Origin of the sequence: Sphingomonas endophytica (assembly GCF_014199415.1) — a bacterium.
Classification (GTDB): Bacteria; Pseudomonadota; Alphaproteobacteria; order Sphingomonadales; family Sphingomonadaceae; genus Sphingomonas; species Sphingomonas endophytica.
In genome coordinates this window covers 1-110,081 of sequence record NZ_JACIJN010000011.1, presented here as the reverse complement: position 1 = coordinate 110,081, position 110,081 = coordinate 1, and the positions used below count along the sequence as shown (strand labels likewise).

Genomic DNA, 110,081 nt, shown 5'->3' with positions numbered 1-110,081 from the left:
GAAAGCGACGCCGGGACGGTGGGTCAGCGTGCCGTCGGCGCAGGCCATGAACGCCGCCCCGCCCTCCTGCCGGCACGTCACCACGTCGATCGCGGGCGTGTCGTGGAGCGCGTCGAGCACCGCGAGGAAGCTCTCCCCCGGCACGGTGAACACGCGGTCGCAGCCCTGTGCGACGAGCTGGTCGACCAGAATACGGCCACCGGTTCTGAGGCTTGTCATGGGCGCGCAGCCTATCGTGTGGCGAGTGACTCGCAAGGGGGTTGTGGTCTAGCCCTTCCACGCCGTCGCCCCGGACTTGATCCGGAGCCCCGCTTCTTCCGTCGACCGGGCAGAAGAAGCGGGATCCCGGATCAAGTCCGGGATGACGGACGAGGCGGCACGGCCGTTGCCTTCGCCAAGCGCGGCGCTAAGGAGCGGGGGTGTGCGGCACGGGGCACCGGGGCGCGCACGATCTGAGGGCCGGACGGGAGTGGGCTAGCCGTGGTCGATAAGGTGTATGACGATGCCGCCGCCGCGCTGGGCGGGCTGCTGTTCGACGGCATGACGATCTGCGCGGGCGGGTTCGGGCTGTGCGGCATCCCCGAGCGGCTGATCGACGCGATCCGCGACGCCGGCACCAGGGATCTGACGATCGCGAGCAACAATGCCGGGGTCGATGGCGAAGGGCTCGGCAAGCTGCTGCGCACCCGGCAGGTCAGGAAGATGATCTCCTCCTATGTCGGCGAGAACAAGGAGTTCGAACGCCAATTCCTCGCCGGCGAGCTGGAGGTGGAGTTCTGCCCGCAGGGCACGCTGGCCGAGCGGTGCCGCGCGGGCGGCGCGGGCATCCCCGGCTTCTACACGAAGACCGGCGTCGGCACGCAGGTGGCCGAGGGCAAGGAAGTGAAGGTGTTCGACGGAGAGGACTATATCCTCGAACGCGGCATTCGCGCCGACCTGTCGATCATCAAGGGCTGGAAGGCCGACGAAAGCGGCAACCTGATCTTCCGCAAGACCGCGCGCAACTTCAACCAGCCGATGGCGACCGCGGGCCGGATCTGCGTCGCCGAGGTCGAGGAAGTGGTGCCGGTCGGCACGCTCGATCCCGATCACATCCACCTGCCCGGCATCTATGTGAAACGGATGATCGTCGGCAGCCCCTACGAGAAGAAGATCGAGTTCCGCACCACCCGCCCGTGCGTGCAGACGGCGTGAAGCGCGCGGGCGTCCTGCTGGCGCTCGCCGCGACGCTCGGCGGATGCGCGGCGCAGCGGCAGGTGCTGCTCGGGCGACCGAGCGCGCCGCCGCTTGCGGTCGATCCCCCTGCCCCGCCCGGCGTGCCGCCGGCGATGGCGTGGCTCTATGGCTCGGGCGAGGCGGCGGCTTTGTCCGAACAGGCGTATAACGGCATGGTCCGCTATGTGCGCGAGGTGCTGACCGCGGCGCGCGACCGGCGGGGGCGGCTGCCGTCGCAGCGCGCCGCCGGCACGCTGCCGCGCTGGCCGGCGTCGGTGGTGCTGGCACCCGGCGCGACCGCGGCGAGCGCGGAGACGGTGCCGTGCGGGACGCTGCCGCCCGCGGTGGTGCTCGACATGGACGAAACCGCGGTGCTCAACCTCGGCTATGAATATGACGATGCGCAAACCGCGCGCGGTTTCGACCAGCAGCGCTGGGAGCGCTGGGAAAAGGCCGGAGCGACGCGTGTAACGGCGGTGCCGGGCGCGGTGGCGGCGTTTCACGCGCTGCGTGCGATGGGGGTGACGATGGTCATCAACACCAACCGTTCGATCGGTAATGCCGAGGCGACCGCGCAGGCGCTGGCCTCTGCCGGGCTCGGCGCGTTCCGCCACGGCGAGACGTTGTTCCTGAAGGGCGATGCCGACGGCAAGTCGGGCAAGGACGGGCGGCGCGCGGCGATCGCGGCGAGATATTGCGTCGTGGCGTTGGCCGGCGACCAGCTCGGCGACTTCGCGGACCTGTTCAACCCGCCCGGCCCGGCCCCTGCGGTCGGCAGACGGATGCTGACCGCGGTCGCGCCGATCGAGGCGCGCTGGGGCAATGGCTGGTTCGTGTTGCCCAATCCGGTCTACGGCACCGGGCTCGGGAGTAGCTGGGACGAGACCTTCCCGGCCGACAAACGCTGGAAGGACGTGCCATGACCGACGAGCCAAAGGGCGCGATCGCGCTGGAGCATGGCGACGTGCTGACCGACCGTTCGGCCGAAGTGGCGCGGATCTGGGTCACCGACGGCGCGGGCGCATCGGTGTGGATCAACGCGGGCGTGCTGGGCGATGCGGAGGTCTTTGGATATTTGATGGCCGATACCGTCCGCCATGCCGCGCGCGCCTATGCCAGCAATTACGGCATGACCGAGGACGAGGCGTTGCAGGCGATCGTCGCCGGGCTGAGCGCGCAATTGCGCGAGCAGGCGACCGAGATCACCACCATCCAGGACGGGAGCCTGAACTGATGTCGCAGGAAGCGAAGGGCTGGGATCGTAACGGCATGGCGGCGCGCGCCGCGCGCGAGCTGAAGGACGGTTATTACGTCAATCTCGGCATCGGCATTCCGACGCTGGTCGCGAACAACATCCCGGCGGGGATGACCGTGACGCTCCAGTCCGAGAACGGGATGCTGGGGATCGGGCCGTTCCCCTATGACGACGAGGTCGATCCCGACCTGATCAACGCCGGCAAGCAGACGATCAGCGAATTGCCCTCCTCGGCCTATTTCGGCAGCGAGCAGAGCTTTGCGATGATCCGCGGCGGGCATATCGACCTGACCGTGCTGGGCGCGATGGAAGTGTCCGAGGACGGCGACATCGCCAACTGGATGATCCCCGGCAAGATGATCAAGGGGATGGGCGGCGCGATGGATCTGGTCGCGGGCGTCAAGAAGATCATCGTCGTGATGGAGCATGTCGCCAAGGACGGCAGCCCGAAGTTCCTGCCGGCCTGTTCGCTGCCGCTGACGGGCAAGAACGTCGTCGACATGATCGTCACCGATCTGGCGGTGTTCCAGCGGCCCGATCACGACGCGCCGTTCCGGCTGGTCGAGCTGGCGCCGGGTGTGACCGCGGACGAGGTCGCGGCGAAGACGGCGGCGCGTTACGAGGTCTGACCGCGGATGGCCTATACGCTGATCACCGCGAACCGGAATTATTCGAGCTGGTCGCTGCGGCCGTGGGTGTTGATGACGGCGCTCGGCATCGCGTTCGAGGATCGCATCGAACCGTTCGTGTCGATGGACAATTACGAGGCGTTTCGCGCCTTCTCGCCGTCCGGGCAGGTGCCGGTGCTGATCGACGGCGCGCTGACGGTGTGGGACTCGCTCGGCATCGCGCTGTATCTCGGTGAGCGGCATGACGGTGTGTGGCCGACCGACGCGGACGCGCGGGCGTGGGCGATGTGCGCCGCGACCGAGATGCACGGTGGGTTCGGGGCGCTGCGGGGCGAGCGGACGATGACGGTCGGGCAACGCGTGACGCCGCACGCCACCTCGCCGCGACTCGCGCGTGATGTGGCGCGGCTGGCGGAGTTGTGGACCGAGGGGCTGACGCGGTTCGGCGGACCGTTTTTGACGGGCGAGCGCTTCGGTGCGGTCGATGCGTTCTTCGCGCCGGTGGTGTTCCGGGTGCGGACCTATGGCATCGACGTCGGCGCGGTGGGCGCAGAATGGGTCAAGCGGATGCTGGAGCAGCCGGCGATGCGCGCGTGGGAAGATGCCGCGTTGGCGGAGACGTTCCGCGAAGAAGCGCATGAGGCGGAGGTTGCTGCGGTTGGAATCGTTATTGCCGATCATCGCGAGCGTTGAGCGATGAGGGACGTGCCTCATAGCGACGACCTCGCAACGCCGCGCTGGCGGCAGCGGCTGGACGAATATGCGCGGGCGCTTGTGTTGCTCCGTCGCACCGATGCGATCCGGCGCGCGCGGCCGTTGACCGAGGCGGAGGAGGCTGGGCTCATCCAGTTCTTCAATCTCACCGCCGAACTGGGCTGGAAAACAATGGCGCTGCGTTTGCGCAGCGACGGCATCGACGTGCCGGCCGCACCGCTGCCAGCGATCCGCGAGGCGATGCGCGCCGGCCTGATCGAGGATGGCGATGGCTGGGCGGCGGCAATCGAGCGCCGCAACCGCATGGCACACGTCTATGACCCCGCCGTGTTCGCCGCGCTGGTCGCCCCTATCCCCGGTCGTTTCCTGTCGCTGTTCGATGCGTTGCCGGGGCGGATGATGTGACCGGATCGGCGGACATCCTGCTGACTCCCGCGCAGCGCGACGAATTGCTCAAGGTCTTCGGCGCGTTCGTGCCAGCGGTGACCCGGGTGGATGTGTTCGGATCGCGTGCGAGCGGAAGCGCCCGCCCCGGCTCCGACGTGGATCTGGTGATGGACGGAGCGGTCGACGACGCAGTGGTGACGCGGATCGCGCGGGCGCTCGACGACAGCTATCTCAGCATCTTCGCCGATGTGACCAGCTATGCAGCGCTGTCCGACGACTCGTTCGGACGCGCGGTCCGGCAGAGTGCGCGACCGCTGTTCGATGCCGAAGACCTTCGCGCCGCGCCGCGCTTCATTCCGGTCGACGGGCGAAGCGACTGGTATCACGCGTAATTACCCTCCGCACGCCATTTTGTTACGCCTGAACTTGGATGCGCGATGCTTTTCGGTTAACAGCCGCGGATCATGTCCTCCGCTCCCCGCACATTGTACGAGAAGGTCTGGGACGCTCACGTGGTCGAGCGTCGCGACGATGGTTCCTGTCTGATCTATATCGACCGGCACCTCGTCCATGAGGTGACCAGCCCGCAGGCGTTCGAGGGGCTGCGCGCCGCCGGGCGGCGGGTGCGGCGCCCCGACCTGACGCTCGCAGTGCCCGACCACAATCTCCCGACCACGCCGCGCGTCGATGCGGCCGGCAACGAGCTGCCGATCGCCGACCGCGAGGGTGCGGAGCAGCTCGCGGCGCTGCGCCGGAACGTCGCCGAGTTCGGCGTGCCCTATATCGATGCGCTGTCGGCGAAGCAGGGCATCGTTCATGTCGTCGGGCCGGAACAGGGCTTTACGCTGCCGGGGACGACGATGGTGTGCGGCGACAGCCATACCTCGGCGCATGGCGCGCTGGGGGCGCTTGCCTTCGGGATCGGCACCAGCGAGGTCGAGCATGTGCTGGCGACGCAGACGCTGATCCTGTCGCCGTCGAAGACGATGGAAGTGCGCGTCGACGGCACGCTCGGCTTCGGGGTCAGCGCCAAGGACGTCGTGCTGGCGATCATCGGCAGGATCGGAGCGGCCGGCGGGACCGGCTATGTCATCGAATTCACCGGCGAGGTGATCCGCAACCTGTCGGTCGAGGGGCGGCTGACGGTCGCCAACATGTCGATCGAGGGCGGCGCGCGCGCCGGGATGATCGCGCCCGACGAGACGACCTTCGCCTATCTCAAGGGCCGCCCGCTCGCGCCGCAGGGCGCGGACTGGGACAAGGCGGTCGCGTGGTGGCGGACGCTGCCGAGCGATGTCGGCGCGCGCTACGACAAAAGCGTGGTGCTCAACGCCGCCGACATCGCGCCGTCGCTGACCTGGGGCACCAGCCCCGAAGACGTGGTGCCGATCACCGGATTCGTCCCCGCCCCCGACAGCTTCGCCGATCCGTCGAAGCGCGAGGCGGCGCAGAAGTCGCTCGATTACATGGGGCTGACGCCGGGGATGCGGATGCAGGACGTGCCGGTCCAGCATGTCTTCATCGGCAGCTGCACCAACAGCCGGATCGAGGACCTGCGCGCCGCCGCCGGGGTCGCGAGCGGGCGGCATGTCGCGGACGGCGTGCGCGCGATGGTCGTGCCGGGGTCGGGGCTGGTCAAGCGGCAGGCCGAGGCCGAGGGGCTCGACCGCATCTTCACCGAAGCGGGGTTCGAGTGGCGCGAGCCGGGCTGTTCGATGTGTCTGGCGATGAACCCCGACAAGGTGCCGCCGGGCGAGCGCTGCGCCTCGACCAGCAACCGGAATTTCGTGGGTCGTCAGGGACCTGGCGCCCGCACCCATTTGTTGTCGCCGGCAATGGCGGCGGCGGCGGCGATCACCGGACGGCTCGCCGACGTGCGCGAACTGATGGGTTGAGGACAAGGGGACGCGACATGAAGAAGATATTCATTTTCCTGATCGCCGGCTCGGTGCTGAGCGGGGTCGCCGCTTATGCCGCGATCGCGCGCCCCGCGATCCCGGCCAGCCGTCCGGCGCGCTGATGGAGCCGGTCACGCGCGTTTCGGGCAGCGCCTATCCCTGGGGTGCCAAGAATATCGACACCGACGTCATCATCCCGGCGCATTGGCTGAAGACGATCAAGCGCTCGGGGCTGGGCAAGGGTGCGTTCGAGACGGTGCGCGCGCAGCCGGGCAACATCTTCGACGATCCGCGCTACGCCGGCGCGCCGATCCTGATCGCGGGCGACAATTTCGGTTGCGGGTCGAGCCGCGAACATGCCGCCTGGGCGCTGGGCGACATGGGCATCAAGGCAGTGATCGCGCCGAGCTTCTCCGACATCTTCTCGGGCAATGCGTTCAAGAACGGCATCGTCCCGGTCGTGCTGCCGCAGGAAGCGGTCGACCGGCTGATCGAGGTGGCGAAGACCGATCCGGTCACGGTCGATCTGGAGACGATGACCGTCACCACGCCCTATCAGGACCGCTTCCCCTTCGAGCTGGACGCGTTTCGGCGCCGCTGCCTGATGGAAGGGCTGGACGAGGTCGGGCTGACGCTGGCAAAGGATACCGCGATTTCGAAATTCGAGGAGCAGCTCGATGACGAGCGGCCCTGGATCAGGAGAGATGCGGCACATGCGGGCTTTGCTGTCGAGGGCGCCGGGCGGACCTGAAACTCTGGAAGTCGGCGAGATGCCCGATCCCGTCGCCGGCGCGGGCGAGGTGGTGGTCGCGATCAAGGCGTGTTCGATCAACTATCCCGACGTGCTGGTGATCGAGGACCGCTACCAGTTCCAGCCGCCCCGCCCCTTCGCACCCGGCGGTGACATCGCGGGCATCGTCGCCGAGGTCGGCGCGGGCGTGACGCAATGGCGCGTCGGCGACCGCGTGATGGGCACGGTGCTGATGGGTGGACTCGCCGAGCGACGTGCCGTCTCTGCCAATGCGCTCTATCCGCTGCCCGACGGCCGAGGGTTCGAGGAAGGCGCGGCGCTGCTGCTCACCTATGCCACCAGCATCCATGCGCTGGTCGATCGCGGGCGCGTGAAGGCAGGCGACCGCGTGCTGGTGCTCGGCGCGGCGGGCGGGGTCGGGCTGGCGGCGGTCGAGCTGGCCAAGGCGTTCGGCGCGCAGGTGGTCGGCGCGGTGTCGAGCGAGGACAAGGCACAGGCGGTGCGCAATGCCGGTGCCGACGAGGTGATCGTCTATCCGCACGCGCCGTTCGGCAAGCCGGCCTCCAAGGCGCTGGCCGAGCGGTTCAAACAGGCCGGCGGCGCACATGGCTTTCAGGTGATCTACGACGCGGTCGGCGGCGATTATGCCGAGCCGGCGCTGCGCGCGATCGGCTGGGAGGGACGCTATCTGGTGGTCGGCTTCCCCGCCGGCATCCCCAAGCTGCCGCTCAACCTGACGTTGCTCAAAAGCTGCGACGTATGCGGGGTGTTCTGGGGCGCGTTCGCCGGGCGCGAGCCGGCCGCCAATCGCGCGCATATCCTGCACCTGCTCGATTTGTGGGCCGCGGGGCGGATCGCGCCGCGCGTCACCGAGGTGTTCCCGCTGGAACAGGGTGGCGCGGCGATCGCCCGATTGGGTCAGCGCAGCGCGATCGGCAAGCTGGTGGTGCGCGTCGCCGACTGAGTGACGTTGAATGTCGGCGGGGCGCGCACTATCCATCGCTCAGAGAGCACTGGAGCCAGCATGACCCTTTTCGACGATCGTGAGCGCGCATTCGAGGCCAAGTTCGCCCGCGACGAGGAAGTGGCGTTCCGGATCATCGCGCGCCGCAACCGGCTGGTCGGGCAATGGGCGGCGCAGCTGATGCAGCTGACCCCCGCCGAAACCGACGCTTATGCCAAGGCGGTGGTGCAGGCCGATTTCGAGGAAGCCGGCGACGAGGACGTGGTCCGCAAGATCTACGGCGACCTGACCGCGGCGAACGTCGACGTCGACGAGGCGGCGGTGCGGCAGGCGCTGGCGGAGCAGACCGTCGAGGCGCGTCGCCAGCTGATGCAGCCGGAGTAACGCCGATGCCGATGGAAGGAAGCGACATCGCCGCGCTCATCAAGGCCGGCATCCCCGACGCCGAGGTCGAGATGACCGATCTGGCCGGCGACGGCGACCACTGGTCGGCGCGGGTCGTGTCGGCATCGTTCGCGGGGCTGCCACGCGTCAAACAGCATCAGGCGGTCTATGCCGCGCTGGGCGGGCGAATGGGCGGCGTGCTCCACGCCTTGCAGTTGACGACCGCCGTTCCGAAGTAAGCGCGAGACGCACGACCGCATTCGCAAGGAAGACGATATGACCGACGATACCAACGCCCGCATCGACGCGCTGGTGAAGAGCAACCCGGTGGTGCTCTTCATGAAGGGCTCGCCGCTGTTCCCGCAATGCGGCTTTTCGAGCCGCGCGATCGCGATCCTCGAGCGGCTGGGCGTGCAGTTCGAGAGCGTCGACGTGCTGCAGGATCAGGCGATCCGGCAGGGGATCAAGGGCTATTCGGACTGGCCGACGATCCCGCAGCTGTATGTCGGTGGCGAGTTCGTCGGCGGATCGGACATCATGATGGAGATGTACGAGGCCGGCGAGCTGGGCGAGCTGTTCCAGAAGGCGGGCGCGGCGGCGGCACCGCAGGCGTAAGGCCATCCGCGCCGCGCCGGTCGGCTGACCGGCGATGGCGGTGGAGTTTGATCCGCCCGGCTTGAACCGTTTCCCATCGTCACCCCGGCGAAAGCGGGGGGCCAGTCGGGAAGGCCAACGACATGAAGGGTGGCCTACATCATCAGCGTCCCCCAATTCAGCCCCGGCGTTCGCCGGGGTCGCGCTTCAGCTTGAATGGGCCAAACTCGAGCGTTGCGCCAGCTGGTGCCCCCGTGCCGATGCTGGCTGTGACCGGAATTGATGTGGGATCGTAGCGCGGGCGGGGTTAGCGCCAATTCGTCAGACGGAGGGGCGGCTTCGGCCCGACGTCCCGCAACCTGCGCCGCGCTGGTCGGTTGACCGGCGATGGCGGACGAACCTCACAGTGTCGGCGACATCCTCGACGCGATCGACGATCTCGCCGGCAAGCAGGACGAGGTAGCAGTCGGCGATGTCGTCGAGGCGCTGGGCGCCCGCGGCTTCGGGCCGTTGCTGATCGTCATGCCACTGATCGACATTTCGCCGATCGGCAGCATTCCCGGCCTGCCGACCGCGATGGCGGCGGTCATCATGCTGATCGCGGTGCAAATGGCGTTGGGACGCAAGCATCTGTGGCTGCCGGGCTTCGTGCGGCGGCGTGCGGTGTCGGCGGACAAGGTGCGCAAGGCGGTCAAAAAGACGCGCGGGGTCGCGCGGTTCATGGATCGCTGGTTCCACGGGCGGTTGCCGGCGCTGACGCGCGGGCCGTTCGTACGCGCGGCGGCGATCGGGGTGATCGCGCTCGCCTGCGCGGTACCGCCACTGGAGCTGCTGCCGCTCGCCACCACCGCGCCGATGCTGGCAATCGCGGCGTTCGGGCTGGCGATCACCGTGCGCGACGGGTTGCTGATGATCGTCGCGACGGTGCTGGCGATGGCGGCGGTCGGGATCGGTGTGGGGTTGTGGAGCGGACGGGATTGAGCCCCGTTTCGTCGTCGCGAGCGCAGCGAAGCAATCCAGGGCCGGAGCAGGACGCTCTGGATTGCTTCGCTGCACTCGCAATGACGTGGCACTAAGGCCGTGACCGCGGACTTGACCCGGGGTCACGCTTCTTGCTCCCATCGCAAAGAAGAAGCGGGATCCCGGATCAAGTCCGGGATGACGGCAAGAGAAAAGGCCGCCTCGTTGTTCACGAAGCGGCCTCTAACTCAATCAGGCAATGGCCCGGTCAGATGTCGTCGCCGAGCGCGCCCTTGACCTTGCCCTTGAACTGCTCACCCTTGCCTTCGGCCTGCTGTGCCTTGCCTTCGGCGGCGAGGTTGGGATCGCGGTTATGGTCGCCGACGGCTTCCTTCACCTTGCCGATCGCTTCGTTGACATTGCCCTTGATCTTGTCGGTCAGCTCGCCCATCGTCGATCTCCTTGCTCGAAACCCTGTGACGACAGAACGGTGCTGCAACGACGCGGTTCCGTAACGGCCGGACAATCCTTTCTTTAGATCAATCCCGACAGCGGGCTCGACGGGTCAGCATAGCGGCGCTTGCCCATGCGACCGGCGCGATAGCCCAGCCGCCCGGCCTCGACCGCGGCCTTCATCGCGGCGGCCATCAGCACCGGGTCTTTCGCCTCGGCGATCGCGGTGTTCATCAGGATGCCGTCGCAGCCCAGCTCCATCGCCACCGCCGCGTCGCTCGCCTGCCCGACTCCGGCATCGACCAGCACCGGCACGTTCGCGCCCTCGACGATCAGCCGGATCGTGACCTGATTTTGGATGCCGAGCCCCGAGCCGATCGGCGCACCCAGCGGCATGATCGCCACCGCGCCCGCCTCTTCGAGCTGCTTGGCGGCGATCGGATCGTCGACGCAATAGACCATCGGCTTGAAGCCTTCGCGGACCAGCACCTCGGTCGCCTTCAGCGTCTCGCGCATGTTCGGATAGAGCGTGCGCGCCTCGCCGAGCACCTCGAGCTTGACGAGATTCCAGCCGCCCGCCTCGCGCGCCAGCCGCAGCGTGCGGATCGCGTCCTCGGCGGAGAAACAGCCGGCGGTATTGGGAAGGTAGGTGACCTTCTTCGGGTCGATATAGTCGGTGAGCATCGGCGCACTCGGATCGCTGACGTTGACGCGGCGGACCGCGACCGTGACGATCTCCGCCCCCGATGCCGCAACCGCCGCGGCGTTCTGCGCGAAGTCCTTGTACTTGCCGGTGCCGACGATCAGCCGCGAGCGGAAGGTGCGGCCGGCGACCGTCCAGGCATCGTCGGCGATCGGCTGGACATGATCGCCGCCGCCGACGAAGTGGACGATCTCCAGCTCGTCGCCGTCCTCGACCACCACCTGCGTCAGCGTCGAGCGCGGCACGACCTCGAGGTTGCGTTCCACCGCCACCTTCTCGGGAACCAGCCCGAGCGACTCCGCCAGCTCGGCGAGGGTGATCCCGGCGGTCACGCGCTTGTGCTCGCCGTTCACGGAAATGGTGATGGTGCCATCGGTATGTGCCATGCGCGTCATCTAGGCACGCGCGTGCCGGGGGGCAATGTTGCGTGACCGGACGCCGGGTGCGATGGTGCGCGGCGATGACCGATCTTGTCTATGTCCTCAACGGACCGAACCTGAACCTGCTCGGCGTGCGCGAGCCCGACATCTATGGCCACGACACGCTGGACGATATCGCCGGGGCGCTGGAGGATCGTGCGCGCGAGCTGGGGCTGACGATCGACATGCGCCAGTCGAACCACGAGGGCCATCTGGTCGACTGGCTGCACGAGGCGCAGGCGCATGACGCGCGCGCGGTGCTGCTCAACGCCGCGGCGTTCACGCATACATCGGTGGCGATTCACGATGCGATCAAGGCGATCAGGACGCCGGTGATCGAGGTGCATCTGTCGAACCCGCATACGCGCGAGGCGTTTCGGCATGTCTCCTTCGTCGGACGCGCCGCGAAGGGCAGCATTGCCGGTTTCGGCGCACTGTCGTACCAGCTCGCGCTTGAAGCCGCGGCGCGCTTCTGACAGGAGCCGCGACCAAAGGTCAGGGATAATTGGGGTTCAATGGCTGACATTTCACACAATAGCGGGTCGATGCAGGTCGATGTCGATCTGGTCCGCCAGCTCGCCGAGCTGCTCGACACCACGCAGCTGACCGAGATCGAGGTCGAGGACGGCGATCGCAAGATCCGCGTCGCGCGCAAGGCGGCGGCGGTCAACGCCGCGCCCACGATGCATTATGCGCCGGCGCCCGCCGCGGCCGCGGCTCCGGCCGCCCCGCAGGTGGATGTCGCGGGGCCGTCCGCGCCGTCGGATGCCAATGCGGTGCGCTCACCGATGGTCGGCACCGTTTATCTCGCCGCCGAGCCGGGCGCGAAGCCGTTCTCGAGCGTCGGGCAGAGCGTCGCGGCGGGCGACACGCTGCTGATCGTCGAGGCGATGAAGGTGATGAACCCGATCACCGCGCCGTCGGCGGGCGTCGTCAAGGCGATCCTGGTCGACAACGGCCAGCCGGTCGAGTTCGACCAGCCGCTGGTGGTGGTCGAGTAAGCGGATGCCGCAGATCAAGAAACTGCTGATCGCCAACCGCGGCGAGATCGCGCTGCGCATTCACCGCGCGTGCCACGAAATGGGCATCAAGACCGTCGCGGTCCACTCGACCGCCGACGCCGATGCGATGCACGTCCGGCTCGCGGACGAGGCGATCTGCATCGGACCGCCGGCCGCGACCGACAGCTATCTCAACATCCCGAACATCATTTCGGCCGCGGAGATCAGCGGCGCGGACGCGATCCACCCCGGCTATGGCTTTCTCAGCGAGAACGCCAAGTTCGCCGAGATCGTCGAGCTGCATAATCTGATCTTCGTCGGACCGAAGCCCGAGCATATTCGCGTGATGGGCGACAAGGTCGAGGCCAAGCGCACCGCGGGCGCGCTCGGGCTGCCGCTGGTGCCCGGCTCGGACGGCGCGATCCATGACGTCGCGGAGGCGCAGGCGCTGGCGGAAGAGATCGGCTATCCGGTCATCATCAAGGCCGCCAGCGGCGGCGGCGGGCGCGGCATGAAGGTGTGCCAGTCCGCCGACCAGCTCGAAACGCTGATGCAGCAGGCGGGCAGCGAGGCGAAGGCGGCGTTCGGCGACGCGACCGTCTACATGGAAAAATACCTCGGGAACCCGCGGCACATCGAGTTCCAGGTGTTCGGCGACGGCAACGGCCAGGCGATCCACCTCGGCGAGCGCGATTGCTCGCTCCAGCGCCGCCACCAGAAGGTTGTCGAGGAGGCTCCCTCCCCGGTCATCACCGCCGAAGAGCGCGAGCGGATGGGCGGGATCGTCGCCAAGGCGATGGCCGACATGGCGTATCGCGGTGCGGGGACGATCGAGTTCCTGTGGGAAAACGGCGAGTTCTACTTCATCGAGATGAACACCCGGCTGCAGGTCGAGCATCCGGTGACCGAGGCGATCACCGGGCTGGATCTGGTCCGCGAACAGATCCGCATCGCCGAGGGGCATCCGCTGACGCTGCGTCAGGAAGACGTGGTGTTCCGCGGCCATGCGATCGAATGCCGCATCAACGCCGAGGACCCGCGCACCTTCGCGCCGTCGCCGGGGCTGGTGAAGCAATATCACGCGCCGGGCGGGATGCACGTCCGCGTCGATTCGGGGCTCTACGCGGGCTATAAGGTGCCGCCTTATTACGACAGCATGATCGCCAAGCTGATCGTCTACGGCACCACCCGCGAAGGCGCGCTGCGCCGCCTGCGCCGCGCGCTGGAGGAGTTCGTGATCGAGGGGATGAAGACCACCATCCCGTTGCATCAGGCGCTGCTCGACGATCCCGAGTTCCGCGAGGGGGCGTATACGATCAAGTGGCTGGAGGAATGGCTGGCCAGGCAGGGGTGAGATAGCTTTCACCCGTATTCTTCCGGTTACTTTCTCCAATCTACGTCGCCCATGGCCGATCGGTATCGCGGCACGACATCGAGCCCCTCCCCTTCAGGGGAGGGGTTGGGGTGGGGAAGTCACGAAGAATGGTCTCGGTGAGACACGCCCCACCCCTTGCCCCTCCCCTGAAGGGGAGGGGTAAACGACGATAGAGCGCGACAATCCCGACTGGCTCGACCTTTTCGAGCGATTCGCCTGAAGAAGCGGGGCCCCGGATCAAGTCCGGGGCGACGGTCATCTTGCAGCGATGCCGATTGTCTCAGCCGGATCAACCGCGTCAGCCTCGCCCCTCGATCAGCCCCAGCAACCGGTCGCGCTTGTCGACCAGCGCGGCCATGTCGCCCGTCGGCGCCACCCGCCCCGCCATCGCGCGGTCGAGCCGCTCGCGCGCCGCCGGCGTGATGTCGCCCAGCCGCGCGGCGATCTCCTCCATCTCCGCCATCCGCGCCCAGCAATCGAGCACGACGTCGCACCCCGCCGCGATCGCCCCCGCCGCCTTGTCACCTGCCGAGCCGGATAGCGCCTTCATGTCGATGTCGTCGGTCATCAACAGCCCGTCGAAGCCGATCCGCCCGCGGATCACTTCCTCGATCACCACCGGTGACAGCGTCGCGGGCCGCTCGGCGTCCCAGGCCTGATAGACGATATGGCTGGTCATCCCCATCGACGCGTGCGCCAGCGTGCGGAAGGGCGCGAGGTCGTCTTCCAGCTCCGCCGCCGAGGCGGTGACGGTCGGCAGGTGGTAATGCGTGTCGAGCAGCGCGCGGCCGTGCCCCGGCATGTGCTTGACCACCCCGACCACGCCGCCCGCCGCCAGCCCTTCCAGCGTCGCACGGCCCATCGCCGCGACGCGCATCGGCTCGTGCCCGAAGGCGCGCGACGTGATCGCCTCGGTCGTCTCGGGGCGCGCGACGTCGAGGATCGGGTGGCAGTCGACGGTGATCCCGACCTCCGACAGCATCAGCCCCAGCGCATGGCCATTGGCGCGCGCCGCCTCGATCCCCGACATCGGCGCCAGTTCGTAGAGCCGGTCGAAATCGGGGCCGGCGGGAAACGCCGGCCATTCCGGCGGTCCGAGCCGCGCGACGCGTCCGCCCTCCTGATCGACGAGGATCGCGACATCGTCGCGCCCTTCCAGTTCGCGCAGCGAATCGGTGAGCGCGCGCAGCTGCGCGCGCGTCTCGACGTTGCGGCGGAACAGGATGTAGCCGGCAGGGCGCACCGCGTGGAAGAAGGCGCGTTCCGCCGCGGTGAGGACGGGGCCGGAAAGGCCGAAGATCACAGGCTTCATGCCCGCGCTTCTAGGGCGGAACGTGGCGTGGAGGAAATGGCTTTGGAAGTCCGCGCGTCCGGCCTAGCTATGGGCGCCGATGTCGGGCCGTCGACCCACACCTGCCGTTCGTCCTGAGCTTGTCGAAGGGCGGGGGAACGGGCACGTGCTTCGACAGGCTCAGCACGAACGGTCAGGGTGATGCCGGCGGGCCGGGAAGCGCTTTGGGTGACGATTGCAGGAGAAGACGATGCGCGTTTCGGGTTGCCTGGCTTGCCTCATCGTCGCTGCCCTGCCGCATGCCGCGCTGGCGCAGGACGCGCCGCCGCCGGCCGATCCCGGCGCGCTGCAATCCACCACCCCCGACGACGTTCCCCCGCCGCGCGTCCCGATGCGCGTGCAGGTCGCCGCCGGCCCGCAGTGGCAGCCGTGGTTCCCCGGCGACGACCAGCGCCGGCTGAGCCCGTGGTTCAGCCTTTCGCGAACGCGCGGCGACACGCCGTTCGCGTTCGGCGCGCCCGACGACGGGACGAACCTGACGCTGCTCCGGCGCGGGCGCACCGAATATGCGATCGCGCTGCGCCGTGAAGGGCGACGGCGCGGCAACGATCTGGTCCCCGGCCTGCCGGGCATCGGGCGGACGCTGGAACTGGGCGGTTCGATCGAGACATGGACCGGCGATCAGGTCCGCTGGCGCGGCGACGTGCGCAAAGGGGTCAACGGCCACAACGGCTGGATCAGTCAGCTCGGGATGGATTACGTCCGCCGCGATGGCGACGACTGGCTGGTGTCGCTGGGCCCGCGCGTGCTGCTCGGCGACGGACGATATCAGCGCGCGTGGTTCGGGGTCGACGATCGCGCCGCCGCGGCGACGGGATTGCAGCGCTACACCCCCAAGGCCGGGCTGCGCTCGCTGGCGCTGACCGGCAGCGCGTCGAAGGAGATTTCACGCCATTGGGGCGTCGAGGCGAACGTGACCTACGAACGGCTGGTCGGTGGCGCCGCCGATTCACCGATCATCCGCCGCGTCGATTCGGCGACGCAGCTCCAGGTCGCGATTGGGATGCATTACACCTTCTCGGTGCGGCTGCCTGATCGCGGCATCTTCCGGCTCATCCGGTGACGAAACAGCCCTCGCCGGCCAGCTTCAGCCGGGCGCAGAGATCGGCGGCGGTGGCGGCGGTGCCGGCGTTGACGCGCAGCCGATAGACGGTCTTGCCCTTCACCACCGCGGGCTGCACGATCTTCTCCAGCGTCGCCACATAGCCGAAGCGGCGCGCGATCTGACTCCATGCGCCGTTCGCGACCGCCTGGCTGGGGAAAGCGCCGAGCTGGACCATCGCCCCGCCCGACGCCGCGCCCGACACTTGCGTCGCGGGTGCGCTGACCGGGCGTTGCGCGCGCAGCGGCGCGGCAGCCTGCGGCACCGCGACGCTGGCGGTCGGTGCGCCGCTCGCGGTCGTGCTGGGGCTCGCTGCCGGCGCCGTCGCGCGCGCCACCGGTGCTTCAGGCACCTGGGCGAGATCGATCGCGGCGTCGGTGTGACTGCCGGCGCTGGCGGCGATCGCCGAATCGCCCTCGCCGATCACCTTCATCCCGCCGGGCTCGTCGGGGCGGATTTTATAGTCGCCGGCCGGCGCGGCGATCAGCCGCCCGTCGCCGCCGCTGCCCGCGAACTGCCAGCGGTATAGCCCGAACAGGATCGCGCCGAGCACCAGCAGGCCGACCGCGACCAAGGCGACGATCCGCCCGACGGGCACCGCATAGGGATCGTCGGCCTCGACGGTATCGAGCCACGGCAGGCGATCCGCATCGCTCATCCGGCCGATCGGCTCCCCCTCACGCATCAGTGCATCTCCGCCACCGCCTCTACCCCCATGATGGCGAGGCCGTTTCGGATGATCTGGCCGATCGCGGCGGCGAGCGCCAGCCGTGCCGCGGTGACGGCGTGATCGTCGGGCACCAGGAAGCGCCGGTCGGGCCGGTCGTTGCCGGCGTTCCACAACGAGTGGAATTCCGCCGCCAGATCATAGAGATAAAAGGCGATGCGATGCGGCTCGCGCGCCGCCGCCGCCGTCTCCACCACGCGCGGGAACTGGCTGGCGAGCCGCACCAGCGCCAGCTCTTCCGTATCAAGCCGGGACAGATCGGCGCCATCGGCCGCAATCCCCGCCTCGGCGGCCCGCCGGTGGAGCGAATGGACGCGGGCGTGCGCGTACTGCACGTAGAAGACCGGATTCTCTTTCGACGCCTCGACGACCCTGGCGAAGTCGAAGTCCATCTGCGCGTCCGACCGCCGCGTCAGCATCGTGAAGCGCACCACGTCCTTGCCGACCTCGCGCACGACATCGGCCAGCGTCACGAAATTGCCGGCGCGCTTCGACATCTTGACCGGCTCGCCGCCGCGCAGCAGCCGCACCATCTGGACCAGCTTCACATCGAAGCGCGTCTTGCCCTCGGTCAGCGCGGCGACCGCAGCCTGGATGCGCTTGACGGTGCCGGCATGGTCCGCGCCCCAGATGTCGATCAGCTGGTCGGCGCCCGCGGCCTTCTGGAAGTGATAGGCCATATCGGCGCCGAAATAGGTCCAGCTGCCGTTCGACTTGCGGATCGGGCGATCCTGATCGTCGCCGAACTGCGTCGAGCGGAACAGCGGCAGTTCGACCGGCTCCCAGTCGTCGGGCGTCTCGCCCTTCGGGGCTTCGAGGACGCCGTCGTAGATCAGGTCGCGCGCGCGCAGCACCGCCTCGGCCGCCTCGGGCTTCTTCGCCGCCTGCAACTCGGCCTCCGAGGAGAAGATGTCGTGGTGGATGCCGAGCAGCGCGAGATCGTCCTTGATGAGCACCAGCATCGCCGCGACCGCGCGGGTGCGGAACAGCGCCAGCCATTCGGACTCGGGCGCGGCCGCATAACGGTCGCCGAACTCCTGCGCGAGCGCCTGCCCGACCGGCACCAGGTAATCGCCCGGATACAGCCCCTCGGGGATCGCGCCGACATCCTCGCCGAGCGCCTCGCGATAGCGAACGTGCGCCGAGCGCGCGAGCACGTCGACCTGCCCGCCGGCGTCGTTGACGTAATATTCGCGGATCACTTTGTTGCCCGCGAATTCGAGCAGGCTGGCGAGCGCATCGCCGACCACCGCGCCGCGGCAATGCCCCATGTGCATCGGCCCGGTCGGGTTGGCGGAGACATATTCGATGTTCACCGACACGCCCTGTCCGCGCGTCGAGCGCCCGTAATCCGCGCCCTCGCCGACGATCGTCGCGATCTCCTCGCGCCACACGTCGTCGTGGAGCCGCAGGTTGATGAACCCCGGCCCGGCGACCGACACCTCGGCGACTTCGGGCAGCGCGCGCAGCTCGCCTGCCAGCGCCTCGGCCAGCGCGCGCGGGTTGGTGCCTGCCGGCTTGGCGAGCACCATCGCGGCGTTGGTCGCCAGATCGCCGTGCGTCGCGTCGCGCGGCGGCTCGACCGTGACGTTGCGGCGGTCGAGATCGGCGGGGAGCGTGCCGGCGGCGGTCAGCGCGTCGAGCGCAGCGTCGACATGGGCGGTGAAACGGGTGAAGAGCGTCATGCGCGCCGCTTAGCCGAAGGGCGGCGCGGACGCAAAATGCACCGGCACGACCGCTAATTGCAGCAGCCGCAACGACGAATGCGCGACCGACAATTGCGCTGTTGCAGCGCAGCATGGATGTTGCAGCGCATCAACTCCAGACAGGGAAACGTCACATGCGCTCCTCGATCGCTCTCGTCCTGACCGCCGCCGCGCTGCTTCCCGCCGTCGCCGCCGCCGCTACCACGCCGGCCGAGCGCAGCTTCACCCGCGACGGCCACACCTATGTCTATTCGCTGACCCCGAACGAGGACGGCACTACGCTGATCCAGGGGCATGAGGTCGGCAGCAGCAACAGCCGCTTCCGCCTGACCGTCAAGGGCACGCGCGTTTCGGGTCAGGCCAACGGCCGCGACGTCTCGTTCCGCACCACCCGTCCGCTGGCGCCGGTGGCGGTCGCCGCGAATTGAGCTGACGTCGTGATCCCGGACCTGGTCCGGGAGGCGGCTAGCTAAAATCGCTCGTCGTCCCGGGCTTGACCCGGGACCCCGCTTCTTTCGCCGACGGTCAGAAGAAGAAGCGGGGTCCCGGATCAAGTCCGGGACGACGAAAGGTTCACGTCATTGCGAGCGCAGCGAAGCAATCCAGAGCCGGATCAGGATGCCCTGGATTGCTTCGCTACGCTCGCAATGACGTTTCCGGTCAGAACCCTTCGGGCAGATCGATCGCACCCACCGTCTCGCGAAAGCGCGAGATCGCGTAGCGATCGGTCATCCCCGCGATGAAATCGGCGATGTGTCGGCTGATCCCCGGCTCGCTCCCGGGCAGCCGATCGCGCCATTCCTCCGGCAACAGGCGGGGATCGTCGCGATAGGCGGCGAACAGCCCCGACACCACGCGCTGCGCCGCGCCCGCCGCCGCCAGTTGCCGTGGGTGATGATAGAGATTGGCGTACATGAATCGCTTCAACTCGCGCTCGGCGGACGCCATCGCGGGCGAGAAGCCGATCAACGCCCGTCCCGCCGCACGCACGTCCTCGACGCTCGCCACCCCCGCCGTCGCGATCCGCGCGCGTGATTCGGCGATCAGGTCGTTGACCATCGCGCCGATCTGGCTGCGGATCAGCTCGCCGGCCAGCCGCTCGTGCGGCACGTCCGCGAAGCGCGCGGTCACCCGCCGCCAGCCGTCCGCGACCAGCGGCACCGCCGCGATCTGATCGAGCGTCAGCAGCCCGGCGCGCAGCCCATCGTCGATGTCGTGATTGTCATAGGCGATGTCGTCGGCCAGCGCCGCGACCTGCGCCTCCAGCGACGCATGGCTGGTCAGCTCCAGCGCTGCCTCCGCATCCGCCTCCGCCAGCGCCCAAGCCGGGACCGCGATCGGGCCGTTGTGTTTGGCGAGTCCTTCGAGCGTCTCCCACGTCAGGTTGAGCCCCGGCCAGCGCGGATAGGGGCGCTCGATCCGCATCAGCGTGCGCAGCGTATGCCCGTTGTGATCGAACCCGCCCGCCGCGCCCATCGCCTGCCGCAGCGCATCCTCGCCGGCATGGCCGAACGGCGGGTGGCCGATGTCGTGCGCGAGACACAAGGCCTCGGTCAGATCCTCGTTGAGCCCCAGCACGCGCGCGATCGTCCGGCCGATCTGCGCGACCTCGAGGCTGTGGGTCAGGCGGACGCGAAAATGGTCGCCGTCCGGCGCGAGGAACACCTGCGTCTTGTGGCGGAGGCGGCGGAAGCTGATCGAATGGATGATCCGGTCGCGGTCGCGCTGGAACGCGTCGCGCGGACCGCGGTCGGCGCTTTCCTCGGGGTGGAGCCGCCCGCGGCTGCGCGCCGGATCGGCCGCCCACGGCGCGCGCGCGGCCATGTTACTTGCCGCCCAGCTTCGTCATCTTCTGCCCGGCCTCGCTGGTGAAGGTGAAGGCGGACAATCCCTGCTTCTTGAGCGTGTTGACCATCGCGCGCGCCTCGGCCTCGGTCTTGTAGGGGCCGGTGACCAGCCGGTTGGTGGCGCGGTTCGACACCGAATAGGCGCGCTTGCCGGCCAAGGCGTCGGCCTTGCCCTGCACGTTCTTCCACGCCTTGGGCAGATCGCCCTCATTGGCGCCGCTGGCGACCTGCACCCAGATCCGCTCGGGCTCGGCGCGCGCGGCCTTCTTCTCGGCGGCTTCCTTGGCGGCAGCCTCCTTCCTGGCCTTTTCGGCGGCGAGTTCCCTCGCGCGCGCCTTGCGATCGAGCGGCTTGGCGGCCGGCTTCTCCGCATTATCGTCCGCAGCGACCTGCTTGCGCCCCTTCTCAGCGGCGAGTTCCTTGGCCCGCGCCGCCCGACCGGGTGGCTTCGCAGCGGGCTTCTCTTCCGGCTCCTCCGCGGCGGCGACCGCCTTTTGCGAAAGGCGCTTGGCGGCGGCGAGCTTCGGGCGCTTCTGCTCGTCCGCGGCCGCGTTGCGCTCGGCGGTCTGCGCGGCCTCGTCGAGCGTCGCGGCGGCGGGCGCCGGCGGGGCGACCACCGGCACGCGCTGCGCGCCCGGCATCGGCGCGACGCCCAGCTCGGCGGCGGGGACCGAGATGCCCGCAACGATCCGCGCGAGGATCGAATCCTCGCTGATCCGCGGCGGGCTGACCCGCAACGGTGGGGCACGGTGCGTCACCGCCGGCTGCGGCGGCGTGGTGGTCGCAGCGGCGAGTTGCGGCGCGGGGGTCACCGGGTGCGTCGGAAGCGGCTGGGTCTGCGCGACCGCGACCGGCGCACTCGCAGCCGTCCGGGCCGGCTGCTGCGACTCCGGCTGCGGCGTCGCAATCGGCGTCCGGGCCATTTGCGGCGCCGGAGTCGGCGTCGGGACCGACCGTGGCGTGGCCGCGGCAACGACCGGCGCAGGTGTCGGGGTCTGAGCCGGCACCGGCGCGCGCGTGTTCGCCGCCGCCAGCTGCGCCTCGGCGCGGTCGCGGCGGCGCTGTTCGCTGCGCGACAGCTTCTTCTGCGCCGTGGGCAGCGGCTGGACGGTCGGCGTCACCGAAGCGAGCTGCGTGCGCGCGGGCGTGCCGGCGAGCGGCGTCAGCGGCGGGACCATCCGCGCATCGGCGAGCCGCGCCGGAGTCGGCGCGACCTCGCCGAAATGGACCGCAAAGGCGCGATCGACCGGCGAGAGCGTCGGCAGCCGCTGGAAGAACGCTGCCAGCCCACCGGCCATCCCGCGCGGCATCATGCTGGTGGCGATCTTGTTCGCGCCCGAAACGTCGCCGTTCATCGCGAGGATGAACGCCCGCGCGCGCCACGCGCCGCGATCCTGGCGCCGCAGCAACGGCTCGATCTGCGCCAGCGCTTCCTCCTGCCGCCCCGAAATGCCCAGCGACAGCGCCAGCCGGCGACGGATCTCGTCCTCCTTGGCCGCCTCGCGCCCGCCCTGCGCCAGCGCTAGCCGGTAATCCTGCTGGGCGCGCTCCTGCTCGCCGATCAGGTCGTAGGCGAGGCCGCGGTCATCGGCATATTGCGGCATCGGCGCGCCGTGGCGCTGCGCCTGCTCGAAATAGCGCAGCGCCTCGCCCGGCCGCTCGCCGTTGACGAGGATGCGCGCGATCCCCGCCTCCACGCGGCCGTTGTTGGGATCGATCGCCTCGGCCCGCTTGTAGAGCGCCGCGGCCGCGGTGGCGTCGCCCAGCGCGAACGACAGATCGCCCGCCTCGATCAACGCGGAAAGATCGCGCGGCGCGCTCCCCAGCCTGCGCACGACATCGGCGAGCCGGTCGGCATCGGGGTTGGGCGTCGCGACCACTTCCTGCGCCGCCGCACGCCCCGCCCCCGTCAGCGGGCCGGCGGCGAGCACCACCGCCAAGCAACCGGCGAGGTGGAAACGTCCCGATCGCGATCGAGGGACATGGGTCATGCGTAAAGCTCCCCGCCGCAGCCCGCGACGGGGCCGGACGGACCGGAAAAGGATATGGGCGACGCGATCGCCGCGTCCGCGACCACGGACCCGGGGGCGACGAGGGCGGACGGACGCTCGGTCATCGCGCCATAGAGCCGCTCGGGCATGAACCGGCAATGATGCGGCCGACCCGCCTGCGACGAAGCGAGCCTGAGCGGCGGTGCGCGGCCGAACCGCGCCCCGCCGCCGATCGGATTACTGGTTGTTCTGGCGATGCAGGAAGCGCGGCAGATCGCCCGGCTCGCGCCCATCGTCCTCGACCGCGCGGCCACCGGCGTTGCGGGTGGCGTTCTGCATCCGCTCGAACAGCGTCCCGCCCAGCTTGACGCGCGGCGCGGCGGGTGCCGGCGTTTCCTCCTCGGGCGTGCCCGGCGACAGGAAGCGGCGGCGCTGCGCGTCGCCGGCCGGCGCAGTCGCGGCAGGCGCGGGCATCAGCGACTCGGCACCCAGCACCAGCTCGTCCTCGGCGGGACGCGCGGGCGACGGGTCGATCCCCGCACCGGCGTTGGCGGGCGGCACGCCCTCGGCCATCGCGCCGGCGGCGGCGCCGCTCGGCTGCTGCGGCGGCACCGCGGCGGCCGGCTCATAGGCGACCGGCTGCGGCGCGGGGGTCGGGGCCGGCGCGGCGGCGACCGGCGCCGGTGCGGCATCGGTGCGGCGCGGCGCGTTGAAGCTGAAGGTGCGCGGCGGCTCGGACGGCGCGCTGGCGGCGGCGGGTGCGGTCGCCTGACCGACACTCTCTATCCCGGTCGCGACCACCGAAACGCGGATCTTGCCTTCCAGCTCCGGGTTGAACGCCGAGCCCCAGATGATGTTCGCATCCGGGTCGACCAGCTCGCGGATGTGGTTGGCGGCCTCGTCGACCTCGAGCAGACGCATGTCGTCGCCGCCGGTGATCGAGACGATCACGCCCTTGGCGCCCTGCATCGACACGCCGTCGAGCAACGGGTTGGCGATCGCCTTCTGCGCCGCGATCAGCGCGCGGTCGTCGCCTTCCGCCTCGCCGGTGCCCATCATCGCCTTGCCCATCTCCTGCATCACCGAGCGGACGTCGGCGAAGTCGAGATTGATGAGGCCCGGCATGACCATCAGGTCGGTGATGCCGCGCACGCCCTGCTGCAGGACCTCGTCGGCCATCTCGAACGCCTGCTTGAACGTGGTGTTCGCATTGGCGACGAGAAACAGATTCTGGTTCGGGATCACGATCAGCGTGTCGACGAACTTCTGCAGTTCCTCGATGCCGGCATCGGCCGACTTCGAGCGGCGGTTGCCCTCGAAGCTGAACGGCTTGGTCACGACGCCGACGGTCAGGATGCCCATGTCGCGCGCCGCCTTGGCGATGACCGGGGCCGCGCCGGTGCCGGTGCCGCCGCCCATGCCCGCGGCGATGAAGCACATGTGACTGCCTTCGAGCAGCCGCGACAGCTCGTCGATCGTCTCCTCGGCGGCGGCGCGGCCGATCTCCGGCCGGCTGCCCGCGCCGAGCCCCTGGGTGATCTTCGCGCCGAGCTGGATCTTCTGCTCCGCCTCGGACTGTTTGAGCGCCTGCGCGTCGGTGTTCGCGACCAGGAAGTTCACGCCCTGCACGTCCGCGCGCATCATGTTCGCGATCGCATTGCCGCCGGCCCCGCCGACGCCGATCACGGTGATCCGCGGGGTCAGGTCGTCGAGATCGGGCGTGATGAATTCGATGCTCATCGCAACATTACTCCGTCCGCCCGCATCGCACTGTTCAAACGGGCCATTTACACCGATGTGCAACATGCGGGCGCGCGGTGGAAGAGGAAACACCGTTAACCAACCCGTTGTCGCGTCAATAATTTGCCTTTGCGGCCTGCACGAGCTTCCAGAAGCCGCGCAGCCCGCGCTGGCGGTGGACCATCTGCTGCGTCGGCGCGAGGCCACGCAGGTCGATTGGATCGCTCGCCGCGAAGAACGCCAGCCCGGCCAGAGTCGCGAACCCCGGTCCGGCATGCGCCTCCGGCAGTCCGGTCAGCCCGCGCGGGCGGCCGATCCGCACCGACCGCCCCAGCGCCTGCTGGGCATAATCGGCGATGCCCTTCAGTTCGGCACCGCCGCCGGTCAATACCACCTGGCGACCAACCGGCCCCTCGAACTTGAGTTCCTTGAGCGCGCTCTGAATCTCGCCGACGAGATGCTCCAGCCGCTGGCGGATGACCGCGATCAGCGCCGCCTTGGTGATCTGCAACGCCTCCGAATCCTCTTCCTGCGTCCGCTCGCGGATCGTCACCATCTCGTGATTGTCGCGCGGAGACGCGTTGGCCGAGCCGTGGAAGCATTTGATCCGCTCGGCCTGCAACCGCGTCGTGCCGAAGGCGGAGGCGATGTCGTCGGTGATGTCCGCGGCGCCGAACGGGATCGACTTGAGCCCGACCAGCATCGACCCCGCGAACAGCGAGACGTTGGTGATCCCCGCGCCGATCTCGACCAGCGCGACGCCGAGGTCGCGCTCCTCGAAGGTCAGGCAGGCGAGCCCGGTGGCGACCGGCGCGGCGATGATCGACTTTACCTCCAGATGCGCGGAGCGGACGCACAGATCGAGGTTGCGCACCGGCGAGCCGTCCGCGGCGATGACATGGATGTGGACGCCGAGCCGGTCGGCGTGGAGCCCGAGCGGCTTCTTGACCCCGGTCAGCCCGTCGAGCGTGTAGAGCGCCGGCTGCGCGTGGAGCACCATCCGGCCCTGCGGGTCGATCGACTGCCGGCCTTCGTGGAGCAAGGCATCGATATCGGCCTGTTCGATGCGCATCCCGCCGAGTTCGGCCTCGATGAACGCTTCGTCGCTGACCAGCCCGCCCGCCGAGAAACCCGCCCAGACATTCTCGATGTTGAAGCCGGCGATCCGCTCCGCCTGTTCGACCGCCTCGCGCACCGCGACCTCGGTGGCGTCCATGTCGGCGATATAGCCGCGCTTGACCCCGCGGCTCTCGCGCTGGCCGGTGCCGAGCACGTTGAGTTCGCCGCCGTCGCCTTTCTGCGCAATCATCGCCGATACCTTGGACGATCCGATGTCCAGCGCGGTAATCAGGCCGTCAGGTGCTACCTTCGCCATCGCTCTACCCCCTCATGCTTCGCCGGAACGCAGCGCTTCCCCGGCGCGCGCCTCGATCGTTCGGTCGTTGTCGCCGATCACGTTGTTGCCCGTCGCCGCCGCGGCATCGGCGGGCGGGTCGTTGCGGCCGTCGTCCGCGACCCGTTGCTGGTCCTGCCCGGCGCGGCGCGCATACATCTTGGCGGGATCGCGCAGGTCGAAGCGCAGCCAGCCCTTGCCGAGCAACGGGTCCGCGCCGTCCATCTGCGCGAACTTGATGAGCGCCTGCGGCGCGCCGTCCTGCGGCAGCGCCAGCGTCTCGCCGGTGGTGAAGGTCAGGTCCCAGCGGCGGTTGCCGACCCAGGTCGCGGCGCGGATGCGCGGGCGCAGCGCAGGCGCGGCGGCGAGCAGCGCCTGATAGCCCGGCTCCTGCTGATTCGCGCCGGGACCGATGACGAGCGGCAGATCGGGCATATGCGTCGGCGCGACCGGCGCGAGCAGCCGCCCGGTCGCGTCGATCAGCGTCAATTGCCCCTTGTCCTGCCAAATCGCCGCCGGCTCGCGTTCGGTGATGTGGATCACCAGCCGGTCGGGGAGCCGCCGCGCGACATAGGCGTCGGAAATCCAGCCATAGGCCAGCAATCGCTCGCGCACGCGCTCCAGATCGACGCGCAGCATCGCGCGCGACGACTGATCCTCCAGCGCGACCGCATAGACCGTTTCGCGGTCCATCCGCTTGAGCCCGGTGATGTCGACCTGTTCGACGCGCAAGCCGGCCCGCCCCGCCGCCTCCGCGACGCCCGCGCCGATCGCCTGCGGCACGCCCAGCAGATTGGCGACGAACAGCGTCGCGACGCCGACCCCGCCCAGCACCGTCCACGTCACCGCCTTGCGCAGCGCGTCCTCGCTGATCGGCATCTTGGCGAGCAGCCGGTCGCCCAGCGACGCCTTCGGCACGCGCCGCCGGTTCGGGGTCGGGCGGCGACCCGGCGGCGCCGCGCCGCGCTTGATCGTGCGGCTCATGACCCAATCGCCTGGTCGACGATCGCCTGCACCAGCGCGGGATAGCTCATGCCGGTGTGCCGTGCCTGTTCGGGGACGAGGCTGAGCGGAGTCATCCCCGGCTGGGTGTTCACTTCCAGCAGGAACAGCCCGTCGACGCCGCGCTCGTCATCCCAGCGGAAGTCGGAGCGGCTGGTGCCGCGGCAGCCGAGCACGCGATGCGCCTGCAACGCCAGCGCCATGCACGCCTGCGTGATCTCGTCGGGGATCTCCGCGGGGAAGATATGGTCGGTCATCCCGTCGGTATATTTGGCGTCATAATCGTACCAGCCCGACTTGGGCCGCAGCTCGGTGACGCCGAGCGCCCGATCGCCGAGCACGGCGGTCGTCAGCTCGCGCCCGCGGACATAGGGTTCGGCGAGCAGTTCGTCGAACTCCTGCCACGGCCCGGTCGCGTCGCGCGCGATCGGGTTGCCGTAATTGCCCGCATCGGTAACGATCGCGACCCCGACCGACGAGCCTTCGTTGACCGGCTTCAGCACATAGGGCCGCGGCAGCGGATCGGCGTCGTGCACGTCGGCGCTCTTCACGATCCGCCCGCCGGGCATCGGGATGCCGGCGGGGACCAGCACCTGCTTGGTCAATACCTTGTCGATCGCGATCACCGAGGTGGCGAGCCCGGAATGGGTGTAGCGCAGCCCCATCAGGTCCATGAGGCCCTGCACGCTCCCGTCCTCGCCCGGCGTGCCGTGGAGCGCGTTGAAGACGAGGTCCGGCTTTGCTTCGGAGAGCTTCGCGGCAACGTCGCGCCCCATGTCGATGCGCGTGACGCGATGGCCGAGCGACTCAAGCGCATCGGCGACGCCGTTGCCCGAGGAGAGCGACACCTGACGCTCGGCCGACCAGCCGCCCATGAGGACTGCGATGTGCAAGGTCATGCTCCCTCTCCCTCTTGGGGAGAGGGTCGGGGTGAGGGGTTGGTGTCTCGCAGAGAGATCAGTCTCGGTGAGACCTCGGCCCCTCTCCCAACCCTCTCCCCAGAGGGGAGAGGGCTAAGCTCGTCCACCAAACCCACCCTTTGTATCTCCCATTCCAGTTCCACGCCGCTCGCCGCCTTCACCCGCGCGCGCACGTCCTCGCCCAGCGCCTCGATGTCCGCGCTGCTCGCCGCACCGAGGTTGAGCAAGAAGTTCGTATGCTTCTCGCTGACCTGCGCGTCGCCGCGCCGCAGCCCGCGGCACCCGGCGGCATCGACCAGCGCCCATGCCTTGTGCCCGTCGGGGTTCTTGAAGGTCGACCCGCCGGTCTTCGAGCGCAGCGGCTGCGACGCCTCGCGCGCGGCGGCGATCCGGTCCATCTCCGCCTGGATTGCGGCGGGCTCGCCCGGCTGCCCACGGAAGGTGGCCGCGATCACCACCGCGCCCTGCGGCAGTTCGGAATGGCGATAGGTATAGGCCAGCGCACTGGCCGCCAGCGTCCGCCGCTCGCCCGAGCGCAACACGACCTCGGCCTCGACCAGCACGTCGGCGGTCTCGCGCCCATAGGCGCCGCCGTTCATCCGCACGAACCCGCCGACCGTACCGGGGATCGAGCGCAGGAACTCCAGCCCCGCGACCCCGGCGTCGCGCGCGGTCGAGGACACGAGGATGCCGCTCGCCCCGCCCCCGCAGCGCAATGTCACCTCGTCGAGCGCGGTAGCGGTCGCGAACGGCTTGCCAAGCCGCACCACCACGCCCGGCACCCCGCCGTCGCGGACGATCAGGTTCGAGCCGAGCCCGAGCGGCATGACCGGCACCGCCGGATCGAGCGCCGCGAGGAACGCGCACAGATCGTCGGCATCGGCGGGCTCGAACAGCCACTCCGCCGCCCCGCCCGCCTTGAACCAGACGAGCGGCGCGAGCGGCGCATGGCGGGTCAGTTGCCCGCGGACCTCGGGGAGCGCGCTCACCACGGCCCGGCCCGCCACAGTTGCGCCCAGGCCTGCCACGCCGCCATGTTCGCCTCGCCCGCCCGCCGCGTCGCCTCCTGCGCTGCGATCAACGCCGCGCCCGCATCGGTGGCGTGCCGACCGGCCTCCAGCGCGCTGCGCTGGGTGTCGAGCAATTGCTTCTGCCAGTTGATCGCGGCGTCGAACCAGTTGGTCATGCGCGTTCCCCGATCGCGGCGGCCAGCCCGGCCGCCCATTTGGTGATGTCGCCCGCGCCGAGGCAGATCACCTGATCCCCCGCGCGCACCTCGCCCGCCAGCACATCGGCGAGCGCGGCGGCGTCCGCCACCACCGCCGCCTGGCGATGCCCGCGCTCCTGCAACCCCGCGACCAGCGCCTCGGCATCGACACCGGGGACCGGCGCTTCGCCCGCGGCATAGACCGGAGTGACATACACCTGATCCGCGTCGTTGAACGCGCCGCGAAAGTCTTCCATCAGATTGCCGAGCCGCGAGTAACGATGCGGCTGAACGACCGCGATCACCCGCCCCTGCGCACTCTCGCGCGCGGCGGCGAGCACCGCGCGGATCTCGACCGGATGATGCCCGTAATCGTCGATGATCGTCGCGCCACTTACCTCACCAACCTTGGTGAAGCGGCGCTTGACTCCGGAGAAGCGCTCGAACCCCTTCTGGATCGTCGCATCGTCGATCCCCAGCTCGAGCGCGACGCCGATCGCGGCGAGCGCATTCTGGACGTTGTGCCGCCCCGGCATCGGCAGATCGATCCCCTCGATCGAGCGCACGTCACCGTCGCGCGCGCGGATCAGCGCCTCGAACCGATTGCCGCCCGGATAGGGCGTGACATTGACCCCGCGCACGTCCGCCGACGCCGCGAAGCCATAGGTGACGATCCGCCGGTCGCGGACGCGCGGGATCAGCGCCTGCACCTCCGGGTGGTCGAGGCACAGCAGCGCCGCGCCGTAAAAGGGCACGTTCTCGACGAACTCGACATAGGCGTTCTTGGCGCGGTCGAAGCTGCCATAATGGTCGAGATGCTCGGGATCGATATTGGTGACGACCACAATCGTCCCGTCAAGCCGCAGGAAGCTGCCGTCGCTCTCGTCGGCCTCGACCACCATCCAGTCGCTCGCGCCCAGCCGCGCGTTCGAGCCGTAGCTGTTGATGATCCCGCCGTTGATGACGGTCGGATCGACCCCGCCGGCATCGAGCAACGCCGCGACCATCGAGGTCGTCGTGGTCTTGCCGTGCGTCCCCGCGACCGCGACGGTCGACTTGAGCCGCATCAGCTCGGCGAGCATCTCGGCGCGCCGCACGACCGGAACGCGGTTGCGCAGCGCCGCCTCGACCTCCGGGTTGCCGCGCTTCACCGCGGTCGAGGTCACGACCACCGCCACGCCGTCGACATTGGCGGCGTCATGCCCGATCGTCACGGCGATGCCGCGCTTGCGCAGCCCCTCGATCACATAGCCCTCGGCGACGTCGGAGCCCTGCACCTTGTAGCCGAGATTGTGCATCACCTCGGCGATGCCCGACATGCCGATCCCGCCGATCCCGACGAAGTGGATCGTGCCGATATCGGTGGCGACCCCCTTCATGCGAATGCCTTCCGCGTCTGCGCCTTGCCGACCTTGATCCGCGCGCGCGGCGCGTCGAGGCTCTCGACCAGATCGGCGAGGTCGGTGACGGCATTGGGCGCGCCGCACGAACGCGCGCGGGTGGCGGCATTGCCGAGCGCTTCGGGGTCGAGTCCGAGTTTCTGCATCTGCTTGGCGAGTTCCGTCGGCGTGAAGGCGGTCTGCTGGATCGTGCGCGCGCCGCCCGCGGCGGTGATCTCGCGCGCATTGGCGGTCTGGTGATCGTCGGTCGCCGAGGGCAACGGCACGAGGATCGCGGGGCGGCCGGCGGCGGTCAGCTCGGCGATCGTCGATGCGCCGGCGCGCGCGATGACGAGGTGCGACCAGCCGAGTTGCTCGGGCAGGTCGGGAAGGTAGGTGGCGAGATCGGCGGCGATGTCGAGGCTGGCGTACTTTTCACGCACCGCATCGATATCCTCGATCCGCGCCTGATGCGTCACCTGCAAGCGGCGACGGAACGCGACCGGCAGCAGCGCCAGCCCGTCGGGCACCACCTGGCTGAGCACCGACGCGCCCTGGCTGCCGCCGGTCACCAGCACGCGGAAGATGCCGTCCTCGTCGGGCACCGGATAGGGCTTGGCGCGCAACGCCAGCACGCTCTCGCGCACCGGATTGCCGATCAGATGCGCCTTGTGGCGGTGGCGCGGGTTGAGCCGCTCGGTCTCGGCATAGCTGGTCGCGATCGCATCGACGCGCCCGGCCACCAGCCGGTTGACGCGCCCCAGCACCGCATTCTGCTCGTGGACCGCGGTCGGAATCTTCTCGGCGAACGCTGCCGACAGCGCCGGAAAGGCGGGATAGCCGCCGAAGCCGATCACCGCGGCCGGCTTGAAGGTGCGATAGAGGTCGCGCGCGGACGTGCGCCCCTCCACCATCAGCCGCGCCGCCTTCGCCCAGCCGAGCGGCCCGCCCGCGAAGCGCCCGGCGGGGATGACATGCGTCTGCACGCCCTCGAACAGCCCCGGAAAGCGCACCCCGCGCGCGTCGCTGACCAAAGCGACGCGGTGCCCGCGCTTCATCAGCTCGGCCGCCAGCGCGGCGGCGGGCACCATATGCCCGCCGGTCCCGCCGGCGGCGAGCACGTAATGGCGAGGACGGAAGTCGCGGACCTGCGTCATTCGGCGCTCCAGCGTTGCTGCGCGATATACGGGCTGCGCAGCAGGAACGGATTGCGGCGCGTAAAGGCGAGCAACAGCCCCATCCCCATCGACAGCGCGACCATCGACGACCCGCCATAACTGATGAACGGCAGCGTCATCCCCTTTGACGGCGCCAGCCCGGTGTTGACCGCCATCGAGATCAGGGCCTGCGCGCCAAACTGCACCGCCAGCCCCGAAGCGGCGAGCAGGCGGAACGGGTCCTGCTCGTCGAGCAGCTTGACGAACACCCGCACCACGATCGCGAGGAACGCCAGCCCGACGATCATGCACGCCAGCAGGCCGAACTCCTCGCCGATCACCGAGAAGATGTAATCGGTATGCGCCTCGGGCAGCCCGAACTTGACCGTTCCCGCGCCCGGCCCGGTCCCGAACCACCCGCCCGAGGTCAGCGTGTTGTGGGCGGCATTGGTCTGGAAATGATCGGCCGCGCCCTCGCCCTCGACGCCGGGGAACAGGAAGGCATCGATCCGCTTCCGCGCGGTGCTGTAGAACAGATAGGCCGCGACCAGCGCGACCGGCACCATCGACAGGAAGCCGAGGATCACCCGCGTCGGCGTCCCCGCGATCGTCACCAGCGCCAGCCAGATGATGCAGAAGATCACGGTCTGCCCGAAATCGGGCTGCAACATCAGCAGCATCGCGATCAGCCCGGTCAGCGCGGCGGTGATCGCCGTCACCGGCAGTTCGGCATCGCGCGACTTGAACGACAGCAGCCACGCGACTGTTACGACGAAGAACGGCTTGAGGAATTCGGACGGCTGGAATTGCGCGAAGCCGAACCCGACCCAGCGGCGCGCGCCGTTGACGCTGACCCCGACGAACGGGACCAGCACCATCAACGCGACGCACACCGCCGCGCCGATCAGCGACATCCGCCGCGCCATCGTCAGCGGCAGCATCGACACGCCGAACAGCACCGGCAGCGACACCGCCACCCACATGACCTGCCGCCAGAAATAATGTAGCGGCGCGAAATGGAGATGCTCGCCCGAATAACGCGTCGCGCTGACCGGCGAGCCGGCGGCGACCGCGATCAGCCCGATCGCGATCAGGAACAAGGCGAGCAGCAGCAGCACGCGGTCGATGTCCCAGAACCACGTCCCCAGCGGCGACGGATCGCCGCGCCCGCCGCGGTTGCGCAGCGAGACGCCGGGACGGGCGGGCTCGGTTCGGGTCGCGCTCATGCCAGCTCCTCCACCGCTGCGCGGAACGCCGCGCCCCGCTGCTCGAAATCGCGGAACTGGTCGAACGAGGCGGCGGCGGGCGACAGCAGCACGACGTCGCCGCGCTCCGCCTCCTGCGCCGCCAGCTTCACCGCGCGCTCCAGCGTCTCGACCTCGGCGACCGGCACCTGCCCGCGCAGCACCGCGGCGAAGCGCGGTCCGCCCTCGCCGATCGTATAGGCGCGCACGACATTGCCGAGATGCGGCATGCAGGCGTCGAGATCGTCGCCCTTCACCTTGCCGCCCAGGATCCAGTGGATGCGCGGGAAAGCGGCGAGCGCCGGGGCGGCGCTTTCGGGATTGGTCGCCTTGCTGTCGTTGATCCACGCCACGCCGTTCAGCGTCGCGATCCGCTCCATGCGGTGCGGCAGCCCGGTGAAGGTTTCAAGGGCGCGCTCGATCGTCTCTGTGTCGACCCCGAGCGCCTCGGCGACCGCGACCGCGGCCTTGGCATTCTGTTCGTTGTGCGGGCCTTGCAGCGACGGCCAGCGCGCCTGCTCGCCGGGCAGCGGCACGCCGTCGATGAAGCGGACGTTGAGCCCCACGGGCGCATCGGCGAGCACGTCATGCTCGGCCTCCGCCTCGTAATCGACAACGGCGACGTGCGCGGGCGACTGCATCGCGAACAGCCGCGCCTTGCTGGCGGCATAAGCGTCGAAGCCGTCGTAGCGGTCGAGATGATCGGGGGTGACGTTGAGCAGCACCGCGACGTCACAGTCGAGCGTCTGCGTCAGGTCGATCTGGTAGCTCGACAGTTCGAGCACATAGACGCCGCCTTCCGGCAACGGCTCCTGCGCGAGGATCGGCAGCCCGATGTTGCCGCCCATCCGCGCGGGGATGCCGGCGGTGTCGAGGATGTGGTGGACGAGCGCCGTCGTGGTCGACTTGCCGTTGGTGCCGGTGATTCCGACGACCTTGTGCGCTGGCAGATCGGCGCGTGCCTGCGCGAACAGCTCGATGTCGCCGATGATCGGCACGCTCGCCGCGCGCGCCTTAGCGGCAAGCGGGTGCGTGTTGAGCGGCACGCCGGGGGAGACGACGAGCGCGTCGACGGTGGAGAGGTCGACGATCTCGAGGTTTTCGACGGCGAAGGGATGGTTGCTCAATTCCTCCTCAAGCACACCGCACTTGTCGACGTCACTGTCCCAAGCCGTCACCCGCGCCCCGCCCGCGACGAGCGCACGAACGGTCGCGGCGCCCGAGCGTGCCAGCCCGAGCACCGCATAATGTTTCCCCGCCCAGGCGCCGGAAACGATCATCGCAGCTTCAACGTCGACAGTCCGGCCAGTGCCAGCACCAGCGAGATGATCCAGAAGCGGATCACCACCGTCGGCTCGCTCCACCCCAGTTGCTCGAAATGGTGGTGGATCGGCGCCATGCGGAAGATGCGCTTGCCGGTGCGCTTGTACCAGAACACCTGGATGATGACGCTCATCGCCTCGACGACGAACAGCCCGCCGATGATCCCCAGCACGATCTCGTGATGCGCGACCACCGCGATCGTGCCGAGCGCGCCGCCCAGCGCAAGGCTGCCGGTGTCGCCCATGAACACCGCCGCGGGCGGCGCATTATACCACAGGAACGCCAGCCCGCCGCCGATCACCGCGCCGCAGAAGATCGCCAGCTCGCCCGCGCGCGGGACGTGCGGGATGCCGAGGTAATCGGCGAACTTCACGTTGCCCGCCAGATAGACGATCAGCATGAACGCGACGCTGGCGATGATCACCGGCATCGTCGCGAGCCCGTCGAGCCCGTCGGTCAGGTTCACCGCATTGCCGAACGCGACGATCGTAAAGGCGGCGAACACCGGATAGAAATAGCCGAGGTCGATGAAATAGCGGCTGGTGAACGGGAAATAGAGGCCGGAGCCGTTTTCCTGCATCACGATCCACGCCGCGACGCCGGCGATGGCGAATTCCAGCAACAACCGCACCCGCCCGGAAACGCCCGCGGTGCTGGCCTTCCGCACCTTGTCGTAATCGTCGAGGAAGCCGATCGCGCCGAAGCCGAGCGTGACGAACAGGCACGCCCAGACGAATGGATTGCGCAGGTCCATCCAGATCATCACCGACAGCACCAGGCTGGTGAGGATCATCAGCCCGCCCATCGTCGGGGTGCCGCGCTTGGCGAGATGCGTCTGGGGGCCGTCGGCGCGGATCGGCTGCCCCTTGCCCTGCCGGACGCGCAGCCAGCCGATGAAGCGCGGCCCGATGATGAGCCCGATCAGCAACGCGGTCGCGACCGCCGCACCGGCGCGAAACGTCTGATAGCGGATCAGGTTGAACCCGCCCGAGAAACCGAGTTGTTCGGCGATCCAGTACAGCAACTCAACTCATCCCGTTGGCAAGGCCGCTGACCAGTCGCGACAGGCCGACGCCGTTCGATCCCTTGACGAGCATGGTGTCGCCCGGCCGGATCAGTATCCGCAAGCGCTCGAGCGCCTGGCCGGCATCGGGCACATGGACGAATTCGACCTGCCCCTCAAGCGCCGCAGCCAGCGGGCGCATCGCCTCGCCGACCAGCACGGCCGTTTCGACGCGCGCGGCGACGACATCGTCGGCCAGCCCGGCATGGAAATCCGCCGACCCCTCGCCCAGCTCGCGCATCTCGCCGAGTACCGCGACGTGCCGCCCGGCCGCCAGCGCCAGCACCGCCAGCGTCGCGCGCATCGACGCCGGATTGGCGTTGTAGCTTTCGTCGATCACGGTCGCCTCGCCATCGCCGACGCGCACGGTCAGCCGCGCACCGCGGCCAGGCAGTCCGCCAAGCTCGCCCAAAGCGAGTCCGGCGAGCGCCAGATCGGCACCGACCGCATCCACGACCGCCAGCACCGCGAGCGCGTTCGACACCCAATGCCGCCCGGGCTGCGCGATCGTGAAGCTCACGTCGCGTCCGCCGACCCGCGCGTTGACGAAGGTACCGCCGCCACGCACCACCATCGCGTCGCTGGCGCGCACATCGGCCTCGCGATTGATGCCGAAGGTGACGATCCGCCCCGCATAAGGCCTGGCGGCGTCGATCAACCGGTCACGATGCGGGCTGTCGAACGGCACGATCGCGGTCCCGCCCGGTTCCAGACCGCGGAAGATCTCGCCCTTGGCGTCGGCGATCGCGCTTTCGTCGGGCAAGAATTCGGTATGCGCGGGCGCGATCGCGGTCACCAAGGCGACGTGCGGGCGCACCAAAGTGGTCAGATGCGCCAGTTCGCCGGGATGATTCATCCCCATTTCGAGCACCGCGAAGTCGGTGTCGGCGGGCATCCGCGCGAGGCTGAGCGGGACGCCGGTGTGATTGTTGTAGCTCTTGACCGAACGATGCGCGCGGCGGCCGGGCGCGCGGTCGAGCGCGGCGAACAGCGCCTCCTTGGTCGAGGTCTTGCCGACTGACCCGGTAACGCCGATCACCTTGCCCGCCACCCGCGCGCGCGCGGCACGGGCAAGGTCCTCGAGCGCGGCGAAGGTGTCGGCGACGCGCACCGAAGGGTGCGCGGTTGGCTGCGACACGATCGCGCCGCCCGCCCCCTGCGCGAACGCCTGATCGAGGAAGCGGTGGCCGTCGGTGGTCTCGCCGGTCAGCCCGATGAACAGGTCGCGCTCGCCGACCTCGCGCGAGTCGAACGCGACCCCGTCGACCACAAAGTCGGCGGCGGCGGTGCCGCCGGTGGCGGCGGCGATCTCGGTGGCGGTCCAGAGCGTCATGGGCGCGTCATACCGAAGTCGTCATCCCCGCGCAGGCGGGGATCCAGACGCGCAGGCTTCTCGAAAGAAGTGCGAACATCGGCGGTTCTGGATTCCCGCCTGCGCGGGAATGACGAAGAACGGGCACCGATCATGCCGCCACCTCGCGCGCGACCGTTACGTCGTCGAACGGGAGCACGAGCTCGCCGACGATCTGCCCCTGTTCGTGCCCCTTGCCCGCGATGAGCACAATGTCCCCCGCGCGCGCCTCCGCGACCGCGGTGGCGATCGCGGCGCGGCGGTCGCCGATCTCGCGCGCGCCCGGCGCACCTTCGAGGACCGCGCGACGGATCATCGCCGGATCCTCGGTGCGCGGATTGTCGTCGGTGACGATCACCACATCGGCGCTCGCCGCCGCGGCCTGCCCCATCGGCACGCGCTTGCCCGCGTCACGGTCGCCGCCCGCGCCGAAGACGAGGATCAGCCGGCCCTCGACATGTGGGCGCAGCGCGGCGCACGCCGCCTCGATCGCATCGGGGGTGTGCGCATAATCGACATAGACCGGCGCCCCGCCCGCGGTGATCGCGGCGCGCTCCAGTCGTCCGCGCACCGGCTGCAACCGCGCGAGCCCGGCGAGCGTCTGCGCGACATCGCCGCCGGTCGCGATCACCAGCCCGGCGGCGACCAGCGCGTTGGCGGCCTGATAGCCGCCGATCAGCGGCAGCGTGACCCGGTGATCGACACCCTCGGCACGGATCGTCAGCCCCTGCCCGAGCAAGGTCGGTGCGCGCGCGACCAGCCGCAGGTCGTCGCCATGCTCGCCGACCGTGAAGACGCGGTTGCCCCGCTCGCGCGCGATATCGATCACGCGCTCCGAATTGGCGTCGTCGACCCACACCACCGCGGTGCCGTCATCGGCGAGCACCTGCGCGAACAGCCGCAGCTTGGCGGTGAAATAGGCCGCCATGTCGCCGTGATAATCGAGATGGTCGCGGCTGAGATTGGTGAAGGCCGCCGCGCGCACCGGCAATCCTTCGGTGCGATACTGGCTGAGCCCGTGGCTCGACGCCTCGAACGCGAGATGCGTGACGCCCTCGCGCGCGAGCCCGGCGACGTTCGACAGGAACGTCACGACATCGGGGGTGGTCAGCCCGGTCACGACGCGCTCGTCGGCGGTCGCGACGCCCAGCGTGCCGATCGACGCGGCGTGATGCCCCGCCATGCGCCACAGCTGCCGCGTCATCTCGACCGTCGAGGTCTTGCCGTTGGTGCCGGTGACCGCCACGGCGGTCTCGGGAAACGGCGCGAAGAAGCGGGCGGCGAGCCGGGCGAACGTTTCGCGCGGGGTGTAATCGCGGATATGCAGCGCGCCCTCGACGCGGGCGCCGGGCCGCGCGACGACCGCCACGGCGCCGGCCTCGATCGCCGCGGGGATATAATCCTCCCCATTGACCCGCGCGCCCTCGAACGCGCCGAAGATCGTGCCGGGCGCGACCTTGCGGTGGTCGATCGCGAACCCGGTGACCGACTGCTCGCCGCCGCCCTCGACCAGTTGCGACAGCTTCATGCCACGATCCTCACTGCCCGCCGCTCTTGGGCGCGCGGTCGGGATCGTCCCACAGCGTCGGGATGATATCCGACACGTCGATGTCGCGCCGATCGTCGGGCGTCACGCCCAGGATCGCGCCGACGCGCGAGATCGTGCGGCCGACGACCGGGGCAACGTTCCACGCAGCGGTCTTCCACCCGAAGGTCTCCTTCGTGCCAAGCGGCGAGTCGAGCATCGCCACGACCACATAGCGCGGCGCGTCCATCGGGAAAGCCGCCGCGAAGGTCGCGACGTTGCGCGACCGGTCATAGCCGCCCGCCACCGCCGCCTCGGCGGTGCCGGTCTTGCCGCCGACGCGATAGCCGGGCGCATCGCCCTTGCGCCCCGTGCCGCGCAGCACGATCAGCCGCAGCATCTGGCGCATCCGCGCGCTGGTCGCCTCGCTGATGACGCGCCGTCCGGCGACCTCATGCCCCGGCTGGACCTTGAGCAAGGTCGCCGGCCGCCACGTCCCGCCGTTGACCAGCGCGGCATAGGCATTGGCGAGATGCAGCGGCGTCACCGCGATGCCGTGGCCATAGGCGGTGGTCATCGTCGTGGTGCGCGCCCAGAAGGTCGGCCACAGCGGGCGGCCCTTCTCGCGCAGCTCGATATCCGGCCGCGTGTCGAAGCCGAGCTTGCGGAACATCTTCTGCATCCGCTCCGGCCCGACCTCGTCGGCGACGCGCGCGGTGGCGACGTTCGAGGAATAGATCAGCGTTTCCGCCATGTTGAGCCAGCGCTTCGGATCCCCGCGCTCGTCATGGATCGTGAAGCGGCCGACCTGCAGCGGATGCGTCGCGTCGAAGCGCCGCTCCATCGAGGTGACGACGCCATTGTCGATCGCCGCCGCCATCGTGATCGGCTTGAAGGTCGACCCCAGCTCGAACACGCTCTGCGTGGTGATGTTGCGGAGCTGCTCGCTGCCCGACATGCCGACGCGATTGGGGTTGAAGGTCGGCAGCGACACCATGGCCACCACCTCGCCGGTGTGGACGTCGAGCACGATCCCGCCGCCGCCGCGCGCCGAGAAGGTGGTCATCGCGCGCCCCAGCTCGCTCTCCATCGCCGCCTGCACGCGCGTGTCGATCGCCAAGGCGACCGGCTGGTTGATGGTGGCGGGGTTGGTCAGCCGCTCGTCGAGCGCACGCTCGATCCCGCTCATGCCGTGGCCGCCGCTGATGAAGCCGAGCACGTGTGCGCCGAGCGTCGACTGCGGGTAGAGCCGCTGCGTCTCGCGTTCGAAGACGATCCCCGGCTCGCCGATCGCGTTGACCGCCTCGACCAGGGCGGGGCTGGCGCGGCGGTTGAGATAGGTGAAGCTGACCGGGCGCGTGATTTGCGCATAGAACCACGCCTGATCGCCACGGTCGGGCATCAGGTCGGCGAGCTTCTGCGCGATCTGCGACGGGTCGCCGAGCAGCTTCTTCGGATGGACGCCGATCGTCCACGCGTCGATGGTGCGCGCGAGCGGCGCACCGTTGCGATCGACGATATCGCCGCGCGGTGCGGCCAGCACCCGCGCGGTGCCGCGCTCGCCGCCCTCGGTCACCCCGAGCATCGCCAGCCGCCCGATCACGATCAGCACCGACGCTGCGAACAGCAGCATCAGCATCATCAGGCGCAGATGTTGCGTCGCCAGCAATTGCTGGCGCTGGTCGCCCGAACGGCCGGCGCGAAGGGGTCGGGCGACCAGGGTGTTCACCGCAAGCGGCTCCGTTCGGCGCGCGCGCCGCTCAGGATCTCGCCGAGCGTGTTCTCGCTGAGCAGCCCGCGGTCGAGCATCGCGACCTTGGCGACCTTGACCGGCGCGGCGGCCGCGCGCGCGGCGACCTTGGTCACCGTGATCGGCGTCGCCGCGGCGACCTGCACCGCCGCAACCTTCACCACGGCGGGCGCGGCGGTGGCGGTGCTGGCGGTGGCGACCGCGGGAACGATGGCGGCGACCGGTGCGGCGGGGACGATCAGCTGCGCGGTCTGCACCGGCACGTCACGTCCCGGCACGGGCAGCCCCTGCACCGGCGACAGCGCCGCCAGCGCACGCTCGTCGGCGACGAACTGCCGCGCGGTCGGCACGGTCAGCGCCAGCGTGTTGCCGTTCCAGCGCTCGAGCTGCGCGAGGTTGGCGCGCACGTCGAACTCGGTTTCCAGCGCACGGATGTCGCGCTCCGCCGAGGAGATGCGGCGGTCGACCTGCTCCAGCCGCTTGCGCTCGGCCGCGACCTGCGACGACACGAGGTAGAAGCCGATCGCCACGATCGCACAGCCGGTCAGCCACCCCAGCCCTTTCAACCGATATATCGCCGCCATCGTTACGCCTCCAAACGCCAAGGGGCCGCCCCGGTACGCCGGGCGGTGCGAAGTGTGGCGGAGCGGGCGCGCGGATTGGCGGCCAGCTCCGCTTCGCCCGCGCGGATCGCGCGGGCGGTGATCTCGAAGGTCGGTTCGCGCACGGGCGCGCTGACCGGCAGATGCCGCGAGCCGCCGGGTGCCGCGCCCGAGCGGTCGCGCAGGAAGCGCTTGACGATGCGATCCTCCAGCGAGTGGAAGGTGACGATCGCCAGCCGCCCGCCGGGCTTCAGCACGCGCTCGGCCGCCTCCAGCCCTTGCGTCAGCTCGTCCAGCTCGCCGTTGATGTGAATGCGCACCGCCTGAAACGCGCGGGTCGCCGGGTCCTTCTTGTCGTGCGGGCGATGGCCGAGCGCCTTGCGCACCACATTGGCGAACTGCGCGGTCGTGGTGAGCGGGCGCGCCGCGACCACCGCCCGTGCGATCCGCCGCGACTTCGGTTCCTCGCCATAGCGATACAGCACGTCGGCGATCGCCTCTTCCTCGGCCTCGTTGAGGAAGTCGGCGGCGGACAGGCCTTCCTGACTCATCCGCATGTCGAGCGGGCCGTCCGCCTGGAACGAGAAGCCGCGCTCGGCCTGATCGAGCTGCATCGACGACACGCCGATGTCCATCGTCACGCCGTCGACCGGCACCGCGTCGCGCGCCGCCAGCTCCGCTTCGAGCGCCGAGAAGGTGGCGGGGACGAGCGTCAGCGCCGCCTCTTCCTCCAGCGCGCGGCCGTTGGCGATCGCGTCCGGATCGCGATCGAACGCGATCACCGCCGCGCCGGCCGCAAGGATCGCGCGGGTGTAGCCGCCGGCACCGAAGGTCGCATCGACATGGCGCTCGCCGGGGGCAGGGGCGAGCGCGGCGACGACTTCGTCGAGCAGGACGGGGACGTGCGGGGCGGCGGCGCTGCTCATGACAGGGGTATCCCCTTGTCCTCGCAGGCGAATTCCACATACTCCTTGAGAAAGGGATCGATCCCCGGCGTCTCGATCAGGACGTTCGGCGCCCAGATCGTGATCCAGTTGAACGCGCCAAGGAACACCGCCGCGCCCTGGATGCGCGCGTAGCGACGCTCGAAGGACGGCATGATGAAGCGGCCCGAGCCGTCGAACGGCAGCGGCTCGGCCCCGCCGGCGCGGTCGAGGATGTTATAATCGGTGCGCCCGCTGGTCGCGAATTGCGCGGCATCCAGCGCCTCCAGCTTCGCCTTCCAGAACGGCACGAAGCCGGGATCATAGGCGATCAGGCAGCGATGTTCGGGATGCGGGGCGATGATGACGGTGCCGCCGTCCTTGCCGTCCTCGCGCGGGGCGTTCTTGGCCAGCGTCGCGCGCAGGGTGTTCGGAATCGCGACCCGGCCCTTGTCATCGACAAGACCGAGCCCCTTTCCCTGATAGTCCACCCTGTCGATCACGCCCACCTCGCACCCGGAGCGCACAACCACCCTGCCCGACGCGCAGCCCTCGCCGCGCGCCGACGTTGCCGTCAGCAAACAACAGTGGTTCTGCCCCCAATGTCGTAGCGCTTACGTATCAGGGTCACGCCGGGAAGAGAAGGGAAATTCGGGGAAATCAGGGGATCAGCCGCTTGGCGCCTTGAATCCCGCTGGAATCCGCGGTGGCACTTGCGCGCGTAGAACCGATTTGCCGCCGAATGCCGCTCGATCCTCCCAATTTTCCGTGTCTGACCACGCCATCCCCGGATTTCCCCGACGACTCGCATGCACCGGCAGGACGGCAAAACCGGCCCGCGCGCTCACGACATTTGGAGGAAAACCGCCGTGCGCCCGAATCGATCGGCGACGCACCGCACGTCGAACCGCCGCGGACCTGCACCGCGGCGCGGCGATCACAACATGCCGTTGGTCGGTGTGTCGGGAGAAGGCTGCGGCTGCGGCTCGGCAGGCGTGGGGGCGGCGCCGGGGGTCACGCCCATTTCAGCAAGCGGTTCGTTGGTCGGCGCAGCCGTTGGGGCAGAGGACGGCGCGCTCATGTTGGCGACCAGTTCCGGTTGCGCGGCACCGGTGACATTCACGGGTTGTTGCTGATTGACCGAAGAAAAGATCGCGCTCGCCAGCCCGATCAACAGCACGACCGCGGCAAGGCCGATCATTCCGACGCGCACGCGCTGCCGGGTCTGTTCCGCCTGTTGCCGTTCGACGGCGGCCTTGTCTTTGAGAGGAGCCTTCATCGGTCGCGCATTTCTAACCGATCGTCGCGCGTGTGTCGATCAATTCGTTAACGGCCGATCGTGCACGGAGCCGCGCACCAGCCCCTTCGCCGCGAGCCACGCCGGATCGTAGAGCGTCGAGAGATACCGGAAGCCGGTGTCGCACAGGATCGTCGCGATCCGCTTCCCCGGCCCGAGCTGCCGCGCGAGCCGCACCGCGCCCGCGACGTTGATCCCCGACGACAGGCCGAGGCACAGCCCTTCCTCGCGCAGCAAACGGTCGGTCCAGTCGAGCCCTTCCTGATCGGCGATGCGAAATTGCGCGTCGACCGGCGCGCCGTCGAGATTGGCGGTGATCCGCCCCTGCCCGATCCCCTCGGCGACCGACGAGCCCTCGGCGCGCAGCTCGCCGCACGCATAATATTCGTAGAGCGCCGCGCCATGCGGGTCGCTGAGCGCGATGCACACGTCGGGGTCGTGCGCCTTGAGGCCCAGCCCGACGCCCGCGAAGGTGCCGCCGGTGCCGACCGCGCAGGTGAACCCGTCGATCCGCCCGTCCATCTGCGTCCAGATCTCCTCGGCAGTGCCGACGATATGCGCGCGCCGGTTGGCGATATTGTCGAACTGGTTCGCCCAGATCGCGCCCGGCGTCTCCTCCGCGATCCGCCGCGAGGTATGGACGAAATGCGCCGACGACGCATAAGGCGCGGCGGGCACCGTCACCAGCTCCGCGCCGAGCGCGCGCAGCGTGTCCATCTTCTCCTTGGATTGGGTGTCGGGCATCACGATGATCGTGCGATAGCCCTTGGCGTTGGCGACCAGCGCCAGCCCGATCCCGGTATTGCCCGCGGTGCCCTCGACGATCGTCCCGCCGGGCGCCAGCACGCCGCGCTCCTCGGCATCGTTGACGATGAACAGCGCGGCGCGGTCCTTCACGCTCGCGCCCGGATTGGCGAACTCGCACTTGCCGAAGATGTCGCAGCCGGTGGCCTCGCTCGGTCCCTTCAGGCGGACGAGCGGCGTATTGCCGATCAGGGCCAGCGTATCGGTGGTGGTATGCATGGCGGCGTAGATGCGGGCGCGTCCGCCGATGCGCAAGCGATTGAAACTATCCGTCCCCCACTCCCGCCTTCATCGCGCTCGCCAAGCCGCGGCAAAGCTGCCATGTTCCCGTTTCGTTTTCGCAGCCGAGTCGCCCCCGAGCCGCCCATGCCCGACCTGCCGCCCCGCCCGCTGCGCTGGCTGTTCCTCGACCTGAACAGCTATTTCGCGAGCGTCGAGCAGCAATTGCAGCCCAGCCTGCGCGGGCGGCCGGTGATCGTCGCGCCGGTCGGCGCCGACACGACGGTCGCGATCGCCGCCTCGGTCGAGGCGAAGCGCTACGGCATCTCGACCGGAACGCCGGTGTGGGAAGCGAAGCAGCGTTGCCGCGAACTGGTCGTCACCCCGGCGCGGCACGAACGCTATGTCGAATTCCACCATGCGATCGTCGCCGAGATCGAGCGACATATTCCGGTCACCAGGGTCTGCTCGATCGACGAGGTCGCGTGCCGGCTGCTCGATAACGAGAACGACCGCGCGCACGCCGAGGCGCTGGCGGTGCGGATCAAGCGCGGCATCCGCGAAAAGGTCGGCGCGTGCCTGACCTCATCGGTCGGGATCGCGCCCAACCGGCTGCTCGCCAAGCTCGCCTCCGACCTGCAGAAGCCCGACGGGCTGGTGGTGTTCGAGGCCGCCGATCTGCCGCATGCACTCTACCGCCTGTCGCTGCGCGACATCAGCGGGATCGGCGCCAAGATGGAGCGGCGGCTGGCCCGCGACGGCGTCAACGACATCGAGCAATTGCTCGCGCGCCGCCCACGCGACGCCGGCCATGCCTGGGGCGGCACCAACGGCGACCGGCTCTGGTATCTGCTCCACGGCGTCGATCTCGCCGAGAAGGCGACGCAAAGCCGCACGATCGGACACAGCCACGTCCTGTCGCCGGGCAAGCGCGGCTATGGCGCGGTGCGGCTGACCGCGCGGCGGCTGGCGCTCAAGGCGGCGAGCCGGCTGCGCCGCAAGGCGTATCGCGCGCGGCTGCTGGTGCTCCATGCCCGCTTCGAGGATGACAAGAGCGTGTGGCGCACCTCCGCAAAGCTGCCGGCGACGCAGGACAGTTTCGCGGTGCTGGCGGCGCTCGACACATTGCTGCCGCGGTTGCGCGCGCAGGAAGTGGTGCATCGCAGCGGTTGCCGGATGATCGGGGTGACGCTGGCCGAGATCGAGCCGGTCACCGCCGAGCAGCATTCGCTGTTCGCGCATCTTCCCGCCGACGATCCGCTGGCGCGCGAAACGCGCGGGCTGGCGCTAAGCCGCGCGATGGATCGCATCAACGAACGATTCGGGCGTCATGCGGTGTCGGTCGGCGCGATGCATGGCGGTCGGCTCGACCGGGTCGGCACGAAGATTGCGTTCGGGCGTATTCCGGACATGGACGAATTTCACGAATGACCCAGATTCTGATGCACCGCAACAAACCGTGACTTGACGGACTAAAAAGCATCGGCGAAGCGGCACATATTATGCAGAAGCTCCTCCCCCTCTCGCTGGCCGCCGCTCTGCTGGCGCTGTCGGCCTGCAACTCCGAACCGTCCTCGCCGCAGGTGCTGGACAGCAACCCCGATCCGATGGCCTCGACGCTCGCCAATGCCGCGCCGATCGAGCTGCCGCCCGCGATCAAGGCCGACAAGACCATGCGCTGCAAGGACCAGAGCCTCGCCTATGTCACCTTCTTCGACGGTGACAAGCAGGCCGTGGTCCGCACCGAAAAGGGCGGCGCCGCCACCACGCTGAAGGCCGAAAAGGCCGGCGATCCGCTGACCGCCGAGGGCGGCTGGAAGCTGACCGGCAACACCAGCGAAGTGAAGCTGACGCGTCCGGGCAAGCCCGAGCTGGTCTGCCACTCGTAAGGTTCCGATCGGCAGGCTGCGATCGGCCTGCCGTTTTTCTGCCGTCCCGGACTTGATCCGGGACCAAGCTTCTTCCCCGCCGCATCTACAGTGGGATCCCGGATCAAGTCCGGGATGACCGGTATCATTCGATCGGCGTTACGGTCGCCGGGCGACTCGTGTGACCGCCTTTGGTCACCTGACCCGCGATGGCGCGGGACACGCACCAATCTACATCATCTTCCTTGCCCTGCGTCCGGCCGGACCGTAGCGTCGCGCGCATGACGACGGTGGCGATCTACAGCGTGAAGGGCGGTGTCGGTAAAACGACGCTGGCGATCAATCTCGCCTGGTGCGCGGCGACGCTCTCCGCGCGCCGCACGTTGCTGTGGGACCTCGACCCGCAGGGCTCCGCGACCTGGGCGCTTGGCGACGGGCGCGCGCACGACCGCGCCGGGGCGCTGTTCGGCAAGGGCGTCGCCCCCGCCAAGCTGATCTCCAGGACCGCCTTCGACCGGCTCGACCTGCTCCCCGCCGACGCCTCGCTGCGCGACCTCAACCATCAACTGCGCGAGCTCGACAAGAAGCGCCGGCTGCGCAAACTGGTTGCCGAGCTGGGCGATCACGACACGGTGGTGCTCGACTGCCCGCCGGGGCTGACCGAGACCGCCGATCAGGTGGTGCGCGCCGCCGACCTGCTGGTGGTGCCGGTCGTCCCCTCGGCCTTTTCGCAACAGGCATTCGCGACGCTCGACCGCGAGTTCGGCGGACAGGTGCCGATGCTGCCGGTGCATGTCATGGTCGACCGCCGCCGCGCGCTCCATGCCGAGGCGCTTGCGCGCCACCCCGACTGGCCGGTGATCCCGATGGCAAGTGCGGTCGAGAATGCCTCCGCCCAACGGCTGCCGACCGGCGTCGCCGCGCCACGCAGCGCCGCCGCTACCGCCTTCGCGCATTTGTGGCGAACGATCGAGCAGCGGCGGGCTTGAGCGGCACCGGGACACTCGATCCGGGGCTGTTGCTCGGCGCCTATTCGGTCGGGGTATTCCCGATGGCGGACAGCCGCGACGCGACCAGCATTTATTGGGTGGAGCCGCGCCGCCGCGCGATCCTGCCGCTCGACGGCTTCCATCTGTCGCGCTCGCTGCGCCGCGTGATCGCCGCCGACCGCTTCCGGGTGACGGTCGACCGGGCGTTCGAGCGGATCATCGCGCTCTGCGCCGAATCGGCGGCGGACCGCCCCGACACATGGATCAACGCGATGATCGAAGAGGCGTTCGTGCGCCTCCACGCGCTGGGACATGCGCATTCGGTGGAATGCTGGGACGGCGAGCGGCTGGTCGGCGGACTGTACGGGCTGGCGGTCGGCCGCGCCTTCTTCGGCGAGAGCATGGTCAGCCGCGCACCGAACGCCTCGAAGGTCGCGATCGCGTCGCTGGTCGCGCGGCTGCGCGCCGGCGGGTTCTCGCTGCTCGACTGCCAGTTCATGACCACGCATCTTTCCTCGCTCGGCGCGCAGGAGATCGACCGCGCCGATTACATGGAGTTGCTGGGCGCGGCGCTTTCCTCGACCGGCTCGTCCGCGGCTCCCTCCTCCGCCGCGCCGGACGCCGCGGCCACGGCGGCCGGTGACTTCCTCGCGCTCGATGGCGCAGCAGGCGCGGATGGCGCCGTGCCGGGGAAGGTGGTGGTGCAGCTCCTCGGCCAAACGTCATAAACCGGGTGGAGGACGACATTGAGCGCGGGGCGCTCCTTGTAGAGCCATCCTGAAAAGGCGCGCCGCCAGTGTCCGTCGACCCCACGCACGTCGAGCTGGACGAAGGCGCCGGTCAGCTGCTCCGGCTCCCAGGGGGCGGTCTTCTCGCAGGCGCGCAGCCGCACGATCACGTCGCCGACCCGCCCCGCCTGCCCGGGGCGGAGCGTCAGTTCGCGGCTGACGCCGTTGCGCTTGTTGAGCAGCCCCAGCACCGCGACGCGCTGCGCCATCGGCGTGGTGCCCGCATCGACGGGCGCCTCCTGCGCGTCGTCACGCACCTCGTCGGCGGCGGGCGTCGCGGCGACGTCGGGCAGCGTGTCGGGGACCGCCTTGCTCACGATCGGCGCCTCGGGCGACGGCGTGCGCGGGCCGGAGCGCAGGTTCAGCCCCGCCCAGGTCGCCCCCGCTGCCACCACCACCACCAGCCCGCCGATCGCGAGCGGACGCTTCACGCGTCGGGGCTCCACGCCTCGTAATCGCCGGTCGCGGCGGCGCGGTGACCGCCCTTCTCCAGCGCACCCTGCGGGCGATAGGCGAAGGCGGTGCCGGTCATGTTCGGCACCGCAGGCTTCTCCCATGCGCGCGGCGGGGGCAGCACCTCGGTCGGCACGCCGTCCACCTGACGGTGGAGCCAGCTGAACCATTCCGGCGGCACGCGACTGACGTCGTTGGCGCCCGAATAGATCACCCAGCGGCGCGGTTCGCCCGCGGTGTCGCGGCCGCCCTCCCAATAGGTGTTGCCGAGATAATCCTCGCCCACCTGACGCTTGCCGCGCAGGCCATAGAGGATGGTGCCCCAGCTTGCGCCGTTCCACCAGGTGAAGGGGTTGAGATTGATGCCCATCGTGGCGCCTCGCTTACCCGCCGTCGCGCGCCCGTTCAATGCCCCGCGTCACCGACGGGTCATTCGGCCGGCGCGACGCCGACCGCGAGTGGCCCCTTGCGCCCCTGCACCACCCGCGCGCGCAGCCGCTGTTCGGGCTCGACCTCGGCAAGGCCCGCCCGGCGCAGCGTCTCCATATGCACAAAGATGTCGCCGGGCCGCGCCAGCGCGACCAGAAACCCGTAGCCCTTGATCCGGTTGAACCATTTGACGCTGACGTCTTCCCATTGCGCCTGCGCCGCGGCGTCGTCGGGCGCGACCTCGGGCGACAGGCGTTCGCGATCGCGATCGCGCACCGTCTCGGTCGCGGCGGTAAGATCGAGCGCGGAAATCTCGACCGCCTGCCAGCCGCGCGGCCCCTGCGCGGCGAAGCCCTGCAACCGCGTTCCTTCCGGCAGGGTGCGGCGACCATAAGCCTGCAGCACGCTGAAATGGAGCAGCACGTCGCCCATCGTCGAATCGTCGGGGACGATGAAGCCGAACCCGCGCGTGGCGTCGAACCATTTGAGCACGCCCGACAGCGCGACCGACGGCGGCAGGCCCTCGGTTGTCCCGGCGCGAAGTTCCGCGCCCCCGGTCGGTGTGCCAGGCCCGTCGTGCACGTCGTCCTGTCCCAGTTTCATCCCCGGTTAACATCGGTGCACTGCACCATGAGCGAAAGCAAGAAGGGATATGTCAGTCTAATACGGGAATCTCGCCCGGCGCGCTGTCCACGACCTGCCGGGCGATCGTCATTGCATGTCCGCCGCGCAGCATCGCAGCCAGATGCCGCTCGCGCGTGCGCGGATCGGCGCGCGCGGCGGCGAACGGCCCGATCCGCTTGCGCTGCGCGAGCCGCAGCGCGCTGTCGAGCGCGGCGGCGCGTGCCTCCTCGACGACCGGCGTACGATCCGCCTCCTCCAGCCCGGCGGCGCGCAGCGTATCCGCGACGCGCCGCGCGCCATAGCCGCGCCGCGCCAGCGCGGCGCCTTTCTGCGCGGCGAAGCTGCGATCGTCGACATAGCCGGCGTCGGCCATCCGCTGCGCCACGGCGCGCGGATCGACCGGAGGGCCGTCCCAGCCGCGCTCGCGGATCTTGCGCGCCAGATAGTCGGCCAGCTTGCCGCGCGAGGTCGCGAAGCGCTCGACATAACGCAGCGCCAGCCGGTCGAGCGCGGCGGCGTCGAGCGGCGGTGGCGCACGACGCGGCGCGCGCGCGGAGGATTGTGTCAGGGCCACGCCTTGATTGTGCCACACTGACCGTGGATTCTAACGCTCAAAATTTTAACACATCCGGCAAACCGCCATTTTTGCCGGTCAACCATTGCGCACGCGTGACAGGTGCGACAGGAACACAGGATGACGATCGACCCCGCCACGATGACCGCTCCCGCGACGGTTGCGCCGACGGCCACCCCGACCGAGGACCGGCTGCCGCGCCGCTTCTCGGACTTCACGACGCTGGGCGAGGCACTCGATTATGCCGCGTCGGGCGTGCGCGGGCTCAACTTCCACGATGCGCGTGGCACGCTGGTGCGCAGCTATCCGTTCGCGCAGCTCCGCGCGGATGCGCATGATGCGGCATTGCGGCTGATCGCCGCCGGAGTCGCGCCGGGCGATCGCGTCGCGCTGGTCGCCGAGACGAGCGCGGAGTTCGGCGCGTTGTTCTTCGGGGCGGTGCTCGCCGGCGCATGGCCGGTGCCGCTGCCGCTGCCGACCTCGTTCGGCGGGCGCGAGTCCTACATCGACCAGCTCCGTGTCCAGCTTGCGAGCTGCGACCCGACGCTGCTGATCTATCCGGCCGAGCTGGCGCAACTGGCCGGCGCCGCCGCCGAAGCATCGGGCGTGACCGGCGTCGACTGGGCCGCGTTCGCGACCCGCCCCGCCCCCGCCGCTTCGCTGCCCGCGGCCAGCGCCGACGACGTCTGCTACCTGCAATATTCCAGCGGCTCGACGCGCTTTCCGCACGGCGTGGCGGTGACGCACCGCGCGTTGCTCAGCAATCTCGCCGCGCATGCGCACGGGATGCAGATCGCCGAAACCGATCGCTGCATCTCGTGGCTGCCCTGGTATCACGACATGGGGCTGGTCGGCTGCTTCCTGTCGCCGCTCGCCAATCAGGTGTCGACCGACTATCTGAAGACCGAGGATTTCGCGCGTCGCCCGCTGTCGTGGCTCGACCTCATCAGCCGGAACAAGGGCACGTCGCTCAGCTATTCGCCGACCTTCGGCTATGACATTTGCGCGCGCCGCATCTCGTCGCAGACCAAGGCATCGGATCGCTTCGACCTGTCGCGCTGGCGCGTGGCGGGCAATGGCGCGGACATGATCCGTCCCGACGTGATGCAGGCGTTCGTCGACGCCTTTGCCGATGCCGGCTTTCAGGCGACCGCCTTCCTGCCCAGCTACGGCCTGGCCGAGGCGACGCTTGCCGTCTCGCTGATGCCGGTCGGCGAGGGCATCCGCGTCGAGCTGGTCGAGGAGACCGAGCTGTCGGGGATGCATCACGGCGAGGATCGCCCGCAGCGCTACCGCGCGATCGTGAACTGCGGCAAGGCGGTGCGCGACATGGAGATCCAGATCCGCGAGGAGGATGGCACGCCGCTGCCCGACGGCGCGATCGGCAAGGTGTGGTGTCGCGGCCCCAGCGTGATGGTCGGCTATTTCCGCGATCAGGCGTCGACCGACGCGTGCCTGGTCGATGGCTGGCTCGACACCGGCGACATGGGCTATATGTCGGACGGCTATATCTTCATCGTCGGCCGCGCCAAGGACATGATCATCATCAACGGCCGCAATCACTGGCCGCAGGATATCGAATGGGCGGTCGAGCAGCTGCCCGGCTTCAAGGCCGGCGATATCGCCGCCTTCGCGATCACCGCCCCCGGCGGTGAGGAGACGCCGGCGGTGCTGGTGCAATGCCGCAGCTCGGACGAGGCCGAGCGCGTCCGGCTGCGCGACGAGATCCGCGATCGCGTCCGCTCGGTGACCGGCATGAACTGCGTCGTCGAGCTGATCCCGCCGCGCACGCTGCCGCGCACCAGCTCGGGCAAGCTGAGCCGCGCCAAGGCGCGCAACCTCTATCTGGCCGGCGAGATCAAGCCGTACGATCTCGCCGCCTGAGCGGGCAGGTCGGCCGCCTCCGGATTGTCGCCCAGGCGTGGGCCGCATGGTCCCGTTTGCCGGCGACCGCCAATGTGAGCCGGATATTCTTTGATCAACCCGCTCTTTCGCCACGTCGGCGTGATATAAGTATAAAAGGACGCGAAGTCGGGCTGTTAGCAGCGGGTGTCGCCGCGCGCATTGCGTGGCGATCGACCCTGCGCACCCACCTTTACCATTGAAGTTGCAGCGCAATTTCCGCTGCACCGCATGATTGCGGACGGCTGCGGGCGACGCGAGACGCCGCACCGCGGGCAACGCTTCGTCAACCAGACCATGCGTAAGACGGACAGGTGACCACCTTCTCCGCCTCGCCGCTCGTGCATCAACCGCCGCTGCCCGCGCTGCTCGGGCTGAGCGACGGTGACGATCCCGACCTGTGGGGCCGGATTCGCGCGGCGCAACTGCTGGCGGCACGACACAGCGCGCTGCTGTTGCTCACCGCCAATCTGACCGCGGCGGCGCTGGTGGTGATGCTGCTCAACGCCTGCGTGCCGATGCCGTGGCTGGCAAGCTGGGGCGTGGCGATCGGTGCGGTCGCGGTCGCCACCGCGGTCCGGCGGCTGCGCAGCCCCGATCGTGCCGGTGGCTATGCCGATCTCGGCGCGATGCATGCGCCCGTCGCCGAAAGCGCGGCGCTGGCGCTGGCATGGGGCGCGGTGCCGGTGCTGTTCGGCCCCTATCTCCACGTGACGACCGCGCTGGCGATGCACATCGTCGTGGCGGTGCTGATGGCCGCCTATGCGATGGCCATGGTGTCGGTGCCGCTGGCGACGCTCACCTTCATCGGCGCGACCGCGCTCTCGGCAGCGATCACCTTGTTCATCACCGGGCACGCCGCAGCCGCGATCGTCGACCTGCTGTTCGCGACGCTGATGTGCCTTTCCACCTTCGACCGCGCGCGCGCGCTGGCGATGCTCCACGCGGTCGGCGTGACGCTGGCCGAGCGCGACGGGACGATCGGGCTGTTGCTGCGCGACTTCGACGAGACCTCGCCCGACTGGCTGTGGCAGACCGATGCCTCGCGGCGGATCGTCGCGCCGAGCGCGCGCTTCGCCGCCGCCTGCGGGGTCGATCGCGACCAGCTCGCCGAACGGCCGCTGCTGGAGGTGCTGGCCGGCACCGGCTGGGACAGCGGACAGGTCGCCCCCGTGCTGCGCGAACTCGCGACGCGGCTGCGCAACCGCGAGGCGATCCGCGACCTCAATTTGCCGGTGGTGGTCGCCGGCGAGCAGCGCTGGTGGCGGATCGCCGCCTCGCCGCGCCGCGACGCCGACGGTCACTTCGGTGGATTCCGCGGCGTCGCCTCCGACGTCACCGAGGAGCGCGCCTCGGCCGAGAAGATCGCGCGGCTCGCGCGGTTCGACACGCTGACCGGCCTGCCGAATCGCCTGTCGGTCAACGAGGCGCTGGCCGAGGCGGTCGCCAATGCCGAACGCGAGCGCACGCGCTGTGCGCTGATGATGATCGACCTCGACCGTTTCAAGGCGGTCAACGACACGCTCGGCCATCCGGTCGGCGACCGGCTGCTCGGCAAGGTGTCGGAGCGGCTGGCGACGTTGCTGGCAGAACGGGAAATCGTCGGGCGGCTGGGCGGCGACGAATTCGCCGTCGTGGTGCGCGACGCCTCCGACCCGCTGCGCGTCGAGCGGCTGGCGCGGGCGATCATCGAGGCATTGTCGCGGCCCTATGAGGTCGACCAGCATACGCTCTACATCGGCGCGTCGGTCGGCGTCGCGACCTCCCCGCGCGACGGCCGCAGCGCCGAAACGCTGATCCGCTCCGCCGATCTCGCGCTCTACCGCTCGAAGGATCAGGGCGGCGGCGTCTTCCACGCCTATGAGCCGCAGCTTCATGCGCAGGCCGAGGAGCGCCGCGTGCTCGAGATGGCGCTGCGCCAGGCGCTGGCGAACGACGAATTGTCGCTCGATTACCAGCCGGTCGTCGATGCGACGAGCGGGGCGCTGCGCGGGTTCGAGGCGCTGCTGCGCTGGCACCATCCCGGCTTCGGACAGATCCCGCCGTCCAAGTTCATCCCGATCGCCGAAGAGGCGCGGCTGATCGCGCCGATCGGCGAATGGGTGGTGCGCACGGCCTGCGCCGAGGCGGCGGCGTGGCCGGACAACGTGCGGGTCGCGGTCAACGTCTCGCCCGAACAGCTTCACAACCCGCAGTTCGTTACGGTCGTCGCCGAGGCGCTCGCCGAGAGCGGCCTGTCCGCGCGGCGGCTGGAGCTGGAGGTGACCGAAAGCGTGTTCCTGCGCGAGGGCACCGGCGCGACGCGCGTGCTCGGCGACATCCTGGCGCTCGGCGTCGGGCTCAGCCTCGACGATTTCGGCACCGGCTATTCGTCGCTCGGCTATCTGAGTTCGACCCGCTTCTCGTCGATCAAGATCGACCGCAGCTTCGTCCAGACCGCCGCGGCCGGACGGGTCGAGGCGATCGCGATCATCCGCGCGGTGGTCGCGATGGCCGACAGCCTCGACATGACCACCACCGCCGAGGGCGTCGAGACCGAGGCCGAACTTCGGCTGGTGCAGGAGCTGGGCTGCCGCAGCATCCAGGGCTATTATTTCGGGCGTCCGCTCCCGGTCGTCGAGGCGCGCGCGCTGGCGATGCGGCACCTCCAGACGCATGCCGCCTAGGATCGTCGCAGCAATCGCTTGACGAACGCTGCGGATACGTTCAACAGCGCAGCCCGCACAGGAGTGTAGCTCAGTTGGTAGAGCATCGGTCTCCAAAACCGAGGGCCGTGGGTTCGAGTCCCTCCACTCCTGCCAGAAACCTTTTGTCAATCCGGAGCCAATACGCCGCTTGCGTGTTGTGCCGCACAGCGCCATAGCGCGATCTGGGTTAAAGCCACTCAAGGGAGTTCTACTATGCGTTCGATCCTCGCCGGCGCCGCTGCGCTCAGCCTCATCGCCACCCCGGCGCTCGCCGCGACCAGCAATCCGGCCGCCAGCCTGTCGGTTGCGCAGTCGCGCGCCGCGTCGCCGTCGGCCAAGAAGAGCGAGCTGGCCGGTGCCGGCCTGTTCGGCGTCATCATCGCCGCCGGCATTGCCGCGATCGGCGTGATCGCGATCGTCAACGACAACAACGACGATTCCGACAGCAACTGATCGGACGCGCACGCGGCCGGTGACGGCGGCGTGCGATGATCTTGCGAAAGGGCCGGGCGCATCGCGCACCCGGCCCTTTTTCGTGGGCATCGTCCAGCGGTTCGCCACCCGCCTGCCCCGCTTGCCTTTTGCCGTGCACGATCCTATGTCCCTTGCCACATCCGACATCGCGGACGGCTTGCCGACCGCTTCCCGGTTTCGGACCGGGCAGCGGTAGCGATCCTATGCCGGGACTTCATTTTCAGGCTCAACCGGGCCAGGGCTCAACGAAGGCGCAGTTTCGTGGCGAAGACGACCCCGATCGAATTCATCCGTCAGGTGCGGACCGAGACCGCCAAGGTCGTCTGGCCGACCGGGCGCGAGACGGTCATGACCGGCGTGATGGTCGTCATCATGACGACGGTGCTCGCGCTGTTCTTCCTCTCGGTCGATTCGATCTTCAACGCCGTCGTGAAGGCGTTGCTGAGCCTGGCGCAGTAAGGACGGAATTCCAAAAGATGGCGCGCTGGTACATCATCCACGCCTACTCGGGCTTCGAGGGCAAGGTCCGCGATTCGATCATGTCGGAGGCCACGCGGATGGGCCTCGAACAGCTGGTCGAGCAGATCGAGGTGCCGACCGAGACGGTCACCGAGGCGCGGCGCGGCAAGAAGATCGCGGTCGAGCGCAAGTTCATGCCGGGCTACGTCCTCGCCAAGCTGGCGATGAACGACGACGTCTATCACCTCGTCAAGAACACGCCCAAGGTCACCGGCTTCCTCGGCTCGTCGGGCAAGCCGCAGCCGATCTCGGATGCCGAGGCGGCGCGGATGCTCAACTCGAAGGAAGAGGCCGCCGCCGCGCCGAAGACCAAGGTCAAGGTCGATTACGAGATCGGCGACGCGGTCAAGGTGCTGGAAGGTCCGTTCGCCAGCTTCAACGGCACGGTCGAGGAACTCGATTTCGACAAGTCGAAGGTCAAGGTCTCGGTCAGCATCTTCGGCCGCGCGACTCCCGTCGAGCTCGACTTCGAACAGGTCGAGCGCAGCAAGTAAGCCGGCCTGTCGCCCCGGGGCTTGGTGTTCCGGGGCAACGCCGTACTTATCCGCCGTCGCGGGCCTAGCGAAGCCATCCAGGGCCTGATCAGGACGCCGTGGATTGCTTCGCTGCGCTCGCATCGACTATCTTAGCCGCCTACGCGCTCGCCGCCGGCGTCCCCGCCCCCGCCTCGTCACGCCACGGCGCGGCGACGACATGCGGCGCGAGGTCGACGCGCTTGCGCTGTTGGCGCACCTCCAGTCCCGGCGTGAACAGCATCGTCTGCGAGCGCCGGAATTGCGCCGGCGTCATGCCGACGAACTGCCGGAACTCGCGATTGAGGTGCGATGCGTCGTAGAAACGCAGCTCCGCCAATTCGTCGGCGGTCGGCACCGCAAGGCCGCGCATCACCGCCGCCATGTCGAGAAAACGGCTGCGGCGCAGCACCGTTTTCGGCAGATGCCCGAAATGGGCGCGCACCGCGCGGTCGAGCCGCCGCCCCGACATGCCGAACTCCGCCGCGATCTCGGCGACCGGGCGCACCGGATCGACGCGCGCGATGCGCTCGAACGCCGCGCTGAGCGAGTCGGTCGGAATGGCGCGCACGATCACGCGTTCGTGGACCACCTGCTCCAGCCGCGCAAAGGTCTGCTCGTGATCGTAGACATCCTCGGTCGCCCAGCGCAGCGCCGCGCCCCAATCGCCACCGATCGGCGCGAGCCGGTCGGCCATCCGGTCGGCGCTTTCGTCACAAAAGGAAAACCATGCACCCGGACGGATCATGAAGCCTGCCGCGACGATCGGGCCGCGGCAGCGGACCGGGAAGCGCCGCTCCTGCGCGCCGAACAGCATCGGCCCTTCATAGCCGATCCAGCGATCGTCGATCAGCGTTTCCCACGCGCCGACCACCGGCACGCGGACATAGGCGTTCTCGTGGAGCAGAAAGTCGTCGAGCAACGCGTCGGTCGGACGCTCGATGACGGTCACGAAAAAGCGCGCGATATGCTCGGCGAGCGCCGCCGGGGGCGTGCGACTCAGCGACAGCGGCGCGCCGCCCAGAGATGCACCAGTACGCGGAATCGCCCCACCCATGGTTGGTGGCTACGACAACAAATACCGATCCGGCAGTAAAAATCGCGATGGCTCCGTAAATCTCATACGCCTGTGTCGTTGCGGTCACGCCCATCGGTGATGCGGCGGTTGCGCGCTCGGCGGTAATCCGCTAACGGCGCACGCTTCCCTGTCATCATTGACCTGGAACTGCGGGAGGGTGTCGCCACGGCGGCGCCCGGACGAACCGCTAGACTTGAACCGGGCGCAGCGGCGACGCCGTGCCCCGTAACAGAGTGAGACGCATGGCAAAGAAGATCACAGGCTATATCAAGCTGCAGGTCCCGGCCGGTTCCGCCAACCCCTCGCCGCCGATCGGTCCGGCGCTGGGTCAGCGCGGCGTGAACATCATGGAATTCTGCAAGGCGTTCAACGCGCAGACCGGCGAGATGGAGAAGGGCGCGCCCCTCCCCACCGTCATCACCGTCTATGCCGACCGCTCCTTCTCGTTCGTGACGAAGACGCCGCCGGCGACCTTCCTCATCAAGAAGGCGGCGAACCTGAAGTCGGGCTCGAAGGAGCCGGGCAAGGTGTCGGCGGGCAAGATCAAGCGGTCGCAGCTGGCCGAGATCGCGCAGACGAAGATGAAGGATCTGAACGCCAACGACATCGACGCGGCGACCAAGATCATCGAAGGCTCGGCCCGCGCGATGGGCCTCGAAGTGGTGGAGGGCTGAGATCATGGCGAAGCTGACCAAGAAGCAGAAGGCCGTCACGATCGATCGTGAGAAGCTGCACGGCGTCGACGAGGCGATCGCGCTGGCGAAGTCGGGGGCGACCTCGAAGTTCGACGAGACGATCGAAGTCGCGCTGAACCTCGGCGTCGATCCGCGTCACGCCGACCAGATGGTCCGTGGCGTCGTCACGCTCCCGGCCGGCACCGGCAAGACGGTTCGCGTCGGCGTGTTCGCGCGCGGCGCGAAGGCCGACGAGGCGCGCGCCGCCGGTGCGGACGTCGTCGGTGCCGAAGACCTGATGGAGACCATCCAGGGCGGCACGATCGACTTCGATCGCTGCATCGCGACCCCGGACATGATGGGCGTCGTCGGTCGCCTCGGCAAGGTGCTGGGTCCCAAGGGCCTGATGCCGAACCCGAAGCTGGGCACGGTGACCATGAACGTCGCGGAAGCCGTCAAGGCGGCCAAGGGCGGTCAGGTCGAGTATCGCGTCGAGAAGGCGGGCATCATCCACTCGGGCATCGGCAAGGCGTCGTTCGCGCAGGAAGACCTGCGTCGCAACTTCGACGCTTTGGTCGACGCGGTGGTCAAGGCCAAGCCGTCGGGCGCGAAGGGCAAGTATGTCCGCAAGGTCGCCGTCAGCTCGACGATGGGCCCGGGCATCAAGGTCGACACCACGGAAGTCGCGGGGGCGTAAGTCCGACGCGACGACCTAGGTCGTCAGGTAAAGGCCGGCGTGCTCGCAAGAGCGCGCCGGCTTTTTCGTGTCTGCTTGAGACACAGTGACCTCGGTGATGAGGCGACCGCACCGACGAAGGCGGCAGACATGCGCCCCTGCCTCGCAGGGGCGACGGCTGATTGAGGCACCGTCGCCCCTGCGCAGGCAGGGGCGCATGTCTTTCTCGTCCCGCGACGCCGCCCCGCCTCTGACATGCATGTGTCAGGACAGACAAAAACCGCCGCCTTTCCAACGCTCCACCCACCGCATCCCCATCGACAAGCCTGCCGCCGCCCGGCACTCTCCGCCGCCTTACGGAGAGGATCATGCCGCATTACGGCGACTACCAGAACGCGATCTATTTCGCGGGCCTGTCGGGGATCGTGCCCGAATGGCCGGTCGACCATGCCACGCTGCGTGCGCGCGCCGAGGCGCATTGGTCGCCCTCGGTGCGCGACTATGTGCAGGGCGGCTGCGGGGACGAGCGGACGCAGGACATCAATGCAACCGCCTTTGCGCATTGGGGAATGGTGCCGCGGATGATGGTGGACACCGCGACGCGCGACCTGTCGGCGACGCTGTTCGGGCACAGGCTGCCCTCGCCGCTGTTCATGGCGCCGATCGGGGTCAACGGCATCTGCACCGACGACGGACACGGGGATCTCGCCGCGGCGCAGGCGTCGTCGGCGACCGGTGTGCCGTTCTGCGCCTCGACGCTCGCCAACGATCCGCTGGAGGCGGTGCGGGCGGCGTGCGGAGAGATTCCCGCGCTGTTCCAGCTCTATACGTCGCGCAACCCCGATGTCGCCGCCAGCATCGTCGCGCGCGCCGAGGCCGCCGGCTATGCCGCGCTGGTGGTGACGCTCGACACCTGGGTGACAGGCTGGCGGCCGCGCGACCTCAACACCGGAAATTTCCCGCAGTTACGCGGGCATGTGCTCGCCAATTACTTCGGCGATCCGGCGTTCCGCGCCTTGCTGACGCGCCCGCCCGAGGAGGATCCGCAGGCCGCGGTCGCGACCTGGGCGGCGACGTTCGGACGCGTCCTGACGTGGGACGACATGGCATGGCTGCGATCGCTGACCAGAATGCCGATCATCCTCAAGGGCATCTGCCATCCCGACGACGCGCACCGGGCGATCGATTGTGGCGCCGACGGCATCTACGTCTCCAACCATGGCGGCCGGCAGGCGAACGGCGGGATCGCCGCGATCGACCTGTTGCCCGCGGTCGCCGAGGCGGTGGCGGGGCGGGTGCCGGTGCTGTTCGACAGCGGGGTGCGATCGGGAACCGACCTGATCAAGGCGGTAGCGCTGGGTGCCGATCTCGTCGGCCTCGGTCGCCCCTATTGCTACGGATTAGCATTGGGTGGTGCGGCCGGGTGCGCGCATGTGCTCAAATGCGTGCTCGCCGAGGCCGATCTGTTGATGGCGGTGAACGGGTGGCCGACGTTGGCCGCGGTACGCGCGGCCGGGGCGCGGCGGGTCTAGGGGCTGATCCACCATCGCTGGATCGGCGGCGGCACCGGCCCGCTCCGCCGCAAGTGGATCGAACGCGAATCACGCTGTCCTACAACCTCCAACATCTGCGAGCCCGCGCGCATCGGCAGGCACGGAGCGCATGATGCAGGAACTGGTGGAGCAGACGATCGACGCACATGGGCGGCGCGGGACCGGCGGGGCGCGGCGCGTGACGGTCAACCGCCGCGAATCACCGTTGGCGTGGCTCGCGGCGCGCCAATTGGTCAGCCGGCGCCAGAACGAGGGCGGCGAACGGCTCCAGCAGGATTACGAACGCGCCGCGCTCGGTCCGGCGGTGACGATGCGCTGGACGCAACGCGTGGATGGCGGCGCAGGGGAGCGTGCGGACCCGGCCACCGCGCAGCTCGCCGCCAAGCGCCGCTTCGATGCCGCGATCGCCGCGGTTGGCCCGGGCCTGTCGGACGTGCTGTGGCGCGTGGTCTGCGCGGGCGAGAGCTTGCCCGACAGCGAGCGCGCATTGGGCTGGCCGACGCGCAGCGGGCGGCTGGTGCTGACGCTCGCGCTCGATCGGCTCGCCGACCATTATCGCCTGCCCTGACCCTCTTGCCCCGCGCGCACCACATCAGCAGATAGGGCCGATGGAGATAGGCTTCACCAAATGCCACGGCTCGGGCAACGACTTTCCGCTGGTCGACGGGCGCGCGCTGACGCTGTCGGAACCGGACTGGGCGCAGCTCGCGCGCGCGCTGGCCGACCGTAGCGGGCCGGTCGGCGGGGACGGCTTGCTGGTGCTGACCGAGGGCGATGCGCAGGCGGCGTTCGGGATGCGGATGTTCAACAGCGACGGGTCGGAGGCGGAAACCTGCCTCAACGGGCTGCGCTGCGTCGCGCGCGCCGGGTTCGAGGCGCTGGGGATCGGCGGCGCCACCGCGCGGCTCAAGACCAGCCATGCCGCGGTCGCACAGGCCGCGCCGCTCGCCGAATCGGTCTATACCGTCGAGGAGACCGCCGGCCCGGCGACGCTCGACCTTGCGCGTTGGCCGCTGACCGGCGCGGGGGCGCAGCTGATCGACGCGCCGCTCGCGACGTTGCCGGGCGGCCGGCGCTTCACCGCGGTGGCGATGCCCAACCCGCATCTGGTGACCTTCGTCGACACCGTCGACGAGGCCGAACTGGTGGCGATCGGCACGGTCTGCGAGGCCGCGCCGGCGTGGCTGCCCAATCGCGCCAACGTCTCGTTCGTGGAGGTCCGCGATGCCGACACGCTGTTCGTCCGCACCTTCGAGCGCGGCGTCGGGCTGACCGACAGCTGCGGCAGCGCCATGGCCGCCTCGACCTATGCCGCGTGCCTGACGGGGCGGGTCGCGTTCGATCATGACGTGACCGTGCTCAACCGCGGCGGGCTGGTCCGCGCGCGCGCGACCGAGGCGGCGATGGTGACGCTGCACGGCAATGCGACATGGGAATGGGACGGCGTCGTCACGGTCGATCTGGCGCAGGCGCGCGCGGGCGCGCTGCGCGTGCTGCGCCATTATGATGCGGAGATCGCCGCCTGGGCGCGCGTCGCCGACGCGGCGCGCTGACCATCATCCCGACCCGACCGCGCGGCGGTCGGCGGGCGGCAGCCGATCGACCCGGTTCCGGCTCAGGGATCGGCGCGCGCGATCTGGTTCTTGCCGCGGTTCTTGGCGGCATAGAGCGCGTGGTCGGCGGCGGTCAGCGCGGTGTCGCCGGTCAATATGGCGACCCCGGCCGAGAAGGTAATGTGCCCGATCAGCTCGCCGCTGTCCTGATGCACCAGCGAGCGTTGCGAGAGCCGCTCGCGCACCGTGTCCAGCGCCGCCACCGCCTGATCCAGCGACATGCCCTTGAACAGCAGCGCGAATTCCTCCCCGCCATAGCGCGCGAGCAGCACGTCGCGCGGCAGCCCGGCGCGGACGAACGCCGCGAAGAACTTCAGCACGCGGTCGCCCGCCGGATGGCCGAAACGGTCATTGACCTGTTTGAAATCGTCGACGTCGACCAGCGCTACCACCCCGCCGGCGTTGGTCGCGCCGGCATGCTCGCGGAGCCGCTGCTCGAAGTTGCGGCGATTGGGGAGCCCGGTCAGGTGATCGTGCTCGGCGGCCTGCCGCGCGCGGTGCAGCTCGTTGCGCAGCGCGTCGGCCTCCTCACGCGCGTGATGGAGTTGTCCCTCGACCAGTCGCGCCGCCGCGACCGCCGCCTCGGTCAGCCCGATGATCCGCGCGATCGTGCCCTTGGGATCGCTGCTCAGCCGTCCCGCCTCGACATGCAAGGCGTTGCCGAACGTCTCGGCGGTGCCGCGCGATTCGCCGACCGCCGCCAGACAGTCGCCGATCCGCTCTTCCAGCGCGTCCGCGATGCGGCTCAACGCGCCGGCCTGCGCCTCGTCGTGGCGTGCCGCGATCCGCGCGAGGCCGGCGTCGGTCAGCCCCTGCCCGCTGCGCAATTGCTCGGCGACCGCCGCGCCCGTGCCCGGATCCTCGCCCGAGACATAAGCGTGGAGTACGCCATAAGCGCATGGCGACGGCGTCAGCGCGTGCGAGAAGATCAGCGTGCCGATATCGTCGAACAGCCGGCGCAGCATCGTGGCGCGCTGCTGCGCGGCGCTGCCGGCAGGGGGCGGAGAAGCAGGCGCCGGTGCCGGTGCCGGCGCATCGTCGCCGGCGAACCAGCCCAGCACGCGCCGGCGGCGCCGCGCCGCCACGGGGATCGAGGATGATGCGGTCACGACAGCACTCCCTTCGACATGACGTTGGCGATCGGGGTGAGCGGGGACGGTGGCCCCGCCAGAATCTCGGCCTCCAGCGCGTCCCAATCATCGCCGAACCAGCGCTGCCCGCATTCCGCGCGATGGATCGGATCGAACGCGACCGTCGCGGTGGCGTCATAGGGCGTGATCCGGTGCCGGGTCGGGATATCGTAGAAGACGCGGACGCGCGGCTGGGTCGGCTCGCGGTCGTTGCCCTCGATCACCAGCGCCAGCCGGCTCGATTGCAGCCGCACCAGCCCGCCAACCGGGTGGATGCCGATGCTCTCGATGAAGCGGTCGAGCAGCTCGACGTCGAAATGGCCGCTCCATGAGCGCATCCGCGACAGCGCCTCGCTCGGCGACCACGGCCGCTTGTACGGCCGCTGCGACGTGACTGCGTCATAGACGTCACAGATCGAGCTCATCCGCGCCGCCAGCGACAATTGATCGCCGCGCAGTCCCTCCGGATAGCCGCGCCCGTCGCACCGCTCGTGATGGTGGAGACAGACGTCGAGCACGACCGCGGGCAGCCCGCCCCCGGCGCTCAGCAGCGCATGGCCCTTTTCCGGATGGTGGCGCAGCACCGCCATTTCGGGCGGCTCCAGCTTGCCCGGCTTGTCGAGCAGCGCCTTGGGCACCGCCATCTTGCCGATATCGTGGAGCAGCCCGGCGAGGCCGAGCGCGCTCACCTCCTCGTCGGGCAGCTTGAGCGTCTGCGCGAAATGGATCAACAGCGCGGCAACGGCGATCGAATGGACATAGGTATATTCGTCCTTCGTCTTCAGGCGCGTGACGTTGAGCATCGCCGCGGCGTCGCGCGTCACCGATTCGACGATCCGCTCGGCGACCGGGGTCAGCGCCTGGACGTCGATCGCGCGGCCCAGCCGCACCTCGTCGAACATCGCCTGCACGATCACCTTCGAGGCGTCGACCACCGCCTGTGCGCGCTGTTCGGCCGAGATCGGCGCGCGGCGGCGACGCGATGGCGGGTGCGGCTCCGCGGCGTCGGCCGGCACCGCCGCCATCGTGGCGTCGGCGACGGGTGCGGGCAGAAATGGCGGGCGGTGCGGCGCGGCGGCGGGGCCGATCCCCTTCGACAGATCGATGACGATCTCCGCGATCCCGGCCGCGCTCAGTTTCCGGAGGTCGCCGGCGGTCTCGAGCACGAAGTGCCGCCGCCAGAACGGGCTGGCCATCCACCCGCCCGCAACGGCGTGAACGAACATGCCGAGCCGCGCATCCTCCGTCTTGATCGTTACCAGCACCGCTATTCCAGCCCCCCTGAACGGCATGGGTTTGCAGCACATGTGATTAAGGACCGGTGTGGAAGAGCAGAAATTCAGGTCGGTATCGCGCGGGCACGGGCGCTGACCAGGTCCGGGATCCGGTGGGGGGACGTTCCCCGCGCCGGTTACGGCAGGATCGGCGCACCCGGCCGATCGCCAGTCGCGCGTCGCTCGTCGCAACGACGTTGACGCCCTGACAAATAACGACAACTGGCTCGACTTCCCGCAGCCAGCGAAACGCTGGCATGATCGAAAGAGCCACGCCCGTGCAGTTATTCTCGATGCTCGGGCTCCGCTCGCAGGACGTCGCCATCGACCTCGGGACCGTCAATACCCTGGTCTACGTCGCCGGGCGGGGGATCGTCATCGATGAGCCGTCGGCGGTCGCGCTGGAGCTGCGCGACGGGGTTGCGCGCGTGTTCGCGGTCGGCGCGGACGCGAAGCTGATGATGGGCAAGACCCCCGAGAACATCAGCACCATCCGTCCGCTGCGCGACGGGGTCATCGCCGACCTCGACGTCGCCGAGCAGATGATCAAGCATTTCATCGACAAGGTCCACGGCGGCGCCAGCCGTCGGCAGCGCCGGCCGCGGATGGTGATCTCGGTGCCGACCGGCTCCACCCAGGTCGAGCGTCGCGCCATCCGGCAGGCGGCGCTGAGCGCGGGCGCGTCGGAGGTGCGGTTGATCGAGGAAGCCCTGGCGGCCGCGCTCGGCGCCGGCCTCCCGATCACCGGCCCGACCGGGTCGATGGTCGTCGACATCGGCGGCGGCACGACGGAGGTCGCCGTGCTGTCGCTGAGCGGCCTCGCCTATAGCAGCTCCGTGCGGGTCGGCGGCGACAAGCTGGACGACGCGATCATCTCGCACATCCGGCGCCGGCATAATCTCCTGGTCGGCGAGGCGACTGCCGAACGGATCAAGATCGCGCTCGGCGCCGCCAGCCGGCCGCACGAGCCAGAACGGCGGCTGCGGGTGAAGGGGCGCGATCTGGTCGACGGCATCCCCAAGGAGATCAGCATCGGAGAGGCGGAGATCGCGGATGCGCTGGCCGATCTGGTCGGCCAGATCGTCGAAGCCGTCCTGCGGACGCTCAGCGAGGTGAAGCCGGAACTCGCCGCCGACGTCGTCGATCAGGGGATCGTCCTGACCGGCGGCGGCGCGTTGCTGTCGCGCCTCGACGAGGTGCTCAGCATAGCGACCGGTCTTCCGGTGGTGGTCGCCGACGCCCCGCTGCTCTGTGTCGCGCTGGGCGCCGGCCTCGCGCTCGAGAACACCAGCCTGAGGGAAGCCCTGTCCGAAGGGTGAGCCGATCGTCCGCCGCGCGAGATCCTCGCCGGCCTGCGCCCCTGCGCTCGCCGCGCCGGCCGGGCGCCGTCCGCATCGACGGGGTGGCGGAAGCGCCTGCGAGCGCGGCCGCCCGCGGTGCCAGCAAAAGGTGAACATCCGCCGCCGCTGTGCTAACCGGCGGGATGAATTGGACATTTGTAATTTCTTATTTCAACGAGGCGGACTATCTCCCGGCCACGCTGGCCAGCCTCGCGGCGCAGACGCTCAAGCCCTTTCGCCTGATCCTCGTCGACAATGGTTCAACGGACGGCTCGGCGGCGCTGGCGCGTGACGCGGTCCTGCCGGGCGTCGAGGTGGTGCATCTCGCGGAGTCACGCCCGGGCAAAATCTTCGCGCTGGAAGCCGCGATGCCGCACCTCGCCACCCGCTATGTGGCGTTCGGCGATGCCGACACCTACTATCCTCCCGATTACCTCGCGATCGCCGACGCCGCTTATGCCGCCCCCGACATCGTCGCGGTGATGGCGACCGACGTGCCCGCCGATCCCGCCGCCGCCTTGCGCAAGCGCCGACACAATCGGATCGCGAGCAGGCTGTGGCCGAAGCAGACGCACACCGGCGGCTTCGGCCAGACCTTCCGGGTCGCGCCGCTGCTGGCGGCGGGCGGCTATGCCGAACGCTTCTGGCCGTATGTGCTGATGGATCACGAGATCATGCAGCGCGTCGTGCAGCAGGGTCGCGTGGTGTACCCGTTCGACCTCTGGTGCATTCCTTCCGATCGCCGGACCGACCGGTCCCGCGTGCGCTGGACGTTGGTCGAGCGGCTGCTCTACCATTTCACGCCTGCCGCAGCGAAGGACTGGTACTTCTACCGCTTCCTCGGGCCACGGCTAAAGGCGCGCAAGCTCTCGCACATCAACCTGCGTGAAAAGACATGGCAGCGATGACGGTGCTGTGGTGCCGAACCGTCGGTCGCCGGGCGTTCCGGCCCGTCAGCGCCCGGCTGCGGGAAGCAATGCCCGCTTGAGCGAGGAATACGTCCGCCGCGCCGGCTAGATAAAGTCCTTCAGCTCCAGCGTAACCTGAAAGCTCAGCTGCTGCCCGTGCGGCATCTCCGCGACCTCACAGGTCGCGGTGCGCCGGTTTTCCTTCGTTCGCGCCTTCAAGAGGAGCGACAGCGCCGCACGGATCGTGCGATCCTTTGCCTCCTCGATGGTAGAATGCTCCTCGATCGAGGAGGCAGAAGCAGCGCCATCCACGATGGCTACGCGAAACGTTGGCATCGCGTGCGCCTTACGTAACGCGCCCGCTGCGCCCCTCAACATACATCAGCCCCAACACGCGTCCTGCGGCAAATCCGTTCCAAAACAGGACATTACGCCTAGCGCAAGGATTGATCCCGGATGCTCAGATATAGTCGATGATCGAGAGGGTGATCGAAAAGCTACGCTCCTGATCATCATCAACGCCAACGATCATGCAATTGGCCACCTGCGAACTCGCACCGGACGCGGCGTCGAGCATCCTGTCGATCGCCGTCCGGATCGTCGCATCACGAGCGACCTCGATGTTTTGATGCTCTTCGGTGGCCGAGACGGACCAGCCGCTGGCGATTGCGATTTCGAACTGGGCCACCGCCGCGGCGTACCAGCCGAACGGACGATACGCTCCGATCCGCATAAGTGATGCAGGTTGGCACGCTCCGCCTGCGCTCGACGGTCGTCGGCGGGATCGGGATGACCGGGGCGGAGGGTGTCTCCGCCTCGTGCTCACTCATCACGCCGGACGGGGCACCTCCGGAACGTCAATGGTCGCGCTGAAGCTTCGTGAGTTTACCCGTCCTCGGATCGGCATGGAATTCGTAGGTCACGCCCGCGCGGGTCGCCTCACCCTCCCAATGACCATCGTCGGCCTCGATCTTGGTGAGCTGATAACCCTTTTTCGCGAGGATCCTCCCGATCTGTTCGTGCTTGATCCACCCTTTGCCGGGTACGTCCGCCGCAGCCGGCACACTGAGAAGTCCTGTGGCGAGAGCCATCAGTACCAATTGCTGTTTCATGCTGCGTCTCCGTTTGCCAGCTGCGGGATCGATCCCGTCGCCGCACACCTACGGATCGAGCGCCGGCATGTTCCTGCAAGCCTCGATCGCCCGCTTTCATGCCGGAACGAGAGGCTCGCAACGGGTGCACGATGTGATCCACGAACCGCTCGTGCGGCCAGCACCCTCAGATCGAGGGGCGGCCTCATCAAACGGGCCCACCTCAGCCCTCGTCTCGATTTGACATGCCCGCTCGATCGGCCCATTTCCACTGCCGGCCGCACGCAACCGCATGCGGCCGTTCCAGGAAGCGAGAACATGTCCAGCGACAGTTCCAGTAGGGCCGCACGCCCCGGGGTCGAAGGCTAGCGCTCGCGCCTGCTTCTCGTCCGCCGGGTCGTGCGGGCGAGAGGTGATGCAATGAACGAACTGATTGCCGGCGTCGTCGCCGGTTTGCGCCACGGTCGTCCCATGCGGCTGGCCGACGAGGTTCAGGCGCTTCGGGCGCTGCCTGCGGCCAACGTTGCCGGGCAGCTTGCCGCGATGCCGGCCGAGCGCGCTGTGACGCTGCTCGACCAACCCGAATTTGCGAATGCGCCGGAGGTGCTGGGCTTGCTGCCCGTCGACAAGGCGGCGCTCCTTGTGACCGAAATGGCGGCGGATCGGGCAGCGGACGTGCTGGCGACGATGGGCAATGGCGCCGCCGCCATTATCGATGCGCTTCCGCTCGACGTCCGCGTTTCGCTCACTGCGCTCATCGCCTGGCCGATCGACAGCGCGGGCGGCATGATGACGACGGAATTCGTCACCGTGCCGGCCGGTGCGACCATTCGGGAGACGTTGGCGCATATCCGCTCGGTCGAACGGTCCCGTGAGACCGTCTATTCGGTGTTCGTGCTCGACGCGGTCGGCCGGCTTGCGGCGACCGTGTCGCTCCGCCGCCTGATCGCCGCCGAACCAGACAGCCTTTTTGTTGAAACCGTCGCAGAGCAGTCTCCCATCACCATCGCGCCCGAGACCGATCGCGAGGCGGTGGCGGAGCTGATCCGGCGTCATGACCTGCTGGCGCTGCCCGTGGTGGATGCCGACGGCTTTCCGCTCGGCATCGTCACCGTCGACGACGTGCTCGACGCACTTGTTGCTGCCCATACCGAAGATGCGCAGAAATTCGGTGGCGTCGAGGCGCTCGACCGGCCCTACCTCGAGACCGGCTTTGCAGCGATGATCCGCAAACGCGCTGGATGGCTGAGCGTGCTGTTCCTGTCGGAGATGCTGACCGCCAGCGCCATGCAGCATTTCGAGACCGAGCTGGAGCGCGCGGTCGTGCTGACGCTGTTCATCCCGCTCATCATGAGCTCGGGAGGAAACAGCGGCAGCCAAGCCACGTCGCTCATCATCCGCGCGCTGGCGGTCGGTCAATTGCGGCTGCGCGACTGGTGGCGCGTGGCCCTGCGCGAGCTGCCGACCGGACTGACGCTCGGCACGATCCTGGGCCTGGTCGGCGCCGGCCGGATCGCCTTGTGGCAGCTGGCCGGCTTTTACGATTACGGCGTTCACTGGGCCTTGATCGCGCTGACGGTGTCGTTGGGCCTGATCGGCATCGTCACGTTCGGCTCGCTGGCAGGATCGATGCTGCCCTTCGCTCTTCAGCGGCTGCGCTTCGATCCGGCCAGCGCGTCGGCGCCCTTCGTCGCCACGCTCGTCGATGTGACCGGGCTGGTTATCTACTTCTCCATCGCGCTGCTCGTGCTGTCGGGCACGCTTCTATAAAGCCGCCTCTTTTCCCGCCCTCGGCAATCCAAGGCGCTGACACCGCCGCAACGCGAAACGGCCGATCGGGGCGGAGGCGTTCTCCACCTCGATGCTGCTGGTTGATCGGGGGCTAGGCGAGCAGGGCCGCTTGCCGATGATCGATCAACATCTGATAATGCGCGATCAGCGCCTCCACATGCTCGCGATCACTGCGCACCTTGGAAGCAGCGATGGCCGCCGCACGGCGCAGCAGGATCTGGTCACGCGACGCAAGCGCGACGATCGCCTTCGCGCAATCATAGGCATCGCCGCTGCGGTAGGTTTCGGCAAACCGCGGCTGCGCGATCGCCGCTGCGCCGCCGCGGTTCGGCACGACAAGCGGCAACCCTGACGCGAGCGCCTCGGAAGCGACCAGCCCGAACGGTTCGCTGTCGCCACCGTGGATATAGGCGTCGGCACTGGCCATCAGCGACGCGAGCTGCTGGCGATGGTAGATGGGTTGGAACATCCGCACGTGCGGGCTCTCGGCGATATGCCGTTCGAGCGTACGCGTATTGGGGCCGAGGCCCAGCAGCACCAGCCCGACCGGCAATTTCGCACCCGCACGGCGCACCGCGTCGATGACGGTGGGCCAGCGCTTCTCCGGATGATGCCGGCCGACGCCGATCAGCAAATAGGCATCCTCCGGCAAACCGCACTGCGTGAGCAGCGCCTTGCGAAGCGCCGGGTTGCGCAGCTCAGGTGAGAAATACTCGCGCTCGATCCCCAGCGTCATGGTGGCGTCAACCCGCAAGCCGCGCGCGCGCAGTCGCTCGGTCAGAACCGGACCATTGGTGACGACGGTGTCGAACCGTTCGAGACAGCGCGCCATGTGACGATCGTACCAGCCGAACGCACGCTCGATCGTGGCCTCGGAGGCGATCCGCGCAAACCAGCGCTTGGGATAGGCCTCCATGTTGTCGTTGTGCATGAACCATGATCGCACGGCACTGCCCTGCCAGTCCGACACGATGGCGGACGAACGCCACGGCGCGCAGTTTTCCACCACGTCCGGTTGGTAGCGGTCGAGCAGTTCGTGCACCGGCGCCGCGTCCCAGAACAGCCCGTAATTCGCGTCGAAGGGAAGAACGGGTGACTTTACGTAGTGGATGCGCGCGCCGCCCGGCCGGTCTTCGACGAGGTCGTCACGGCCCGGGGCGATGACGATCTGCCGGTGTCCCAGCTCGGACAGGATCGCCATCTTGCGATCGAGGTACGAACGCACCCCGCCGCCGGTCGGCGAATAGAATTCGTTGACGTCGACGATCAGCATGGCGCCACGCTTCATGAAAATAGCATGAAGTTCAAGCTGACTTCGATTGCCTTGCCCGAGATCAAGCCAACCTGAAGTGCACGGCTGGCAGGCTGGCCTCTTTCGCCTTGCTGGTAAGGCTGTTTGTCGGAGGCGCCAGCCGGCAATGAACAACGTCGCGCTCGCGCACCGCGGCCAAGTTTCAGAATGATACGGCAAGCCACCGGCGCGGAAGGGCGGGGTTCTGCGTCCGGCGGGGGGTGTCATCGCGGCACCGGTTCCCGAGCCGGCGACCTCGGCGATGATGCTGCCGGGATTTTTGGCGTAGCAGGCTGGTCGATGCGCAAGCGTGCGACGGTCAATTACCGGCGCGGCGCATTGCTGGTCTGAACGGCGCTGACCTGTCCCGCAGCGACGGCACCTCGACCTTCAGTCAAGTGTTCCAAAGTAGGTCAAAGTCTCGGGTCGAGCGAATGGCCTCGATTGCAATGATATAAGTTTGTTACCATCAACCTATCCGGCTCGTAAGGGCTGGCGCGCTTCGCTGTTTCCTCCCCTTGAGGGCTGGAGCGCGCCTTATCATCCCATGCCACGACACCCCCTGGCAGATCGATGGTTCCTTGTTGAACTGCTTCGCTTGGATTCGCTGGCCCCAGCAATAGCGGAGCATCCTCTTCGCGAGCGCTCTTACGCCTCTGGATTTTATTGCGGACGCTGCGGAAAGTCGCGCTCCGCCGCGAGGGGCGATCGCCACCTTGGCCTTTCGACCGGTTGGCGCGACCATCCGGAACGACGGACAAGCCGTTCCCCAAGGGGACTGGGGCACCGGAGGGGTGTTTGGGAACCGTTCGGATCGAAGGGTTGGTGGAAGGGACTGCTGCCGATTATTGCTCATTAAGCCCTCTGGTGCTCACCAAACTTGATGTTTTTGCCCTGACCGGTGCCCCCTTGAGTGCCCCCGGATTGGGAACGCTCAGGCAGCGGAAAGGCGCTGCTCGAGCCACGTCGTTACGTCTGCCTCCCACCAGCCAACGGAGCGGGCGGTGAGCTGCACCGGCTTCGGGAAGTCGCCCCTTCCGATAAGCCGATAGATCGAGGTGCGGCTAAGCCCCGTCGTGGCGATCACGTCCGTGATGCGAAGGAAGCGGCCGCGATTGGCCGGGCAACCATCACGCTTGGCTTGCGCGAGGGTGCGGGGTGATCGAGCAGTCATGAAGCGCGTGCCTCCTGTGCGATTGCTTGATGGGCGAGGAACGGGCTGGTGAAGCGCAGCAGCGGGTGGACCCACCCTGCCCCCTTGCCGCCCGCGCGCGTCACCGCGGCGTGGACCGCAGCGGTGAGATCGCGCGACGTGAGCTTGCTCCACGCGCGGTGCGTCGCGCGGTCGACGAACGGCGCGCCGATCGCGTCGCGCTTGGCGCGCGGGAAGAGCTCGAGCAGCTCGGCGGTCGGCGTCCAGTAGCGGCGGCGAACCGCGTCGTCGCGATCGGCGCCGACCAGGTGCGCGACGACGTCGTGGATCGGCACCCGATAGTCTTCGCTCGCGAGGCTGCGATCGAGCGCGAAGCCCGCGACCAGCGCGGCGGTGACGTTCTTCACCTGCGGATCCTCGTCGCGGTAGCGCAGGAAGGCGGCGTCGACGTTCGGCTCGGCGAGGAACGGCCGCGCCCGGATCCGCTCGATCGCGGCGGCGGTCGTCTGCGTCGCCGGGATCGCGCCGAGGTGCTTGTGCGCGAGCGCGTGCGCGTCGTGCGACACGCCCGGCATCGCATCGCCGCCGATCGTGCGCATCCCGATCCGCTCCGCTGCGCCGCCGGGGGTGGCGAGCAGCGCGCGCGCCTGCGCGAACACGAGATAATCGAGCGCGGCGGTGCCCCCGGCCTCGGCGTCATCGATGAGCGCCGCGCGCAGGATCGCCTTGCGCTGCGCGCTCAGCGTGAAGGTCGCGTCGGGGCCGAGCCCCTCCTCGCGCCGGATCGCGGCGTCGGCCTTGCCCCGGGCGCTGGCGTCGACGGCGGCGTGACCGATCGGCCCTGACGACACCGGGGTGACGGTCGCCGGCTTCTCGCCGCCGAATTTCGCCTTGCGGGTTTCCCACCAGTAACTGATCGCGGGCGCGCCGCCGGCATCGATCTGGATGCAGGCAACGACCGCGGGGTTGTCGGGCAGCACGAGCCGGTCGCCCTTGCGGGTCGGCGTGATCGCGAGCTGGTTGTCGACTTGCCCGACGAACAGCGGCGGCGCGGGGATGAAGCGCAGCTCGGGACGGCCGGTGGTCTCGCGGACCTGCTCGCGGATCGTGGCGAGCTTCTCCTCGACCAGCGCCGCGAGCTTGCCCTCGTCGACGATGCGGCCGCGCTCGTTTGCGTCCTCGGCGTACAGGTCGAGCTCGTAGCGCCCGCCGGCGGCGCGGTAGATCGCCTCGCCGACGAAGGTCAGGTGGCGGCGCAACACCGTGTCGCCGATCTTCATCGCCGCGCGAATCTGCGCTGGTGACGCGAACGACGGCAGCCGCGCGAAGGTGACGGCCTGCAGCTCGCGGTCGGCGGTGCCGCCATACGCCATCGCCTGGTCGATCGCGATCGTGCCCGCCACCAGCGCGCTGAACACCGGCGGCGCGAGCTGCCCGAGCCGCATCCAGCGCTCGACCTTGCGGACGTCCGACTGGCCGAGGTTGCGTGCGATCTGCGCCGCGCTGTGCCCGAGCGCCGCCGCCTTGGCGACCCCGGCGTACAGCTCGTGCTCCTCCATGTCCTTGCGGATCAGGTTTTCGCTGATCGACATCTCGGTCAGCTCGGCGTCGCTCGCGGTGTGGACCTTGTGCGGGACCGGCCAGTCGCGCGCGAGGTCGCCGCGCTCGACCAGCCGCTTGATCGCGTAATAGCGCCGCCGCCCGGCGAACGCGCCGTACAGCTTCGAGTCGCGCATCCGGTGGACGTCTACGGGCACGCGCAGCCCCTCGACGAGGATCGACGCCTCGAGCGTGGCGGTATCCTCGGCCGTGGGGATCCGGTTGCGGACGTTGAACGGCGAAAGGCGGATCTGGTCGATCGTCAGCGTTGTGCTAGTCACCGCGGGTCTCCGGCTTGCGTGAAGGCGCACCGGCGGTGACGGCCGCCGGCTTGCTGGTTTCGGGGAGGGGGGTCGCCACCGGCCGGCTCCCCGAATCGGCCGGAGAAGCGGTCGTCTGAAGACGTCCAAACAGGCTGAGGCGGCGGCGGGTCACGATGCCTGCCAGCCGAGATCGGCGACGATCTGCGCCCAGGCCGCGTCGATCAGCTTGCGACTGACGCCCAGCTGGAAGGCCGCGGAGGCGAGCGTCGGATCGCGCAGCGCCATCAATTCGGCGAGCCGCTCGACCAGCGCGCGTTTGGCTGGACGCTTCGGCACGGCCGCGCCAGCGCCGGCTGGCGGCACTCGCTTGTCACCGGCGGCGCGGAGGCGGTGGATCCGCCCCATCACCGCGTTGCGGCTGGTGCCCAGCTCGGCGGCGATCGCGCCGCTCGTCAGGCCGGTGGCCTTCAACCGGCATAGCTGGTCGACGGCGGCGTCCGACCAGAAATAGGCGGCACGGTCGGACATCATCCCTGCCCGCCGAACATCACGGTGACGCTCGGCCAGCCAAACAGCAGGTGGCCGAGTTGGATTACCGGGAGCGGCCCGAGGAAGCCGGCGATCGCCTGCAACGACACCACGTCGAGCGGCGTCAGCCGCGACGCACGTCGTGCGCGATGAGGGGGAATTGGCGGGGCGGCGCGGGCGCGATCGTGGCGGCGCGGCGCGGCGGCGGTGACGTGACGCATCAGCGGTCTCCGGGAAAGAGCATCGCGCGCAGGATCGCGAGCACGAGGACGAGGACGAGGGTCAGCGCCGCCAGCGCGAGCCGCGTGGCATTGAGGTAGAGGATCGCGAGCGGCGCGAGGCCGAGCACCACCGCGGCGATCGACAGCGGCAAGGCGAAGTGCGCGCCGACCGCGTAGCGGCGCTCCGGCGGCGGCGTCACGCGCGCGCGCTCCGCCGCCGGCGGTAGAAAGCGGCGAGCATAGCGTTGACCGCGCGGCTGACGTGCGCGAGCGCCACCGGCAACGCGCGGTGCGACTCCGGCGCGTCGAGCAGGCGGCGGCGCAGCAGCTGTTCCTGATCGACCAGCAGGCACCAGATCGTGTCGAGATCGCGCGGCGTGCCGCCCGGCGGGAACGACTGGCATTCGGTGCCGGTGCTGGCGAGCACGCGCACCGCCTCGGTCAGGTCGCGCACCGGGAGGGCGAAGTCGTCGCCATCGTTCGCCTCGGCGAGTTCGCCGCGCAGCATGTTGATCGCTGACCGGATCGAGTCGAGTTCGTTGGGGGGCACAGGCGCGCCTTTCAGGCAGCAGAAAGCCGTCCCCGAAAGCACGAGGCGATCGGGTCCGGCGGGCAGGTCGGAACGGGTGCGCGGCGGCGCGTCAGCCGGTGTCGGGCGGCGCGCGCGCGGCGGCGGCGATGCCGCCGACCGCGCTGACCACCGACTGGGCGGCGCCGATCGCCTCGAGCCCTTCCTTGCCGACCGCCGCCATGTCCGCAGCGGTCGCATCAGGCCGGCTGGCGTGGAACGTCGCCGCGCTGAATTCGCCGGCTTCCTTGGCGAAGCGGGCAGCGACATCGACCAGCGCGCGCGGGTCGGCAAAGCACGCCTCGCGCGCGACGCTCAGCCGCAGGGTGAGCGTGTCGAGGAACGGCATGCAGTCGCCGCCGGCGGCGAGATAGGCGCGATCGAGCTTCTCGGCCGCCGCAATCGGGATCGTGCGGTCGACGTCCGGGTCGCCCCAATCGTAGAAGGTGCGCAGCGCGACGCCGGCGATCGCCGCAGCACGCTTCGACCCAAGCCGCTCGGCAATACGCGCCTGCGCCTGCTCGTAGCTCAGCGCGGCGTGCGCCTTGGTCATGCGCGCTTGGCCGCGAAAAGTGGCGCCGAACGCAGGTGACGTCCGGCGCCCGAGGTCGCAGTCAACAGGGATGGGCAGACTGCTTCACCGCGCCGGAGGAATGAGATGGCGCGCGGCGACCGACCGACCTGCCAGCGGTCGATGGGGTAAACTGGGGCGCTGGGTGCAGGGGTGCGATCGCGAGGGCTCATCGGGCGGGCACCAGATCCACTTCGACGGCGCTATCGTCGCCGGAGCCGCGCGTCGAAAGATATGGCTCCTCCTTGATCCCCAGTGCGACGGCGATTCGGTGCGAATTACCGCGACGGCAGCTGCGGTGACCTCCGAGGACATTGTGGACGGCGCTGACGTGGAAGCCTCGTTCTCTCGCCCATTCTGAGATATTTACGCCCGCTGCGACGAGCTCGTTTCGGCGAGCGACAGCCCGTAGGCGAACCATCTCATCAGCAGTTGAGACTCGGGCAGACATAGGAAATGTGCCATTTTGTGCAAAGCCATACGATAATGCGCAGGATAGTGTGAAAGAGCAAGCTGAATTTGCAGATTTGGCAGATTTTCCCGCGCGGCTTCGTCTCGCGCGGAGGCAGCTTGGTCTAAATCAAACAGATTTCGCTGCGATCGGGTCTGTCAGCCTCAACTCGCAAGGCAAGTACGAAGCCGGCCTTACTGAACCGAGCGCGAGCTATTTTGCCAGTCTGGCTGCGGCCGGGGTCGATGTGCACTGGCTTCTGACCGGCCAGCGCAGCGCAGGTGCTCTCGATGAGGAATTGAGCACCGTCGTGGATGCGATAGCACCGCTTTCCGGAGACCAGCGGGCTGCGATCCTTGCCGTGATCCACGCCTTCGCGAGCTGATCGACGGCCTAATCGGCGCCCGAGCCTTTACACACATTGATGCAAATCGATCGGCTCGTTACCCTGAACCTGTGGGTATGGGGCAGCGATGGACGGGGGGCGTGGTGGCTTACGAGATTCGGATGCCAGGCGCAGGGCGGCACGATGCAGGTGCCGCGAGGATGATGCGGCTTGCATAGCTCGGCATCACTCGACTCAACGACACCCCCCCTTTCCGATCTGCCAGCTGAAAACCTTCGTCGACTTTCCGAGCGTCAAAGGCAGTGCCTGCGCCTGATCTTCGATCGCAAAACGTCGAAGGAAATTGCGTCAGCGTTGGGGCTGAGCGTCGGCACCGTAAACACCTACATTTCCGAGGCCATTACAACGCTTGGCGCACGCAATCGCCGACATGCAGCTGAATTACTTCACGATTTTGAGAGCAAGCCAACCCACCCGGATAAAGTGCAACTACACATTATCGGGGTATCCGAGCCGCCATCTTCAGCCGACAGCCCGGTTGACAGCAGCAGCCAGTACCGGCGGCTGCTGCCAGTTCGCCAACCAGGGGCATCGGGTAATGACCTCAGCATCTTCATTCGACTTTTCTGGCCACTCGCAATCGCCATCCTCTGCGCCATCGCCTTCGGCATGCTTGCCGTCGGCATCCGGATCGTCTCCGACGTCCTTCGCGCCGTTCTGCGCTGACAGCACCATTCTACCGCCCTCCGAACGGTTGGCGGCCGCCCTTCATCAGTACGAGCGTTTGCTGAGGGACACTTTCGCCGCCGGAGGGGAACTCGCGCAGGCGGCGGTTTCGGCGCAAACAAGCGAGCGGCTTAATCCGACCGTGGGTCATCAATTTCTGGCCGCGATCGGCGCCGCCAACCTGGCAATCGGTGAGGCACTGGCGCGAACGGCACAGGGGCATCGTCAGCTCGAGGTTCTCAGCAGACGGCTCGGGTTAGATCCCACTGCCTACGGCGATGGCTTGAAGCCGCCGTCGGCCACAATGCAATCGGACGAGGAAGCGCTCGGCGGCTGACGACTGTGGTTCCGCCGCACGCCGCCTACCTCAACATCGCGGTCTTCTACGTGGTGCAGTCCATCGTGTCAGCGCACGCTCTAATCCGGGGAGGCGGACCGGAGCGGACGGCGGGGGGCTCCCTATTTGTTGCCGCCGTCGTGTCGTCAGCAGCACAGGTCATTCTTGGAATGGATTTCAACGAATTGGCATGGGCCCTCTTCTCCGTCGACATTGCGCTGCTTCTGGTGATCATGATGCTTGTCGCGCTCGCCGATCGCTTCTGGCCGATGTGGCTGGGTTCACTTCAAATTCTCGCCGTCGCCAATCACGGTGTTCGTGCCTACGACCCAGCGATCATGAGCTACGTTTATTGGATGTTTGCCGGCAAAATAGCTTATCCGATGCTTGCCGTTTTATTCATCGGGACGCAGAGGCACCGCCAAAGACTGACATCAGGTTGCATTGAATTTGGCTGGACCTTCCAGAGGAGGCAATCCCGATGGTAGAAACAGCATCTTCGGCTGAGTTACTCGATCGAGATCGAATAGGCGGACGGCACCCCGTCGCCGAAGCCAATCGGCCGAAGGCTCTTTCCGATCTTGCCTCTGACGTTTTGCGAGCACGACGGAGCCGAGCGAGGATTTTCGGTGAGGACGCTTGTCTTTTCGGCGAGCCGGCGTGGGACATTTTGCTCGACCTTTACGTGCAGCCCGCCACACGACCGGTATCAGTATCTAGTGCCTGCATCGCCAGCGGCGTTCCCGGCACCACCGCGCTTCGGTGGCTTGATCAGTTGAAGCGCAGGGACTTGGTCAGGCGCTTCGCCGATCCGGCCGACAGGCGCCGCAACTTCGTAGCGCTTGCTCCGCGAGGTCACTCGCTCGTGGAAGCATGGCTCCGCACCAGAATAGCCATCGCGCAAACGGAACCGGTCACCCAAATTCCGACGCGGCCTACGGACGAAGTAGAATGGCTGCGCTTCTATCGGACCTTGAACGAGGCGCAGCTGAGCGTCGTGCAATCGTTCCTGTACCTCCTGGACAAGCAGGGTGCTAAGTGACGCTGGGTTGGCTCTTTCGACTGCGCCAAGTCGCTGCAGAAGTGGCGATCTCAATCGTAGCGGGCGGCCAAGCGGCGCTCTGACGCACTGGGTGTGCGGCATTAATCGGTAGCTACAATTTATCCTTGCGCGCGCATTTATCCGTAGCTACAAAGAAGCATGGACATCGAGTTCGACCCCGCCAAGGACGAAGCGAATATTGCCAAGCATGGCATCTCGCTGTCCCGCGCGGCCGAGCTGGCGAGTGTGGTCGTTGTGCAGGATGACCGGTTCGCTGAACCGCGATTCCGTCTCTACGGCGAGATCGACGGCCTGTCCTATTGCGCGGCCGTGACGATGCGCGGCGAGGTCGTGCGCGTCATCAACCTGCGCCGCGCCCATGCGAAGGAGATGCGTCGTCATGGCTTCTGAAAAACCCCCCGTCGTTTTCGACGACGACAATCCGGAATGGACGGATGAGGATGTCGCCCGCGCGCGGCCGATCGCGGAGTTCCCCGCGCTAGCCAAGGCGTTTCCAAATGGCAGCAAGCCGCGCGGTCGACCGAAGGGATCGACGACATCGGGGAAGTCGCAGGTCACGCTCCGGCTCGACACCGACATCATTGAGCGGTTCAAGGCCGACGGGCCGGGCTGGCAGTCGCGCATGAACGCGGCGCTGCGCGCGGCGGTGACCGGCCAAGGGTGAGCCGGACGCGGTAGTGGCGAGGACGGGAACATGGCGATACCGACGACGCCGTTCGATGCGGCGAAGTACCTGACCGACGCAGAGTCGCAGCTCGAGCTGCTCAACGAGGCGCTGGACACCAAATCCGCGCGCTTCGTCGTTCATGCGATCCGCGTCATCTTGCGCGCCCGCAGCACCGCGGAGCCGACGACCAGGTTGGACATCGATCCGACGGCGCTTTCAGAAGTGGTCGCCGACGGCTCCGACCCGACGATCGCGGCGACCCTTGCGGTGCTGCACGGCCTCGGTTTCGAGTTGCAGGCGCGGATGAAGACGAAGGCCACCTGATCGGCTTTCGCGCCAGCAGCGGCATGGCTCCGGGTATCGCGCGGGTACAGGCTCAATCCCGGCGCGTGCCTTCGTCAGCATTTCCGCGGAGCCGCGATGACGGAGGCGGAGGGCATCTCCGCCTCAACGTCCGATTGATGGTGGAAAGTGGAAACTCGCGGGTTCGCATGATCGAGGTCCGCTCAGGTCAGGAGCGGACCCGTGCCGGACGTTTCAGGCAGGAAAATGAATTCCGCAAAGCTTGTTGCCGTCTGGGTCACGAAAATAGGCCAGTTCGATGGTGCCCATCGAGGCAGTTTCGCGTGGTCCGGGTGGTGCTTCGATCGAGGTTCCGCCAGCGGCAACTGCGGTATCGTGAAGCAGCTTCACCTGCTCAGGCGAGTCGCAGGAGAAGGCGACGGTGCTGCCGTTGGCAACGCTTGCAGGTTCGTCGTTGATCGGCTGGCTGACGATGAAGTTGGTCCCGTCGCCGTTATTGTAGATCAGACGTGTATGGCCGCTGTCGGCAATGTTCCGCGTTCCTTCCCCCGCACCCAAGGTGCCGAGCACCGTGTCGTAGAAGCGCTTGGATCGTTCAATGTCGTTCGATCCGACCATGGTGTGAAAAAGCACGCATACTCTCCTGAATGCTGACCGACTTCCGATCGCCATCAACGATCTTACCTAATCGGTATCTAACCTGCGGTCATCACCAGACCTCAGGTTGTCCGCTTTTCAGCATAAGTGGACGAACGCCTGCGGATACGCTATTTTTCAACCGCCCTCAAGGCGGTTAGAGCGGAGGACCTTTGCGTCTCGGTCAATTCCTAGAAGATTTTAGAGGCAGCGACGTACTGGGTCTTAAAAAGGTTTGTCTTGTCGCCGCAACGAAAACCGCCTCGCCTGTCTCCGCCCCTGCTGACGAACCGGGAGAGCAACTACTGAGCTGACCGCCCAGAGAAGCTGCTATCTTTGATAGAACTCAGCCACCATAAGCAACTGGCGTATCGCACGGAGCTCAGCGTCCAGATGGAGTGAGAGCTTGTCCGCAGTGGCGAGCATGTCAGCCTTGTACCATCGCCACTCCGATGGGGGCACGCGCAACCACCGCGTCTGGTACGCAACGAACTCCTGTCCTAATTCCATGCAGTCGATCTTCATGCCTCTGGCGACGATCTTGCTCGAAGTGGGGGCGTAGGCGACGATCGGATCGAAGATGCTGCCATGCTTCAGGCGCTGGTAGCGCTGGAAGTGCTGGCCTAGCGCGTTTCGCCGATCCGTAAGCAAAGCGCATGCGTCGACGCGGTCTTGTGTCACCAAGATCCGGGCGCGCCGCATCATCAGGTTTGCGCGCAGGACGTAAGCCTCCGCCTGAGCGCGCAACGCTGTCCGTTGATCGGTCGACCCGAAGAGGCTCGGTTCCTGTGAAAGGCTGTTGTCGGTCACGCTGCCACGACATGCTTGACCGAAGCCGTTTCATTGGCGGCCGACATCATGACCCCCGAGAGAATGGCATAAGCGCTCGTCCATGCCGCCTCAGTTTCGGGGTTAAAGCGCACGCCGAGCGCACCACGCAGCGTCTCGATGAGCGCCACGCCGACAATGGAGTAATGCCGCTCCTCGACACCATAACCGACATGCCTGATGGCCAGCGCCCGGGCGACCGGCACCACCTTCTCGAGTTGATCGAGGGCATCGACGACGGCCGCGAGCGTGAGAAAAAGCTTGCGACCTTGATCGTCGATATCGCCGCGGAACAGCGCGCGCGTTTCCGGCGCCAGCGTGAACAGCCGATCATAGAAAGTGTGTGCTGCGCCGGCGGCTGCTGGCAGCACATGAGCGAAGCTTTCCTGAACCAACTCAATCTGATCGCCGGTCATCATGATCGCGAGGTACAGCGCAAAAGACACCGGTGAGTTAACGGGACGCGGTGATCGAGCCGGTCGAATGGCGGTTGAACGAACGAGAAAGGGTATTCGGGATGGACGGGCCACGGTCGTAAATCCGTCAGAACGATGACCAGTCTTCCTGTGCGATCGGCCGCAGCGCGGTGACCCGCGGCGCCGAGCGCACCACCTCAAGTCTGGAACGCTGTACGCCCCCAACCTGACGCTGCTGGGCCGGCCGACGCTCGCTCTTACCGGCAAGCGTGAAGCGCGCGACCTCCGCTGCCAGATCCTGCGCTTCCGAGGCCAATGTGCGCGTCGCCGCGGTCGCCTCTTCCACCATCGCCGCATTCTGCTGCGTCACGCCGTCCATCTCGGAAATGGCGGAATTGACCTGCTGGAGGCCGATCGCCTGCTGCTCGGCCGAGGCGGCGATCGTCGAGACGATCGTGTTGATCTCCTCGACCCGGCCGATGATGCCGCGCAGCGCCGATCCCGTGGCGCTCACCAGCTCGACCCCGGCCTCGACCTGCACCGTCGAGGCGGCGATCCGCGCCTTGACGTCCTTGGCCGCATCCGCCGAGCGCTGCGCCAGCGCGCGCACCTCGGAGGCGACGACCGCAAAGCCCTTGCCCGCGTCCCCCGCGCGGGCTGCCTCGACGCCGGCGTTGAGCGCCAGCAGGTTGGTCTGGAAGGCGATGCCGTCGATGACGCTGATGATCTCGCCAATTTCAACCGACGTGCGCTCGATCCCGTCCATCGCGTTCACGGCGCGATCGACGATCTCGCCGGACGAATGCGCCTCGCCGCGCGCCTGCAGCACCAGCGCGCTGGCCTTGTTCGCTCCCGCGGCCGTCTGGCGGACCGTGGCCGTGATCTCGTCCATCGCCGCGGCGGTTTCCTCGAGCGCCGCCGCCTGCTGCTCGGTCCGGCGCGACAGATCGTCTGACGCGGCGCGGATGTCGGCGCTTCCGCTGTTGATGCCGTCCGCAACCACCGAAACATTGTTCAGCGTCGAAGCCATCGCCGTCATTGCGGCGTTGAAGTCGTGGCGGACCGTCTCGAACTGCTCAGCCAGCGGCGACTTGATCTCCAGCGTCAGGTCGCCCGATGCCATCCGTCCGAGCCCGGAGCCCAGCGCCTCGACCATCGCCTGCGAGTCCGCGGTGGCGCGCCGGATCGTCTCGGCATTGTCGCGGAAGACACGCATCGCCCGGCTCATCCGACCGACGCAGTCGCGATGGTCGGAGAACAGGATGTCGGCGTCGAGGTCGCCCGCTGCGAGCGCTTCCATCCGCACCACGGTCGTGACGTAGGGGTCGCTGATCAGCTTGCCGCTGTACCAGGTCAGCAGGACTGGCAATGAGGCCAACGCCGAGCCGCCCAGCATGATGCTCCACACCTCGGCCGCCGGCGACATCGCCGCCATGTAGATCAGGCTCAGGCTCAGCGCCGCGACCACGATCTGGAAAGCGACAACCACGCGGAATTTGACACGGATCGGGGCGTTGTTTCGGAACCAAGCAATCATCTTCGTACTCCTACCGGCCGGCAGAACTAGCGAAGCTGAATAAATTTCCATTGGCGAAATAGTGATTTGTGACGATATGTGTGATCGACAACCTTTGGTTAAATTCCCGAAGGGCTTTTAGGCCCTATTTAACTATTGAATACCGCTGTATTGCTTTAATTTCTGAAGGAAACCACCATGATAGGCAGGATAATATTGATAGTAAAAAAGTGTTAACCTGCGCGGCTAGGCTGAAAAATCCTCCTCTTGTTAAAGCACGGTTAAAGCGCTTTGATACCTTTGGAGCTTTAAGGAAAGGCATGGTTTCTCGTTCTGCTCGTGATCAGTTGAAGACGCGTATCATCGCTACCAATCACGCGGTTTTGCTCACCTGAAGGCACAGTCGTAAGGGCGCCGACGCCGCCCTATTCCGCAGCCAAAAAGCCGTGTCAGAGCACGACAACCTTGTCACGAACGCTCCTCCGGCTTCGATGCCGGTAACGCCGTCGATCTGCGATCATCGGCTTCAGCGACGAAGCAGATCCTCTTCTCGACCTGCACGCAAACCGGGTCTTCCGTGTTCGTGCAGTCAAAGCAGCTATCTATTTCAACTCGCTAACGTAGCGTGCCGGTTGTGGGACGTGCCGGCGCTACCCATATTGTAACTACTGCCTGCTTCCAGATTGCGAGCGCGGGTGGCTGAGAGACCATGCGCTCCCGCTTGCCAGCAAGGAGCAGGGTCATGGACATGAACGAACTCTATCGCGTTCATCAGGTCTCGATTACGCAAGCCAGCAACGCGGCGACGATCGAGGCGAGAATTTCTCACGCCGGTCGAGCCGCCGGTTATGCCTCTCTTATCGCAAGCAAGCAGCTCATCTTCGGCGTCGGCCATCCCACACTGGTGCGATCGTCATGAGTGATGAGGCAGGTACGCAGCCAGCCGCACGGCCCAAGCGTTATTTCCGAGCAAAATCGAGCCAGCCGCAGATTACGCGAGAGGCGGCCGAGCGAGAGGGAGCAATCCTCAGGGTCGCAGTTGAAACGCTCGGACTGCAGGGAGCTCAGGCCTTCTTGAACGGTCACAATGACCAGCTTGACGGCCGTCCACTCGCGATCGCGGCGGGCAGCATCGCAGGGTTCAATGCCGTGTCGGCTACGATCGTCTCGACGTCATCCACGCCGACAACAGCGGCTTAGCGCGCGTGGTAGATGCAACGCTCTGCGTTGCCCGCGTCACAGACGGCAAACATGCAGGGCGTTGGAGCTTGTGGTCCATTGCTAAGCAACAATGGTCAGACGTGCTCTACGCAACCGAGCGGGACACCAAGGAAGCGCTGGCTTTCCTGACAGGCGGAAACGACCATTCGCGACAGGAGCGTAGCTAATGGTCAGGTGGCTGCCGTCGGCGTCGGCGGGTTTAACCGTAGGAGGAATTTAGCATGAGCAAGGAAAAAGAGGCTGCTGATCGCGGTCAGAATGACGCTGGCACCGACGGAGAGGATCGCGACATTCTTGGAAAGCGTCAGGAGGATTTGACCTCCGAGGACCTAGAGGGCGACGCGCGCGATAGTAAAGGCGCGTAGCTGACTGTACTGGTGCCTCTTTGGTGCGAGACGCATCGGAGAGGCTGTAGCGTACCCATAAGAGGCAGCATTACTTCATGCGCTCGCCTCGACGATCACGCTTGCCTCCATGTCGGTGAAATCACTGGCATCGCCCAGAAAGCCGCCTACGACGGGTAGCACCGCCTCGCTTGTCACGCCGACCGCGGTCGCGACCAGCCCGGCGCTGCCCATGCGGCGCTGTGTTGGATCAAAGGCGATCCACCCAGCGCCCGGGAGGAAGACCTCGCACCACGCATGGGTTGTGCCAACGTCGCCCACCACGCTTCCGGGATCGAACAGGTAGCCCGACGCAGCCCGCGCCGCGAAGCCCAGCCGCCGGACCGCGCAGAGGAACAGCGCCGTCAGGTCGCGGCATGAGCCGCTGCGCAATGCGAGAGTGAGGGGCGGAGACTGGGTGCCTTCCTCGTCGCGGGTGCGGTAGGTGATGAGCGAGCCGACTTCCTCGTTGAGCGCGTTGAGAAGCATCAACGTGTCCTCGGGCGCGGTCTCGCGGAAGCCGGCGAGCCATGCTGTCACCGCCGCATCGTCTTCTGTTCCGGAGGCGAGCAAACCGACACCTAAAAGCTCCAGGTCACCGGGCGCGTAGGCAAACGGGTGGCTGTGCGCAGCCGGGTCGAGACGATAGATCGGATAATTCTCCGCGGTGTGGAGCACCTCATGCTCGGCGAGGATCGTCAGCGTTGACGCTTCCTCGCTGATCAGCGCCAGCGCCGCAGTGTTGCCGGCGGCGTCCTCACTCCAGATCAGCTCGGCTGCCGGGTTGATCGTTACGGCCGACGAGATCGTAGTCACGTGGCAACTCCGTCGCGGGGTGACGAGCAGACGATGGTCGAGGAAGCGAACGGGCCGATTATAGCGATAGACGGTACAATGCCGGATGCGCAGCCTCATGGCTTGATCAACCCGGCGGCGCGCAGCGAGTCGTTGATCGTCGCCGCCACGTCCTGGCGCACAGGCGACGCGGGTGCGGCAACGAACGCCTTTACCGGCCGGGGTGGCGCCACCGCTGGAACGATGCCCCACGCCGCCGCAATACGATAGGTGGAAGAGATGCCGGCATCGAGCATGTGCGCGCCGGGTGATCCGCAGGCCTCGTCGCCGTGCGTCGCCAACGGAGTGCCGTGTCCCATGCCTGCGACCAGGTACTCCTCGATCACGGCGCGACCGGCCGCGTCTCGCCAGATTCGATGGACGTTCCCCGCAACCCGCTCGGTCGTGTCGGGCTCGTCGACGCCATGGAGCTCGCGCCATTGGTCGACGATCATCGCGGCATTGACCGCGTCAACCGTTGCGTCGCTGTTGCCGTGCCAGACGGACACGGCGGGCCAGGGACCGCAATGCGGCGATGCCGCACGTACCCGCTCGCCAAGGCTCGCGCGATCATGGCCGCGTCCGCGCATCCGTTCCAGCGCCTCGGTCACGCCGCGTGCGGAGCCAAACGGCAATCCGGCGATGATCGCGCCGCCGGCGAAGAGCTCGGGATGACAGGCCAGCATCGCCGAGGCCATCGCCCCGCCCGCCGACAAGCCAGTGACGAAAACCCGAGCCGGGTTAAGCTCGTGGCGTTTGACCGTATCGACGATCATCTCGCGGATCGACTCAACCTCGCCGCTACCGCGACGCACGTCATCGGGCGAAAACCAGTTGAAGCAGAGGTTGGGGTTGTTCGCTCGCTGCTGTTCGGGAAACAACACCGCGAAGCCAAACCGCTCGGCGAGCTCAGACCAGCCCGATCCATTGTCGTAAGTCGCAGCTGTCTGCGTGCACCCGTGCAGTACAACGACCAGCGGAGCTTGGGGCGAGAGGCCCGGTGGCACGTGCAGCATAGCGCGCAAGGCGCCGGGATTTGTGCCGCAATCATCAACTGACGTGAGGTTGTTGCTCCGCCCGGCGGCCTGCAGCGTGGAGGGTGACAGCTTCCGTAAGCGAGCGATCGTGTCGGATATCGAGCGCATGGCGTTGCTCCTTGCTGGCAGTGAGGAGCCGTAGACCGAGGATGCGACTGCCGCGCACGCGATCATTGTGCGTTGCAGCATAGTTGGGGTGGACGCGATGATCGCGCAAGGTGAGGGATCTATTCGGGCTTGAGGAGCAAGCGACTGTTCGCCGGATCAATCAAACCCTCTGGAGCGACGGCTTTCGGGTAAAAGCGGGGCGGACATGCGGGTACCACAGGGGTATGAAATGCTCGCCTTTGCGCTCGGCCTCGAGGGCAATTCGTCACCGAGGCGGAGGACGCCTCCGCCTCGGTGCTTGCTACTGGGACGGCTTTCGCGAGACAGCGTAGCCGTTCTTCCACATCAGCCGAATACGCCGAGTTGCAGTGATGTCGCTGGTTGGATCGCCGTCCAGCAGCAACATGTCTGCCTTTCGCCCTGGTGCGATGCGTCCGCGATCGTCAGCGTGGAAGAACGACGCTGGGGCGGAGGTGGCCGAGATCAGCGCTTGTGTAGGCGTCAGCCCCGCTTGAACCAGAAACAACAATTCTAGGTGAAGCGACGGTCCAAACGAGGTCGTGGGATTGGGCGCATCGGTGCCCGCGATCATCGTGACCCCCGATCGCGCCAGTCGCCCTACGTTGGCACGGGCGATTTTGTAATCGTTCGCGCGGGGCTGCTTCCAGATCAATCCTAGCATGCCGCGCTGTTGCGCAGACAGATAGGGAGCAATCTCGGGATCGTCGGCCAAGGTCTGCGCGTCATTAAGACCAGCCAGTCCTGCATAGGTGGCGAGCGTCGCGGTCTGAGCTACGCCCTTACGCTTCATAGCTTTGGCGAACGCCTGACCGATCAGCTGATCGCACACCGCGTGCTCTAGCGCATCCGCGCCGTTCTCAACCGCCAGCTTCGCATCAGCCAGTCGTTGCACGTGAACAACAACACGCTTCCCTGTTGCCTTGGCCGCGGCCATCACCGTAGCAAAGCGAGCGGGTGAGAACGCGGAAAGACTTGGACCTTCGCCGGGGCGGGATCCATCATCCTGAACCACCTTGATGTAGTCCGAGCCGCCCGCCACCCGCGCACGCATGAAAGCGTCCGCGTCATCCTCCGACGCAAGCGTCGGCGGAGCAGGCACCTCTGAGGGAAGATCTTTCATCAATTCGGTAGGGTGGCCGCCCGGAGGCGTGGCACCGATCGCCGCAGTGTACGTATCGGCCTCTCCCACTTCGCCGTCAAAGGCTCGCTGCTTGCGCCAGCGCTCAATGGTCGGCTGATCGGAAAGAGAGTACATGTCGAACAACGTCGTCACGCCGAACCGAAGCGCATCGGCCTGTGCGCCGGGAAAGACATGGACATGCCCGTCGATCAGCCCTGGTATTAACACCCGTCGTTTGGCATCGACGACCTCAATACCGCTTGGGGCGTGGATGTGGCGGGCTACCGCAGTAATCCGGCCCGCTTGAACGAGCACGTCGCGCGAGCCCAGCATCCGCGCGCCGTCGAACACACGAGCGTTCCGGATCAGCAGGCTGCCGTCGCGCGCAACCGCTGGCGCGGCGACAAGCAGCGCCGCTATGATCCCGATGGTCGTCCGATGCATGCTCGCCCCCCCTAAGGCGCATTAACGAGATGCGCCGCACCTTTCTTGAGCGCTCGACTGAATTGCCTCAAGTGCCTGTCTTCGCCGTGCAGATGTTCAAAGGGTACAACTTGGCTTGCGAGGGGCGTGCGAGGAAACACCTGCGGCACTGAGGCGAAGGGTATCTCCGCCTCGCTGAACGTGATCGCTAATTGCCGTCGCAAGATCCCGTCTTACCCTGTACGCCACCGCATGGACGACGATCAGCAACCAGTTCCACCCCGCTGGAGCGAAGAGCCGGAGCCGGTCTACAAGGCGCTAGGTTGGGGCTGCTTGCTTCTGGCCAGCCTACCAATCCTCTACGTCTTTTATATCGTGTTTTCTTTCTGCGAGTATCGCTGCGGCTGAGGCGACACCGGTCAGCAGCTTTGCGGGTATCCGGCGGGTACAATTGCCGTCGTACGGCGTCTGCGCCGAGGCGAGAAGCCAACCGAGGCGGAGGGTTCCTCCGCCTTTGTTCCCCCGAGCCTCACTTTCAGCTCATCGGAAATCCTACTATGTTCCGCACATGGGTGCTCCGATCGCGTTGACTGTCGAAGGTGGCCGCCCCGCAGGCCGGCGACAGGAGGCGTATGAGTTCATCCGCTCGTACATCGTGCGCCACGGTCATAGCCCATCGATCGAGAACATCCGGGTCGCGCTCGGCGTCAGCAAGACGCGTGCGAAGGCGCTGGTTCACCAGCTCACCGCTGCGAAGGCGATTGAGCGCGTTCCTGGCGCGCAGCGCGGCATCAGCATTCCCGGGCTCACGCGCGCGCTAGTGATCGAGGAGCTGCGGCGCGAAGGGCTGGTCGTCAGTGTTGCCGAGCCGTGCCCTCAAGGTCATCTGCCCTTCATCGCGATCCTCGCGCAGGTCCCGGACAAATCAGCCGGGGACCATCATGACGGATCGGAATGCGGCGGCGCTGCCCGCCTTTAGCGCCGCCGAGCGCGAGCAGCAGCGCATCACGCATCTGGTGCTGGGCGCGCCGCGGCCGCGCCGCAAGCTGACCAGCAAACGCAAGAAGACCAAAGCGCCAATCATCCGGCTCGCCCCGGGGATCGAGGAGCGCGTCCAGCTGCGCGAGGACTGGTCGCACAAGCAGGGCACGCCCGAGACCCACGCCCGCGCGGCAGCGGCCGCGAAGATCGACGGCACGCTCGCCCGGCTGCAACGCTCGGGCGCGATCGACGCGCACCAGGCGGCCGCGGCCGAGCTGATCGTCGCCGCGCACGAACGCATCACGGCCGATGTGGCGGTGCGCACCGCGAGGCTCGAGCCGCGCGGGTCAGGCGGCGGTGCGAACGCCGCGGCGGCCGAGCGCATTGCCGCGGTCATTCTGGAGCGGCGCTACACCGACTGGCGCGCGCGCGTCGGCCCCTTTGCCGCGATGATGCTGGCGATCATTGTCGACGGCATGGCGCTGGGCACCGCTGCGCGGCGGTGGCGCATGTCCGATCGCCGTGCGCGGCGGCTGCTGGTCGACGCGCTCGACCAATGGGGTCGCGCCCGCTGACCAAGGGGTGCCCTTGTGGGCAGTGCCCGCAAGGGCACGGTGCGAAACGGTCGTGACGACGGCACGAACGACCCCGCCACAACTACGCCCGAAGCCCGCCGCGCCCCGCGCCGACCGGCTTTTCCGTGGAGGCCGCCATGCCCCATCCCCCGGTGAACCGCCTCCCCGCGCAGCAGCGCCGCGTCCCCCGCGCCGCGCTACGGCCGCGCCCGACCGTGGCCGATCAGCTCGAACGCTTCACACCGCGCTTCGACGAGCTGATCCACCGGGCGCGGCTGGCAACTTCCACCGCCGACTTCGACGAGCTCGAGGAAACGGCGACCGTCATCGCGCGCGACCTGCGCGCGGTCTTCCGCTCGCCGACCCCGCGCGCGGCCCCGCTGTTCGTCACCGCCGACGGGAAGGGAGCGATGTTCTGATGAAGACGCTGGCCGACATCCTCGCCTCGCCCAACCCGGGCAATGCGCTGGTCGGCGTGCCGCTCGCCACGCTGCGCGCCTGGGCGGCGCAGCTGCCCGCGGTCGCCTCGACGCCGGTCGCGCCGATCGTCGCGGTCGTGCCGCCGAGCATCGCCGCGTGACCGCGCAGCGCGCGCATCCGGCCGCGATCGACGTCGCCGGTCAGCCGTACCTGCGCGACGCCAAGGGCGCGCTGGTGCCGCTGTCCACCGTGAAGGCCACCGATCTGCTGATGGACGAGCTGGTGCGCAAGACCACCGACGCCGCGGCGGCGCTGTCGGCGCGGCTGGCGCGGTTCAAGGCGGCGGCTTTCAACAGCGTCGGCGAGTTTCAGGCGCTGCTCGCGCAGGAGTATGACGCGGCGATCGGCGGCAAGAAGGGCAACGTCACGCTCACCTCCTACGACGGCTGTCGCAAGGTGCAGGTGCAGGTGTCCGACATTCTCGAGTTCGGGCCGGAGCTGCAAGCGGCGAAGGCGCTGATCGATGAGTGCCTGGCCGAGTGGGCGGCGGGCAGCGGGGCCGAGCTGCGCGCGCTGGTCAATCGCGTCTTCTCGGTCGACAAGGAAGGCCAGATCAACCGCGCCGAGCTGTTCATGCTGCTGCGGGTCGAGATCGCCGACGAGCGCTGGCAGCGCGCCATGAACGCGATCCGCGAGAGCATTCGCGTGATCGGGTCGCGGTCCTACGTGCGGTTCTACGAGCGCAACGCGCCCGACGCGGCGTGGCGTGCGATCCCGCTCGATATCTCAGCCGTTTGACGCGCCCTCCCCTATCCCGCTGCAATTTCGCGGCATCTCTCTGTCCGGACGATCGCCCCCTCCCCCACCCTTCGGGTCCTTCCCGGCGCGGCCGCTATGCGCGGGGCGAAGGCGCGGCTTCGCGCTAGGCACAGCTAAATTGCGCACTTCATCATCATGGGGGGGCTAATCCCATGGATTTGGCCGGTTACAGGCCCACGCTCACTGAAGTGGCGGCGCTTTTCGGCAAGTCGAGCCGCTGGATCTCCGATCTGCGCGCCAAGGGCGATCTCCCCGGCGACGGCGCGACGCTCGCCGAGTTCGTCGCGGCCTGGACCAGCGCCAACGCGATCGCCGGCAAGGGCAAGGCGATCGACCAGCACAAGGCGCGGCTCGCGGCGGAGAAAGCCGACGAGGCGGCGATGCGCAACGCCGAACGGCGCCGCGAGCTGCTGCCCAGCGCGCTGGTCAACCTCGCCGTGCAGGGCGCGTTCGCCCGCGTCCGCGCCCGGCTGCTGTCGCTGCCCAGCAAGTCCGCCCCGGCGATCTCGTCGATGAAGTCGCCGGTCGCGATCCAGGAGAAGCTGACGGAGCTCGTGCATGAAGCACTCGCCGAGCTCGCGGGCACCACGGTCGGCGCGCAGGCGATCGGCACCGACGATCGCGGACCATCTGGTCGCGACGCAGGAGCTGGCGGAAGCAGCAACGGCATGGTGGCCGGTGTTCGCGCCGCCGCCTCGGCTGACGGTCAGCCAGTGGGCGGACCAGCACCGCAAGCTCAGCCCCGAGGCAAGCGCCGAGCCCGGGCAGTGGAACACGAGCCGGGCTGAGTTCCAGCGCGGGATCATGGACGCGGTCAGCGACCCGCTGATCGAGGAAGTGGTGGTGATGAAGTCCGCCCAGGTCGGGTGGACCGAGATCATCAACAACATCGTCGGCTATTTCATCGACCAGGATCCATCACCGATCATGGTGATGCAGCCGACGCTCGACATGGCGGAGGCGTGGTCGACCGATCGCCTGACGCCGATGGTGCGCGACACGCCGCGGCTGCGGGTGAAGATCGCCGAGGCCAAGTCGCGCGACAGCGGCAACAAGCTGCTGCAAAAGCGCTTCCCCGGCGGGCAGCTGGTGATCGTCGGCGCGAACAGCCCGTCGTCGCTGGCGTCGCGGCCGATGCGCGTGATCCTCGCCGACGAGGTCAGCCGCTACCCGGCGTCGGCCGGGATCGAGGGCGATCCGCTCGGGCTGGCGTACAAGCGGACCAACAATTTCTGGAACCGGCGCAAGCTGGCGGGATCGACGCCGACGATCGCCGGCGCCTGTCGCATCGAGGCCAAGTTCGAGGAGTCGGACAAGCGCTTCTTCTTCGTGCCGTGTCCGCATTGCGGCGCGCATCAGGTGCTGAAGTGGGAACAGGTCCGCTGGGACAAGACCAAGGCAGGCGTCCACCGGCCGGAAACCGCGCATTACGTGTGCGAGCACAACGGCTGCATCTGGGACGATGCCGATCGCTGGGGCGCGGTGCTGAAGGGCGAGTGGCGGGCCACCGCCCCGTTCCGCGGCATCGCGGGCTTCCACGTCTGGGAAGCCTATTCGTCGTGGGTGAAGCTGCAATCCACCGTCACCGCCTTCCTCGAGGCGCGCAAGACGCCGGAGACCTACAAGGTCTGGACCAACACCGCGCTCGGGCAGACGTGGGTCGAGAAGGGCGAGGCGCCCGACTGGCAGCGGCTCTACGAGCGGCGTTCGCAGGAGCTGACCTTGGGCGAAGCGCCGGAGTGGGTCGCCCGCCTCACCGTCGGCGCCGACGTGCAGCGCGACCGCATCGAGGCGAGCGTGTGGGGCTGGGGCGAAGGGCTGCGCAGCGTGCTGGTCGACCAGCGCGTCTTCCACGGCGATCCCGCCAAGGCCGAGGTGTGGAAGGAGCTCGACGCTTTCCTGACCGAGGAGTGGGACACGCCTTCCGGCCGCCGGCTGCGGATGTCGAAGCTCGCGATCGATACCGGCGACGGCTATTCGACCACCAGCGTCTACGCCTGGGCGCGGCGTCACCCGCGCGTGGTGATGGCGATCAAGGGGATTGGCAGCTTCAGCGCGGCGATGCCGGTGATGGGGCCGACATGGGTCGACGTCACCGTCCGCGGCACCAAGGTGCAGCGCGGCGTCCAGCTCTGGACGGTCGCGGTGTCGCTGTTCAAGTCCGAGACCTATGACTGGCTGAAGCTCGACCAGCCGATCGACGGCGAACCCTATCCGCCCGGGTACATCCACCTTCCGCAGGGCGTCGACGCGGAATGGCTCCAGCAGCTCGTCGCCGAGCAGCTGGTGACGGTGAAGAACAAGCGCACCGGCTTCAGCAAGCGCGAGTGGCAGAAGACCCGCGACCGCAACGAGGCGATCGACTGTCGCGTCTACGCGCGGGCCGCGGCCTATGCGCTTGGGCTCGATCGCTGGTCGCCAGCCAAATGGACGAAGGCGACCGGCGTGCGGCTTGCCGCGCCCGACCTGCCCGACGTCGACGCTCCCGCTGGCCCGGCCGAGCCCGATGCCACCACGCCGCCGGCCCGCCCGCCGGCGCGCCCGCCGCCCGCGCCACCGAAGCCCCGGTCGCGCGCGATCAATCCGCTGACCGGCAAACCCCGCGGCAGCCATTTCGGGAGGCGCTGATGGCGTACACGCAGGCCGATCTCGCCACGCTCCGCGCGGCGATCGGGAGCGGCATCCTGAAGGTCCGCTACGCCGACGGGCGCGAGATCACCTATCAATCGGGTGCCGACATGCTGAAGGCCGAGCAGCGCATCATGGACGCGCTCGCCTCGGCACCCGGTAGCGTCCGCGCGCGCCGGCGCGCGCCCGGCTGGCGGAACGGCTGCTGATGGGCATGATCGACCGCGCATTGACGGCGATCGCGCCGCGCTGGGCCGCGTCGCGCGCCGAGGCGCTGGTGCGGATCGAGCAGGCACGGACGCGCAGCGCGTCGCTGCGCGGGATCCGCGCCCAATATGACGGGGCGACCGCGTCGCGACGCACGCAGGGCTGGCGACGGACCGCCAAGGACGCCAATTACGAGCTGCAGGGTGCCGCCGCAGTGCTCGCGCAGACCGCGCGCGCGATGGTCCGCAACAACCCGTATGCCGAGCGCGCGGTGTCGGCGATCGCCACCGATCTGGTCGGCGCGGGCATCACCTTTCAGGTGCTGCGCGAGGGCAAGCCGGACCCGGCGCTGAACGCGCTCGCCAAGCGCCACTTCGAGACCACCGCCTGCGACGCCGACGGCCGCCAAAACCTCTACGGGCTGCAATTGCTGGCGGCGCGGACGGTGGTGGAGAGCGGCGCGGTGCTGGCGCGTAACCGCCCGCGCTACGCGCGCGACGGGCTGCCCGTGCCGTTCCAGATCCAGATGCTCGAGCCCGACCATCTCGACGCGACCCGCAACGGCGTGTTCAGCGGCGGGACCTATGTGTCGGGGATCCAGCTCGACCAGCTCGGCGCGCGCGTCAACTACTGGCTCTTCCCGCAGCATCCCGGCGCGATCGCGCTGCGCAATCTGGTCGCGACCGCGGTGCCGGCGCGCGACGTGCTCCACGTCTTCCGTCAGGACCGACCGGGGCAGCAGCATGGCGCGAGCTGGTTCGCGCCCGTCATCCTGCCCATGAACGACTTCCGCGACTATCAGGATGCGCAGTTGCTGCGCCAGAAGATCGCGGCGAGCTGGGCGGTGTTCCGGATCGGCGCGCGCGACGACGACGCCGACGACCAGGACGCGCTCAACGACTTCATCGAGCCCGGGCTGATCGAGGACGTGCCGGCCGGGACGCAGATCGAGTTCGCCAACCCGCCCGGCGTCGACGGCTATGCCGATTTCACCAAGATCTCGGTGCGGACCTTCGCGACCGGCATGAACCTGCCCTACGACATCTTCGGCGATCTCGAGGGCGTCAATTACTCGTCGGGGCGGATCGGCCGCATCCAGTACCACCGCCAGCTCGACAGCTGGACGTGGAACATGCTGGTCCCGCAATTCTGCGAGCCGGCCGCGGCGTGGTTCTTCCGCGCCGCGCAGCTCGCCGGGCATGACGTCGAGGGCTGCACGATGGCCTGGACACCGCCGGCCCGCCCGATGCTCGATCTGGCGACCGAAGGCCCGGCGATCCGCGACATGGTGCGCGCCGGGCTGATGGACCCGGAAACCGCGATCCGCGAGCGCGGCGAGGATCCCGACACCGTTCTCGATGCGTGGAAGCGCTGGGCGGACAAGGTCGACGCGCGCCAGCTCACCTTCGACTGCGATCCGCGCCGGGTCACGCAGGTCGGCAACGCGCTCCAGCCGACCGGCGCTCCCGGCGCGGCGCCGAAGAAGGACTGACCATGGAAATCCTGATCTACGGGATCGTCGGCGACAGCGCCGACGGGCTCGAGGCCGCATGGCTGGTCGACCGCATCCAGCACGCCCCCGACGACATCACTGTCCGGATCAACTCGCTCGGGGGGCTGCTGTTCGACGGCTTCGCGATCTACAACGCGCTGAAGGCATCGCCGCGCACGGTGACGGTGATCGTCGACGGAGTCGCCGGCTCGATCGCCAGCGTGATCGCGATGGCCGGCGACCGGATCATCATGGCCGAGAATGCGGTGATGATGATCCACAAGCCGTCCGACGGCACCTATGGCGACGCGGACGCGCTGCGCACCGTCGCCGACCGGCTTGACTTCCTCCAGAACCAGCTCGTCCAGATCTACGCCGCGCGCACCGGGATGAGCGAGGACGCGCTCCACCCGTTGCTCGATGCCGAGACGTGGATGAGCGCGCCCGAAGCGCTGTCGCTCCACTTCATCGACGAGATCGCCGGCCATGCGACCGCGACCAACCTGCTGGACGCCAGCCGGTTCGGGTTCCGCGCCGTGCCGGCCCACCCGCTCATCGCCAACGCGAAGAGCCCCCCGGCGCCGACCGCCGTCATCACTCCGCAGGAGACGAACATGGATCCCGAGAACGAGCCGGCGCCGACGCCCGCGCCGACCCCGACCCCCAGCCCGGCGCCGACGCCTTCCCCGATACCGACGCCGACGCCTGCGCCGATCACGCCGCCGACCAACATGGCGGAGATCGCCAGCCAGGCGATCGTCGCCGAGCGCCAGCGTGCCGCCACGATCCGCAACGAGGTCCGCCGCGCGCATCTGCCCGACACGTTCGGCGAAACGCTGGTCGACGAGGGCATCTCGGTCGACGCCGCGCGCACCCGGATCATCGACCAGATCGCGAGCGCCGCGCCGGTGATCACCAATTATTCGCCGGCGACGATCCCGGTCGCGCAGTTCCAGGCGCGCGCCGAGGCGATGGCGCTGGCGATCGCCAACCGCGCGAACCCGCGCAACCAGCTCAACGACGACGCGCGCGGCTTCGCCGGCCGCCGGCTGATCGTGCTCGCGCGCGACTGGATGGACGCGACCGGGGTCAGCACCCGCAACATGACCGACCCGCAGGTCGCACAGGCGGTGTTCCGCTATCGCCAGCCGCAGAACGCCGGCCAGCACACCACCGCCGACTTCGCCGGGGTGCTCGCCAACACCGTCTCGCGGACGCTGCGTCGCGGCTACGAGCTGGCGCCGCGCACCTTCCCGGCCTTTTGCCGCCAGACGTCGGTGCCCGACTTCCGCGAGGTCAGCCGCATCGCGCTCTCCGACATCTCGGCGATGCAGCAGGTCGCCGAGGGTGGCGAGTATCAGTACGCGACGGTCGGCGACTCGCAGGAGAAGTACGCGGTCGGCAAGTTCGGGCAGATCATCTCGCTGACGTGGGAGACGATCATCAACGACGATCTGTCGGCGTTCGATCGCATTCCGCAGGCGATGGGTCAGGAGGCCGCGCAGGTCGAGGGCGACGTCGTCTATGCGGTGCTGCTCAGCAACCCGCTGATGGCCGACGGCGTGCCGCTCTTCCACGCCTCGCACGGCAACCTCGCCGCGGCCGGCGCGCCGATCAACATCGACTCGTTGCAGGCCGGGCGCACCGCGATGCGCACGCAGCGCGCGCCGAAGGGGCGGTTCACCTCCGCCACCCCGGCGACGCTGGTGGTCGGCCCGCTGCGCGAGCAGCAGGCCAACCAGTTCACCTCGGCCAATTACGTCGCGACGCTCAGCGGCGACATCAACCCGGACTATAACCGGGCGCTGTCGCCGCAGGTCGAGCCGCGGATCCTCGACTACAGCTTCTTCCTCGCCGCCGACCCGAACGCGCAGCCGATCGACACGATCGAATATGCGTATCTCGCCGGCTACGAGGGGCTTCAGACCGAGGAGCGTCAGGGCTTCGAGGTCGACGGCATCGACATCAAGGCGCGGCTGGTGTTCGGCGCCAAGGCGATCGACCACCGCGCGCTCTACAAGAACCCCGGCGCGGCCAACTGAGCCGGCCTTTCCCCAGCCATGACGTGACGCGGGCGGCCAGGAGCCGCCCGCGCCGTTTCGGGAGATCCCACGATGCGTAACTATTCCGGCGTCGGCAACACGCTGACGCTCACCGCTCCGTATGACGTCGCCTCGGGCGGCGGCGCGCTGATCGGCGCCACGTTCGGCGTCTCGAAACTGGCGCTCAAGGCCGGGCAGCGCGGCCCGTTCGAGGTGACGGGCGCCTATGACCTGCCCAAGGACAATGCCGCGGTCGCCGAGGGCGTGCGCGCCTATTGGGACAACGCCAACAAGGTCGTGACCGCGACGGCAAACGGCAACACGCCGGTCGGCGTGTTCACCGCCGCGCGCAGCGCCGGCGCCGCGACCGCCAACGTCCGCCTCAACGGCAGTTTCTGAACCCTTCTGCCCACCAGCAGCGCGCCGCGCGAGGCGCGACAGCGAGGAACCCCCGACATGAAGACGATCCTGTTGCTCAGCGCCGCCTATCTGAACGGCGGCGCCTATATCGATGCCGGCAAGGAGGTGACCGTCGGCGACGGCAATGGCGAGATGACCGAAGAGCGCGCCGCCGGGATGGTCACCGCGCGGCTCGCCGAGGAAGTGGCGGGCGATGACGTGGCCGGCGACGACGCCGACGCCGATACGACCGCACAGAAGCCGGGGGCGCGCGGCAAGTGACCCCCGATCCGTTCGCGGCCGCGGCGCCGGCGCTCTTCGCGGCGTTCGCGGACCGCGAGCGGATCGTCTACACGCAGGGCGGCGTCGTGCTTCCGCCGATCAGCGCGATCCGCATCGACGCCGATGCCGGCGACCTGCTGGGCAGCACGCCCGCCGCGGTCTCCTACGAGATCCGCGCGGCCGATCTGCCCGCCCCGCCGTCGAAGCGGGATCATTTCACCCACCGCGGCCGGCGCTGGAACGTCGAGGAACGCAAGGCGCTCGAGGACGTCGCCGGCTGGCGCGTGTTCGTGGTCGACGCCGGCCCCGTCGCATGACCGTCCGCGACACGATCCTCGCCGCGATCGTCGCCGCGCTGGCGCCGCTCGCCCCCGAGGTCGAGCTCGAACCGGCCGGCGACCCGATCGACTTTCCCGCGCTCGGCATCACCGACAGCGGGCACCGTGTGCTCGAGCGCGAGGTCGACATCACCCGCCGCGTCATGACGATCACCATCGACGGCTTCGTCGAGGGCGAAGGCGGCGCTGCGCCGACCGCCGCGCGCAACCGGCTGCACGCCGCGGTCGTCGCCGCGCTGCTCGCCGACGAGACGCTCGGCGGCACCGTCGAGCTGATCGAGGACGCGGACGCGCGGCTCTTCGCCGCGCAGCTGTCGTCGAAGCGCCGGCTCGGCTTCGCGCAGGACTTCGATGTCCAGTTCATCACCGCGCGGGCCGACCCCGCGCTCGCCGCCTGACAGGAGCGCCGCATGGCCGACAAGACGAACGATCCGACGATCCGCCAGAACAATGTGGCGGTGCTGTTCGGATTGCAGACCGACGAGGACACCCCGCTCGCGCTCGACCCGACGCAACACGCGATCCCGGTCGAGGCCGACAGTGTCAGCTACGGCACGCCGTGGACGCAGGAGGATTCCAACGAGGCGACCGGCTCCTATGTCGCCGGCGCGCCGCTGATCGTCGGGCAGGCGGTGCCGATCAGCTTCAAGTTCCGCATCAAGGGCGCCGGCGCGGGCATCGCCTATTCGGCGACGGTGAAGCCGCCGCACCATGCGGTGTACCAGGCGTGCGGCTGGCGCGGGCTGTTCACCGCGGCGATCGCCGCGGCGGTCGCGACCGGCGGCACCGCCACCAGCGTGACGCTGCCCGCCGCCTTCCCGGGCACCGCGCGCGCGCTGCTCGGCATGATGCTGCTGATCGGCGCGGGGACCGGCGCCGGCGCGGCCGCGGCGGTGATCGACTATTCGGCCGGCCGCGTCGCGACGCTCGCCGACAGCTTCACCCCGCCGCTCGACAACACCAGCAGCATCGCGGTGCCCGCCAACTGGACCTATGCGCAGACCTCACCGTCCGACGCCGCCTCGCGGCTGGTCGACCATCCGGCGGCGAGCTGCGCGATCTACCGCGACGGCACGCTGGCGACCTTCAGCGGCGTGCGCGGCACGATCGCGCTTGAGGGCAACAGCGCCAAGCCCGGCTATGCCACCTTCACCGGCACCGGCATCTACCAGGGCAAGGTCGACGCCGCGATCCCGGCGACGATCGTCATCGCCAGCCATTCGGCGCCGATGCTGGTGCAGGGCAGCGACGTGTCGAACGCCGCGCTGCTCAACCGCCGCAAGTGCCGGCTGAGCACCTGGTCGCTCGACCCGGGCTCGCAGCTCGAGAATATCGACGATCCGAACACGCCGTTCGGCTTCGGCCCGGGCCAGATCACCGACCGCAAGTCGATGCTGGGGGTCAATCCGCTCGCGACGCTGGTCGCCAATCGCGACACGATCTCTGACATCGGCAACGGCGTCGTCATGCCGGCGATGCTCCGGCATGGCAGCCAGGCGGGCAATCGCTGGGCGCTGGTGGTGCCGCGCGCGCAGCCGGTGACGCTCGAGGCCGAGAACCGCGGCAAGCTGATGGCGGACAAGACGACGCTGCAATGCCTGTCGACCGGCAAGGATGCCGCGGGGCGCGACAGCGACCGCATCCTGGTCTTCTACTGAGGAGCGCGAAAGCAATGGTCGCGACCAGCACCAAACCGATCGCCTTCACGCCGGCGTGGCGCGAGGGTGATCCCGCCGCCCCGGTCTTCCTGTTGACCCCCGCCGGGGTCGTCGAACGCTCGCTGATGGAGGCCGAGCTCGCCGGGCGCTACAATGCCGGGCGCGTCTACAGCTTCGAGCTGCTCGCCGCGATCCGCAGCGGCGTCGTCACGCTGCTCGACGGCGACGAGGCGCAGGGCCGCATCCTCGAGCTGATCGACATCGAGCAGGAAAGCGGCGAGGCCGAGCTCACGCCGGCCGACGTCGCGCTGCTCGCCGAGGTGCGCAAGATCCTCGCCGCGAGCTGGCCCGACTATCGCGACCTGCGCGAGCAGATGGAGCGGCGACGCGAGCTCGCCCCGCTCGTCGCGCTGCGCTATTTCTGCACCGGCATCACCGCCCCGGGCGTCACCTTCAAGCGCGGGCTCGACGGCAAGGTCAGCGAGGCGACGCTCCGCGCGCTCGACCCGCTCGAAATGACCGCTGCGGGCAATCGTGCCTTCCAGATGGCGTATCTGACCGAGGAAGACCGGGGAAACTCCGCGCGGCCGTCATCGTCCGGCGACGGCCCGGCGACTTCCACTTCGGACGCACCGTCGACGCCGGCTGGGAGGTCGACGGACGACACTGGCGCGAAAACCCCCGGCTGACGCTCCCGGCGTCGATCTGGCCGGTGGTCGACCTGTATTTCCTCACCGCGCGCTTCGCCGGGCCGCTCGGCGGGCGCGTCCTTCCCTGCCCCGGCGCGCCCGCCGAACAGCCCGCCGCGCTGCTCGACGCCTTTGCCGTCCTCGACGAGGTAACGAAGGATGGCTGACGACGTCGAGCTGCTGCTCCCCGCCGGCGCGCTCGATGCCGCGGCCGACCGGATCGCGCGGCGCTATCTGCGCGCCGGCACCCGGACGATCGCGGTCGTCACCCGGCGCGCCGAGCAGCGGCTCGAGGCGCTGACCCGCGCGACCGCCGGCGGCAATCTGTGGCGGGCGTGGCGATCGAGCGTCTACCCGAAGGGTGACCGCCCGGCGCGCGACCCGGTCGGCGAGATCTGGGTGGAGGGCAATGCCCGCAGCCAGGGCGCGATGCGGTTCTGGAGCGAGCCGGGCATGATCCGCGGCCGCGACGGCAACTGGCTGCCCGTGCCGCTCCCGGCCGCGGGCGGCCGCAACCGTCAGGGGCTGATCAGCCCGCACGAGTGGGAAATGAGCCACCCCGAATGGCGGCTCGACCTGCTCTGGCAGCCGGGCAAGCGGCCGCTGCTCGTCGCGCACCGCCGCCAGCGACGTCGCGACACCGGCGGCGCGCGCGGGCGCAGCAGCGCGGGGATCACCGAGGGGCAGCCGATCTTCGCGCTGGTCCGCGACGTGCCGTTCCGCAACGCCTTCGCGATCGCCCCGGTGATCCGCATCGCCGAGGCCGAGATCCCCGCCGAATACGCCCGCCAGGCGCAGTCGGCCGCCTCATAGGAGCGCACCCATGTCGACCGACATCGTCGCGCGCCTGCAATTGCGCGCGGACCAGTTCAGCAGCGAGAATGCGCGCGCCTTCGCCGACCTGCGCCAGCGCGCGACCTCGACCGCGCAGGAGATCCGCGGGACGTGGTCGTCGGCGCTGACCGACGTCCAGCGGCTCGCGCAGTCGGCGCTGGACGTCAGGCCGACCAAGAGCGGTGCGCTCGACCTGTCGGGCGAAATCGCGCAGCTGACCGCGGCCGCGCAGGCCGCCGATCGCAAGGCCGCCGCCTTCCGGATGGTCGAGGAAGCCTCGCAGCGGATCGCCTTCGCCGACGGCATCGCGACCGAAAAGGAGCTCCAGCGCGCCGATGCCGCGCGCGTCTCGGCGCGGATGGAGGAGGAGAACGCCGGCCAGATCCGCGCGCGGATCGCCGCGCTCAAGCAATTGCAGGTCGAGCTCGACGAGGTCGCCGCCGCGACCGGCCACAGCATCGCCGTCGGTCAGCACGCCAGCGGCGCGACCGCGCAGCAGCGTCAGTCGATGATCATGCTGGGGCAGCAGTTCCAAGACTTCGCGGTGCAGGTCGGAAGCGGCCAGAGCATCACCACCGCGTTCGCGCAGCAGATCGGTCAGGCCGGGTTCGCCCTGCAGGGCATGGGCGGCCGGCTTGCCGGCGTCTCGGCCTTCCTGACCAGCTTCGGCGGGATCGCGACGATGACCGCGGTGGTCGCGCTCACCCCGCTGATCGGCAAGCTGCTCGACACGAACGATGCGCTTGGCGACGCGGAAAGGAAGATGCGCGAGGACGCGCGCGCGACCGAGATCAACGAGCAGGCCAAGAAGAGCTTCGCCCGGACGGTCGAGGGTGTCACCGCAGCGGTCCGCGACCAGAATGACGAGCTCAAGAAGTCGATCGAGACGCAACGCTCGACCAGCCAGCAGGCGAACGCCGATGCGAACGAGCGGCTCGCGCGGCTCATCAAGGAATATGGCGCGCTCGACCGCAAGCTGACCGCGGCGCGGGCGGAGGCCGCGCGCGCCGCGGCGGCGTCCCCACAGCCCGGGACCGCGATGATCTCGTCGACGGCCGGCAAGGAGGCGCAGCGCGTCGCCGATCTTGAGCGCCAGATGGCCAAGCTCAGGGCGGACGGGCGTCTCGCCACCGAGGCGGTCAACCGGACGCGCGTCGCGCTTTCGGAGCTGGATGCCGCCGCCTCGGTCGACCCGATCGTTCGCATCACCCAGCATTACGACGAGATGAAGCGCTCGGCGCAGCAGGCGGCGATCGCCAGCGGCAATGTGACCGGCGCGCTGACGAAGGAGCTGGCGGCAATCGAGCGGCGGCGTGAGGCGGCGCTGAAGGCGGAAGGCGATCGTCAGGCCGCCGAGAACCGCAAGCCGGGCGCGCTCGGCGCCCAGCTCGCGGGCGAGAACGGCGCGGCGACGCTCGCGGCGGCACGGCAGTATCTCGGCACGCGCGAGACCGGCGCGGGCAAGGCGACGCTGCGCGAGCTGTTCGGGACCGCCGGCATCTCGATCGATCCGGAGAAGGTCGCGTGGTGCGCGGCGTTCGTCAACGCGGTGCTCGCCGGGCAAGGCATCAAGGGCACCGGAAGCCTGTCGGCGCGGTCGTTCCTCAACTTCGGCACCGCCACCAACCGGCCGCTGCCCGGCGACATTGTCGTCCTCCGGCGCGGGAACGGCGAACAGGGGCATGTCGGCTTCTTCGAGGGCACCGACGCGCGCGGGCGAATCCGCGTCACCGGTGGCAATCAGGGGCGCGACGGCGCGGTCACCTCGAGCAGCTTCGCGCGCGACGACGTGCTCGCCTTCCGCCGCGCGCCGACCGCGTCGCGCAGCTATGCCGAGGAGCTGCGCCAGCAGAAGGAAGCGGCCGCCGCGGCGAAGCGCACCAACGAGCAGCTCGAGACGTCGCTCGACCAGCTCGCCAGACATTACGACCCGGTCGCCGCGGCCGCGCGCGTCTACCGCGAGGAGCTCGGCCAGATCTTCAAGCTGGTCGCGGCCGGCAAGCTGACGCAGGGCGAGGGTTTCGACTATGCGATGCGCGCGCGCCAGCACGCCGTCGCGTCCCGCGCGCAGGGCTTCGACCAGGCGTTTCGCGAGACGATCGGCGGCGATGCGATCGCCGAGGCGGTCGAGGAGCTGAACAGCGGGATCATGTCGGGCGCCGACCTGTGGGCGCACCGGCTCGAGCTCGGCGCGATGAGCGCGGGCGAGGCGCTGTCCGGCGCGGTGGGCAGCGTCGCCGAAATGTTCGGGCTGCGGATCTCCGGGCCGCTAACGCACCTGCTGCGCCCGGGCGGCATCGCCGGCCAGTCGGCCGAGACCGCGCAGCTGATCAGCCAGGCGCTCAAGGCGACCGGGCTTACCCTCTCGCCGGCGTCGATCGACAAGCTGTCGGGCGTGCTGGCCGGCGCCGCGATGGGGCAGATCGGCGGATCGGTCTTCTCGTCGATTACCGGCGCGAGACAGAGCAAGGTCGGCTCGGCGATCGGCGGGGTCGTCGGTGAGATGGCCGGCAAGGCGGTCACCGGCACGATCACCAAGGCGGTCGGCGGCAAGCTTGGGTCGTTGCTCGGCAACGCGGCCGGGCCGATCGGCGCGGCGCTTGGCGGCGTGCTCGGCGGGGTGCTCGGCAGCCTGTTCATGCACACCCCGCGCGGCGCGGCGGTCATCACCTCGGTCAACAGTAACGCGGCCCTGTCGGGCGACCGGCAGGTGACCGATGGCCTGTCGGGCAGCGCGAGGAGCGTCCAGACCGCGCTGCGCCGGGTCGCCGATGCGTTCGGCACGGAGGTCGGCGCGTTCGCGGTGTCGATCGGCAAGGGGAAGAACAATTTCCGCGTCTCGTCGACCGGCTCGGCGCAGGTCGGCGCGAAGAGCCCGCGCAACGCCTCGATCATCTACGACGGCCCGGACGAGGCGACCGCGATCCTCGTCGCGACGCAGGACGCGATCCGCGACGGCGCGATCAGGATCAGCAAGACCGCGCAGCGCGTCCTGTCGCTCGGCATCGATCTCGACGCCGCGCTCTCCAAGGCGGTGCTGATCGAGAGCGTCCCGCGCGAGCTGAAGGCGCTGCTCGATCCGGTCGGTGCGGCGGTCGACGATCTCAATCGCAAGTTCCGCAAGACCGTCGCTGCCCTGCAGGAGGGCGGCGCGTCGGCCGAGGAGATGGCGCAGGCCGAGCGGCTCTACAATCTCCAGCTCCAGCAGGTGAAGACGTCGACCGCCTCGGCCTCGGCGTCGCTCAAGACCTTCCTCACCGACCTGAAGCTGGGCAGCAGCTCGCCCTATTCGTACCGCGACCAGGAGGCGACCGCGCTCGCCCAGCTCAAGCCGTACCTCGACCAGATCGGCGCCGGGCAGCGGATCGATCAGGAGAAATACCAGTCGGCGGCGCGATCGTACCTCGACGTCGAGCGCGAGCTGTACGGCTCGACGTCGAAATATTTCGACGCGCAGGCGCTGATCCAGGCGGCGACCGCCAAGGCGATCGAGACGATCGACAATGCGGTGCCGATCGCCGGCGGCGTCGAGAACCCGTTCGCCAAGGCGACCGCGGACAGCGCGGCGAAGACCGCGGCGAACACCCAGACCGGCAACGAGCTGCTCGAGCAGCTCTCCGACCAGATGGGTGACGTGCGTGCGCTGCTCGAGCGGATGTCGGCCAGGGGCAGCGGTCTGGGCGATGGCTTCATCGGCGCGAACCGCGCCTTCGTGGAGGCGGCCTGATGCCTGCGGACTTCGACGATATCGCCGCGGCGACCCGCGCCGCCGCGGTCGCAACCTGGTCGGACGGCCTCACCGCCGGCCGCTACCCGAATGCGCGCGACGGCACGGTGACGCCGGCGCCCGGCTTCTTCGATCGGATCGACGACGCGCAGGCGGTCGCCAATGCGCGCGGTGTGCTGATCGGTGCGGAGCGCCGCCGCTTCGCGGTCGACATCGAGGAGCTGGTCTGGCCCGACGTCGAGAGCGGCGTGCCGACGGTGCGGCTGGTCGACGACGAGCAGCGCGCGGACCTGCCCTGCCTGACCGCCCGGATCGAAATCGACCTCGATGCCGAAACCACGTCCCTCGAGCTGTTCGGGTGAGCTGATGGCCAATGCATGGATCATCGAGCCGCTTCAGGCGACGGCCACGGACGGGTTCGGCTCATTGCAGACCGGTTCGATCACCAACCTGTTCAACGACTATGCCGGCGTGGTCTGCCAGCTCGCCTGCAACGCCGGCCTGAACGCCGCGGCGGTACAGTTCGACCTCGGCGCCGATCGCGTGCTCGACACGATCCTGGTGTTCGGGCTCGCCGGCTTGCCCGCCAGCGCGCTGTTCACCGTCACCTACGCCACCGACGCACAGGGTCCGAGCACGGACGGCGTTCCGGTGACGACGCCGCAATCTGCCTATGCGGGAGATGCGGGCGACCGCGGTGTCGCACTCTGGTCAGGCGATACGCCGATCTCGGCACGGTACGTCCGGCTGACTTTCTACGCCGGTGCGACCGGCTTTGCGATGCGGGCCAGCCGGATCGTCGCTGGCAAGCGCATCCAGTTCGAACGCAATTTCAGCTTCGGCGCCGAGTTCGGGGTCAAGGACCTTGGCGCGCTCGAATTCAGCCGCCGTGGCGTGCTGCTCCGCAACCGTGGTGTGAAGCTGCGCACGGCCTCGCTGACCTTCTCGTCGGTTCGCCGGGACGAGGTCGAGCAGCTCACCGCGCCGCTGCTCGAGCGGATCGGCAACACCGAATGCGTCGCGCTGGTCACCGATCCGGCGCCGCACCCGCAGCGCCAGCGCCGCTGCTACTTCGGCCCGCTGGTCGGCGATCTCGGCCAGACGTGGCGCCGCGCGAATGCGTGGGAGGCGAAGATCAACATGGTGAGCCTCTTCTGATGCTCGGCGTGGTCATCCAGATCGATGCGTGCGAGCCGGTGACAGGCGCGACGGTGCCGCTGCGCGCCGCCAGCCACGATCATCCCGACGTCTGCCACCTGACCGATCAGGTCGCATGGCCGGTGATCGCGAAGCTGCCCAAGCTCGGCTACGACCTGTTCGACGGCGCATTCGAGGGGCGGATCGAGACGCCGAGCGCCAGCCTGTCGATCGGCATCGAGCCATGGCCGGACTTCGCGGCGCTGGCGATCGCCGACGCGCGCTTCCGGCTGTGGACCGGCGAGGTCGGCGCGCCGTTTGCCGCGTGGACGCAGCGCGTCGACGCGCGCGTGACGCAGCAGCCGGCGATCGCCGACGGCCGCGCCGAGCTGACCTTCGCGGTCGACGATCGCTGGCTCGATCGTGCGCTGCTCGCCACCTATGCCGGCACCACCGGCGCGGAAGGGCCGGCGTCGCTGAAGGGGCAGGTCAAGCCGCTGGCGCTGGGCGCGCCGCGCTACGTGCCCGGCGTGTTGGTCGACCCGGTGACGTCGCTGTTCCAGGTCTCGGGACATGGCCCGATCGTCGCGATCGATGCCGCGCTCGAGCGGCTGCTGCGCTACGGAGCGCCGGTTCAGGATTATGCCACGCTCGCCGAGCTGCTCGCCGCCGCGATCCCGCCCGGGCGCTGGGCGACCGCGCTGTCGGGCGGCTGGGCGCGCTTCGGCGCGCCGCCGGTGGGACAGGTGTCTTTCCTCGTGCGGGGCGACACCGGCGGCCCGGACGGCTGGTCGCGGCGGCCGGGACAGCAAATCCGCCGGATCGCGCTGCTGTCGGGCGGTGCCGGGCGGATTGCCGACGCCGCGCTGAACGCGCTCGATGTCGCGCGGCCGTACGATCTCTCGCTCTACCTCGACCAGCAGACCACCGCGCGCGAGCTGATCCAGGAGCTGGCGGCGAGCGTCAACGCGGTCGCCGGCGTGTCGTGGATGGGGCGGCTGTTCGTCCAGCCGGTCGGAATCGGCATGCCGTCGCTGACGCTGGCGGCCGACGGCTCAGCGCTCCCGCCGGTTGCCAAGGTCCGCCAGCTCGAGATCGCCCCGCCGTTCGGCAAGCTGGCGATCACCGCCGAGCGGACCTGGTCGGTCCACGCGCTCGCCGATATCGCCTTTACCGCGACGCTGATCGACACCGGCGCGTGGGCGCCGAGCACGACGTACCGCGAAGGCAACATGGTCCAGCAGCAGGGATCGAGCTGGGTCTACACCAACCCGGTGCCGTCCGCGGGCAACGCGCCGCCGCAGCTGCCCACGCTCAGCAACGCCTATTGGCGCGTGCTCGCCAAGGCCGGTGACCCGGGGCTCGACGCGGAGACCTACACGCTCTCGTCGATGGGGCTGAACGCCGCGAACGAGGCGCAGCCGGCGGGGTATCGGCACGGCTTGTGGAAGGGCGACGGCACGATCTTCGTCGACCCCGACAATGGCAGCACGTCCGCCGATTACGCGCGCAGCTATTCGGTCTGCTGGCGGCGCAGCCGCAACGACTGGAAGGTCCGCCACTTCGACATCTACGGCGACGGCGAGATCAAACATCCCGCTGACGATTATGCCGGCGGGGATCGCCACGGCGTGCAGGGAATGATCAACCTCCTGGCCGCAATCCCGGCCGGCACGCCGGTGGCGATCTACACGTCGGACGAGCCGGCTTCCAACCACGCCGGGCGCGCCGACCTGATCGCGCAGGTTCTGAGCTGCGGTGGATCGCGGGCCAAATACGTCAACGGCATGAGGATGCGGGGGGCGTACACGCTCGTCGGCGTCAAGGGCTGGGCCGAAGGGCGCGGCTACGAGACGGTCTTCTCGGGCGCCGACGGCAGCCGCGACGCGGTGTTGCAGACGAGCTTCAGCATCGTCGGCGGCATTCCCGCCTCGGCGATCGCCGGCGTCGACGGCCTGCCCGGCGAAAAGGGCAAGGATGGCCAGACCTGGTACCAGTATTTCGCCTACGCCAACTCCCCCGACGGGACGGTTGATTTCACCACCGGCGCGCCGGCCGGCCGCTCCTATGTCGGTTTCGCGCATGGCACCTCGCCGGACGAACCGACGGCACCGGGGCTTTACGCCTGGTCCGAATATCGCGGACCGCCGTTCGGCATCGCTACGCGCGGGCTGGTGGTCGCGGCCGGCCGCCAACTGATCAAGAACGGCGGCGCGAACGACTGGGACAGCGACGCCTATTCGACGGTCGGCTTCCGCGGCGGCGCGGTCGCGTCGTTCAAGCCCGGGCAGACCAACTGCGCGATCATGGCGGGCCTCAACACCGACCCGACCACCGATGCGTCCTACGGGTCGCTCGACTACGCCTGGTACCTGGTTGCCGACGGTACGTCGATGATCTTCGAAAACGGCCAGTGGCGGGCATCGTTCGGCGCGTACTCGACCGACACCGCCTATCAGGTGCTCTACGACGGCCGCTACGTCATCTATTATGCGAACGGTATCGAGCATCGTCGCGTAGATCACGGGGCCAACGCGCTTTTCTATTTCGACAGCAGCTTTGCGACCCCGGGCGGCCGGCTCAACGACGTCGACTTCTCGGCGCGCGGCGCAGACGGGCTGAAGGGCGCAGACGGGATCAACCCGCCGGTGGTGACCGTGGCGGCGTCGCCGCAGGCACTCCGCTACGTGCCCGGCACCGGCTATGTCGGCGGCGCGGTCACCTTCACCGCGACGCTGATCAACGCAGTCGGCCCGGTGTCGTGGAGTTCGGTCATCGGACACGCGCTTTACGGACGCGACGACATCACGTTCGGCACGAACACGATGACGATCAGCGCCGCGCGAGTGCAGGCGGTCATCGATTACAACGAGGGCCAGGGTTACGGCGCCTCCGAGACGATTATCGCTTCCGCCGGCGGCGCCAGCCACCGGGTAGCGGTGACGAAGATCATCGATGGCGCGAAAGGCGACCACGGCGACAAGGGGGATCGCGGCGACAAGGGCGACCGCGGCGATGCCGGCGCGAAGGGCGACCCGGTGTTCGGCTTCGTGCAGGAGGCCAACCCAGGCAGCGGGCAGTTCGATCGCCAGATCTGGTATCAGCCGGCGGCGAAGCAGTCATGGTACTGGCTCGACGGCCAGTGGAACAGGACGGGCGGACTGCTGGCGGCGCAGGACGTGATCGCCTCGAGCGCGCAGATCGGCAACCTCGTCGTCATCGGCGCGCATATCAAGGATCTCGAGGTCGACACGATCAAGATCAAGGACAATGCGGTCACCAACACCATCGCGGTGGCGACATCGAGCGGCTTCACCTCCAACGAGACCAAGGACATTGCCTCGATCACGATGAACACCAGCGGTGGGTCGGTGCGGATCGAGTACCGGTTTCAGGCAAGTTACACCGTCAAATCAGGCTACAGCGGGTCGAATGCCAATGCCTGGATCGTCCGATCGAAGGACGGTGTCGAGACACAGATCAGCCTCAGCCAGTTCATCCTGACAGGCTCCGCGATCAACGGCCAATGGGAGCTGGATACGACGCCGGGCACCGGCGCAGTGACCTATACCCTGCGCGTGTACGAGTACAACGGCGGCGGGATCCGCAACTGGTTCGCCTCCAGCATCAGGATGACCGCCACGGAGTTCAAGAAATGAGATACGCTGTGGCGGACGACACGACCGGGCTGGTCCACAGCATCGTCGAGGCGACGACGCTTGAATCGTTGCTGCTCAATGTTCCCGAAGGATCGACCCCGCACCCGGCGAGCGACGCGGTCGAGCCCGAAACATGGCGCTGGGACGGATCGGCGCTGGTCGCCATCGCGCCGACCATCGAGGCGCTGCGCAGCGCGTGCTGGGAAGCGGTGAAGGCGCGGCGACAGGCGGCGGAGGATGGCGGCTGCGCCTCGCCGCTCGGAGCGGTCGACACCGATCAGGAAAGCCGGCTGAAGGTCTCGGGCGCGGTGCAGATGGCAATGATCGCGCAGGCCGCGAACCAGCCCTTCACGGTCGACTGGACGATGCACGACGACAGCGTCGTCAAACACGACGCCGCGGCGATGATCGCGATGGGGCTGGCAGTCGGTCGCCATATCGCCGCCTGCCATGCGGTTGCACTCGCCAAGCGCGCGGCGATCGACGCGGCGGTAAACGCGGCGGACATCGCGGCGGTGGAGGTCGATCATGGCTGGCCTGCCTGACCGGCTGGGCGCGGTGGCGCGCCAGTTGCTCGTCTCGGTCGATCAGTTCGCGCAAGTCGTGATCGTGGGCGTGCTGTTCGTCGCCGGCTTGACCGACACCTGCCCGTCGGCCGACGAGACGATCAGCAGCTATATCGGCCGCGGCGTGCTGCGCGGCGCATGGTGGGCGCGGATCCTCGCGCCGGTGGTCGACCGCGTGTTCATCCTGCTCGGCGACGCGCCCGACCATTGCCGGCGCAACGTCGAGCCTGCCTTTCTCGACCGCATCCCCGATCAACCGCGCGGAGAGCCGACATGAGCAATGCCCTGAAGGAATGGTGGGCGCCGCTGGGCCTGCTGCTGGCCGCGCTCACCCCGGTTGGCACGTTCGTCGTCGGCACCGGCGACATGCGCGGCGACCTGAAGACCCACGAGCAGCGCATGAACCAGACCGACCGCCGCATCGATCAGGTCGAGCAGCAGGGGAAGGAGATGCAGATCGATCTGCGCGACCAGGGCCGCCAGAGCGCGCGCATGGAAGCGAAGCTCGACCTGCTGCTGCAACGGCTTCCCGACCGCCACTGACCTGACCCTCCACCAAGGACGAAACCATGACGCTTCTTGCGAAGGGGCGCGCGCTGGCGCGCGCCTGGTACGCGCACGCCGCCGGTGTCGCCGCGGCGATCGCCGGGCTGCTGATGGGGCTCGACCCCAATCTGCTTGGGGCCGGCTGGCAGACGATGCCCGCCGAGTTGCGCGTGCTGATCC

124 protein-coding genes, 1 tRNA gene and 1 pseudogene (1 of these 126 running past the window's edge) are annotated in these 110,081 nt (G+C 68.5%); 73 read left to right on the top strand and 53 right to left on the bottom strand.

Translation table 11 applies throughout. The annotated features are described in order from the left end of the window. On the bottom strand, positions 1-219 hold the start of the coding sequence (locus tag FHS97_RS15525) for a thiamine pyrophosphate-binding protein (protein ID WP_184040071.1). It extends 1,434 nt beyond the left edge of the window; only the first 219 of its 1,653 coding nucleotides appear in the window; it begins with the start codon at positions 217-219; its stop codon lies off the left edge, out of view. Between the two features lie 261 nt (positions 220-480). On the opposite strand from FHS97_RS15525, the gene FHS97_RS15520 reads away from it, so the two are divergent. The 14 genes from FHS97_RS15520 (at position 481) to FHS97_RS15455 (ending at position 9,772) form a co-directional block, all read left to right on the top strand. Then, positions 481-1,194 (top strand): 3-oxoacid CoA-transferase subunit A, encoded by a 714-nt coding sequence (locus FHS97_RS15520; RefSeq protein WP_184040069.1) that lies wholly within the window; start codon positions 481-483, stop codon positions 1,192-1,194. Continuing rightward, positions 1,191-2,138: a 5'-nucleotidase, lipoprotein e(P4) family gene (locus tag FHS97_RS15515; protein ID WP_311770244.1), complete on the top strand. Its 948-nt coding sequence runs from the start codon at positions 1,191-1,193 to the stop codon at positions 2,136-2,138. Before FHS97_RS15520 ends, FHS97_RS15515 begins: the two co-directional genes overlap by 4 nt. Continuing rightward, complete coding sequence (locus tag FHS97_RS15510; protein ID WP_184040067.1) at positions 2,135-2,449, top strand: DUF5076 domain-containing protein; 315 nt, start codon at positions 2,135-2,137, stop codon at positions 2,447-2,449. The genes FHS97_RS15515 and FHS97_RS15510 overlap by 4 nt, the downstream gene beginning before the upstream one ends. After that, positions 2,449-3,099: a 3-oxoacid CoA-transferase subunit B gene (locus tag FHS97_RS15505; RefSeq protein ID WP_184040065.1), complete on the top strand. Its 651-nt coding sequence runs from the start codon at positions 2,449-2,451 to the stop codon at positions 3,097-3,099. Before FHS97_RS15510 ends, FHS97_RS15505 begins: the two co-directional genes overlap by 1 nt. Before the next feature lie 6 nt (positions 3,100-3,105). Continuing rightward, complete coding sequence (locus FHS97_RS15500) at positions 3,106-3,792, top strand: glutathione S-transferase family protein (RefSeq protein ID WP_184040063.1); 687 nt, start codon at positions 3,106-3,108, stop codon at positions 3,790-3,792. 12 nt (positions 3,793-3,804) lie between these two features. Then, complete coding sequence (locus tag FHS97_RS15495; RefSeq protein WP_184040061.1) at positions 3,805-4,218, top strand: HI0074 family nucleotidyltransferase substrate-binding subunit; 414 nt, start codon at positions 3,805-3,807, stop codon at positions 4,216-4,218. Then, positions 4,215-4,592: a nucleotidyltransferase domain-containing protein gene (locus FHS97_RS15490; protein WP_184040059.1), complete on the top strand. Its 378-nt coding sequence runs from the start codon at positions 4,215-4,217 to the stop codon at positions 4,590-4,592. Before FHS97_RS15495 ends, FHS97_RS15490 begins: the two co-directional genes overlap by 4 nt. A gap of 72 nt (positions 4,593-4,664) precedes the next feature. Then, complete coding sequence (gene leuC, locus FHS97_RS15485; protein WP_184040056.1) at positions 4,665-6,095, top strand: 3-isopropylmalate dehydratase large subunit; 1,431 nt, start codon at positions 4,665-4,667, stop codon at positions 6,093-6,095. A 124-nt stretch (positions 6,096-6,219) separates the two neighbouring features. Next, the gene (gene leuD, locus FHS97_RS15480) at positions 6,220-6,849 is read left to right on the top strand and encodes a 3-isopropylmalate dehydratase small subunit (protein WP_184040053.1); all 630 of its coding nucleotides are present in this window, start codon (positions 6,220-6,222) and stop codon (positions 6,847-6,849) included. Then, the gene (locus FHS97_RS15475) at positions 6,812-7,813 is read left to right on the top strand and encodes an NADPH:quinone oxidoreductase family protein (RefSeq protein WP_184040050.1); all 1,002 of its coding nucleotides are present in this window, start codon (positions 6,812-6,814) and stop codon (positions 7,811-7,813) included. The genes leuD and FHS97_RS15475 overlap by 38 nt, the downstream gene beginning before the upstream one ends. Before the next feature lie 60 nt (positions 7,814-7,873). Next, positions 7,874-8,197 carry a DUF1476 domain-containing protein gene (locus FHS97_RS15470; protein ID WP_184040047.1) on the top strand — a complete coding sequence of 108 codons (324 nt, stop codon included), beginning with the start codon at positions 7,874-7,876 and terminating at the stop codon, positions 8,195-8,197. A 5-nt stretch (positions 8,198-8,202) separates the two neighbouring features. Beyond that, positions 8,203-8,436: a BolA family protein gene (locus FHS97_RS15465; protein ID WP_184040044.1), complete on the top strand. Its 234-nt coding sequence runs from the start codon at positions 8,203-8,205 to the stop codon at positions 8,434-8,436. A gap of 37 nt (positions 8,437-8,473) precedes the next feature. Next, a complete protein-coding gene (grxD, locus tag FHS97_RS15460) occupies positions 8,474-8,812 on the top strand; it encodes a Grx4 family monothiol glutaredoxin (RefSeq protein ID WP_184040041.1) in 339 nt (112 codons plus the stop codon). Positions 8,813-9,178: 366 nt separating this feature from the next. Then, on the top strand, positions 9,179-9,772 hold the full coding sequence (locus FHS97_RS15455) for an exopolysaccharide biosynthesis protein (protein WP_184040038.1): 594 nt from the start codon (positions 9,179-9,181) through the stop codon (positions 9,770-9,772). Between the two features lie 247 nt (positions 9,773-10,019). Here the strand turns inward: FHS97_RS15455 and FHS97_RS15450 are convergent, their stop codons facing one another. Continuing rightward, entirely contained in the window at positions 10,020-10,202 is a 183-nt protein-coding gene (locus FHS97_RS15450) for a CsbD family protein (RefSeq protein WP_184040035.1), read from the bottom strand. 83 nt (positions 10,203-10,285) lie between these two features. Then, a complete protein-coding gene (gene thiS, locus FHS97_RS15445) occupies positions 10,286-11,293 on the bottom strand; it encodes a sulfur carrier protein ThiS (protein WP_184040032.1) in 1,008 nt (335 codons plus the stop codon). 74 nt (positions 11,294-11,367) lie between these two features. Between thiS and aroQ the strand changes: the two genes are divergently transcribed. The 3 genes from aroQ to accC are packed head-to-tail and all read left to right on the top strand — an operon-like array spanning position 11,368 to position 13,681. Further along, on the top strand, positions 11,368-11,802 hold the full coding sequence (gene aroQ / locus FHS97_RS15440; RefSeq protein WP_184040029.1) for a type II 3-dehydroquinate dehydratase: 435 nt from the start codon (positions 11,368-11,370) through the stop codon (positions 11,800-11,802). A gap of 39 nt (positions 11,803-11,841) precedes the next feature. Continuing rightward, the gene (accB, locus tag FHS97_RS15435) at positions 11,842-12,327 is read left to right on the top strand and encodes an acetyl-CoA carboxylase biotin carboxyl carrier protein (RefSeq protein ID WP_184040026.1); all 486 of its coding nucleotides are present in this window, start codon (positions 11,842-11,844) and stop codon (positions 12,325-12,327) included. A gap of 4 nt (positions 12,328-12,331) precedes the next feature. After that, a complete protein-coding gene (accC, locus tag FHS97_RS15430; protein WP_184040023.1) occupies positions 12,332-13,681 on the top strand; it encodes an acetyl-CoA carboxylase biotin carboxylase subunit in 1,350 nt (449 codons plus the stop codon). Between the two features lie 319 nt (positions 13,682-14,000). On the opposite strand, the gene FHS97_RS15425 is transcribed toward accC, so the two are convergent. Next, a complete protein-coding gene (locus FHS97_RS15425) occupies positions 14,001-15,014 on the bottom strand; it encodes a glycoside hydrolase family 3 protein (protein ID WP_184040020.1) in 1,014 nt (337 codons plus the stop codon). Positions 15,015-15,243: 229 nt separating this feature from the next. Here FHS97_RS15425 and FHS97_RS15420 point away from each other — a divergent pair, with 229 nt between their 5' ends. Then, on the top strand, positions 15,244-16,116 hold the full coding sequence (locus FHS97_RS15420; protein ID WP_184040016.1) for a MipA/OmpV family protein: 873 nt from the start codon (positions 15,244-15,246) through the stop codon (positions 16,114-16,116). On the opposite strand, the gene FHS97_RS15415 is transcribed toward FHS97_RS15420, so the two are convergent. Then, positions 16,106-16,840 (bottom strand): SPOR domain-containing protein, encoded by a 735-nt coding sequence (locus FHS97_RS15415; RefSeq protein WP_184504223.1) that lies wholly within the window; start codon positions 16,838-16,840, stop codon positions 16,106-16,108. The two genes, FHS97_RS15420 and FHS97_RS15415, sit on opposite strands and share 11 nt — an antisense overlap. Beyond that, a complete protein-coding gene (gene argS, locus FHS97_RS15410; RefSeq protein ID WP_184040013.1) occupies positions 16,840-18,567 on the bottom strand; it encodes an arginine--tRNA ligase in 1,728 nt (575 codons plus the stop codon). Before argS ends, FHS97_RS15415 begins: the two co-directional genes overlap by 1 nt. 155 nt (positions 18,568-18,722) lie before the next feature. Between argS and FHS97_RS15405 the strand changes: the two genes are divergently transcribed. Further along, a complete protein-coding gene (locus FHS97_RS15405) occupies positions 18,723-19,016 on the top strand; it encodes a hypothetical protein (protein WP_184040010.1) in 294 nt (97 codons plus the stop codon). 232 nt (positions 19,017-19,248) lie between these two features. Here the strand turns inward: FHS97_RS15405 and FHS97_RS15400 are convergent, their stop codons facing one another. From FHS97_RS15400 to FHS97_RS15300, 21 genes are all read right to left on the bottom strand, one after another. Beyond that, the gene (locus tag FHS97_RS15400; RefSeq protein WP_184040008.1) at positions 19,249-20,412 is read right to left on the bottom strand and encodes a deoxyguanosinetriphosphate triphosphohydrolase; all 1,164 of its coding nucleotides are present in this window, start codon (positions 20,410-20,412) and stop codon (positions 19,249-19,251) included. 1 nt (position 20,413) lies between these two features. Continuing rightward, positions 20,414-22,426, bottom strand: coding sequence for an SPOR domain-containing protein (locus tag FHS97_RS15395; RefSeq protein ID WP_184040005.1), 2,013 nt, complete (start codon positions 22,424-22,426; stop codon positions 20,414-20,416). Positions 22,427-22,663: 237 nt separating this feature from the next. Next, positions 22,664-24,166, bottom strand: coding sequence for a cell division protein FtsZ (gene ftsZ, locus FHS97_RS15390; RefSeq protein ID WP_184040002.1), 1,503 nt, complete (start codon positions 24,164-24,166; stop codon positions 22,664-22,666). A 115-nt stretch (positions 24,167-24,281) separates the two neighbouring features. After that, positions 24,282-25,541, bottom strand: a complete 1,260-nt coding sequence (gene ftsA / locus FHS97_RS15385; RefSeq protein WP_184039999.1) for a cell division protein FtsA — start codon at positions 25,539-25,541, stop codon at positions 24,282-24,284. A gap of 12 nt (positions 25,542-25,553) precedes the next feature. After that, complete coding sequence (locus FHS97_RS15380) at positions 25,554-26,543, bottom strand: cell division protein FtsQ/DivIB (protein ID WP_184039996.1); 990 nt, start codon at positions 26,541-26,543, stop codon at positions 25,554-25,556. Then, a complete protein-coding gene (locus tag FHS97_RS15375) occupies positions 26,540-27,460 on the bottom strand; it encodes a D-alanine--D-alanine ligase (RefSeq protein ID WP_184039993.1) in 921 nt (306 codons plus the stop codon). The genes FHS97_RS15380 and FHS97_RS15375 overlap by 4 nt, the downstream gene beginning before the upstream one ends. Further along, on the bottom strand, positions 27,457-28,470 hold the full coding sequence (gene murB, locus FHS97_RS15370; protein ID WP_184040158.1) for a UDP-N-acetylmuramate dehydrogenase: 1,014 nt from the start codon (positions 28,468-28,470) through the stop codon (positions 27,457-27,459). Before murB ends, FHS97_RS15375 begins: the two co-directional genes overlap by 4 nt. Continuing rightward, positions 28,467-28,667 (bottom strand): hypothetical protein, encoded by a 201-nt coding sequence (locus FHS97_RS15365; protein ID WP_246346707.1) that lies wholly within the window; start codon positions 28,665-28,667, stop codon positions 28,467-28,469. Before FHS97_RS15365 ends, murB begins: the two co-directional genes overlap by 4 nt. Beyond that, the gene (murC, locus tag FHS97_RS15360; RefSeq protein WP_184039987.1) at positions 28,664-30,067 is read right to left on the bottom strand and encodes a UDP-N-acetylmuramate--L-alanine ligase; all 1,404 of its coding nucleotides are present in this window, start codon (positions 30,065-30,067) and stop codon (positions 28,664-28,666) included. Before murC ends, FHS97_RS15365 begins: the two co-directional genes overlap by 4 nt. After that, the gene (gene murG / locus FHS97_RS15355; RefSeq protein WP_184039984.1) at positions 30,064-31,224 is read right to left on the bottom strand and encodes an undecaprenyldiphospho-muramoylpentapeptide beta-N-acetylglucosaminyltransferase; all 1,161 of its coding nucleotides are present in this window, start codon (positions 31,222-31,224) and stop codon (positions 30,064-30,066) included. Before murG ends, murC begins: the two co-directional genes overlap by 4 nt. Continuing rightward, entirely contained in the window at positions 31,221-32,450 is a 1,230-nt protein-coding gene (locus FHS97_RS15350) for an FtsW/RodA/SpoVE family cell cycle protein (protein ID WP_184039981.1), read from the bottom strand. Before FHS97_RS15350 ends, murG begins: the two co-directional genes overlap by 4 nt. After that, entirely contained in the window at positions 32,447-33,748 is a 1,302-nt protein-coding gene (murD, locus tag FHS97_RS15345) for a UDP-N-acetylmuramoyl-L-alanine--D-glutamate ligase (RefSeq protein ID WP_184039978.1), read from the bottom strand. Before murD ends, FHS97_RS15350 begins: the two co-directional genes overlap by 4 nt. Next, complete coding sequence (gene mraY / locus FHS97_RS15340; protein ID WP_184039975.1) at positions 33,745-34,815, bottom strand: phospho-N-acetylmuramoyl-pentapeptide-transferase; 1,071 nt, start codon at positions 34,813-34,815, stop codon at positions 33,745-33,747. Before mraY ends, murD begins: the two co-directional genes overlap by 4 nt. A gap of 1 nt (position 34,816) precedes the next feature. After that, complete coding sequence (locus FHS97_RS15335) at positions 34,817-36,187, bottom strand: UDP-N-acetylmuramoyl-tripeptide--D-alanyl-D-alanine ligase (protein ID WP_184039972.1); 1,371 nt, start codon at positions 36,185-36,187, stop codon at positions 34,817-34,819. A gap of 130 nt (positions 36,188-36,317) precedes the next feature. Further along, positions 36,318-37,733: a UDP-N-acetylmuramoyl-L-alanyl-D-glutamate--2,6-diaminopimelate ligase gene (locus tag FHS97_RS15330; protein WP_184039970.1), complete on the bottom strand. Its 1,416-nt coding sequence runs from the start codon at positions 37,731-37,733 to the stop codon at positions 36,318-36,320. Between the two features lie 10 nt (positions 37,734-37,743). Further along, positions 37,744-39,459: a penicillin-binding transpeptidase domain-containing protein gene (locus FHS97_RS15325; protein ID WP_184039966.1), complete on the bottom strand. Its 1,716-nt coding sequence runs from the start codon at positions 39,457-39,459 to the stop codon at positions 37,744-37,746. Continuing rightward, on the bottom strand, positions 39,456-40,064 hold the full coding sequence (locus tag FHS97_RS15320; protein WP_184039963.1) for a hypothetical protein: 609 nt from the start codon (positions 40,062-40,064) through the stop codon (positions 39,456-39,458). Before FHS97_RS15320 ends, FHS97_RS15325 begins: the two co-directional genes overlap by 4 nt. Before the next feature lie 2 nt (positions 40,065-40,066). Next, positions 40,067-41,008 (bottom strand): 16S rRNA (cytosine(1402)-N(4))-methyltransferase RsmH, encoded by a 942-nt coding sequence (rsmH, locus tag FHS97_RS15315; RefSeq protein WP_184039960.1) that lies wholly within the window; start codon positions 41,006-41,008, stop codon positions 40,067-40,069. Beyond that, positions 41,005-41,508 carry a division/cell wall cluster transcriptional repressor MraZ gene (locus FHS97_RS15310; protein ID WP_184039957.1) on the bottom strand — a complete coding sequence of 168 codons (504 nt, stop codon included), beginning with the start codon at positions 41,506-41,508 and terminating at the stop codon, positions 41,005-41,007. The genes rsmH and FHS97_RS15310 overlap by 4 nt, the downstream gene beginning before the upstream one ends. Positions 41,509-41,942: 434 nt before the next feature. After that, a complete protein-coding gene (locus FHS97_RS15305; RefSeq protein ID WP_246346706.1) occupies positions 41,943-42,284 on the bottom strand; it encodes a hypothetical protein in 342 nt (113 codons plus the stop codon). A gap of 39 nt (positions 42,285-42,323) precedes the next feature. Then, positions 42,324-43,325 (bottom strand): cysteine synthase A, encoded by a 1,002-nt coding sequence (locus FHS97_RS15300; protein ID WP_184039954.1) that lies wholly within the window; start codon positions 43,323-43,325, stop codon positions 42,324-42,326. 147 nt (positions 43,326-43,472) lie between these two features. On the opposite strand from FHS97_RS15300, the gene FHS97_RS15295 reads away from it, so the two are divergent. The 4 genes from FHS97_RS15295 (at position 43,473) to aat (ending at position 46,910) form a co-directional block, all read left to right on the top strand. Continuing rightward, entirely contained in the window at positions 43,473-44,756 is a 1,284-nt protein-coding gene (locus tag FHS97_RS15295; RefSeq protein WP_246346705.1) for a Y-family DNA polymerase, read from the top strand. Positions 44,757-44,827: 71 nt separating this feature from the next. Continuing rightward, positions 44,828-45,214: a hypothetical protein gene (locus FHS97_RS15290; RefSeq protein WP_184039948.1), complete on the top strand. Its 387-nt coding sequence runs from the start codon at positions 44,828-44,830 to the stop codon at positions 45,212-45,214. A gap of 260 nt (positions 45,215-45,474) precedes the next feature. Then, complete coding sequence (locus tag FHS97_RS15285) at positions 45,475-46,182, top strand: ParA family protein (protein ID WP_184039946.1); 708 nt, start codon at positions 45,475-45,477, stop codon at positions 46,180-46,182. Positions 46,183-46,244: 62 nt separating this feature from the next. Beyond that, entirely contained in the window at positions 46,245-46,910 is a 666-nt protein-coding gene (aat, locus tag FHS97_RS15280; protein WP_246346716.1) for a leucyl/phenylalanyl-tRNA--protein transferase, read from the top strand. Positions 46,911-46,945: 35 nt separating this feature from the next. Here the strand turns inward: aat and FHS97_RS15275 are convergent. From FHS97_RS15275 to FHS97_RS15260, 4 genes and pseudogenes are all read right to left on the bottom strand, one after another. Continuing rightward, a pseudogene (locus tag FHS97_RS15275) lies at positions 46,946-47,179 on the bottom strand (DUF2155 domain-containing protein); the annotation flags it as partial. Between the two features lie 218 nt (positions 47,180-47,397). Next, positions 47,398-47,793, bottom strand: coding sequence for an NADH:ubiquinone oxidoreductase subunit NDUFA12 (locus FHS97_RS15270; protein ID WP_184039941.1), 396 nt, complete (start codon positions 47,791-47,793; stop codon positions 47,398-47,400). 59 nt (positions 47,794-47,852) lie between these two features. After that, positions 47,853-48,434: a cold shock domain-containing protein gene (locus tag FHS97_RS15265; protein ID WP_343053468.1), complete on the bottom strand. Its 582-nt coding sequence runs from the start codon at positions 48,432-48,434 to the stop codon at positions 47,853-47,855. A 73-nt stretch (positions 48,435-48,507) separates the two neighbouring features. Next, the gene (locus FHS97_RS15260) at positions 48,508-49,050 is read right to left on the bottom strand and encodes a regulatory protein RecX (protein ID WP_311770246.1); all 543 of its coding nucleotides are present in this window, start codon (positions 49,048-49,050) and stop codon (positions 48,508-48,510) included. A gap of 120 nt (positions 49,051-49,170) precedes the next feature. Here FHS97_RS15260 and FHS97_RS15255 point away from each other — a divergent pair, with 120 nt between their 5' ends. The 6 genes from FHS97_RS15255 (at position 49,171) to nusG (ending at position 55,126) form a co-directional block, all read left to right on the top strand. Next, the gene (locus FHS97_RS15255; protein ID WP_184039935.1) at positions 49,171-50,934 is read left to right on the top strand and encodes a fatty acyl-AMP ligase; all 1,764 of its coding nucleotides are present in this window, start codon (positions 49,171-49,173) and stop codon (positions 50,932-50,934) included. 332 nt (positions 50,935-51,266) lie between these two features. Continuing rightward, positions 51,267-53,618 carry a putative bifunctional diguanylate cyclase/phosphodiesterase gene (locus FHS97_RS15250; RefSeq protein ID WP_184039932.1) on the top strand — a complete coding sequence of 784 codons (2,352 nt, stop codon included), beginning with the start codon at positions 51,267-51,269 and terminating at the stop codon, positions 53,616-53,618. Positions 53,619-53,677: 59 nt separating this feature from the next. Beyond that, positions 53,678-53,753: transfer RNA gene (locus tag FHS97_RS15245), tRNA-Trp, on the top strand. Positions 53,754-53,852: 99 nt separating this feature from the next. Next, positions 53,853-54,092, top strand: a complete 240-nt coding sequence (locus FHS97_RS15240; RefSeq protein ID WP_184039929.1) for a hypothetical protein — start codon at positions 53,853-53,855, stop codon at positions 54,090-54,092. Between the two features lie 282 nt (positions 54,093-54,374). Continuing rightward, the gene (gene secE / locus FHS97_RS15235; RefSeq protein WP_184039926.1) at positions 54,375-54,572 is read left to right on the top strand and encodes a preprotein translocase subunit SecE; all 198 of its coding nucleotides are present in this window, start codon (positions 54,375-54,377) and stop codon (positions 54,570-54,572) included. A gap of 17 nt (positions 54,573-54,589) precedes the next feature. Next, positions 54,590-55,126 (top strand): transcription termination/antitermination protein NusG, encoded by a 537-nt coding sequence (nusG, locus tag FHS97_RS15230; protein WP_022687599.1) that lies wholly within the window; start codon positions 54,590-54,592, stop codon positions 55,124-55,126. Between the two features lie 139 nt (positions 55,127-55,265). Here nusG and FHS97_RS15225 read toward each other — a convergent pair whose 3' ends face one another. Continuing rightward, a complete protein-coding gene (locus FHS97_RS15225; RefSeq protein ID WP_184039923.1) occupies positions 55,266-56,201 on the bottom strand; it encodes an AraC family transcriptional regulator in 936 nt (311 codons plus the stop codon). A gap of 263 nt (positions 56,202-56,464) precedes the next feature. On the opposite strand from FHS97_RS15225, the gene rplK reads away from it, so the two are divergent. The 5 genes from rplK (at position 56,465) to dapF (ending at position 60,678) form a co-directional block, all read left to right on the top strand. Continuing rightward, positions 56,465-56,896: a 50S ribosomal protein L11 gene (gene rplK / locus FHS97_RS15220; protein ID WP_028966921.1), complete on the top strand. Its 432-nt coding sequence runs from the start codon at positions 56,465-56,467 to the stop codon at positions 56,894-56,896. Positions 56,897-56,900: 4 nt separating this feature from the next. Then, entirely contained in the window at positions 56,901-57,593 is a 693-nt protein-coding gene (gene rplA, locus FHS97_RS15215; protein WP_184039920.1) for a 50S ribosomal protein L1, read from the top strand. 347 nt (positions 57,594-57,940) lie between these two features. Continuing rightward, positions 57,941-59,104 (top strand): alpha-hydroxy-acid oxidizing protein, encoded by a 1,164-nt coding sequence (locus FHS97_RS15210; RefSeq protein ID WP_184039917.1) that lies wholly within the window; start codon positions 57,941-57,943, stop codon positions 59,102-59,104. A 133-nt stretch (positions 59,105-59,237) separates the two neighbouring features. Beyond that, positions 59,238-59,693: a DUF6456 domain-containing protein gene (locus tag FHS97_RS15205; protein WP_184039914.1), complete on the top strand. Its 456-nt coding sequence runs from the start codon at positions 59,238-59,240 to the stop codon at positions 59,691-59,693. A gap of 40 nt (positions 59,694-59,733) precedes the next feature. Then, a complete protein-coding gene (gene dapF / locus FHS97_RS15200; protein ID WP_184039911.1) occupies positions 59,734-60,678 on the top strand; it encodes a diaminopimelate epimerase in 945 nt (314 codons plus the stop codon). A 62-nt stretch (positions 60,679-60,740) separates the two neighbouring features. Here dapF and FHS97_RS15195 read toward each other — a convergent pair whose 3' ends face one another. Then, positions 60,741-61,847, bottom strand: a complete 1,107-nt coding sequence (locus FHS97_RS15195; RefSeq protein WP_184039908.1) for a diguanylate cyclase domain-containing protein — start codon at positions 61,845-61,847, stop codon at positions 60,741-60,743. Further along, positions 61,844-63,133, bottom strand: a complete 1,290-nt coding sequence (locus tag FHS97_RS15190) for an HD domain-containing phosphohydrolase (protein WP_184039905.1) — start codon at positions 63,131-63,133, stop codon at positions 61,844-61,846. Before FHS97_RS15190 ends, FHS97_RS15195 begins: the two co-directional genes overlap by 4 nt. Positions 63,134-63,435: 302 nt before the next feature. Between FHS97_RS15190 and FHS97_RS15185 the strand changes: the two genes are divergently transcribed. Next, on the top strand, positions 63,436-64,461 hold the full coding sequence (locus tag FHS97_RS15185; RefSeq protein ID WP_184040148.1) for a rod shape-determining protein: 1,026 nt from the start codon (positions 63,436-63,438) through the stop codon (positions 64,459-64,461). A 164-nt stretch (positions 64,462-64,625) separates the two neighbouring features. Next, positions 64,626-65,390: a glycosyltransferase family 2 protein gene (locus tag FHS97_RS15180; protein ID WP_184039902.1), complete on the top strand. Its 765-nt coding sequence runs from the start codon at positions 64,626-64,628 to the stop codon at positions 65,388-65,390. Positions 65,391-65,495: 105 nt separating this feature from the next. Here FHS97_RS15180 and FHS97_RS15175 read toward each other — a convergent pair whose 3' ends face one another. The 3 genes from FHS97_RS15175 to FHS97_RS15165 form a co-directional block, all read right to left on the bottom strand. Then, on the bottom strand, positions 65,496-65,726 hold the full coding sequence (locus FHS97_RS15175; protein ID WP_184039899.1) for a hypothetical protein: 231 nt from the start codon (positions 65,724-65,726) through the stop codon (positions 65,496-65,498). Positions 65,727-65,850: 124 nt separating this feature from the next. Continuing rightward, a complete protein-coding gene (locus tag FHS97_RS15170) occupies positions 65,851-66,123 on the bottom strand; it encodes a hypothetical protein (protein WP_184039896.1) in 273 nt (90 codons plus the stop codon). Between the two features lie 124 nt (positions 66,124-66,247). Further along, positions 66,248-66,502 carry a PepSY domain-containing protein gene (locus tag FHS97_RS15165; RefSeq protein ID WP_184039893.1) on the bottom strand — a complete coding sequence of 85 codons (255 nt, stop codon included), beginning with the start codon at positions 66,500-66,502 and terminating at the stop codon, positions 66,248-66,250. A 399-nt stretch (positions 66,503-66,901) separates the two neighbouring features. On the opposite strand from FHS97_RS15165, the gene mgtE reads away from it, so the two are divergent. Continuing rightward, on the top strand, positions 66,902-68,251 hold the full coding sequence (gene mgtE / locus FHS97_RS15160) for a magnesium transporter (RefSeq protein WP_184039890.1): 1,350 nt from the start codon (positions 66,902-66,904) through the stop codon (positions 68,249-68,251). 112 nt (positions 68,252-68,363) lie between these two features. Here the strand turns inward: mgtE and FHS97_RS15155 are convergent, their stop codons facing one another. The 9 genes from FHS97_RS15155 to FHS97_RS17805 form a co-directional block, all read right to left on the bottom strand. Beyond that, a complete protein-coding gene (locus tag FHS97_RS15155) occupies positions 68,364-69,698 on the bottom strand; it encodes a glycosyltransferase (protein ID WP_484592884.1) in 1,335 nt (444 codons plus the stop codon). Between the two features lie 799 nt (positions 69,699-70,497). Next, positions 70,498-70,737 (bottom strand): helix-turn-helix transcriptional regulator, encoded by a 240-nt coding sequence (locus tag FHS97_RS15150; RefSeq protein ID WP_184039887.1) that lies wholly within the window; start codon positions 70,735-70,737, stop codon positions 70,498-70,500. Beyond that, the gene (locus FHS97_RS15145) at positions 70,734-72,596 is read right to left on the bottom strand and encodes a ParB N-terminal domain-containing protein (RefSeq protein ID WP_184039884.1); all 1,863 of its coding nucleotides are present in this window, start codon (positions 72,594-72,596) and stop codon (positions 70,734-70,736) included. The genes FHS97_RS15150 and FHS97_RS15145 overlap by 4 nt, the downstream gene beginning before the upstream one ends. 150 nt (positions 72,597-72,746) lie before the next feature. Then, entirely contained in the window at positions 72,747-73,106 is a 360-nt protein-coding gene (locus FHS97_RS15140) for a GcrA family cell cycle regulator (RefSeq protein ID WP_184039881.1), read from the bottom strand. Next, entirely contained in the window at positions 73,106-73,327 is a 222-nt protein-coding gene (locus tag FHS97_RS15135; RefSeq protein WP_184039878.1) for a hypothetical protein, read from the bottom strand. The genes FHS97_RS15140 and FHS97_RS15135 overlap by 1 nt, the downstream gene beginning before the upstream one ends. Further along, positions 73,327-73,527: a hypothetical protein gene (locus FHS97_RS15130; protein WP_184039875.1), complete on the bottom strand. Its 201-nt coding sequence runs from the start codon at positions 73,525-73,527 to the stop codon at positions 73,327-73,329. Before FHS97_RS15130 ends, FHS97_RS15135 begins: the two co-directional genes overlap by 1 nt. Further along, positions 73,524-73,877, bottom strand: a complete 354-nt coding sequence (locus tag FHS97_RS15125; RefSeq protein ID WP_184039872.1) for a hypothetical protein — start codon at positions 73,875-73,877, stop codon at positions 73,524-73,526. Before FHS97_RS15125 ends, FHS97_RS15130 begins: the two co-directional genes overlap by 4 nt. A gap of 91 nt (positions 73,878-73,968) precedes the next feature. After that, positions 73,969-74,448 (bottom strand): hypothetical protein, encoded by a 480-nt coding sequence (locus FHS97_RS15120; RefSeq protein ID WP_184039869.1) that lies wholly within the window; start codon positions 74,446-74,448, stop codon positions 73,969-73,971. 187 nt (positions 74,449-74,635) lie between these two features. Next, the gene (locus tag FHS97_RS17805; RefSeq protein WP_184039866.1) at positions 74,636-74,887 is read right to left on the bottom strand and encodes a helix-turn-helix domain-containing protein; all 252 of its coding nucleotides are present in this window, start codon (positions 74,885-74,887) and stop codon (positions 74,636-74,638) included. 79 nt (positions 74,888-74,966) lie between these two features. Here FHS97_RS17805 and FHS97_RS15110 point away from each other — a divergent pair, with 79 nt between their 5' ends. From FHS97_RS15110 to FHS97_RS15075, 8 genes are all read left to right on the top strand, one after another. After that, positions 74,967-75,302, top strand: a complete 336-nt coding sequence (locus FHS97_RS15110; protein ID WP_184039863.1) for a helix-turn-helix domain-containing protein — start codon at positions 74,967-74,969, stop codon at positions 75,300-75,302. A gap of 171 nt (positions 75,303-75,473) precedes the next feature. Further along, positions 75,474-75,989: a helix-turn-helix domain-containing protein gene (locus tag FHS97_RS15105; RefSeq protein WP_184039860.1), complete on the top strand. Its 516-nt coding sequence runs from the start codon at positions 75,474-75,476 to the stop codon at positions 75,987-75,989. Between the two features lie 28 nt (positions 75,990-76,017). Beyond that, on the top strand, positions 76,018-76,326 hold the full coding sequence (locus FHS97_RS15100; RefSeq protein ID WP_184039857.1) for a hypothetical protein: 309 nt from the start codon (positions 76,018-76,020) through the stop codon (positions 76,324-76,326). Between the two features lie 5 nt (positions 76,327-76,331). Then, complete coding sequence (locus tag FHS97_RS15095; RefSeq protein WP_184039854.1) at positions 76,332-76,814, top strand: hypothetical protein; 483 nt, start codon at positions 76,332-76,334, stop codon at positions 76,812-76,814. After that, on the top strand, positions 76,808-77,368 hold the full coding sequence (locus FHS97_RS15090) for a helix-turn-helix domain-containing protein (RefSeq protein ID WP_184039851.1): 561 nt from the start codon (positions 76,808-76,810) through the stop codon (positions 77,366-77,368). Before FHS97_RS15095 ends, FHS97_RS15090 begins: the two co-directional genes overlap by 7 nt. A 159-nt stretch (positions 77,369-77,527) precedes the next feature. After that, complete coding sequence (locus tag FHS97_RS15085; protein WP_184039848.1) at positions 77,528-77,779, top strand: BrnT family toxin; 252 nt, start codon at positions 77,528-77,530, stop codon at positions 77,777-77,779. Continuing rightward, positions 77,769-78,053 carry a BrnA antitoxin family protein gene (locus FHS97_RS15080; RefSeq protein ID WP_246346703.1) on the top strand — a complete coding sequence of 95 codons (285 nt, stop codon included), beginning with the start codon at positions 77,769-77,771 and terminating at the stop codon, positions 78,051-78,053. Before FHS97_RS15085 ends, FHS97_RS15080 begins: the two co-directional genes overlap by 11 nt. A gap of 30 nt (positions 78,054-78,083) precedes the next feature. Continuing rightward, positions 78,084-78,380, top strand: coding sequence for a helix-turn-helix domain-containing protein (locus FHS97_RS15075; protein ID WP_184039841.1), 297 nt, complete (start codon positions 78,084-78,086; stop codon positions 78,378-78,380). A gap of 213 nt (positions 78,381-78,593) precedes the next feature. Here FHS97_RS15075 and FHS97_RS15070 read toward each other — a convergent pair whose 3' ends face one another. The 4 genes from FHS97_RS15070 to FHS97_RS15055 form a co-directional block, all read right to left on the bottom strand. Next, entirely contained in the window at positions 78,594-78,992 is a 399-nt protein-coding gene (locus tag FHS97_RS15070) for a VOC family protein (protein WP_184039838.1), read from the bottom strand. 333 nt (positions 78,993-79,325) lie between these two features. Beyond that, positions 79,326-79,805: a hypothetical protein gene (locus FHS97_RS15065; RefSeq protein ID WP_184039835.1), complete on the bottom strand. Its 480-nt coding sequence runs from the start codon at positions 79,803-79,805 to the stop codon at positions 79,326-79,328. After that, a complete protein-coding gene (locus FHS97_RS15060; protein ID WP_221233340.1) occupies positions 79,802-80,269 on the bottom strand; it encodes a globin domain-containing protein in 468 nt (155 codons plus the stop codon). The genes FHS97_RS15065 and FHS97_RS15060 overlap by 4 nt, the downstream gene beginning before the upstream one ends. A 97-nt stretch (positions 80,270-80,366) precedes the next feature. Beyond that, on the bottom strand, positions 80,367-81,728 hold the full coding sequence (locus tag FHS97_RS15055) for a methyl-accepting chemotaxis protein (RefSeq protein ID WP_343053467.1): 1,362 nt from the start codon (positions 81,726-81,728) through the stop codon (positions 80,367-80,369). Positions 81,729-81,856: 128 nt separating this feature from the next. On the opposite strand from FHS97_RS15055, the gene FHS97_RS15050 reads away from it, so the two are divergent. From FHS97_RS15050 to FHS97_RS15040, 3 genes are all read left to right on the top strand, one after another. Beyond that, on the top strand, positions 81,857-82,150 hold the full coding sequence (locus FHS97_RS15050; RefSeq protein ID WP_184039830.1) for a hypothetical protein: 294 nt from the start codon (positions 81,857-81,859) through the stop codon (positions 82,148-82,150). Between the two features lie 347 nt (positions 82,151-82,497). Next, positions 82,498-82,674 (top strand): hypothetical protein, encoded by a 177-nt coding sequence (locus FHS97_RS15045; protein ID WP_184039828.1) that lies wholly within the window; start codon positions 82,498-82,500, stop codon positions 82,672-82,674. A 523-nt stretch (positions 82,675-83,197) separates the two neighbouring features. After that, the gene (locus FHS97_RS15040; protein ID WP_184039826.1) at positions 83,198-83,341 is read left to right on the top strand and encodes a hypothetical protein; all 144 of its coding nucleotides are present in this window, start codon (positions 83,198-83,200) and stop codon (positions 83,339-83,341) included. A 75-nt stretch (positions 83,342-83,416) separates the two neighbouring features. On the opposite strand, the gene FHS97_RS15035 is transcribed toward FHS97_RS15040, so the two are convergent. From FHS97_RS15035 to FHS97_RS15025, 3 genes are all read right to left on the bottom strand, one after another. After that, positions 83,417-84,274 carry a transglutaminase family protein gene (locus FHS97_RS15035; protein WP_184039824.1) on the bottom strand — a complete coding sequence of 286 codons (858 nt, stop codon included), beginning with the start codon at positions 84,272-84,274 and terminating at the stop codon, positions 83,417-83,419. Further along, positions 84,271-85,338: an extracellular catalytic domain type 1 short-chain-length polyhydroxyalkanoate depolymerase gene (locus tag FHS97_RS15030; RefSeq protein ID WP_184039822.1), complete on the bottom strand. Its 1,068-nt coding sequence runs from the start codon at positions 85,336-85,338 to the stop codon at positions 84,271-84,273. Before FHS97_RS15030 ends, FHS97_RS15035 begins: the two co-directional genes overlap by 4 nt. 301 nt (positions 85,339-85,639) lie before the next feature. Next, the gene (locus tag FHS97_RS15025) at positions 85,640-86,923 is read right to left on the bottom strand and encodes an amidohydrolase family protein (RefSeq protein WP_184039819.1); all 1,284 of its coding nucleotides are present in this window, start codon (positions 86,921-86,923) and stop codon (positions 85,640-85,642) included. A 547-nt stretch (positions 86,924-87,470) separates the two neighbouring features. Here FHS97_RS15025 and FHS97_RS15020 point away from each other — a divergent pair. The 25 genes from FHS97_RS15020 to FHS97_RS14905 all read left to right on the top strand — a co-directional run bounded on the left by FHS97_RS15020 (position 87,471) and on the right by FHS97_RS14905 (position 109,898). Further along, positions 87,471-87,881, top strand: coding sequence for a LexA family protein (locus FHS97_RS15020; RefSeq protein ID WP_184039805.1), 411 nt, complete (start codon positions 87,471-87,473; stop codon positions 87,879-87,881). Then, positions 87,844-88,458: a hypothetical protein gene (locus tag FHS97_RS15015; RefSeq protein ID WP_184039802.1), complete on the top strand. Its 615-nt coding sequence runs from the start codon at positions 87,844-87,846 to the stop codon at positions 88,456-88,458. Before FHS97_RS15020 ends, FHS97_RS15015 begins: the two co-directional genes overlap by 38 nt. A 137-nt stretch (positions 88,459-88,595) precedes the next feature. Next, on the top strand, positions 88,596-88,877 hold the full coding sequence (locus FHS97_RS15010) for a hypothetical protein (RefSeq protein WP_184039799.1): 282 nt from the start codon (positions 88,596-88,598) through the stop codon (positions 88,875-88,877). Then, the gene (locus FHS97_RS17565; RefSeq protein WP_184039796.1) at positions 88,877-89,038 is read left to right on the top strand and encodes a hypothetical protein; all 162 of its coding nucleotides are present in this window, start codon (positions 88,877-88,879) and stop codon (positions 89,036-89,038) included. The genes FHS97_RS15010 and FHS97_RS17565 overlap by 1 nt, the downstream gene beginning before the upstream one ends. Continuing rightward, positions 89,035-89,676: a DUF3164 family protein gene (locus tag FHS97_RS15000; RefSeq protein ID WP_184039794.1), complete on the top strand. Its 642-nt coding sequence runs from the start codon at positions 89,035-89,037 to the stop codon at positions 89,674-89,676. The genes FHS97_RS17565 and FHS97_RS15000 overlap by 4 nt, the downstream gene beginning before the upstream one ends. 173 nt (positions 89,677-89,849) lie before the next feature. Then, a complete protein-coding gene (locus FHS97_RS17285; protein ID WP_221233339.1) occupies positions 89,850-90,485 on the top strand; it encodes a hypothetical protein in 636 nt (211 codons plus the stop codon). Beyond that, positions 90,376-92,325 carry a phage terminase large subunit family protein gene (locus FHS97_RS14995; RefSeq protein ID WP_221233338.1) on the top strand — a complete coding sequence of 650 codons (1,950 nt, stop codon included), beginning with the start codon at positions 90,376-90,378 and terminating at the stop codon, positions 92,323-92,325. The genes FHS97_RS17285 and FHS97_RS14995 overlap by 110 nt, the downstream gene beginning before the upstream one ends. Next, complete coding sequence (locus FHS97_RS14990) at positions 92,325-92,534, top strand: phage head-tail joining protein (protein WP_184039788.1); 210 nt, start codon at positions 92,325-92,327, stop codon at positions 92,532-92,534. Before FHS97_RS14995 ends, FHS97_RS14990 begins: the two co-directional genes overlap by 1 nt. Beyond that, positions 92,534-94,024 carry a phage portal protein gene (locus tag FHS97_RS14985; RefSeq protein ID WP_246346702.1) on the top strand — a complete coding sequence of 497 codons (1,491 nt, stop codon included), beginning with the start codon at positions 92,534-92,536 and terminating at the stop codon, positions 94,022-94,024. Before FHS97_RS14990 ends, FHS97_RS14985 begins: the two co-directional genes overlap by 1 nt. A 2-nt stretch (positions 94,025-94,026) precedes the next feature. Continuing rightward, complete coding sequence (locus tag FHS97_RS14980; protein ID WP_184039786.1) at positions 94,027-96,066, top strand: ClpP-like prohead protease/major capsid protein fusion protein; 2,040 nt, start codon at positions 94,027-94,029, stop codon at positions 96,064-96,066. 72 nt (positions 96,067-96,138) lie between these two features. Further along, positions 96,139-96,465 carry a DUF2190 family protein gene (locus tag FHS97_RS14975; protein WP_184039783.1) on the top strand — a complete coding sequence of 109 codons (327 nt, stop codon included), beginning with the start codon at positions 96,139-96,141 and terminating at the stop codon, positions 96,463-96,465. Between the two features lie 57 nt (positions 96,466-96,522). After that, entirely contained in the window at positions 96,523-96,747 is a 225-nt protein-coding gene (locus FHS97_RS14970; protein WP_184039780.1) for a hypothetical protein, read from the top strand. After that, on the top strand, positions 96,744-97,064 hold the full coding sequence (locus tag FHS97_RS14965) for a head-tail joining protein (RefSeq protein WP_184039777.1): 321 nt from the start codon (positions 96,744-96,746) through the stop codon (positions 97,062-97,064). The genes FHS97_RS14970 and FHS97_RS14965 overlap by 4 nt, the downstream gene beginning before the upstream one ends. Beyond that, positions 97,061-97,483: a hypothetical protein gene (locus tag FHS97_RS14960; protein ID WP_184039774.1), complete on the top strand. Its 423-nt coding sequence runs from the start codon at positions 97,061-97,063 to the stop codon at positions 97,481-97,483. The genes FHS97_RS14965 and FHS97_RS14960 overlap by 4 nt, the downstream gene beginning before the upstream one ends. Positions 97,484-97,495: 12 nt before the next feature. Further along, a complete protein-coding gene (locus FHS97_RS14955; RefSeq protein WP_184039771.1) occupies positions 97,496-98,743 on the top strand; it encodes a hypothetical protein in 1,248 nt (415 codons plus the stop codon). A 14-nt stretch (positions 98,744-98,757) separates the two neighbouring features. After that, positions 98,758-99,432 (top strand): hypothetical protein, encoded by a 675-nt coding sequence (locus FHS97_RS14950; RefSeq protein ID WP_184039769.1) that lies wholly within the window; start codon positions 98,758-98,760, stop codon positions 99,430-99,432. Between the two features lie 23 nt (positions 99,433-99,455). Further along, positions 99,456-99,599 (top strand): hypothetical protein, encoded by a 144-nt coding sequence (locus FHS97_RS14945; protein WP_184039767.1) that lies wholly within the window; start codon positions 99,456-99,458, stop codon positions 99,597-99,599. Further along, entirely contained in the window at positions 99,592-100,245 is a 654-nt protein-coding gene (locus FHS97_RS14940) for a DUF6441 family protein (protein ID WP_184039765.1), read from the top strand. Before FHS97_RS14945 ends, FHS97_RS14940 begins: the two co-directional genes overlap by 8 nt. Positions 100,246-100,255: 10 nt before the next feature. After that, entirely contained in the window at positions 100,256-103,993 is a 3,738-nt protein-coding gene (locus FHS97_RS14935; RefSeq protein WP_184039763.1) for a TIGR02594 family protein, read from the top strand. Further along, positions 103,993-104,355 carry a hypothetical protein gene (locus FHS97_RS14930; RefSeq protein WP_184039761.1) on the top strand — a complete coding sequence of 121 codons (363 nt, stop codon included), beginning with the start codon at positions 103,993-103,995 and terminating at the stop codon, positions 104,353-104,355. The genes FHS97_RS14935 and FHS97_RS14930 overlap by 1 nt, the downstream gene beginning before the upstream one ends. A gap of 4 nt (positions 104,356-104,359) precedes the next feature. Next, a complete protein-coding gene (locus FHS97_RS14925; protein WP_184039758.1) occupies positions 104,360-105,151 on the top strand; it encodes a hypothetical protein in 792 nt (263 codons plus the stop codon). Continuing rightward, positions 105,151-108,789: a hypothetical protein gene (locus tag FHS97_RS14920; RefSeq protein ID WP_184039755.1), complete on the top strand. Its 3,639-nt coding sequence runs from the start codon at positions 105,151-105,153 to the stop codon at positions 108,787-108,789. The genes FHS97_RS14925 and FHS97_RS14920 overlap by 1 nt, the downstream gene beginning before the upstream one ends. An 8-nt stretch (positions 108,790-108,797) precedes the next feature. Further along, positions 108,798-109,334: a DUF4376 domain-containing protein gene (locus FHS97_RS14915; protein WP_184039752.1), complete on the top strand. Its 537-nt coding sequence runs from the start codon at positions 108,798-108,800 to the stop codon at positions 109,332-109,334. Further along, positions 109,318-109,632 carry a hypothetical protein gene (locus FHS97_RS14910; RefSeq protein ID WP_184039749.1) on the top strand — a complete coding sequence of 105 codons (315 nt, stop codon included), beginning with the start codon at positions 109,318-109,320 and terminating at the stop codon, positions 109,630-109,632. Before FHS97_RS14915 ends, FHS97_RS14910 begins: the two co-directional genes overlap by 17 nt. Next, complete coding sequence (locus tag FHS97_RS14905; protein WP_184039746.1) at positions 109,629-109,898, top strand: hypothetical protein; 270 nt, start codon at positions 109,629-109,631, stop codon at positions 109,896-109,898. The genes FHS97_RS14910 and FHS97_RS14905 overlap by 4 nt, the downstream gene beginning before the upstream one ends. The last annotated feature ends 183 nt before the right edge of the window (positions 109,899-110,081 follow it).

Bases quoted from the DNA above. Each gene is read 5' to 3' on its own strand.
- FHS97_RS14920 (WP_184039755.1), top strand. From the start codon at position 105,151: ATGCTCGGCGTGGTCATCCAGATCGATGCGTGCGAGCCGGTGACAGGC.
- FHS97_RS15210 (WP_184039917.1), top strand. From the start codon at position 57,941: ATGCCGCATTACGGCGACTACCAGAACGCGATCTATTTCGCGGGCCTG.
- FHS97_RS17565 (WP_184039796.1), top strand. From the start codon at position 88,877: ATGAAGACGCTGGCCGACATCCTCGCCTCGCCCAACCCGGGCAATGCG.
- FHS97_RS15020 (WP_184039805.1), top strand. From the start codon at position 87,471: ATGGGTGCTCCGATCGCGTTGACTGTCGAAGGTGGCCGCCCCGCAGGC.
- FHS97_RS15375 (WP_184039993.1), bottom strand. From the start codon at position 27,460: ATGACCTTGCACATCGCAGTCCTCATGGGCGGCTGGTCGGCCGAGCGT.
- FHS97_RS15185 (WP_184040148.1), top strand. From the start codon at position 63,436: ATGCTCGGGCTCCGCTCGCAGGACGTCGCCATCGACCTCGGGACCGTC.
- FHS97_RS15395 (WP_184040005.1), bottom strand. From the start codon at position 22,426: ATGACCCATGTCCCTCGATCGCGATCGGGACGTTTCCACCTCGCCGGT.
- aroQ (WP_184040029.1), top strand. From the start codon at position 11,368: ATGACCGATCTTGTCTATGTCCTCAACGGACCGAACCTGAACCTGCTC.
- mgtE (WP_184039890.1), top strand. From the start codon at position 66,902: ATGAACGAACTGATTGCCGGCGTCGTCGCCGGTTTGCGCCACGGTCGT.
- FHS97_RS15025 (WP_184039819.1), bottom strand. From the start codon at position 86,923: ATGCATCGGACGACCATCGGGATCATAGCGGCGCTGCTTGTCGCCGCG.
- FHS97_RS15180 (WP_184039902.1), top strand. From the start codon at position 64,626: ATGAATTGGACATTTGTAATTTCTTATTTCAACGAGGCGGACTATCTC.
- rsmH (WP_184039960.1), bottom strand. From the start codon at position 41,008: ATGAGCAGCGCCGCCGCCCCGCACGTCCCCGTCCTGCTCGACGAAGTC.
- leuD (WP_184040053.1), top strand. From the start codon at position 6,220: ATGGAGCCGGTCACGCGCGTTTCGGGCAGCGCCTATCCCTGGGGTGCC.
- FHS97_RS15510 (WP_184040067.1), top strand. From the start codon at position 2,135: ATGACCGACGAGCCAAAGGGCGCGATCGCGCTGGAGCATGGCGACGTG.
- FHS97_RS14940 (WP_184039765.1), top strand. From the start codon at position 99,592: ATGGCTGACGACGTCGAGCTGCTGCTCCCCGCCGGCGCGCTCGATGCC.
- FHS97_RS15465 (WP_184040044.1), top strand. From the start codon at position 8,203: ATGCCGATGGAAGGAAGCGACATCGCCGCGCTCATCAAGGCCGGCATC.
- nusG (WP_022687599.1), top strand. From the start codon at position 54,590: ATGGCGCGCTGGTACATCATCCACGCCTACTCGGGCTTCGAGGGCAAG.
- FHS97_RS14955 (WP_184039771.1), top strand. From the start codon at position 97,496: ATGGCCGACAAGACGAACGATCCGACGATCCGCCAGAACAATGTGGCG.
- FHS97_RS15505 (WP_184040065.1), top strand. From the start codon at position 2,449: ATGTCGCAGGAAGCGAAGGGCTGGGATCGTAACGGCATGGCGGCGCGC.
- FHS97_RS15405 (WP_184040010.1), top strand. From the start codon at position 18,723: ATGCGCTCCTCGATCGCTCTCGTCCTGACCGCCGCCGCGCTGCTTCCC.
- argS (WP_184040013.1), bottom strand. From the start codon at position 18,567: ATGACGCTCTTCACCCGTTTCACCGCCCATGTCGACGCTGCGCTCGAC.
- FHS97_RS15170 (WP_184039896.1), bottom strand. From the start codon at position 66,123: ATGCGGATCGGAGCGTATCGTCCGTTCGGCTGGTACGCCGCGGCGGTG.
- rplK (WP_028966921.1), top strand. From the start codon at position 56,465: ATGGCAAAGAAGATCACAGGCTATATCAAGCTGCAGGTCCCGGCCGGT.
- FHS97_RS15240 (WP_184039929.1), top strand. From the start codon at position 53,853: ATGCGTTCGATCCTCGCCGGCGCCGCTGCGCTCAGCCTCATCGCCACC.
- FHS97_RS15335 (WP_184039972.1), bottom strand. From the start codon at position 36,187: ATGACGCTCTGGACCGCCACCGAGATCGCCGCCGCCACCGGCGGCACC.
- FHS97_RS15365 (WP_246346707.1), bottom strand. From the start codon at position 28,667: ATGACCAACTGGTTCGACGCCGCGATCAACTGGCAGAAGCAATTGCTC.
- murD (WP_184039978.1), bottom strand. From the start codon at position 33,748: ATGATCGTTTCCGGCGCCTGGGCGGGGAAACATTATGCGGTGCTCGGG.
- FHS97_RS15090 (WP_184039851.1), top strand. From the start codon at position 76,808: ATGGTAGAAACAGCATCTTCGGCTGAGTTACTCGATCGAGATCGAATA.
- FHS97_RS15165 (WP_184039893.1), bottom strand. From the start codon at position 66,502: ATGAAACAGCAATTGGTACTGATGGCTCTCGCCACAGGACTTCTCAGT.
- FHS97_RS15450 (WP_184040035.1), bottom strand. From the start codon at position 10,202: ATGGGCGAGCTGACCGACAAGATCAAGGGCAATGTCAACGAAGCGATC.
- FHS97_RS14985 (WP_246346702.1), top strand. From the start codon at position 92,534: ATGGGCATGATCGACCGCGCATTGACGGCGATCGCGCCGCGCTGGGCC.
- FHS97_RS15295 (WP_246346705.1), top strand. From the start codon at position 43,473: ATGCCCGACCTGCCGCCCCGCCCGCTGCGCTGGCTGTTCCTCGACCTG.
- FHS97_RS15380 (WP_184039996.1), bottom strand. From the start codon at position 26,543: ATGAGCCGCACGATCAAGCGCGGCGCGGCGCCGCCGGGTCGCCGCCCG.
- FHS97_RS15255 (WP_184039935.1), top strand. From the start codon at position 49,171: ATGACGATCGACCCCGCCACGATGACCGCTCCCGCGACGGTTGCGCCG.
- FHS97_RS14910 (WP_184039749.1), top strand. From the start codon at position 109,318: ATGGCTGGCCTGCCTGACCGGCTGGGCGCGGTGGCGCGCCAGTTGCTC.
- FHS97_RS15305 (WP_246346706.1), bottom strand. From the start codon at position 42,284: ATGAAGGCTCCTCTCAAAGACAAGGCCGCCGTCGAACGGCAACAGGCG.
- FHS97_RS14905 (WP_184039746.1), top strand. From the start codon at position 109,629: ATGAGCAATGCCCTGAAGGAATGGTGGGCGCCGCTGGGCCTGCTGCTG.
- FHS97_RS15475 (WP_184040050.1), top strand. From the start codon at position 6,812: ATGCGGGCTTTGCTGTCGAGGGCGCCGGGCGGACCTGAAACTCTGGAA.
- FHS97_RS14970 (WP_184039780.1), top strand. From the start codon at position 96,523: ATGAAGACGATCCTGTTGCTCAGCGCCGCCTATCTGAACGGCGGCGCC.
- FHS97_RS14975 (WP_184039783.1), top strand. From the start codon at position 96,139: ATGCGTAACTATTCCGGCGTCGGCAACACGCTGACGCTCACCGCTCCG.
- FHS97_RS14935 (WP_184039763.1), top strand. From the start codon at position 100,256: ATGTCGACCGACATCGTCGCGCGCCTGCAATTGCGCGCGGACCAGTTC.
- FHS97_RS14960 (WP_184039774.1), top strand. From the start codon at position 97,061: ATGACCGTCCGCGACACGATCCTCGCCGCGATCGTCGCCGCGCTGGCG.
- FHS97_RS15320 (WP_184039963.1), bottom strand. From the start codon at position 40,064: ATGGCGGCGATATATCGGTTGAAAGGGCTGGGGTGGCTGACCGGCTGT.
- FHS97_RS15270 (WP_184039941.1), bottom strand. From the start codon at position 47,793: ATGGGCATCAATCTCAACCCCTTCACCTGGTGGAACGGCGCAAGCTGG.
- FHS97_RS14990 (WP_184039788.1), top strand. From the start codon at position 92,325: ATGGCGTACACGCAGGCCGATCTCGCCACGCTCCGCGCGGCGATCGGG.
- leuC (WP_184040056.1), top strand. From the start codon at position 4,665: ATGTCCTCCGCTCCCCGCACATTGTACGAGAAGGTCTGGGACGCTCAC.
- thiS (WP_184040032.1), bottom strand. From the start codon at position 11,293: ATGGCACATACCGATGGCACCATCACCATTTCCGTGAACGGCGAGCAC.
- FHS97_RS14980 (WP_184039786.1), top strand. From the start codon at position 94,027: ATGGAAATCCTGATCTACGGGATCGTCGGCGACAGCGCCGACGGGCTC.
- grxD (WP_184040041.1), top strand. From the start codon at position 8,474: ATGACCGACGATACCAACGCCCGCATCGACGCGCTGGTGAAGAGCAAC.
- FHS97_RS15400 (WP_184040008.1), bottom strand. From the start codon at position 20,412: ATGGCCGCGCGCGCGCCGTGGGCGGCCGATCCGGCGCGCAGCCGCGGG.
- FHS97_RS15015 (WP_184039802.1), top strand. From the start codon at position 87,844: ATGACGGATCGGAATGCGGCGGCGCTGCCCGCCTTTAGCGCCGCCGAG.
- FHS97_RS15080 (WP_246346703.1), top strand. From the start codon at position 77,769: ATGGCTTCTGAAAAACCCCCCGTCGTTTTCGACGACGACAATCCGGAA.
- FHS97_RS15420 (WP_184040016.1), top strand. From the start codon at position 15,244: ATGCGCGTTTCGGGTTGCCTGGCTTGCCTCATCGTCGCTGCCCTGCCG.
- FHS97_RS15150 (WP_184039887.1), bottom strand. From the start codon at position 70,737: ATGACTGCTCGATCACCCCGCACCCTCGCGCAAGCCAAGCGTGATGGT.
- FHS97_RS15225 (WP_184039923.1), bottom strand. From the start codon at position 56,201: ATGGGTGGGGCGATTCCGCGTACTGGTGCATCTCTGGGCGGCGCGCCG.
- FHS97_RS15470 (WP_184040047.1), top strand. From the start codon at position 7,874: ATGACCCTTTTCGACGATCGTGAGCGCGCATTCGAGGCCAAGTTCGCC.
- FHS97_RS15140 (WP_184039881.1), bottom strand. From the start codon at position 73,106: ATGTCCGACCGTGCCGCCTATTTCTGGTCGGACGCCGCCGTCGACCAG.
- FHS97_RS15085 (WP_184039848.1), top strand. From the start codon at position 77,528: ATGGACATCGAGTTCGACCCCGCCAAGGACGAAGCGAATATTGCCAAG.
- FHS97_RS15135 (WP_184039878.1), bottom strand. From the start codon at position 73,327: ATGCGTCACGTCACCGCCGCCGCGCCGCGCCGCCACGATCGCGCCCGC.
- accC (WP_184040023.1), top strand. From the start codon at position 12,332: ATGCCGCAGATCAAGAAACTGCTGATCGCCAACCGCGGCGAGATCGCG.
- FHS97_RS14925 (WP_184039758.1), top strand. From the start codon at position 104,360: ATGGCCAATGCATGGATCATCGAGCCGCTTCAGGCGACGGCCACGGAC.
- FHS97_RS15075 (WP_184039841.1), top strand. From the start codon at position 78,084: ATGGCGATACCGACGACGCCGTTCGATGCGGCGAAGTACCTGACCGAC.
- FHS97_RS15300 (WP_184039954.1), bottom strand. From the start codon at position 43,325: ATGCATACCACCACCGATACGCTGGCCCTGATCGGCAATACGCCGCTC.
- dapF (WP_184039911.1), top strand. From the start codon at position 59,734: ATGGAGATAGGCTTCACCAAATGCCACGGCTCGGGCAACGACTTTCCG.
- FHS97_RS15030 (WP_184039822.1), bottom strand. From the start codon at position 85,338: ATGCGCTCGATATCCGACACGATCGCTCGCTTACGGAAGCTGTCACCC.
- ftsA (WP_184039999.1), bottom strand. From the start codon at position 25,541: ATGGCGAAGGTAGCACCTGACGGCCTGATTACCGCGCTGGACATCGGA.
- FHS97_RS15120 (WP_184039869.1), bottom strand. From the start codon at position 74,448: ATGACCAAGGCGCACGCCGCGCTGAGCTACGAGCAGGCGCAGGCGCGT.
- FHS97_RS15500 (WP_184040063.1), top strand. From the start codon at position 3,106: ATGGCCTATACGCTGATCACCGCGAACCGGAATTATTCGAGCTGGTCG.
- FHS97_RS15455 (WP_184040038.1), top strand. From the start codon at position 9,179: ATGGCGGACGAACCTCACAGTGTCGGCGACATCCTCGACGCGATCGAC.
- FHS97_RS14930 (WP_184039761.1), top strand. From the start codon at position 103,993: ATGCCTGCGGACTTCGACGATATCGCCGCGGCGACCCGCGCCGCCGCG.
- aat (WP_246346716.1), top strand. From the start codon at position 46,245: ATGGCGGACAGCCGCGACGCGACCAGCATTTATTGGGTGGAGCCGCGC.
- ftsZ (WP_184040002.1), bottom strand. From the start codon at position 24,166: ATGAGCATCGAATTCATCACGCCCGATCTCGACGACCTGACCCCGCGG.
- FHS97_RS17285 (WP_221233339.1), top strand. From the start codon at position 89,850: ATGGATTTGGCCGGTTACAGGCCCACGCTCACTGAAGTGGCGGCGCTT.
- FHS97_RS15040 (WP_184039826.1), top strand. From the start codon at position 83,198: ATGAGCAAGGAAAAAGAGGCTGCTGATCGCGGTCAGAATGACGCTGGC.
- FHS97_RS15330 (WP_184039970.1), bottom strand. From the start codon at position 37,733: ATGAAGCTGTCGCAACTGGTCGAGGGCGGCGGCGAGCAGTCGGTCACC.
- FHS97_RS14950 (WP_184039769.1), top strand. From the start codon at position 98,758: ATGGTCGCGACCAGCACCAAACCGATCGCCTTCACGCCGGCGTGGCGC.
- FHS97_RS15010 (WP_184039799.1), top strand. From the start codon at position 88,596: ATGCCCCATCCCCCGGTGAACCGCCTCCCCGCGCAGCAGCGCCGCGTC.
- FHS97_RS15285 (WP_184039946.1), top strand. From the start codon at position 45,475: ATGACGACGGTGGCGATCTACAGCGTGAAGGGCGGTGTCGGTAAAACG.
- FHS97_RS15205 (WP_184039914.1), top strand. From the start codon at position 59,238: ATGCAGGAACTGGTGGAGCAGACGATCGACGCACATGGGCGGCGCGGG.
- FHS97_RS15045 (WP_184039828.1), top strand. From the start codon at position 82,498: ATGGACATGAACGAACTCTATCGCGTTCATCAGGTCTCGATTACGCAA.
- FHS97_RS15035 (WP_184039824.1), bottom strand. From the start codon at position 84,274: ATGAGGCTGCGCATCCGGCATTGTACCGTCTATCGCTATAATCGGCCC.
- FHS97_RS15290 (WP_184039948.1), top strand. From the start codon at position 44,828: ATGCAGAAGCTCCTCCCCCTCTCGCTGGCCGCCGCTCTGCTGGCGCTG.
- FHS97_RS17805 (WP_184039866.1), bottom strand. From the start codon at position 74,887: ATGGTTCGCCTACGGGCTGTCGCTCGCCGAAACGAGCTCGTCGCAGCG.
- FHS97_RS15425 (WP_184040020.1), bottom strand. From the start codon at position 15,014: ATGAAGCCTGTGATCTTCGGCCTTTCCGGCCCCGTCCTCACCGCGGCG.
- FHS97_RS15350 (WP_184039981.1), bottom strand. From the start codon at position 32,450: ATGAGCGCGACCCGAACCGAGCCCGCCCGTCCCGGCGTCTCGCTGCGC.
- accB (WP_184040026.1), top strand. From the start codon at position 11,842: ATGGCTGACATTTCACACAATAGCGGGTCGATGCAGGTCGATGTCGAT.
- FHS97_RS15415 (WP_184504223.1), bottom strand. From the start codon at position 16,840: ATGCGTGAGGGGGAGCCGATCGGCCGGATGAGCGATGCGGATCGCCTG.
- rplA (WP_184039920.1), top strand. From the start codon at position 56,901: ATGGCGAAGCTGACCAAGAAGCAGAAGGCCGTCACGATCGATCGTGAG.
- murC (WP_184039987.1), bottom strand. From the start codon at position 30,067: ATGAAGGGGGTCGCCACCGATATCGGCACGATCCACTTCGTCGGGATC.
- FHS97_RS15175 (WP_184039899.1), bottom strand. From the start codon at position 65,726: ATGCCAACGTTTCGCGTAGCCATCGTGGATGGCGCTGCTTCTGCCTCC.
- murG (WP_184039984.1), bottom strand. From the start codon at position 31,224: ATGACGCAGGTCCGCGACTTCCGTCCTCGCCATTACGTGCTCGCCGCC.